The organism is Corynebacterium sp. HMSC064E10, assembly GCF_001812505.1.
GTDB classification, from domain to species: domain Bacteria; phylum Actinomycetota; class Actinomycetes; order Mycobacteriales; family Mycobacteriaceae; genus Corynebacterium; species Corynebacterium amycolatum.
In genome coordinates, this window is the sequence record NZ_KV809173.1 from 1,387,415 (window position 1) to 1,470,763 (window position 83,349).

General features: G+C 58.1%; 73 protein-coding genes and 3 tRNA genes (2 of these 76 only partly in view). 41 read left to right on the plus strand and 35 right to left on the minus strand.

The annotated features are described in order from the left end of the window. Positions 1-15, minus strand: the beginning of a protein-coding gene (locus tag HMPREF2860_RS11415; RefSeq protein WP_311199636.1) for a GNAT family N-acetyltransferase. 150 nt of this gene lie to the left of the window's left edge; the window shows 15 of its 165 coding nt (coding positions 1-15); the start codon lies at positions 13-15; its stop codon lies beyond the left edge, outside the window. Further along, positions 1-371, minus strand: the 5' portion of a protein-coding gene (locus tag HMPREF2860_RS07930; protein WP_311199634.1) for a GNAT family N-acetyltransferase. It extends 64 nt beyond the left edge of the window; only the first 371 of its 435 coding nucleotides appear in the window; its start codon is at positions 369-371; the stop codon falls past the left edge of the window. The genes HMPREF2860_RS11415 and HMPREF2860_RS07930 overlap by 79 nt, the downstream gene beginning before the upstream one ends. A gap of 281 nt (positions 372-652) precedes the next feature. Here HMPREF2860_RS07930 and HMPREF2860_RS07935 point away from each other — a divergent pair, with 281 nt between their 5' ends. Next, positions 653-1,882: an HNH endonuclease signature motif containing protein gene (locus HMPREF2860_RS07935; RefSeq protein WP_070628751.1), complete on the plus strand. Its 1,230-nt coding sequence runs from the start codon at positions 653-655 to the stop codon at positions 1,880-1,882. On the opposite strand, the gene HMPREF2860_RS07940 is transcribed toward HMPREF2860_RS07935, so the two are convergent. Then, positions 1,879-2,205, minus strand: a complete 327-nt coding sequence (locus HMPREF2860_RS07940) for a transglycosylase family protein (protein WP_005511827.1) — start codon at positions 2,203-2,205, stop codon at positions 1,879-1,881. The genes HMPREF2860_RS07935 and HMPREF2860_RS07940 overlap by 4 nt on opposite strands. Before the next feature lie 93 nt (positions 2,206-2,298). On the opposite strand from HMPREF2860_RS07940, the gene HMPREF2860_RS07945 reads away from it, so the two are divergent. Together HMPREF2860_RS07945 and HMPREF2860_RS07950 are read left to right on the plus strand one after the other, a co-directional pair. Further along, a complete protein-coding gene (locus tag HMPREF2860_RS07945) occupies positions 2,299-3,312 on the plus strand; it encodes an App1 family protein (protein WP_070628752.1) in 1,014 nt (337 codons plus the stop codon). Continuing rightward, on the plus strand, positions 3,309-4,001 hold the full coding sequence (locus tag HMPREF2860_RS07950) for an AAA family ATPase (protein WP_049181219.1): 693 nt from the start codon (positions 3,309-3,311) through the stop codon (positions 3,999-4,001). The genes HMPREF2860_RS07945 and HMPREF2860_RS07950 overlap by 4 nt, the downstream gene beginning before the upstream one ends. Here the strand turns inward: HMPREF2860_RS07950 and HMPREF2860_RS07955 are convergent. Beyond that, complete coding sequence (locus HMPREF2860_RS07955) at positions 3,985-5,367, minus strand: DHA2 family efflux MFS transporter permease subunit (RefSeq protein WP_070559950.1); 1,383 nt, start codon at positions 5,365-5,367, stop codon at positions 3,985-3,987. The two genes, HMPREF2860_RS07950 and HMPREF2860_RS07955, sit on opposite strands and share 17 nt — an antisense overlap. Before the next feature lie 40 nt (positions 5,368-5,407). On the opposite strand from HMPREF2860_RS07955, the gene HMPREF2860_RS07960 reads away from it, so the two are divergent. Together HMPREF2860_RS07960 and HMPREF2860_RS07965 are read left to right on the plus strand one after the other, a co-directional pair. After that, the gene (locus HMPREF2860_RS07960) at positions 5,408-5,824 is read left to right on the plus strand and encodes an iron chaperone (protein WP_070628753.1); all 417 of its coding nucleotides are present in this window, start codon (positions 5,408-5,410) and stop codon (positions 5,822-5,824) included. Positions 5,825-5,884: 60 nt separating this feature from the next. Next, positions 5,885-6,082, plus strand: a complete 198-nt coding sequence (locus tag HMPREF2860_RS07965) for a hypothetical protein (RefSeq protein ID WP_038627137.1) — start codon at positions 5,885-5,887, stop codon at positions 6,080-6,082. A gap of 292 nt (positions 6,083-6,374) precedes the next feature. On the opposite strand, the gene HMPREF2860_RS07970 is transcribed toward HMPREF2860_RS07965, so the two are convergent. After that, positions 6,375-6,458: transfer RNA gene (locus HMPREF2860_RS07970), tRNA-Leu, on the minus strand. 285 nt (positions 6,459-6,743) lie between these two features. Between HMPREF2860_RS07970 and HMPREF2860_RS07975 the strand changes: the two genes are divergently transcribed. The 7 genes from HMPREF2860_RS07975 (at position 6,744) to pknB (ending at position 15,989) form a co-directional block, all read left to right on the plus strand. Continuing rightward, the gene (locus HMPREF2860_RS07975) at positions 6,744-7,643 is read left to right on the plus strand and encodes a DUF3662 and FHA domain-containing protein (RefSeq protein WP_038627135.1); all 900 of its coding nucleotides are present in this window, start codon (positions 6,744-6,746) and stop codon (positions 7,641-7,643) included. Between the two features lie 148 nt (positions 7,644-7,791). Next, on the plus strand, positions 7,792-8,253 hold the full coding sequence (locus tag HMPREF2860_RS07980) for an FHA domain-containing protein FhaB/FipA (protein WP_038627132.1): 462 nt from the start codon (positions 7,792-7,794) through the stop codon (positions 8,251-8,253). Then, on the plus strand, positions 8,250-9,605 hold the full coding sequence (locus HMPREF2860_RS07985) for a PP2C family protein-serine/threonine phosphatase (protein WP_038627130.1): 1,356 nt from the start codon (positions 8,250-8,252) through the stop codon (positions 9,603-9,605). Before HMPREF2860_RS07980 ends, HMPREF2860_RS07985 begins: the two co-directional genes overlap by 4 nt. Beyond that, positions 9,602-10,963 (plus strand): FtsW/RodA/SpoVE family cell cycle protein, encoded by a 1,362-nt coding sequence (locus HMPREF2860_RS07990; protein WP_065422994.1) that lies wholly within the window; start codon positions 9,602-9,604, stop codon positions 10,961-10,963. The genes HMPREF2860_RS07985 and HMPREF2860_RS07990 overlap by 4 nt, the downstream gene beginning before the upstream one ends. Then, complete coding sequence (locus HMPREF2860_RS07995) at positions 10,964-12,397, plus strand: penicillin-binding transpeptidase domain-containing protein (RefSeq protein WP_038627126.1); 1,434 nt, start codon at positions 10,964-10,966, stop codon at positions 12,395-12,397. 5 nt (positions 12,398-12,402) lie between these two features. Beyond that, entirely contained in the window at positions 12,403-13,881 is a 1,479-nt protein-coding gene (locus HMPREF2860_RS08000) for a serine/threonine-protein kinase (protein ID WP_038627124.1), read from the plus strand. Positions 13,882-13,934: 53 nt separating this feature from the next. Next, on the plus strand, positions 13,935-15,989 hold the full coding sequence (pknB, locus tag HMPREF2860_RS08005; RefSeq protein ID WP_049181928.1) for a Stk1 family PASTA domain-containing Ser/Thr kinase: 2,055 nt from the start codon (positions 13,935-13,937) through the stop codon (positions 15,987-15,989). A 3-nt stretch (positions 15,990-15,992) separates the two neighbouring features. Here the strand turns inward: pknB and HMPREF2860_RS08010 are convergent, their stop codons facing one another. Continuing rightward, a complete protein-coding gene (locus HMPREF2860_RS08010) occupies positions 15,993-16,664 on the minus strand; it encodes an aminodeoxychorismate/anthranilate synthase component II (RefSeq protein WP_038627121.1) in 672 nt (223 codons plus the stop codon). Between the two features lie 135 nt (positions 16,665-16,799). Between HMPREF2860_RS08010 and crgA the strand changes: the two genes are divergently transcribed. Next, the gene (crgA, locus tag HMPREF2860_RS08015; RefSeq protein WP_005511903.1) at positions 16,800-17,069 is read left to right on the plus strand and encodes a cell division protein CrgA; all 270 of its coding nucleotides are present in this window, start codon (positions 16,800-16,802) and stop codon (positions 17,067-17,069) included. A 695-nt stretch (positions 17,070-17,764) separates the two neighbouring features. Here the strand turns inward: crgA and HMPREF2860_RS08020 are convergent. Beyond that, a complete protein-coding gene (locus HMPREF2860_RS08020; protein WP_370643299.1) occupies positions 17,765-18,301 on the minus strand; it encodes a peptidylprolyl isomerase in 537 nt (178 codons plus the stop codon). A gap of 304 nt (positions 18,302-18,605) precedes the next feature. Here HMPREF2860_RS08020 and HMPREF2860_RS08025 point away from each other — a divergent pair, with 304 nt between their 5' ends. Continuing rightward, a complete protein-coding gene (locus tag HMPREF2860_RS08025) occupies positions 18,606-19,490 on the plus strand; it encodes a hypothetical protein (protein ID WP_070628754.1) in 885 nt (294 codons plus the stop codon). 399 nt (positions 19,491-19,889) lie between these two features. Here the strand turns inward: HMPREF2860_RS08025 and HMPREF2860_RS08030 are convergent. The 4 genes from HMPREF2860_RS08030 to gyrA form a co-directional block, all read right to left on the minus strand. Then, positions 19,890-19,962: transfer RNA gene (locus tag HMPREF2860_RS08030), tRNA-Ala, on the minus strand. Positions 19,963-19,993: 31 nt separating this feature from the next. Then, positions 19,994-20,067: transfer RNA gene (locus HMPREF2860_RS08035), tRNA-Ile, on the minus strand. A 203-nt stretch (positions 20,068-20,270) separates the two neighbouring features. After that, the gene (locus HMPREF2860_RS08040) at positions 20,271-20,603 is read right to left on the minus strand and encodes a DUF3566 domain-containing protein (RefSeq protein WP_038627114.1); all 333 of its coding nucleotides are present in this window, start codon (positions 20,601-20,603) and stop codon (positions 20,271-20,273) included. Between the two features lie 4 nt (positions 20,604-20,607). Beyond that, on the minus strand, positions 20,608-23,124 hold the full coding sequence (gene gyrA, locus HMPREF2860_RS08045; RefSeq protein ID WP_235191283.1) for a DNA gyrase subunit A: 2,517 nt from the start codon (positions 23,122-23,124) through the stop codon (positions 20,608-20,610). 271 nt (positions 23,125-23,395) lie between these two features. Between gyrA and HMPREF2860_RS08050 the strand changes: the two genes are divergently transcribed. Then, complete coding sequence (locus HMPREF2860_RS08050) at positions 23,396-23,623, plus strand: CopG family transcriptional regulator (RefSeq protein ID WP_038627110.1); 228 nt, start codon at positions 23,396-23,398, stop codon at positions 23,621-23,623. Next, positions 23,620-23,958 carry a hypothetical protein gene (locus tag HMPREF2860_RS08055; RefSeq protein WP_038627108.1) on the plus strand — a complete coding sequence of 113 codons (339 nt, stop codon included), beginning with the start codon at positions 23,620-23,622 and terminating at the stop codon, positions 23,956-23,958. Before HMPREF2860_RS08050 ends, HMPREF2860_RS08055 begins: the two co-directional genes overlap by 4 nt. Positions 23,959-23,971: 13 nt before the next feature. On the opposite strand, the gene HMPREF2860_RS08060 is transcribed toward HMPREF2860_RS08055, so the two are convergent. The 7 genes from HMPREF2860_RS08060 to dnaA all read right to left on the minus strand — a co-directional run bounded on the left by HMPREF2860_RS08060 (position 23,972) and on the right by dnaA (position 34,613). After that, complete coding sequence (locus HMPREF2860_RS08060; protein ID WP_038627106.1) at positions 23,972-25,924, minus strand: alkaline phosphatase family protein; 1,953 nt, start codon at positions 25,922-25,924, stop codon at positions 23,972-23,974. Between the two features lie 47 nt (positions 25,925-25,971). Continuing rightward, a complete protein-coding gene (locus HMPREF2860_RS08065) occupies positions 25,972-26,880 on the minus strand; it encodes an alpha/beta fold hydrolase (RefSeq protein WP_370643300.1) in 909 nt (302 codons plus the stop codon). A gap of 74 nt (positions 26,881-26,954) precedes the next feature. After that, the gene (gene gyrB, locus HMPREF2860_RS08070) at positions 26,955-28,994 is read right to left on the minus strand and encodes a DNA topoisomerase (ATP-hydrolyzing) subunit B (RefSeq protein WP_038627102.1); all 2,040 of its coding nucleotides are present in this window, start codon (positions 28,992-28,994) and stop codon (positions 26,955-26,957) included. Between the two features lie 289 nt (positions 28,995-29,283). Next, on the minus strand, positions 29,284-29,946 hold the full coding sequence (locus HMPREF2860_RS08075) for a DciA family protein (RefSeq protein WP_038627100.1): 663 nt from the start codon (positions 29,944-29,946) through the stop codon (positions 29,284-29,286). A gap of 5 nt (positions 29,947-29,951) precedes the next feature. After that, entirely contained in the window at positions 29,952-31,151 is a 1,200-nt protein-coding gene (recF, locus tag HMPREF2860_RS08080; RefSeq protein ID WP_038627098.1) for a DNA replication/repair protein RecF, read from the minus strand. Positions 31,152-31,160: 9 nt separating this feature from the next. Further along, positions 31,161-32,351, minus strand: coding sequence for a DNA polymerase III subunit beta (gene dnaN, locus HMPREF2860_RS08085; protein WP_005511615.1), 1,191 nt, complete (start codon positions 32,349-32,351; stop codon positions 31,161-31,163). Positions 32,352-32,864: 513 nt separating this feature from the next. After that, entirely contained in the window at positions 32,865-34,613 is a 1,749-nt protein-coding gene (gene dnaA, locus HMPREF2860_RS08090) for a chromosomal replication initiator protein DnaA (RefSeq protein WP_038627095.1), read from the minus strand. A gap of 694 nt (positions 34,614-35,307) precedes the next feature. Between dnaA and rpmH the strand changes: the two genes are divergently transcribed. The 8 genes from rpmH (at position 35,308) to HMPREF2860_RS08125 (ending at position 41,829) form a co-directional block, all read left to right on the plus strand. Beyond that, a complete protein-coding gene (gene rpmH / locus HMPREF2860_RS08095; protein WP_005511646.1) occupies positions 35,308-35,445 on the plus strand; it encodes a 50S ribosomal protein L34 in 138 nt (45 codons plus the stop codon). 20 nt (positions 35,446-35,465) lie between these two features. After that, entirely contained in the window at positions 35,466-35,846 is a 381-nt protein-coding gene (rnpA, locus tag HMPREF2860_RS08100; protein ID WP_038627093.1) for a ribonuclease P protein component, read from the plus strand. Beyond that, positions 35,806-36,138: a membrane protein insertion efficiency factor YidD gene (gene yidD / locus HMPREF2860_RS10930; protein ID WP_080972909.1), complete on the plus strand. Its 333-nt coding sequence runs from the start codon at positions 35,806-35,808 to the stop codon at positions 36,136-36,138. Before rnpA ends, yidD begins: the two co-directional genes overlap by 41 nt. A gap of 86 nt (positions 36,139-36,224) precedes the next feature. Then, a complete protein-coding gene (yidC, locus tag HMPREF2860_RS08105; RefSeq protein WP_049181947.1) occupies positions 36,225-37,373 on the plus strand; it encodes a membrane protein insertase YidC in 1,149 nt (382 codons plus the stop codon). Positions 37,374-37,717: 344 nt separating this feature from the next. Further along, positions 37,718-38,329, plus strand: coding sequence for a 16S rRNA (guanine(527)-N(7))-methyltransferase RsmG (rsmG, locus tag HMPREF2860_RS08110; protein WP_070628807.1), 612 nt, complete (start codon positions 37,718-37,720; stop codon positions 38,327-38,329). A gap of 279 nt (positions 38,330-38,608) precedes the next feature. Then, positions 38,609-39,565 (plus strand): ParA family protein, encoded by a 957-nt coding sequence (locus HMPREF2860_RS08115; protein WP_070628755.1) that lies wholly within the window; start codon positions 38,609-38,611, stop codon positions 39,563-39,565. 21 nt (positions 39,566-39,586) lie between these two features. Further along, complete coding sequence (locus HMPREF2860_RS08120) at positions 39,587-40,864, plus strand: ParB/RepB/Spo0J family partition protein (protein WP_070628756.1); 1,278 nt, start codon at positions 39,587-39,589, stop codon at positions 40,862-40,864. An 11-nt stretch (positions 40,865-40,875) separates the two neighbouring features. Beyond that, on the plus strand, positions 40,876-41,829 hold the full coding sequence (locus tag HMPREF2860_RS08125; RefSeq protein ID WP_070628757.1) for a hypothetical protein: 954 nt from the start codon (positions 40,876-40,878) through the stop codon (positions 41,827-41,829). 26 nt (positions 41,830-41,855) lie between these two features. On the opposite strand, the gene HMPREF2860_RS08130 is transcribed toward HMPREF2860_RS08125, so the two are convergent. The 7 genes from HMPREF2860_RS08130 to HMPREF2860_RS08160 form a co-directional block, all read right to left on the minus strand. Further along, on the minus strand, positions 41,856-43,040 hold the full coding sequence (locus HMPREF2860_RS08130) for an N-acetylmuramoyl-L-alanine amidase (RefSeq protein ID WP_070628758.1): 1,185 nt from the start codon (positions 43,038-43,040) through the stop codon (positions 41,856-41,858). A gap of 411 nt (positions 43,041-43,451) precedes the next feature. After that, positions 43,452-43,772 (minus strand): thioredoxin, encoded by a 321-nt coding sequence (trxA, locus tag HMPREF2860_RS08135; RefSeq protein ID WP_070628759.1) that lies wholly within the window; start codon positions 43,770-43,772, stop codon positions 43,452-43,454. A 393-nt stretch (positions 43,773-44,165) separates the two neighbouring features. Further along, a complete protein-coding gene (gene trxB / locus HMPREF2860_RS08140) occupies positions 44,166-45,104 on the minus strand; it encodes a thioredoxin-disulfide reductase (RefSeq protein WP_005511625.1) in 939 nt (312 codons plus the stop codon). A 157-nt stretch (positions 45,105-45,261) separates the two neighbouring features. Next, the gene (locus HMPREF2860_RS08145; RefSeq protein WP_224786658.1) at positions 45,262-45,825 is read right to left on the minus strand and encodes a sigma-70 family RNA polymerase sigma factor; all 564 of its coding nucleotides are present in this window, start codon (positions 45,823-45,825) and stop codon (positions 45,262-45,264) included. 235 nt (positions 45,826-46,060) lie between these two features. Then, positions 46,061-49,663 (minus strand): murein biosynthesis integral membrane protein MurJ, encoded by a 3,603-nt coding sequence (locus HMPREF2860_RS08150; RefSeq protein WP_038627076.1) that lies wholly within the window; start codon positions 49,661-49,663, stop codon positions 46,061-46,063. A 27-nt stretch (positions 49,664-49,690) separates the two neighbouring features. Next, positions 49,691-52,228 carry a hypothetical protein gene (locus tag HMPREF2860_RS08155; protein WP_070628760.1) on the minus strand — a complete coding sequence of 846 codons (2,538 nt, stop codon included), beginning with the start codon at positions 52,226-52,228 and terminating at the stop codon, positions 49,691-49,693. Between the two features lie 6 nt (positions 52,229-52,234). After that, positions 52,235-53,092 carry an NUDIX hydrolase gene (locus tag HMPREF2860_RS08160; RefSeq protein ID WP_187402523.1) on the minus strand — a complete coding sequence of 286 codons (858 nt, stop codon included), beginning with the start codon at positions 53,090-53,092 and terminating at the stop codon, positions 52,235-52,237. A 160-nt stretch (positions 53,093-53,252) separates the two neighbouring features. Between HMPREF2860_RS08160 and HMPREF2860_RS08165 the strand changes: the two genes are divergently transcribed. From HMPREF2860_RS08165 to HMPREF2860_RS08180, 4 genes are all read left to right on the plus strand, one after another. Next, positions 53,253-54,695, plus strand: coding sequence for a CCA tRNA nucleotidyltransferase (locus HMPREF2860_RS08165; RefSeq protein ID WP_016421726.1), 1,443 nt, complete (start codon positions 53,253-53,255; stop codon positions 54,693-54,695). Next, the gene (locus HMPREF2860_RS08170; protein WP_016421725.1) at positions 54,695-55,336 is read left to right on the plus strand and encodes a YqgE/AlgH family protein; all 642 of its coding nucleotides are present in this window, start codon (positions 54,695-54,697) and stop codon (positions 55,334-55,336) included. The genes HMPREF2860_RS08165 and HMPREF2860_RS08170 overlap by 1 nt, the downstream gene beginning before the upstream one ends. A gap of 111 nt (positions 55,337-55,447) precedes the next feature. Beyond that, positions 55,448-56,131 carry an AzlC family ABC transporter permease gene (locus tag HMPREF2860_RS08175; protein WP_049193116.1) on the plus strand — a complete coding sequence of 228 codons (684 nt, stop codon included), beginning with the start codon at positions 55,448-55,450 and terminating at the stop codon, positions 56,129-56,131. Then, the gene (locus tag HMPREF2860_RS08180) at positions 56,128-56,478 is read left to right on the plus strand and encodes a branched-chain amino acid transporter permease (RefSeq protein ID WP_016421723.1); all 351 of its coding nucleotides are present in this window, start codon (positions 56,128-56,130) and stop codon (positions 56,476-56,478) included. Before HMPREF2860_RS08175 ends, HMPREF2860_RS08180 begins: the two co-directional genes overlap by 4 nt. A gap of 60 nt (positions 56,479-56,538) precedes the next feature. On the opposite strand, the gene HMPREF2860_RS11270 is transcribed toward HMPREF2860_RS08180, so the two are convergent. The 4 genes from HMPREF2860_RS11270 to HMPREF2860_RS08200 form a co-directional block, all read right to left on the minus strand. Beyond that, a complete protein-coding gene (locus HMPREF2860_RS11270) occupies positions 56,539-57,453 on the minus strand; it encodes a hypothetical protein (RefSeq protein ID WP_370545943.1) in 915 nt (304 codons plus the stop codon). 14 nt (positions 57,454-57,467) lie between these two features. Continuing rightward, complete coding sequence (locus HMPREF2860_RS08190; protein ID WP_069358893.1) at positions 57,468-58,598, minus strand: DUF695 domain-containing protein; 1,131 nt, start codon at positions 58,596-58,598, stop codon at positions 57,468-57,470. 108 nt (positions 58,599-58,706) lie between these two features. Next, on the minus strand, positions 58,707-59,690 hold the full coding sequence (locus HMPREF2860_RS08195; RefSeq protein ID WP_016421713.1) for a bile acid:sodium symporter family protein: 984 nt from the start codon (positions 59,688-59,690) through the stop codon (positions 58,707-58,709). A gap of 71 nt (positions 59,691-59,761) precedes the next feature. Beyond that, positions 59,762-60,373, minus strand: coding sequence for an SdpI family protein (locus HMPREF2860_RS08200; RefSeq protein ID WP_070628761.1), 612 nt, complete (start codon positions 60,371-60,373; stop codon positions 59,762-59,764). Between the two features lie 60 nt (positions 60,374-60,433). Here HMPREF2860_RS08200 and leuS point away from each other — a divergent pair, with 60 nt between their 5' ends. Continuing rightward, positions 60,434-63,352, plus strand: a complete 2,919-nt coding sequence (gene leuS / locus HMPREF2860_RS08205) for a leucine--tRNA ligase (protein WP_070628762.1) — start codon at positions 60,434-60,436, stop codon at positions 63,350-63,352. Positions 63,353-63,506: 154 nt separating this feature from the next. Here the strand turns inward: leuS and HMPREF2860_RS08210 are convergent, their stop codons facing one another. The 4 genes from HMPREF2860_RS08210 to HMPREF2860_RS08225 form a co-directional block, all read right to left on the minus strand. Next, a complete protein-coding gene (locus HMPREF2860_RS08210) occupies positions 63,507-63,923 on the minus strand; it encodes a hypothetical protein (protein ID WP_048733161.1) in 417 nt (138 codons plus the stop codon). Between the two features lie 43 nt (positions 63,924-63,966). Next, on the minus strand, positions 63,967-64,899 hold the full coding sequence (locus HMPREF2860_RS08215) for a universal stress protein (protein WP_070628763.1): 933 nt from the start codon (positions 64,897-64,899) through the stop codon (positions 63,967-63,969). Positions 64,900-65,057: 158 nt separating this feature from the next. Continuing rightward, positions 65,058-65,549, minus strand: a complete 492-nt coding sequence (locus HMPREF2860_RS08220) for a MarR family winged helix-turn-helix transcriptional regulator (RefSeq protein ID WP_070429059.1) — start codon at positions 65,547-65,549, stop codon at positions 65,058-65,060. 521 nt (positions 65,550-66,070) lie between these two features. Continuing rightward, complete coding sequence (locus HMPREF2860_RS08225; RefSeq protein WP_016421706.1) at positions 66,071-67,156, minus strand: inositol-3-phosphate synthase; 1,086 nt, start codon at positions 67,154-67,156, stop codon at positions 66,071-66,073. Positions 67,157-67,428: 272 nt separating this feature from the next. Here HMPREF2860_RS08225 and HMPREF2860_RS11075 point away from each other — a divergent pair, with 272 nt between their 5' ends. The 10 genes from HMPREF2860_RS11075 to trxA (HMPREF2860_RS08270) all read left to right on the plus strand — a co-directional run bounded on the left by HMPREF2860_RS11075 (position 67,429) and on the right by trxA (HMPREF2860_RS08270) (position 77,449). Beyond that, positions 67,429-67,800, plus strand: coding sequence for a DUF5318 family protein (locus tag HMPREF2860_RS11075; protein ID WP_224433683.1), 372 nt, complete (start codon positions 67,429-67,431; stop codon positions 67,798-67,800). Between the two features lie 11 nt (positions 67,801-67,811). Further along, entirely contained in the window at positions 67,812-70,289 is a 2,478-nt protein-coding gene (locus HMPREF2860_RS08230; protein ID WP_016421705.1) for a transglycosylase domain-containing protein, read from the plus strand. After that, entirely contained in the window at positions 70,290-70,481 is a 192-nt protein-coding gene (locus HMPREF2860_RS08235; RefSeq protein WP_016421704.1) for a hypothetical protein, read from the plus strand. A 311-nt stretch (positions 70,482-70,792) separates the two neighbouring features. Beyond that, complete coding sequence (gene rpsF / locus HMPREF2860_RS08240; protein WP_005511978.1) at positions 70,793-71,080, plus strand: 30S ribosomal protein S6; 288 nt, start codon at positions 70,793-70,795, stop codon at positions 71,078-71,080. A 121-nt stretch (positions 71,081-71,201) separates the two neighbouring features. Continuing rightward, the gene (locus HMPREF2860_RS08245; protein WP_005511984.1) at positions 71,202-71,768 is read left to right on the plus strand and encodes a single-stranded DNA-binding protein; all 567 of its coding nucleotides are present in this window, start codon (positions 71,202-71,204) and stop codon (positions 71,766-71,768) included. A 100-nt stretch (positions 71,769-71,868) separates the two neighbouring features. Beyond that, positions 71,869-72,321, plus strand: coding sequence for a 50S ribosomal protein L9 (gene rplI, locus HMPREF2860_RS08250; RefSeq protein ID WP_005511982.1), 453 nt, complete (start codon positions 71,869-71,871; stop codon positions 72,319-72,321). Between the two features lie 735 nt (positions 72,322-73,056). After that, the gene (gene dnaB, locus HMPREF2860_RS08255) at positions 73,057-74,649 is read left to right on the plus strand and encodes a replicative DNA helicase (protein WP_049170075.1); all 1,593 of its coding nucleotides are present in this window, start codon (positions 73,057-73,059) and stop codon (positions 74,647-74,649) included. A gap of 142 nt (positions 74,650-74,791) precedes the next feature. Then, positions 74,792-75,988: an acyltransferase family protein gene (locus HMPREF2860_RS08260; RefSeq protein ID WP_070628764.1), complete on the plus strand. Its 1,197-nt coding sequence runs from the start codon at positions 74,792-74,794 to the stop codon at positions 75,986-75,988. Between the two features lie 89 nt (positions 75,989-76,077). Continuing rightward, positions 76,078-76,926 carry a fumarylacetoacetate hydrolase family protein gene (locus HMPREF2860_RS08265; protein WP_070602147.1) on the plus strand — a complete coding sequence of 283 codons (849 nt, stop codon included), beginning with the start codon at positions 76,078-76,080 and terminating at the stop codon, positions 76,924-76,926. A 142-nt stretch (positions 76,927-77,068) separates the two neighbouring features. Next, complete coding sequence (gene trxA, locus HMPREF2860_RS08270) at positions 77,069-77,449, plus strand: thioredoxin (protein WP_070429055.1); 381 nt, start codon at positions 77,069-77,071, stop codon at positions 77,447-77,449. Between the two features lie 93 nt (positions 77,450-77,542). Here trxA (HMPREF2860_RS08270) and HMPREF2860_RS08275 read toward each other — a convergent pair whose 3' ends face one another. Next, entirely contained in the window at positions 77,543-78,844 is a 1,302-nt protein-coding gene (locus HMPREF2860_RS08275) for a serine hydrolase (RefSeq protein ID WP_070628765.1), read from the minus strand. Between the two features lie 161 nt (positions 78,845-79,005). On the opposite strand from HMPREF2860_RS08275, the gene HMPREF2860_RS08280 reads away from it, so the two are divergent. Further along, positions 79,006-79,851 (plus strand): PspA/IM30 family protein, encoded by an 846-nt coding sequence (locus HMPREF2860_RS08280; RefSeq protein WP_070628766.1) that lies wholly within the window; start codon positions 79,006-79,008, stop codon positions 79,849-79,851. Between the two features lie 177 nt (positions 79,852-80,028). On the opposite strand, the gene HMPREF2860_RS08285 is transcribed toward HMPREF2860_RS08280, so the two are convergent. Beyond that, entirely contained in the window at positions 80,029-81,609 is a 1,581-nt protein-coding gene (locus HMPREF2860_RS08285) for an NYN domain-containing protein (RefSeq protein ID WP_070628767.1), read from the minus strand. A 261-nt stretch (positions 81,610-81,870) separates the two neighbouring features. Between HMPREF2860_RS08285 and HMPREF2860_RS08290 the strand changes: the two genes are divergently transcribed. Further along, complete coding sequence (locus HMPREF2860_RS08290; protein ID WP_070628768.1) at positions 81,871-83,148, plus strand: MFS transporter; 1,278 nt, start codon at positions 81,871-81,873, stop codon at positions 83,146-83,148. Positions 83,149-83,349: the final 201 nt, after the last annotated feature.

An 83,349-nucleotide genomic window follows, 5' to 3' on the forward strand; every position in this document is an offset into this window, starting at 1 on the left:
GTTGCTGCCGTCGATCGCTGCCACCAAAACGTGCTTCCCGCCTCACGAGCAGCATCAATGGTCACCTGTAGAAGCGTCCCGCCAATGCCCCGGCCCTGAAAGCTCGGATGTACATAGATGGAGTTTTCCACTGTGTACCGAAACCCGTCGAAGTCACGAAAGTCACTAAAGGTGGCATCTCCAGCGACTTCGTCGTCAAGCGTGGCGACGAAAACCGGGTAATCCTTGTCCCAGTGCACCTCCATCCATGCAATGCGATTCTCCACGCTGACCGTGTCATCGTTCCAGATGGCGACGGTGTTGATCACGGCCTCGTTGTAAATCTCCGCGATTGCCTCGGCGTCCTCCCGCGTTGCTTGCCGAATAATCATGGTTTTGCCCCGTTTTCTGCGCTGGTTTCTGCACTCCGCCTTTATAGATGCGAGATTACTAAGCTTCCGGTTTCGAACGGGTGTTTTATTTATACTTTTCTGCACTTCTCCATGCGCCACCCGCAAACAACCTGGTAACAAACGCTTTTGCGGTCAGCCGACATCTACAAAAACCATTCAAAATCTCTCATCATTTCTCTTTACAAAGCAGAACGGCACCTGTACGATAGCAAGTAAGTTCGAAAGAAAACCGACAACCATTGGAACACCAGGGGGATCCAATGAAGTCCGAACAAGTACCCGAACCATATTGGGCTCATGAGAATCCCGAAGATGAGCTCTCAGCACTCGCGCGGGCTACCAACCGCACCCACCTTGAGTTGATTGTAGCCTGCTGCCCTGCAGGCGATGATGACGTTGAAAACCATGCCGCTCGCATCAGCGTTCGCCTGGGAATCACCCGCAGTGAAGCACTGCGTATCTGTGACATTGGCCTATTGCTGGAGAAAATGCCTCAGCTAGCGGCCTACGCCCGGGAAAGCTGTGCATTGTCCATGCGGCAACTCGGCATCATTGCACATGGCGTGGTCGGCATCGAGCCGGATCAAATACCCGATGCGGAGAAGAAAATTCTGGCATTGGTCACGCCACGGAAACGTCGTCAAGCAATGATCGGACCTCGCACGCTCACTACCAAAATTGGTGATATTGCTGCGGACTTGGATGACCGTGCTCGCGCCGACGGCACAATTCCCACTATTACCGATACGGAATCGGTAACTCTGGTGGAACGTCCCGACAGCTACTCCCAAATCATTCTCACGCTGCGCCCGGACCGCGCCTATTTCGCCATGTGCGCAATTGAAACGGTCTTCCGCGCGAATGAAGAAATGACGCAGGCGGATGCATTTGTGGAACTAATCCACCAACGCACCGATGCGGAGGTTGTGCTCAATGTTTTCCGCGAGCCCCACAGTGATGACGCCTGGCTGGACGGCGCCGGCTGGCTCGGCGCGCTGGTCACGGAAGAGTGGATGCAAAAGGTGACGCATGTCCGCCTCTCAGCAGACAGCGCCACCAATGGTTACCGCCCAACCCCAGCGCAGGTTGCCCGCGTCCACGGTCGTGACGGCACGTGCCGCTTCCCCGGCTGCGAAGTCCCAGCGTACAAGTGCGATATTGACCATATCGCACCGTACAACCAGGAAGACTCCGAAGCCGGTGGCCCCACCGACACACAGAATCTGCACTGCCTATGCCGGAAGCACCACAACCTGAAAACCCACAAGCTCTGGGATATCACGGCTTATGAGGACGGCTCAGAGGTGTGGTCCTCTGCCGACGGCGTTACCGCGGCGACCGTCCCGGCCGGACCGTTAGCCGGGTTCGGGCGACAGACTTTTGACAAGCGCGCTACTCAGAAGACGAAAGCACGCCATGACCACTACATGAAGTGGTGGCTGTCATTCGCGGCGGTGCCAGATCTAGTCTTTGATGATGGGGAGGATTAACCCAGCGGGCCACCGCAGTTCGGCCATGCGCCAGCACCCTGGGAGGCAAGCACGCGCTCGCCAATCTCAATCTGCTGCTCCTTGGTGGCCTGGTCAGCCGTTGGTGCGTACTGGTCACCGCCGTGGCCGCTCCAGGTCTGCTGCGAAAACTGCAGTCCGCCGTAGTAGCCGTTACCGGTATTGGTCTGCCAGTTTCCGCCGGACTCACATGCCGCAACCTGATCCCAGGCGCTGACTGATGCAGCGTTAGCGGCGGCGGTCGGGGCAGCAATCATGCCTGCTGCCACGGCGGCGGATGCGATGAACTTACCGGAAAAACGCATAAACAGAGAACACTCCTAAAGGGTTGACTTTTCTCTTGGCCGACCAACCTACGCGCACCCTCCCCCACCCTGTCAACCCGTATCCTGGAAAGCATGTCCGTGGCAGATGTCGTCCGCAAAACCGAGAGAAGAATCAACGCGCTGGCCGCCAAGCGTTCCAAAAACGCTGGTTGGGAACCGGAAATCATCGGATTCACCGGGTACGGAAATGCAGAGCGCGTTCGCGTACTCGGCCGTGTCCTTATGAAGGATCCGGCCAAAAAACGAGACGAAGAACGAAACAAAAAACGCGGGTTTTGGCAGTTCTTTACCGTCGAACTCGCGGACTTTCCCGTCACCATCACTGCCGGCAATCGCACGGTGGAAACCACCGCGGATAGCAACGGCTACATCGAGGTGCTGATTCGGAATCACGGCCTCGAACCCGGCTGGCACGAGATCACCATCAACGACACTCCCGCAGAGGCCCTCATCCTCTCCCCGGAAACCAAATACGGCATCGTCTCCGATATTGATGACACTGTTTTGGTCACCATGCTGCCGCGCACCCTCATCGCCGCCTACAACTCCTGGGTCAAAGAGACAGACGAGCGCAAAGCCGTCGCTGGCTTCAGCGAGTTCTATGCGCAACTTCGCCGTCGTTACGCGAGCAAAACCGATGAGGACACGGACGTTCCCGTCATCTACCTTTCCACCGGCGCATGGAACACCTTCGGCACACTAAAAAAGTTCCTGCACCGCAACAACCTGCCGAAGGGCCCGCTACTGCTCACCGATTGGGGGCCAACGCCCACTGGCCTGTTCCGCTCGGGCAAGGAACATAAGAAGGTGCGACTGCGGGACCTGTTTATTGACTTCCCCGAAATCAACTGGATTCTCGTCGGTGATGACGGCCAATACGACCCGCTCATCTACGGCACAGCCGCGGCGGAGCATCCGGATAAGGTCGCGGCAATCGCAATCCGCAACCTCACTCCCAGCGAGCACGTGCTCTCCCACGGCACCACAGTGCCAATTGAAAAACTGGAGAACAAGGAGGTTCCATTCATCGAGGGTGCCGACGGCTTTAAGCTGCTCAAACAGATCGACCAACTGCCGCAACCATGATCTACCTCCGCCAGGCCCGTATTCACGATGATGCCGAGCTCCCGGCTTACGTCGTAAAGCTCGCGTTGCCCTTCCCCATGGCCTTCACCACGCCGATTACCATCTTGACCGGCGAAAACGGCAAGGGAAAGTCGACGGTGCTGGAGGCGTTGGCGTCGGCGATGGGGGTCGACACGGACGGCGGCTCGCGGTTTAAAACGCAGGAGCGCACCTCTCCGATTCCGCTCGCGCTGACCAAGCGCAATCCCCCGGATACGTTCTTCTTTCGCGGCGACGCGCACTTAAACCTCGCGCGTTTCTACGCATCGATCGGCAGCCTCCCCGGCGGTGACGGCATGGCGGACCTCACCCAGATGAGTCACGGCCAATCCATCATGGCGCTGGCCAAACGTCGCTTCGGTGCTGAATCACTGATCTTCCTCGACGAACCCGAGGCCGGACTGTCGGTACTGCGCCAGCTTGAACTCCTCGGCCGTCTCGGCGCGCTTGCAGAAGCCGGCGCACAGATTATCATGGCGACGCATTCCCCCATCCTGCTCGCCGCACCGGAAGCAACGATCATTTCGCTTGACGACGCCGACACCACCCACTTCGAAGACACCCTCGCGGTACGGGCGACCAGGGATTTCCTAGCCGATCCCGTCGGCATCGCTGACTACATGGTGGAGCGTTTTACTTCGGATTCTTAAGCCCCAACGATGCCACGACGCCCACGGCCGACAGCGCCACCGGCAGCCACATGGCATCACTCATGGCGGTGGTGAAGTCGCCACGGTTGCTGCTGAGCGCCGCCGCCATGACGGTGGCAATCAGCGCACTACCCAGCACACTGCCGATCTGGCGGATGGTGTTGTACACACCGGAGGCAGCACCGGCGAGGATCGGGTCAATGTTGCGGGTCGCGGCCGTCGACAGCGTGCCCCAAATAAATGCGTTGGCCACACCGAATGCAGCGCCCGGCAGTAGCAGCCACAGCACGGAGAGGTCCTCGTGGATGAGGTAGTGAAACCCGAGCATGCCCACCAGCGAGGAACCAAAACCGATCAGCGCGAACTCGCGGAACTTCAGCCGATCCAGCATTCGCCCAGTCCACGGTGCCATGACACCGGAAATCAGCGCCTGCGGCACGAGCAGTAGTGAGGCTTGGATGGTCGATAGGTCGCGAGCATTCTGGGCGAAGAGGATGATTGGGAAACCAACCGCGACCACCAGCGCGCCCATCACGGCAATGGCCAACGAGGAGACGGTGAAGTTGCGATCCTTAAAAAGGGACAGCGGCATCAGCGGTTCGGCCGTGGTCTTGGCCTCCCAGACCGTAAACAGGCCAAGAATCACCACACCGGCGGCAATCAGTGCCCAGATCCAACCGGACCAGCCGGCACTCTCCCCCTCCTGAATGCCGAAGACCAGCAGGAACATACCAATCGCGCTGAGCACAACGCCCAGATAGTCAATCTTGTTGCGGTGCGTCTCGAAGGCTGGCAGATAGCGAAACGCAAAGACGAGTCCAATCAGGCCAATCGGCACATTAATAAGGAAAATCCAGCGCCAACTCAGCAGCTCAATCAACACGCCACCAGCCAGCGGCCCCGTCAGCGAGGCAATTCCGGCCGCCGCGCCCCACAGCCCCATCGCCGCACCGCGATGCACCGGTGGAAACATCTGCGTAATCAGCGCCATCGTCTGCGGTGTCAGCAGCGCGGCCCCCAGTCCCTGCACCACGCGGGCAATGATCAGCATGCTTAACGACGGCGCCAACCCACACGCCAGCGACGCCAACACGAAGATAACCAAGCCCGCTACATAGGTGTGCTTGACTCCCCAGAGGTCACCGAGCCTGCCGGTAATAAGCAACGGCACCGCATAGGCCAGCAAATAACCGCTGGTCACCCACATGACCTGGTTGAGCTCACCGCCCAGTTCATGCTGGATGGTGTTAATACCAACGGTGACAATGGTGGCGTCGACCAGAATCATGAAGAAGCCGAGCAATACGGTCCACAGCGCTGGCCACGCCTTTTTGGGATCAAACTGAGTATTCAAATCTGTAGCCACTCGGAGTCATGTTAGTTGATGGCACAGTAAAATCCAGACCATGGCTGTTCAGCATATGACCGACGAAACCATCGCCGCGTTCTTCGCCGACCACCTCTCGCGCGTAGATGATGACATGCAGCGCGCGGTGGCTCTCGAGGTGCTCGAGTGGGTCCACGAAAAGTATCCTGAACTGGGCGTTCGAATCGCCTGGAGCCAGCCGATGTTCACCCTTGATGGCACGTTCATTATCGGCTTCTCCTACGCCAAGAAGCACATGGCGATTGCCCCGGAGCGCGCAGGTATTGAAAAGTTCGCCGACGAGTTCGATGCCCGCGGCCTCTCCTACGGCAAAATGATGGTCCGCTTCCCCTGGCCAAAGGACGGCAAGGCCGAGTCCATGCCGCTGGACCTGCTTGCCAAGATGATCGAGTTCAACATGGAGGACAAGCGTGGCATGACCACGTTTTGGCGGTAGGCCAGACTCCAAACCAAACCCACCTACATCGCTAAATCCGCCAGGGCATCCTCATCAACAATGGCCGTCCACCGTCGGCCCGATTCGATGATGCCCTCGCACTTCCGCTTACTCATCACTCGCGAGACCAACGTCCCAGCACTTGCGACTGCCAATACCGGTATTGCAATGGGTGCGGCCGGTACGAGCGTGGCAATTGAAACGGCCGACGCATCCGACGACTTGTGGCCACGCTATTCACCTATCGATGCGCTGTAGCGTGTCCACAAGTGAATAGCGCATCGACAAGTGAGAGAGCCGGGCCCACAGCGTGCGCATAAGTGCCGAAAAACCATCGATAAGTCAGGAGAATCCATCGATAAGTGAGAGAAATACATCGACAAGTCCCCGAAACCTGGCCATAAGTGCCGGACAGGGTTAAGGGAGGGTTAAAGGACAAGCCAACAACCTCAGCTCAGCATCCGCCTCTGCTTCAACCCAAGCCCCACTCCAACCGCCACCGCAAACAAAAAATCCTCGGAAGCTTTTACACTTCCGAGGATCTTCGCTGTGGGCGAAGGGGGACTTGAACCCCCACGTCCGTAAAGGACACTGGCACCTGAAGCCAGCGCGTCTGCCATTCCGCCACTCGCCCGTGGGAACGAATAGAACTATAACACCCCGCGCTAATACACCACCAAATCCCCAGGCCAGCGCGCGTTTTTCACCACTTTTCACCACTTTTAAAACGTCTTTTTCGCACTTAGCAACAGCCACTTATTTCACAAGCGTCGTCACTATTTGATAAACCTCAGCAGTTCCTAGCCCTTAACTGAAGGTGTAGGGCTCTATACTGTTGCTAAAGTATCGATAATTTTTATGCACATTTTTCACGTAACCCGCCGCGGTTTGGCGGGAGAAGGCGAATTTCTTTAGTCAGATGGATTTCCTAGGACGCATCCGCAAGCTCGATAGCTCGCTTCAGCGCGGGCTCGACAACAGCTTTGCGCGCGTGTTCGGCGGCAAGGTTGTCCCGAATGAGTTAGAAGAATGCCTGAAGCAGGAAATTGAAGATTTCCTGATGCAGGACGCCAACGGTCAGTACTTGGCACCCAATGATTTCCGCATTGGCATCAGCGCCGCCGATTACAAAAACCTCTCCGCATCAGAGCCCAACCTGCCGAATCAATTGGCTGACCGCATGACGCGCTACTGCCGTAACAACGGCTGGGGTTTCACCGGTACCATCAGCGTCCACCTGCAGGCAGTGGAGTCGCTCCACACCGGTCAGCTGAAGACGGCCAGCACTTTCACCGAGGACACTGTAAGCACTTCGGAGTTCGTTCCATTCGACGACAGCGCTGATGATGCCAACACTGACGCAGCCCCGTCGCAAAGCGATGATGAACCTCAAGCCGCCGAGACCTCTGCCGCCTACCACCCACAGCCGGAAGCTGAGCAGTTCCCCACCGCTTCCCGTCCCGCGCCTACCGCCGACCCGGAAGCGGCAACTGAGCTGAGCAACTCGGCCGTGGACGAAGACCAGTCCCAGGAAAAGACCATCACCCTGCTGTTGCAGGACGGCTCCTCGCGCGTATTCGAGGTGCGCCATGGTTCGAACATCATCGGCCGCGGCACCGCTTCCGACTTCCGCCTCCCGGACACTGGTGTTTCCCGCCAGCATGCCGAAATCACGTGGGATGGCCAGGATGCGGTGCTCGTCGATTTGCATTCGACCAACGGAACCATTGTCAATGGCGAACCCATTGATAACTGGCTGCTGGCCGACGGCGACGAGATCTCGCTTGGACATTCTGTTCTCGAAGTTCAGATCCGCTAGTTAAATCCGCTGATTTAGATCCGCTAAGTAGTGAGGTTCACTAGATTCAAATGCCACTACCCTAGGTTTGCCGACACATTCCTGGAATAATTACGTCCGTGTGTTCGGTTGCGGACCCACCAGCTCTATATAAGGAGGTTCCTCGGACGTGGAAGCTATCGTTTTTCTGCTTTCGCGCATCGGCGTGCTGGTCGTCCTGTGGTTTTTCATTTGGATGACGCTTCGCACCCTGCGTACAGAAACAATAGGTTCGGCTCCGCTGCGCCCGCTTCGGCAAACCAGCAGCGCTCCGGCCAAGCGTTTCCAGCGCTCGCAGACTCCACATCAGCTCCTTGTCACCTCCGGGCCGCTGGCGGGTTCGCGCATGAACCTAAACAACCAACGCGACATCACTATCGGCCGTTCAGAGTCGAATGCCTTCGTCCTCAACGATGATTTCGCCTCGGGCCAGCACGCTCGCGTCATCAACCGCGACGGCATCTGGTACCTGGAGGATCTGGACTCCCGCAATGGCACATTCCTCAATGGTCAGCGCGTGGAACAGCCGGAACGACTGGCTTCGGGTATGGAATTTCGTATTGGCCGTACAACTTTGAGGTTGCAACCATGAGTCTTGCTCTGAATTACACGGCCCGCTCTGACCGCGGCCTCATCCGACAGAACAACGAGGACTCCGCCTATGCGGGTTCGCGTCTGCTCGCGCTTGCCGACGGCATGGGTGGCCACGCCGCCGGGGAAATCGCATCCCAGCTGATGATTGCGGCTGTCTCTCGGCTGGACAATGATCAGCCCGGCCCCGATTTGCTCGAGTCCCTGCGCAGCGCCTGCATAGAGGGCAATAATTCCATTGCGGATGAAATTGAGCAGAACCCCTCTACGCAAGGCATGGGCACTACGCTGACTGCTCTGCTTTTCGACGGCACCCGCCTGGGCATGTGCCATGTCGGTGACTCGCGTGGCTATCTGCTGCGCGACGGGGAGCTCATCCGCATTACCCGGGATGACACTTATGTGCAGTCGCTGGTGGACGAGGGCAATCTCACCGAAGAAGAGGCGGCAATTCACCCTCAGCGCTCACTGATTTTGAAGGCTCTCACCGGTCGCCCGGTGGAGCCTACTTTGTCTTATCGCGATGTCCACGAGGGCGATCGCTACCTGCTGTGCTCGGATGGCCTGTCCGATCCGGTGTCCGCGGACACCATCAAGGATGTGCTCTCGGAGGGGACTCCGGACGAGGCCGCTACCAAGCTCATTGACTACGCGTTGAAGTCCGGTGGTCCGGACAACATCACCGTGGTGGTTGCCGATGTTGTCGATTCGTCGGCACGCACGCCTTACGAGCCCGCCCTGGCCGGTGCCCTGCAGAGTGCGGAGGAGGAACTCCCCCGCCCCAATACTGCAGCGGGTCGCGCGGCGGCACTCCGCCCGCGGAAGTCGCAGGAAATTGCAGTGACTTCGGCGCCGGAGAAGAAGGCTTCCAAGGGCAAGTGGCTAGTTGTTTCTGTGGTGCTGGTGCTGGTGGCCGGTTTGGTCGGCCTTGGTATTTGGGGCTGGCAGAAGAAGGAGTCGATGTACCATCTCGCGGTGGTTGACGGGCAGGTGCAGTTGATGCATGGCGTGCCCGGTAGTTTGCTGGGCTTCGATCTGCAAGAGCCGCATCAGTTCATCTGTTTGACCGATGACAACAAAGTTCAGCTGCCTCCGGCTGGGACGCCGAAGGAGAAGGTCGACTGCCACATCATGACGCCGGAAGATCTCTCGCCGGCGGCACGCAATTCGCTGGAAGGTCTGCCGGCTGATTCCTACGACGGTGTCAGCGACCAGATTGGCCGTTTGGCGGAGTCGGCACTGCCGGTATGTCTGTCCGTGTCCGACGACGACAAGGACGCAACTTCCGCCGACAAGAAGGATGAAAAGCTGGGTTCGAAGCCAGGAGTCAACTGTAGGCAGGTGCGAAAATGAGTGAAACTACCGCGAAGCGACAGCTTCGGATGAAGGAAATGCTCCTGCTGCTGCTGTCGGCAGGATTGTTGCTTTTGGCACTTATTTCGCTGGAACTGGCTCAGGGCAACTCTCTGACCGCCGATGTCTTTTACATCATTGGCGGATTCTTTGTAATCTTTGCAGTGGCGCATATCGCACTGACCTTTGTGGCGCCCAACGCCGATCAGGTGATGCTGCCGGTTGCAGCCACTCTCAATGCCTTGGGGTTGGTGATGATTCACCGCCTCGACCTGGCCAATGACACCTCGTTAGTGCGCAACCAGATCATGTGGACCGTGCTCAGTGTCGCACTGTTTATCGGCGTGATCGTCCTGCTGCGCAACCATCACTCACTGTCGCAGTACTCGTATCTGCTGGGTCTCGGCGGCTTGATTCTGTTGGCGCTGCCGCTGGTGTGGCCGTCGTCGATTAATGCTGATGCCCGCATCTGGATTTCCATCGGCCCGTTTTCCATGCAGCCTGGTGAGTTTGCCAAGGTCATGTTGCTGATCTTCTTCGCACAGCTGCTGGTGAATAAGCGCTCGCTGTTCAATGTGGCGGGTAAGCGTTTCCTGGGCATTGATTTCCCGCGTGTTCGCGATCTGGGCCCGATTCTGCTGATCTGGGGCATCGCTACTGTCATCATGGCTCTGCAGAATGACTTTGGTCCGGCGCTGGTGCTCTTCGGCACTGTGCTGGCAATGCTCTACGCTGCCACCGGTCGTGGTTCCTGGCTCATCATCGGCATGGGGCTGGTGACCATCGGTGTTGTCGGTGTCTACATGGTTTCGGACAAGATTCAGGCGCGAGTCACGCATTTCCTGGATCCGTTGGGTTCCTACGACGAGGGTGGCTACCAGCTCTCCCAGGGGCTGTTCGGCATGAGCTGGGGTGGCATCGGTGGCACCGGTCTGGGTCAGGGCTACCCACAGAACATTCCGGTGGCACACTCTGACTTCATCCTCTCCGCCTTTGGCGAGGAGCTCGGTTTTACCGGTCTGAGTGCCATCATCCTGCTGTTCGCGATTCTGATTTCGCGCGGTATTTCGGCGAGCTTGGCGGTACGTGATTCCTTCGGCAAGCTGCTGGCGGCCGGCATCGCATTCTCGATGGCCATTCAGCTGTTCGTGGTTGCAGCCGGTGTTTCCAAGCTGATGCCACTAACCGGTCTGACTACACCGTTCATGTCAGCCGGTGGTTCCTCACTGCTGGCCAGCTACATCATGTTGGCCATCGTGCTGCGCGTCTCTGACGAGGCCAACCGCCCCTGGGGCATTCCAAGCACCCCTTCTGGCCTCAACGACAATGCCAACGCAGCTCAGGGGGTGAACCAGTAGATGAATAAGACCATTCGCCAAATCTTTGTTGTCGTACTCGGGCTCTTCGTTCTTCTACTGGCGAACCTGACCTACATCCAGGGCTTCCAGCAGGATAAGTACGCCCACAATCCGCTGAATAGCCGCCAGTTCCTGGAGGAAAAGTCCAAACCTCGCGGCCAGATCACCACTGACGGCGACATTCTGGCCCACTCGGTCAAGGGCGAGAACGGCTTCTATGACCGCAGCTACGACACCGACCCGGAGGCATATGCCGCGGTGGTCGGATACCTGTCGGACATCTACGGCTCCGCCGGTATCGAACGCTCTCAAAACGGAATCTTGAACGGCAGCGACCCTTCGCTGTTTACTTCCCGCGCCCTCGACATGGTCACGGGCAAGGAACCTTCTGGGGCTTCCGCAGAGCTGACGCTGTTGCCGAACGCTCAGCGGACTGCGTACCAACAACTCGCTGAACGCGGCTACGTCGGCTCCGCCGTCGCCATTCGCCCATCGACGGGTGAAATTCTCGCGATGGCCTCCACACCGTCGTTCAACCCGAATGACATCGCGGCCGGCGACGAGAGTACCTGGCAGTCCCTCAATAACAATGAGGGCGCACCGCTGCTCAACCACGCCACTCAGCGTCCGCTGCCGCCGGGTTCCACTTTCAAGGTGTTGACCACGGTCACGGCACTGGAGCAAGGCGCCTCCCCGGACACCTCGGTCACTGGCGCACCGCAGATTACGCTGCCGGATACCACCACCACGTTGGAAAACTACGGTGGCTCGACCTGTGGCGGGGCTACTACGACTCTCCGCCAGGCTTTCGCACAGTCCTGTAATACGGCGTTCGCGGAGCTCGGTATGCAGTACGGGGCCGATGCGCTCAAGGACGTCGCCAAGCGATTCGGCATCGGTGAGACCCACGACGACGCGGGCCTGCCGATTCAGCCCTCCACCGTCGGTGAGATTCCGGATCAGTCCTCGCTGGGGCAAACCTCCATTGGTCAGCGCGACGTGTCCTTTACACCACTGGACAACGCCATCATCGCCGCCACGATTGCCAACGGCGGCGTGCGCATGGAACCCCAGATCATCAAATCGGTGCGCGGTGCCGACCTCTCCGAGATCAAGTCCTTCAAGCCGATTGAAGCCGACGAGGCGATTTCGCCGGAGATCGCAGAAACCGTAACTGAGCTGATGCGCGGTTCAGAGTCACATTCGGGCGGTAACGGTTCGCGTATCGCCTCCAAGACCGGTACCGCGGAACACGGTGCTGTCCGCGGCGAGTACGCGCCGCACGTTTGGTACATCGCCTTCGCTCCGGACTCCGATGTCGCCGTGGCCGTCGTCGTGGAAAACGGTGGCGGTCAAGGCCAGGGCGCTACCGGCGCCTCCGTTGCTGCCCCGATTGGCCGTGCGCTCATTGACGCGGTCGAACAGGCGGGTTGATAAGCATGGATGCCCACCAAGTTCAAGACATCGTCGGCGACCGCTATCACGTCCGCCGTCTGCTCGGCCGTGGCGGTATGTCCACCGTCTGGCTTGCCGACGACGCCACCAGCGGCGAACTAGTTGCGATCAAACTTCTGAATCAGGAGTACTCGGACAACTACGAGTTCCGGCAGCGCTTCCAGAACGAAGCCGCTGCTGCACGCAGCGTCAACAGCCCAAACGTGGTGAAGATTGTCACGTACGAGGAAGGCGATATCGGCAGCCACGGCGCGTGTTACATCGTCATGGAGTACATCCGTGGCGAATCTCTGTCGCAGGTGCTGCAGCGACGTCGCACCCTGCCAGAGCACCTGATGCTCGACGTGCTGGAGCAGACTGCGCACGGCCTGTCGGCAATTCACGCTGCGAACCTTGTCCACCGCGACATTAAGCCGGGCAACCTGCTGGTGACGCCGGAGGGCACCGTGAAGATTACCGACTTTGGCATTGCCAAGGCCGCCGAAGCGGTGCCTCTGACGCGTACCGGCATGGTCGTCGGTACCGCGCAGTATGTCTCACCGGAGCAGGCGCAGGGCAAACAGGTAAGTCCGGCGACTGACATTTACTCGCTTGGCTGTGTCGCCTACGAAATGGTGGCCGGCGCCCGCCCCTTCCAGGGCGACTCCACCGTCGCGGTTGCCGTGGCACACATCAACGAGGCACCGCCTGCGTTGGCGCCGACGGTCAATCCGCATATCCGCGAACTTATCGGCATTATGCTGCGCAAGGATCCGCAGCGTCGCTATGCCGATGGCCGCGAGCTGGCACAGGCTGTTTTGCGAGTGCGCGCGGGGCACCGCCCACCGCAGCCGCGTGGTGTGACCCCAACGGTGCACCGTCAATCCAACGCTGCCAACCCGGCGACCACCGAACTCGGTGCCATGACGCGACCGCCCATGCCGGTGTCGCAACCACAGCAGCAGCCACAGCGGCCACCGCAGCAACCCACTCGGCAGCGAAAGCCGGCAAAGAAGCGCAGCGGCTGCGGTTGTGGCTGCGGCAGCATTGTGCTGTTGGTACTGCTAGTGTTACTGGCCGGTGCTATCGCTGTTGTCTATTCGCTGTCGACAACCGGTTCACTGCCAACCATTCCAAACTTGGAGCAGTACATTCCGAACCAGTCACAGCAGCAAACCACGGAAGAAAACTCTGACTCCAGCAACGGTTCCGGTTGGTCGGACGACAATTCCGGTAACTGGGGAAATAACGACGGTGGCAGCTACGGCGACAACTCTGGTGAAAACTACGGTGGCAACAATGATGGTGCTTCTGACAGCTCCACTGAACAGGACACCAGCGAGACCGCCCCGGATACCTCCGAACCGACTCAGGATTCGGGCAACGACAATAGCGACGACTCCACTGGCGGTGGTCTGCCCGGCATTCAACTGCCCCCGGAAAATGGGTCCGGTAATACCTTGGGGACTCCAGATGCACAGTAATATTCAGGTACAAGATGTTTTGGTGGAAATCCTTCCGAAGGGACTGACGAACAATGTCTGGCAATGACGATCTCCTCTCCGGCCGTTATCGGCTCGGCGAGCTCATTGGCGTTGGCGGCATGTCCGATGTTTACCGAGCTGAAGATACTGTTCTCGGTCGCTCTGTCGCGGTCAAGATGATGAGGGCCGACCTTGCCAGGGATGAGAACTTCCTCGCAAGGTTCCGTCGTGAAGCGAAAAACTCAGCACTACTGAATCACCCGTCTATCGTGTCGGTGTACGACACCGGCGAGACGGATAGCCCGATGGGGCGTGTGCCTTTCATTGTCATGGAGCTGATTCAGGGTGAGACGCTGCGTGACCTTGTTCGTCGTGAGGGGCGGCTCGACCCGAAGAAAGCCACGTCGATAATGGCATCGGTGTGTGACGCACTGACGGCATCCCACCATGCCGGCATCATTCACCGTGACATCAAGCCGGCGAACATCATGCTGACCAACACCGGCAAGGTGAAGGTGATGGACTTCGGCATCGCTCGCGCGCTCGGTGATTCCACCACGATGACGCAGACTGCGGCCGTGCTGGGTACCGCGCAGTACCTTTCGCCGGAGCAGGCGCGCGGTAAGACCGCCGATGCACGTTCTGATATTTACGCTGTCGGTTGCGTACTTTTCGAGGCTGTCACGGGCGCCCCGCCATTCACCGGTGAAACCCCTCTTTCTGTCGCTTACCAGCATGTTCAGGATCAGCCGCCGCGCCCTTCGGGGAAGCTCAACACCGACCCGAACACGGCTCAGGGCCTCGACGCGGTGCTGTTGACCGCGATGGCCAAGGATCCGATGGAGCGCTACGACACCGCAGAGGACTTCGCCCAGGATTTGCGTCGTCTTGCACGCGGCGAGGATCCGTTGGCGCTGGCGCACCACGGCGCGCATGACGACGACGCGAAGACCACCGAATTCCTTCCGGCAGCTCCGTCGGATGCTGAGACTCGGGTGACCCCTGCACAGCAGGCAACTCCGGCCCCTGTCCCTGCTCCCGCTCCTGAACCGAAGGAAGCAGCGGACCAGTCGGAGGCCCCTGCTCAGATCGCTAACACTGACGAGCCCGAGAAAAAGAAAGGCGGCGCAGGAAAGACTGTCGCGCTGGTGGCTGCTGCAATGGTGGCTCTCGGCGGTGTCGGCTACGGCGCCTACCAGCTCTTCAACTCGTCCACCGAGGTCGAGACCGTTGCCATTCCGCAGGTCGAGGGTCTAAATGTCAATGAGGCAACGCAGGTTCTCGAGGAGGCTGGTTTTGTAGTCAACCGCGTCGATGAGCCGAACCCAGATGTCCCCCGAGACACGGTGATCGCCACGGAACCGGGTGTCGGATCGGGGTTGCCGCAGGGATCTCGCATCAAGCTGCGCGTATCTTCGGGCCCGGAGTTGACCAATGTGCCGGATGTGCGCGACAAACAGGCCGAGGAAGCTCGCCGCCTGCTCGAGGAGGCGGGGCTTGTCGTCAATCCAAAGCTGCAAGAGGAACCGAATGAGGACGTTCCGCGCGGCAACGTTATCGAGCAGTCTCCAGCTGCCGGTTCTCAGGTATCGAAGGGAACCCGCGTAACCTTGACTGTCTCCTCCGGTATCGAGACCAAGACTGTTCCGGATGTCACTGGTCAGACTTTGGATTCCGCCCGCACGACCCTCGAATCCGCTGGTTTCGTTGTCGAAGTGGTAGAGGTGGACTCCGCTGAGAAGCAGGGAACCGTCATTGAGGTTCCGCAGAAGGGCTCGGAGCTCACTGTCGGTACGACGGTTGAGCTGCACGTTTCGCGTGGTAACCAAATTAAGATGCCACGGGTTGAGGGACAGACCCTCAGTGATGCGGAGAAGGCACTCGCCGATGCCGGATTCGAGGGAACTATCCGCACCGAGGAAGTCACCACGCTGGATCTGTCCAAGGTCGACCACGTGGAGAAGGCCAATCCGTCGGCCGGGTCTAAGCTGAACAAGGACGGCGAGGTCACCCTGCGTGTCTACCGGCTTGGGGTTGCTCCGGAGGGTTCTGAGGACGAGCCTGCGCCGGAACCTCCCCTAAGGCTGCCGGATTTGCTGCCTAACTAACGGCTAGTGTGCCAGCACATCTGAGAAGGCGCGCTGGTACACGGCCTGCTGTTCCTCCAACTCCGCCAGGAGTTCCTCGGAGTACTCGCCACCGGCCAGGCGCAGCCAGTTGACGAGCATGCGGTGCCCGTACTGGGTGAGCACCGACTCCGGGTGGTACTGCACGCCGTGAATCGGCAGGTCGCGGTGGCGCATCGCCATCAGCATGCCCGAATCGGTGAATGCCGTGGCAATGAGTTCCTCCGGCAGTGTCTTCGGATCGACCGTCAACGAGTGGTAGCGCGTGGCAATAAAAGGACTGGGCACATCGGCCAGCACACCCGTGCCGTCGTGTGTGACCGGGGAAGTCTTGCCGTGCAACAGCTCGTCGGCACGCACGACCTGCGCACCAAAGACCTCACCAATCGCCTGATGACCCAAGCACACACCCAACACCGGTGTCGGATCGTCCTGCCTGCTCACCGCGCGAATAATGTCCTCTGTCCATCCAGCATTGGACGGCTCACCGGGACCGGGCGACAGTAGGATTGCATCAAATTGCTTTACGACGTCGTCAACATCGCGGAGACGCGCATCATCATTGCGCCAGACAGTCACCGTTTCGCCGAGCTGGCCTATGTACTGGACCAGATTGAATACGAAGCTGTCATAGTTATCGACGACGAGAATCTGCATAACTGGGAATTCTACTGCCTGCGAACTTCACTGGTAAGTTCGGATGCAAAGTTTACAATTATGCATATACCGCGGGAGTGTAGATACCGCGCTGATCGCAACCTGCTGACCACAACCTAAGGAGTTTAAAGCGCTATGCCTAAGGCAAAGATTGAAAGCACTAATTCACCACAATCCGGTGGCTCCTCCGTCAGCCGTACCCCGGTCAAGATCAACAGCACTCAGACACCGGTGTGGTACAAGGTGCTGATGTTCGGGTTCATGCTGATTGGTTTGGGCTGGCTGCTGGTCAACTACATCGCGGGTCCGCATATTCCGTTCATGGTGACTTTGAACGCATGGAACTACGTCATCGGCTTTGGTCTTTTCATTGTTGGTCTGCTGATGACTATGGGTTGGCGTTAGTCAGCTCTAATACACCGCACTCCTCAGGCGCATCCACTTTTGGATGCGCCTTTTTCATACCTAAAAACCCAGGTCAATTCACCCCCGTCAATACACCCGTTTCCCACACCTTTTTCGGAGAATGGGGATTTCCCTCCTATTGATCGCGCAAAAAAGTTATCCACAGAAACCTGTGTAACAATCATGTAATTTGTGGATAACTGTGGAGAGATTTCGTCCCAAAATTCTCACGGGTTACATGACAGAAACCGTAAAGCATGACAACTTTGGCTCTATCCCCTGTGTCCACAGTATCCACAGCCTGTGGATAATTCTGTGAACAAGTAACATAGTTGCAAGTCAACTTGTATGTAATTCCAATATTCTGCGGAGTTCGACCACTTTCGAACGCTGGTTCGTAAATTACAAGAATGGAATTATCCACACATGTGCACAAGTCTGTGGACAACTGTGGATTCTTGTAATTTGTGAAAATTGGGACCCGTAACGTGCTTCTTGGTCCATGTTCACCTAGGTGAACAGTGGAGTATTTTGTCCACAGGGCTGTGGACATGTGGAGAATCAACCCAATTTGCTACTACCCCCGCTACCCCTAAACACAACATTGAAGTTACGGGCCGTCGTAAAGCGAAAATGGGCATGAAAAAACCCGCCCGGAACAACCGGACGGGTTAAAGAGCGTAGAAGCTAGCGGATTACTTCTCGATGTCGATGGAGGTAATCACGACCGGCTCCAGCGGGCGATCCCAGTGATCGGTAGCCACACGAGCGATCTCGTCGACGACCTTCTTCGAGGCGTCATCAACGACCTCACCGAAGATGGTGTGAGCGCCATTGAGGTGCGGGGTCGGAACCACGGTGATGAAGAACTGGGAACCGTTGGTGCCGCGGCCGCCACACTTGCCGGCGTTTGCCATAGCGAGCAGGTACGGACGATCGAACTGGAGCTCCGGGTGGATCTCATCGTCGAACATGTAGCCCGGGCCGCCGGTACCGGTGCCCAGCGGGTCACCACCCTGAATCATGAATCCGGCGATGATGCGGTGGAAAATGGCCTCATCGTAGAACGGGCCGGACTCGGTGCCAGAGGCGTTCTGACCCTTGTACTCCTTCGTGCCCTCTGCCAGGCCGATGAAGTTGTCGACAGTGTTCGGCGCGTGGTTGCCGAACAGGTCAATCACGATATCGCCATGGTTGGTGTGCACAGTTGCAGTAGCAGTCTTAATAGTCACGTTCCTTAGGATACCGACCTTGGTGGCCAATTGCTCTTACTGGTGAGTTTCTCCGTGGCAGAAACCAGCGAAAATGTTTTTCAAGATAAGGAAAAGAGTTCTCCGTTGACCCCCATGAAGAGCAAATAGTGCCTAAGCTGGAATGTGAGCCTGTTGCAAATATTTCGACGCTAGGTCTAACTGGGCCCTAGCTCTTGGACTTAGAAGCATCTTGGTCTCAGAGGCACTGGCGCCGCAGCAGTATTAATCATTGATTGAAAATAAAAGGCGAAGCCTGTTGGCGATGCACTAATTAAGGAGAGTCATGAACCCCAACGCAATCTCGCTGGCTGTCAAGGGACTGAAGTCCGCTTACGACAGCTACTCCGATTACCGGGACAAGAAGGCTGCAGAGCTCTACGACACGATGCAGGAGGCTAAGAAGGTGGCAGCTGCACAGAACGAGGCTGCAAAGGACGCAGCATCCGATTGGGCAGAAGACGTTAAGGAAAAGGTTTCCGACGCTCGCGATCAGCTCGCTGAGCAGGCTGAAGAACTGACCGGCAAGGTTGAGAAGAAGTCCAAGGAGACCAAGAAGCAGGCGAAGAAGGCTGCGAAGCAGGCCGAGAAGGACGCTAAGCGCAAGGGCAAGAAGACCCGTTGCAAGGCTCGCTGCGAGGCTAAGAAGGCTGAAAAGAAGGCCAAGAAGGCTCGCAAGGATCTCGAAGTCCGTACCCAGAAGGCTATCGACAAGGTGACCGGCAAGGAAGAGCAGCGCGCCAAGAACGGCCGCATTGCAACCGCTTCCCTGGTCTTCGCTGTTGTTGCAGCAATCGTCGGTGTCATTGTCTGGAAGCTGCGCAAGGACGACAAGCTCCCGGTTGACCCAGCTCCGTACCAGCAGAAGGCCCAGGAAGTTAAGCACAAGGTCGAAGAGAAGGCCGCAGAGGTCAAGGAGACCGTTGAAGAAAAGGCTTCTGAGGCTAAGGAAAAGGCTGAAGAGGTAAAGGGCAAGGCAGCTGACAAGGCCGACGAGGCCAAGGGCAAGGCAGCTGAGGCCAAGGAGACCACTGAGGAGAAGGCCGCAGAGGCTTCCAAGCAGGCTCAAATCAAGGTCGACGAGGTCAAGACCGAGAAGAAGAACGCTGAGGACGCTAAGAAGATCTCTTCCAAGCCGGCTCCGAAGCCGGGTCAGGCTCGCAAGAAGTAAATAGGCGGCTGGGGCTAGATAGCCATAAACCTTTTCACGCCCGATCGTTCTGTGCAGTAGATGCGCCGACGGTCGGGCGTTTTTGGTTAAGCAGCAAACCTGACAACTTCAAAAGACGGGCTGCAAATGTGAAACTGTGCGAGTTTATGACACTTTCAGGCCATTTTTCGGGCCATTTTTGACATAAACGCAGTCAGTAACTCGCATTGGGGTAAGTCGCCAAAGGCTGGGTCAAATAACCACGACGCCACCGGACGAACACCCGGGAAAAATTCTCTCCCCCCTCCCCCGGGGGAAAGACGCACTTTTCTTTACTTGCCCCTTACTCACCCCTCCCCTTCTACATTCCCAAAACGCAAAAAATCCCCCGGTCTTACGACCGGGGGATTTTGTTCCTTGTGGAGCTTAGGGGAATCGAACCCCTGACCTCCTGCTTGCAAAGCAGGTGCTCTACCAATTGAGCTAAAGCCCCGTACACCGAGCAATTATACCTTGTTCGGCAGTGGGCCTAGGAGGACTTGAACCTCCGACCCCTTCGTTATCAGCGAAGTGCTCTAACCGCCTGAGCTATAGGCCCCGTGGAACGAGATATAACTTAACCCGTAACCATCACACTTCACAAATCGCCTGTTCAGAGGCCTAAATATTGAGTTAAAAAGCAGTCATTAAGTAGTCATTATGGCTACTTCATAACCAGGTCACTGAAAATACCTCTGAACCAACGCGGCCCCGGAGCCACCGAACGGGGGTGACACCGGGGCCAGCGGGAGACTAGGCAGCCTAGCTGTCGTCGGCAAGCGAAATCTTGAGACCTCCGACGAGACCGCCGCACGCGTTGTAGATAACCGCGCCGAGGGCCATGAACCCAATCGACAGCACCCACCACAGCGCTCCTACAGCGGCCGCCAGGCCAAGGACAAGACCCGCGCTGATGGAATCCTCCCCGCCAATCATTTCACTAATCGGAGCGAGCAATCCCATCCCGGAGAGCAAGAGGTAGAGCAGGCCAACCGCGGCAAGCCAGACGAGGAAGCCAATGAAGCCAGTGGCCGCCGTAATGCGCATGGCGGACCAGGGACTCACCTTGTCGACTACCAAGTTAGTTTCGGCCATGCGCTTACTCCTTCTCCGCCTCCGAGTCACCGGACTCGGCGGCGCCGGTGCTCTTGGTGGCGCCGGTGCGCTTCGGGACTACGTCCAGGGTTCCGGCCTCAGAGACCTTGGAAGCGGTCTCCTCACCCTCATCCTCAACATTGCGGTCGATAGCCAGCAGTTCCACGCCATCAGCGAGGTTGACCAGGCGCACGCCCTTGGTGGCACGCGAGGTGGCGCGAATCTCGTTGACGTTGGTGCGGATGATGTCGCCGGCGGAGGTGACAGCGAAGATTTCGTCGTCGTTGTCGACCACCAGGGCGCCCATCAACGGTCCACGCTTCGGGTCGTACTTGAGCGTCAGCACGCCCATACCACCGCGGTTCTGCGGGGTGTACTCGCTGAGCTTGGTCTTCTTGCCGAAGCCGCCAGTCGTGGCGACCAGCAGGTTGTGCTCTTCCTCGACCACGACCATGCTGAGCAGCTTGTCGTCGCCCTTGAAGCGCATACCCTGAACACCAGCAGTGGCGCGCCCCATCGGGCGCAGTGCGTCGTCGGAGGCAGTGAAGCGAATGGCCTGGCCGCGCTCGGAGACGAGCAGCAGGTCATCGTCCGAAGAGCACAGACGAGCACCGATGAGGGAGTCGCCTTCGCGCAGGTTGATGGCAATTAGGCCAGCGGAACGAGCGGACTCGTAGTCCTCCAGGCGAGACTTCTTGACCTTGCCCTCGCTGGTGGCCAGCACCAGGTACGGGCTGTCCTGGTAGCTCTGAATCTGCAGCACCTCGGCGATACGCTCCTCCGGCTGGAACTCCAGCAGATTGGCGACATGCTGGCCGCGGGCAGCGCGAGTGGCCTCCGGCAGTTCGTAGGCCTTGAGGCGGTAGACGCGCCCCTTGTTGGTGAAGAACAGAATCCAGTCGTGCGTGGAGCAGACGAAGAAGTGGCGGACAATGTCGTCCTGCTTCAGATCCGCGCCGCGAACGCCCTTGCCACCACGGCGCTGGGCCTTGTAGGCATCGACCTTGGTGCGCTTGGCGTAGCCCGTGGAGGTAATGGTCACAACCACGTTTTCGCGGGCGATGAGGTCCTCTTCGGTGACGTCGCCCTCGGCGGCCACGATCTGGGTACGACGGTCATCGCCGTACTTCTCCACTACCTCGGTCAGTTCTTCCTTGACAATGGCGCGCTGGCGCTCCGGGCTGGCCAGGATGTCCTTCAGGTCGGCGATCTCGAGCTCGATCTCAGCCAACTCGTCGATAATCTTCTGGCGCTCCAGGGCAGCCAGGCGACGCAGCTGCATCGCCAGGATGGCGTCAGCCTGAATCTCGTCGATGTCGAGCAGACCCATCAGGCCCGTACGCGCGGTATCGACCGTGGCAGACCGGCGAATCAGGGCGATGACCTCGTCCAACATATCCAGGGCCTTGACCAGGCCGCGCAGGATATGGGCACGCTTTTCCTTCTCGTCCAGGCGGAACTGGGTCCGTCGAACAATGACCTCAATCTGGTGGGCGACGTACAGCGTCACCATCTGGTCAATACGCAGCGTACGCGGCACACCGTCAACGATGGCGAGCATGTTCGCGCCGAAGCTGGTCTGCAGCTGGGAGTGCTTGTACAGGTTGTTCAGCACCACACGCGGTACGGCGTCGCGCTTGAGCTTGACGACGATGCGCATGCCCCACTTCAGATCGGATTCGTCATCAATCGAGGCAATGCCCTGCAGACGCCCGTCCTTGACCTGATCTGCAATGTTGGCAATCATGCGGTCCGGGTTGACCTGGTACGGCAGCTCAGTGATGACAATCGACTGACGAGTGCCCTCCTGCTCAATCGAGGTCACACCGCGCATGCGGATCGAGCCACGGCCGGTGGTGTAGGCCTCCTTGATGCCCTTATCGCCGACGATTTGGGCGGCAGTTGGGAAATCCGGGCCCTTGATGCGCTCCATGACCGCATCCAGCGTGGTCTTTTCATCCGCCTCCGGGTTGTCCAGGCACCAGTTAATGGCATCCGCGACCTCACGAAGGTTGTGCGGTGGGATGTTGGTGGCCATACCGACGGCAATACCGCCGGAACCGTTCATCAACAGCTGCGGGACACGCGACGGCAGAATCACAGGCTCTGTCGTACGACCGTCGTAATTCGGCTGGAAATCGACAGTGTTTTCGCGAATGTCGCGCACCATTTCCATGGCCAACGGCGTCAGACGGGCCTCGGTGTAACGCATAGCTGCGGGGCCGTCGTCACCGCGGGAGCCGAAGTTACCCTGACCGTCGACAAGCGGATAGCGCATGGACCACGGCTGCGCCATGCGCACCATGGTGTCGTAAATAGCGCTGTCGCCGTGCGGGTGGTAGTTACCCATCGTGTCCGAAACCGGCTTAGCGGACTTCACATAACCGCGCTCCGGGCGGTAGCCGTTGTCGAACATGGCGTAGAGAATGCGGCGGTGCACCGGCTTCAGACCGTCTCGGATCTCCGGCAGCGCACGGCCAACAATCACGCTCATGGCGTAGTCGATATAGCTCGACTGCATCTCTTCATTGATGTCGATCGGGCGAACCTGGTGGCCCAATACTCCACTTCCGAAGGATGAGCCGTCGTTGTTGTTATCGTCGCTCAATGACTGCTTCCTTTACTTAAAAGAGGTTCGCATCCATTCTACAGGGCTTTAGAACCCGTTTTACGACGCCGTGCGCAACTTTTCGATACCATTGTGGTATCAAATACTTGGTTTTCAAGCCTGATAGCGGAAACAAACCAGCGCAGTTAGGAAGCGCGGCTAGGTAGCAAGGAGCAAGTGCACGATGGCGATGACCTTAAGGCTCACGAAAGAACAGGACACCGCCCTGGCGCTGCTGGCGCAAATGGAGGGCGTATCCAAACACGAGGCCGTCATTCGCGCCATTGAATCTGCCGCCGCGAGAGCCCTTCAACAAGGCCAGGCCAGGGAAATCACCGCAAGTGTGATTGATACCGACATGGCGCTGCTGCGAAAGTTGAGCTCCCCGAGCCCCCGGGGAGCAGAGGAATGAGTGCGCCCCAAGTTCAGCCTCCCAGCGAGGCCGCAATCCTGGCGGCTACCGACGAACTGGTGGCCAAAGTGCCGGAATTGGCTGACGCTACGCTTGTGCGACCATGGGCAATCAGCGCCATTGCTGCCGCCAGCTCAGGTGTCATTGCTGGTCACCGCAGCTTTCCCACGGTTTCTGCGGCTGCACAAGCGGTCGCTTACGCAACGTTTCACGTGAAACCACTGAGTTTCGGAAACACCGCGCTGGGCGCACTACTTGCGCACATACTCCTCACCACTAATGGCGAAGAAGTGTCATTCACAGAGACATGGAAACTGGTCAAAAGCGGCATTTAGCCAAAGACGCGGCCTAGTCGATTTTCCGGGTGAACGGGCTCGTCGGAATGCGATTACCGGACTCCAGTCGACCCGTGTAATACGCCGTGGCCTCACCTTCAGTCAGCTCGACCTCGTACCAGCCATCACGGACATAATCAGCCGTTCGGTCCTGCCCGCCGACGAGAACACGTCCCGCCACGTGCTCCAAAGTGACCTCCGGCAACTCCTTCGCCGTCTTGCTGAACACACGCAGGAAGCGGTCCGGGCCGCACACGGTAAGTTCGCGGTCTAGAAGTCCAATTCGCAGCTCTAATGTGCCGAGCACGGTGTGGTGCTCTACCTTGTTACCACTGTAAACAGCGAAAACAGCCTCACGGGAACCGTCGTTGACCAGCACAAGGTTGCCGTCTTTAAGGTAGGCGTGAAGCCGGTACGGTGTTGGCAGCGCGGTCGCCTGCTCGGACTCCTGCACTGGATAGTCACCGGCCGGCTCCGCCTCCCAGCGCTTCACAAACTCCGGTGCTGGCCCCGGCTGCTCTGGAAGCTGCATTCCCGCCGATGCCGAGAAGTCCAGCGTGGATACCAAATCACCACAGACTCGACGACGCCAATCAGTGATGTTTCCACAGTTCACGCCAGTGACCTGCTCCAGAAAGCGAATCACCGAAGTGTGATCGAAGACCTCCGAAGAAACCAGACCACCCACCGACCATGGTGAAATGACAGTCATCGGGACGCGGAAACCGAGCCCCTTCGGCTTGCCCAGGTACCACTCCCCCGGCTCATTCTTTGGCGGCAGCGGCGGCACCACATGATCGAAGTAACCATCAAACTCGTCAAAGTTAATCAGGAAAACTGTCTTGGCCCACACTTCCGGATTGGAGGCCAACGCATCCAACAGACGATAGGTGATATTCGCCGACTGAATTGGCGAGGACGCTCCCGGATGCTCACTTTCCGCGGCCGAAGGCACAATCCAGGACACCTTTGGCAGCTTCCCGGATTCAACATCCCGTCGGAAAGCGTCGGCTAGCGTGCCCGGCTGGCGGCGGTGCAGCGCGCGATCATAGAGATCCCGTTCCGCGTCAGGCAGCTTCTCCACAGCGGCATTCAGGCGATTGACCATCTCCTGTTGCTCTGTAGTTGGCGACATCCCATCGCCGAGTGCAGTAAGCAGCTCATAAAAACCGGTTAAATCGAGTCCCGGCAGTCCGGCCTCACGAATGACCTTGCGGCCAATATTTCGAAACGCGGCGAAGAAATCCAAATTGTTGTCCGTGTAGTTATCCCACTCCTGGTAGACGCGCCACGGCACCCCTGCCTCCGTGAGCTCCTCGGCATAAGTGCGCCACTTATACCCCGGGTGCGTCGGCTCGTACGCCGCATTGCCAACCGCTCCAGTCCCCCACGGTTCCTTTCGGGTGTCACCCGAAAACAGGTAGTTGCGGTTCGGGCTTGTCGACGTAGGCATCGAGGAAAAGTAACCATCGCAGATGGTGAACGTCTCTGCGAGAGCGAATTGGAACGCAATGTCCTGGCGGTCATAGCAGGCCATCGTGCCCTTACCCTTGGCCTCGATCCAGCCGTTACAGCGGCCGCCGTTTAGTGCAACCTGCCCGTCTTCCCAACCGTGCGGCAGACTTGCGATGTACTCCACCGAGAGATCACCGCGATTAGCGGCGTTGCGGATTAGATATGGACTGACCCCACTCTGGTTGAAGACACCCGGTAAAGCGGAGTTGTCTTTGTACCCTCGCACACCTCGGAGCGTGCCGAAGTAGTGATCAAAAGAGCGGTTTTCCTGCATCAACACGACTACGTGCTCAATTTGATCAAGAGAGCCAGCCGGTCGGGGCTGCGCGAGCGCGTGGCGCAGTGATGGTGGCAGCAGCGTGCTCGCAGCGGTGACGGCACCGACTCCTGCGGCGGTCTGCAGGAAGTGCCGACGGGAAAATTCAGATATTTTTTTAGGTGATGTTGCCATAAGTATCTACGTTAAGAAGCGCAGATTACAGGTTGGAAAATTGCGGTTTAAATTTCCTCAATGAACCGCTCGAAGCGGTCAACCACAGCCTGCGGCTCACGCGCCCATCGGTTATGTCCCAGGCGCTGCTCAATGAACTCGTACTTCGCCGAATTCGGCAACATCCGCGCCAATGCCTGCGCCGACTCCGCCGGGCAGTCACGGTCACCGCCACAGTTCAGCAGCAGCGCCGGGGTGGTCACCTTAGGCATCTCAGCGGCATAGTCGATGTCCGCACCGCGCGGTCGCAGGAGACCCGTGCGCGAGAATCGCGCCCACTCCACCACATGGTTACGGGCCTGTCGGCCGTAGCCGGCCACATCAAACCTGCCCGCTGGCCAATAACCCAGAATCTGGGACACTACCTGCATAAACGGTGCGCCGTAGCGAAGCCGCTTGTACTCGTTGCCAGTAAAACACTTGTAGTGCGGGGTACCGGAGCCAACCATCACAACACCAGCCACGTCCGCTTCCGGTCGGGCCAGATACAGCGAGGCAATCTGACCGCCCATGGAATGACACAGCAAGTAAACGGGTAACTTCTCCCCTGTGCTCTCCCCTGCCGCGAGGTGGTCAAACTCCTTGCGGGCCCGCGCCACGGCCAACGGGTAATCCACCGAGGCAAGATCCTGGTAGCCCCAGTTGTGACGGCGGGTGGCTACCGCCGTCTGGTTACCCTGGCCGCGTAACTCCGAGGTCAGGACGCAAAACCCTCGGCGCTGCAACTCTTGGGCAATTGGCCGGTAATAGCGAGCCCCCATGCCAAAACCCGGCCAAATAACGACAATGCCCCGAGGCGTACCTTCGGGAGTCCGAAGCGCCATCGGGGTCACGGAGCCATCGGGCAATGTCTCCTGCACAATACGTGGCTCGACTGGCGGTTCCCCGTTGACCATGCTTCCTCGAGTATCTTCCATTTCATAAACATTAATGGCTGAACTGAGGTTTTGTCAGGGGAACCGACAAGCCGATAACTAGACTAGGTATCGGCTTAGACGTCGAGGAAGCGAACGTCCTTCGCATTACGGGTAATGAACGAACGTCGTGAAGCGACGTCATCGCCCATCAGAATGGTGAACAGTTCATCGGCCTTCTGTGCGTCCTCGAGGGCGACCTTACGCAGCACGCGGTGATCCGGATCCATGGTGGTATCCCACAGCTCGGCGGCGTTCATCTCACCGAGACCCTTGTAGCGCTGGACACCATCGTCCTTGTTGATCTTGCGGTTGGCGGCCAGCCCCTCTTCCAGCAGCTGATCGCGCTCAGCATCTGAGTAGGCGTAGCCCGGCTCGCCCTTGGCCCACTTGAGCTTGTACAGCGGTGGCTGAGCGAGGTAGACGTGCCCTTCATCAATCAGCGGACGCATCAGGCGGAACAGCAGCGTCAGTAGCAGCGTGGCAATGTGCTGACCATCGACGTCGGCATCGGCCATCAGCACAATCTTGTGGTAGCGCAGCTTTTCGATATCGAACTCGTCGTGAATACCGGTGCCCAGCGCCGTAATAATGGCCTGGACCTCGTTATTCTTCAGCGTCTTATCCAGGCGCGCCTTCTCGACGTTCAAAATCTTACCGCGCAGCGGCAAAATGGCCTGGAACAGCGAGTTTCGGCCTGCCTTTGCAGAACCACCTGCGGAGTCACCCTCCACGATGAACAGCTCGGACTGCTTCGGGTCCTTCGAACGGCAGTCCGCCAACTTACCCGGAAGACCGCCAAGATCGGTCGCGGACTTACGACGCACCAGGTCGCGGGCCTTACGAGCCGCCTGACGGGCATGCGCCGAAGCAATGGCCTTGTTAACAATGGCCTTAGCCTCAGCCGGATTGGCCTCCAGCCAGTGACCGATGTGCTCATTGGTCATGCGCTGGACGAAAGAACGCACCTCGGTGTTACCCAGCTTCGTCTTTGTCTGGCCCTCGAACTGTGGATCGGCGACCTTCACCGAAATCACGGCAGCGAGGCCTTCACGACAGTCCTCACCAGAGAGGTTGTTTTCCTTCTCCTTCAACAGTCGGTGCTCACGCGCATAGCGGTTCATCAGCGATGTCAACGCAGAACGGAAGCCCTCTTCGTGCGTGCCACCCTCAATGGTGTTAATGGTGTTGGCGAAGGTGTGCACCGACTCGGAGTAACCCGAGTTCCACTGCATGGCAATCTCGACCTCGTGGCCATCACCTGCAGCATCGAAGGAAATGATGGTCGGGTGGATGATGTTCTTCGACTTGTTCAAAGTCTCGACATAATCCCGCAGACCATTCGGGTAGTGGAAGACCTTGCGGCGCTCCTTCGGCTTGGTGGTCTTCTCTGCCTGCTCCTTCTGCTCTTCAGCCGCATCCTTGGCGATCTCAGCGGATTCGGTCTCCGCCTGCTCCGCCAGAGCCTCAGCCTCGAGCTCCTCCTCGGAGACACGCTTGTCCACCAACGTGATGGTCAGACCCTTGTTCAAAAACGCCATCTCGCGCAGGCGGCGAGAAATGGTGTCGAACTTGAAATCGGTGGTCTCAAAAATCTCCGGGTCCGGCCAGAAACGCTGCGTGGTACCCGAACCACGAGTCTTTTTACCGCGGACAATTTCTTCCGGAACTGCCTGGTCGAAGTTCTGGTACCAGGTGTAGCCATCGCGGATGACCTCGGTTTCCATACGCGTCGACAGCGCGTTAACCACCGAAATACCCACACCGTGCAGACCACCGGAAACAGCGTAGGACTCGGAGTCAAACTTGCCGCCGGCGTGCAGCTGAGTCATAACCACCTGCACCGTCGGCATGCCCGACGGGTGCATTTCGACAGGAATACCACGGCCGTTATCGCGGACCTGAACGCCGCCGTCTTCCAGCAGAGTGACCTCAACATCGGTGGCATAACCCGCCATCGCCTCGTCGACGGAGTTGTCTACAACCTCCCACACCAGGTGGTGCAAGCCACGCTCACCAGTCGAGCCAATGTACATACCCGGCCGCTTACGCACGGCCTCGAGGCCCTCGAGGATGGTAATCGATGAGGCGTCATATTGATGTTCGGTAGCAGCCACGATTCGGCGCGTCTCCTATTCTTGGTTCTCTCCCCGCGCAACATTCGTCAGCGCGCGAAAAATAGGCCAGCGGTCAAGCGCTATCGGCGCCAGCCAGAACTACATAGGACTACTAGATAGGTCTGGCTAGTTTGGATGCCGATAACGTCTCAAGAACCGCCTGCCGGTATTCTCCTGCCCATCTTACCCCAACGTAGTCCCCTACTGTGGATATAGCCGATGCGCTCAAAGGACCAAATTTCGCAGTTTTACGCATACCGATGCCTATTCGTAGACCGTTTACCGACCTTTACCCGTAAGTATCACGCGGTCCTCGGCCCTCGATGTGCAATTTGCCCTTGCGCCAATTCGGCGCTTTCGGCCCCAGCACCTTAATTTCTTCAACCACCCCATCCCCGACGCGTTCCGCGATGGACTTCAAAACCTGTCGCTGTGCTAGCCGCAGCTGTGTTGCCCATGCTGTCGATTGGCACTCGACCACCAAAGTGCCGTCCTTGAACTCCTTGACCTCGGAGTGTTCCGCGACAACTTTGCCGACCATCGAATCCCACTCCGTCATGATCACACCGTGGGCAATATGGATCTGCCAACCGCGATCAACTACTGCCTTATTCAGCACCGCACCAATCGGCGCAGGTCGACGGTCATATTTCCGGTACAGCCGAATCCCCGCCTCCTTCAACAGGCTCGGCGAAATTACCGTACCGGCACGATCTCGCACCACTGCTTGCGCTGCCCGCTGCTTATCGACGTCCGCAACAATCCCCTTCGCGGCCTTCACAGGCACACGGCTATCGAGGCCAGACCACGAGCCCTTCTTCTTCGGTGGCCGCTGGAGATTCGGTAACTTGTGACCGCCCTCTTTAGCGGCATCGCGCATGCGGAAGAAAGCGTCGCTGATCAGGTCGTTTTCCTCTTCCGGTGAGTTATCCGACTCCATGTTCTCGACCATACCCGTCACTCTTCCGCGACTGGTTTTTCATCCAGAAGCGAGATTCGCCCCTGCTCAGTCTGTGCCACCGTCACCGTGTGATGAGTCACCGAAGAATCCTCGACCAATGCCTGAGGTAACTCCTCTCCCACCGCCGAGGTGATTAACACCTGCTCAGCCTGCTGCGCGATTTCCATGAGAGCTTCCCGACGATGCCGGTCAAGCTCCGCAAACACGTCGTCAAGCACCAAAACCGGGTCGGGACCATCGGCACGGAGCAAAAAGTACGCGCCGAGACGTAGCGCGAGTGCAAAAGACCAGGTCTCGCCGTGGCTAGCAAAGCCCTTGGCGGGGTCATTGCCGAGAATGAGGTCGAGATCATCGCGATGCGGACCAACGAGACAGGAACCGCGCTCAATCTCCGCGGTGCGGCGCTCCGCCATCTTCGTCAGCAGCAATGCCTCCAGCAGCTCCGGTTCGCTGGGCAATGGCCCGCCATCCAGGCTGTCGACCTTCGGCGCATAGGCAATCGTGGCTGGGCGCGAGTGCGGGGCAAGCGTGGCATAGGCCTCGCTGACATGTTCGGAAAGCTCGGCAATCAAATCTATGCGCGCAGCCATTAACGCCGCTCCCACCTGCGCCAATTGCGCATCCCAGGTATCCAGCGTGCTCAGTGCGGCCTGCCCCTCCGAAGAAGAATAGCCACGGCGCAGCGTCGAGCCCGCCGACTTCAGCAGCGCATTCTTCTGACGCAAAATCTTGTCATATTGAATGCGGATACCGGCGGACAGTGGCCGTCGTAAAGCGAGCAAATCGTCGATGTAGCGGCGGCGGGAAGCGGGCTCGCCCTTAACCAGCGTGAGATCCTCGGGCGAGAAAAAGACCGACTTGACGATCCCCAGCAGCTCCCGCGGGGACTTCAGCCTCGTGCGATTAATCTGCGCCTGATTCGCGCGATGCGGATTAATGAGCAGATGCGCAGTCAGCTCGCGGCCATCATTGACCGCCGTCGCCGAAATGCGTGCCAACGGGGTCCCCGAACGAACCAGCGGAGCATCCATAGAAACTCGATGCGAACCGAGCGTGGAGAGATACCCAACGGCCTCGACGATATTGGTCTTGCCGTAGCCATTTTGACCGGTAAATACGGTAATTCCAGGCGTGAACTCGACTTCCAACCCCGGCCAGGAGCGGAAGTCCCGCAAGGACAAATACCGAATGTGCATAGCCGCAGACTAGCCCGGCAGGCGCACAGGCATCAGCAGGTAAGTGAAGTCGGTCTCCGGCGTTGGGTAGAAGCCGTCCTCACCGAGCTCCGGAATGGCTTCCGGCTCCGGAATGAGAATCGCAGGACGCGACGGCTGCGTAAAGCCCAGCAAAACACGATGGGAGCGAACAGCGCTGAGCCCCTCGAGCAGGTACTGCGGGTTGAAGGCAATCAGAAGTGGTTCACCATAGAAGTTGCAGGCCACAGTCTCTTCTGCGTGACCAACCTCGTCTCCATGAGCGGAAAGGACAACCTGACCGTCGGAGAAGTCCATGCGAATCTGCGCACCGTGATCCGCCATCAGAGACACACGACGGATAGCATCCTGCAGCTGGTCAACACGGGCAACAGCCATGGAGGAATGCTGCTTCGGCAGTAGCGGGCGGAACTTCGGGAACTCGGCGTCCAGCAGTCGCGTGGTAGTGCGACGAGGATCGGCGAGGATAGCCAGCAGGCCTTCGGAGCCGACCTCACGATCATCGGATCCGTCGCCGAATGCCAAGGTCACTGGCTCGCTAGAAGTGGTATCGAGAGTGCGGGCGGTCTCCGCGAAGGTCTTGGCCGGGATGAGCAGCTTGGTCTCACCCTCCGGAACCTGCTCCCACTCGAAACTGCGAACCGCCAGGCGGAAACGGTCGGTGGCAGCGAGAGTGACCTCGTTACCTTCGGTTTCCATCCGGATGCCGGTCAGCATCGGCAGCGACTCATCCTTGCCGGCAGCGACAGCGACCTGACCAATAGCCTCGGCCAGCAGAGCGGCATCGACAGTGCCGGTAGCAGCCGGAGCTTCCGGTAGCTGCGGGTAATCCTCCAAGGTCAGACTTGGCAGCTCGAAGCGGGAAGAACCACAGCGAACGATGACCTTCGTGCCATCAAAGTGCATCTCTACCTGCTTATTCGGCAGCTTAGAAACAATGTCAGAAACCAACTTGCCATTGACGGCGAAGCGACCGGGCTCATCGACCTCTGCGCTAATACGAATCTGAGTGGAGACCTCGTAGTCATAGCCAGCGAGCTGCAGACCATTGTCATCCGCGAGAAAAATCATGCCACGCAGAATCGGCTGAGTCGGGCGTGCAGGCAGGTTACGAGCAACCCAGCTCACCGCACCCGCGAGATCGTCCTTAGCCGCGCGAATACGGACTTCGGTCTGCTCCATCGTTCCTCCACCGGTATTGGATGTCTGTTTTTAGCCGTTTATTAGCCGTCTTTTGTGTTGTCAGCGTGCTATGTCAGCACACATGACTGGAGTTACAAAGATTCCATCGTACAACTCTACTGCAGACTGCCAAAGACCTCACTGGGATTCTTGTAGTCCGTCTAGTGCTTAATCGTAGTTCTTACTCGTTCTTGGCATTTTTAAAGTTGTGCGCCAGAAGTTGCTTGCCCGGGGTTGTGCGCAGGCCCCCTTTTATCTAGAAGTTTCTAGAGATTTTTAAAGTCGGGAGTAGTAATAGGGGGTGTGCACATTGTGAAATTACATGATTCCCGCTGGTCTTCACTGGTTTCGCGCTGTGGATAACCAGTGCGCCTAACTGTGGATAACTTGGGGTGTCTGTGGATAGTGTTCGGACTTCATCTTTCATCCACAAAATTTACGAGTTGTCCACAGCTCTGTGCACGGAAAAACCGCAGTTAATAACAAGAATTCCGCACGCCGAACCCAAGGTTTTTAAGCCGTTCCACGAGCTCGATCTCGAATGCGTGTGGTCAGGTCGTTGACCTGGTCCTTTGAGGGCTTCTTCTCCTGAATTTCCTTAACAATCTTGCGTTCAGCGTGCAAAACCGTCGAATGGTCACGATTTCCGAACTCCCGGCCAATCGACGGCAACGAAAGCTCGGTGAAGGACCTCGTCAGGTACATCGCAATCTGGCGTGCATGAGCGACCGGGCGAGTCTTACCCGGGCCCACTAAATCTGCAACCGTTAGGTCGAAGTACTCAGCCGTGGTGGAGATGATGATCTCCGGAGTAATCTGCACCTCGATTTCGTCGGCACCGAGGATCTCCTGTGCAAACTTCAAGGTCACAGGCTCATGAATCATGGATGCATGAGCGCTAATCTGCAGTAGACGCCCCTCGAGCTCACGAATAGAAGACGAGGTGTTCTCCGCGATGTACTGGAGTACATCATGCGGAACGACCAGATCAGATAGCTGTGCCTTCTTCGACAGAATTGCGATTCGCGTCTCCAAGTCCGGGTATTGCAGATCCGGATTGAGCCCCCACTGGAAGCGGGTACGAAGGCGATCCTCCAGAGTCTTAAGCTCCCGCGGTGGGCGGTCCGACGACAGCACAATCTGGTGATTGGACTGGTGCAGGGCATTGAACGTATGGAAGAACTCTTCCTGTGTACCTTCCTTGCCCTCCAAGAATTGGATGTCATCGATGATGAGCATGTCCAAATCGCGGTAGCGACGCTTGAAGGATTCTTGGGCGTCGTCACGCACGGAATTAATGAAGTCGTTGGTGAACTCTTCCGAGGAAACGTAACGAACCCGCAGGTTAGGGTACAAATGCTTGGCGTAGTGACCAATGCCGTGGAGCAGGTGCGTCTTGCCAAGACCCGAACCGCCGGAGATAAACAGCGGGTTGTAGGTGCGCCCCGGAGACTCCGCAACAGCGACGGCGGCTGCAGCGGCGAACTTATTCTGCGGACCAATAACGAAGGTCTCGAAGGTGTAGTTCGGGTTGAGGGTTGGCTCCTCGAAAGGCATGCTCATCTCGGTTGGAGTGCCGTGGCTCTCGGAGCGGAAAGGACTTGTGACCTGGCGCTGATCAGCAATAGTCATCGGATTCTCGGCAGATGAGTGCGAAAGCCCCTGCGCCATTGAATCCACGGCGTCCATCGATCGGTGCTGTGACTGGGCACTTTGCTGATTATGGACATTTGGCTGATGCGTCTGCGGCACTTGTGGCATCTGTGTCGATCCCTGGTGCTGCTCGTGGAGATTGAAGTCGTTCGTATCTGCACTGGGGAACGGGTAGTTACGGCCAGACTGCTGCTGGTGTTGCTGGTTTGGCTGTTGACGCTGAGCCTGCTGCGGACGCGAAGCTGCAGATGGGGTCTGTCTCGAGTGCTGTGCAGATGGTTGAGTGGCCTCTGCTGCCTGGCTATCTTCAGCGTCGTCAGCAGGATCAGCAACGGTGATGACCGTTTCCAACTCCTCGCCGGTCAGCGAAGCTAAGACGGCCTCGATAATGCCCTTGAGCTCTTCTTTTACCAGCGCCTGCACCACTGGCGATTGAGTGCTGAGCAGGAAAAAACCTGGAAAGTCACCAGTGTGCGTCACTGACCGCAGCAGTGCCTTGTGTGGCGAGCGTAGTGGTGCAATACCCAACTCCGGCGCACCTTCTGGTGAAGTCAGGATAGAAACGACCTGCTCCCAGAGTCCACCTGGCAATTCTGGTTGTTCGCTCACTGTGTGAATGTCCTTTTACATGTTTACGTTCATCAAATTTATCGAGGCGACCTGTTTTTGTGGAGTGTTTTCGGCATGGCGAGAGTGCCATATCTGCCCATTTGGGGGCTATTTCTTGTAATTCGCCCTGTGGGGTGTTTCTACACAAGGTGCTATACGCCCCGAGCAGGACTTCCACATGTTTGTCCACACCTGTGGATAAACATCGTCGCTAATTGACTAACAGTTTATCCACAGTTTGCCCACAATGAAAAATAGCCCCCTAGTCTGCGTTTACCTAGGTAAACACGTTATTTTCCCTGCTCGCTGTGATTCATGGTGTGGAAGTTATCCACAGCTGATTGGATAAACACCCTGTGGATTGCGGTGCATAGGTCAGTATTTCCACAGGTCAACATCGGTACCGTTGGAAAACTTGGAAAATGATTCTCCAGGTAAATCCGGCGTGTTGATTTGAATTTCTCGCTCGATTCGACGTAACCTATCTGGGTGTTTCATATCCATTGAGATATGAGTCCGAGCTCGTGCTTGGACCCGACAGAACGCTTGTAGCTTTCATTCTGTCGGTAAGTAATTTTTCCGTGCATCACGGGAATGCGTCAGACGCATCGCTGCCTCGCACTCAAAGCGAGAGGTTTACTGCGGTGTGTTCAGCGTGGACTCGTGGTCGTTTGAGTTTCAAGGAGTGTCAACCGTGTCGAAGCGGACGTTCCAGCCGAATAACCGCCGTCGTGCACGCGTGCACGGCTTCCGTACCCGTATGCGTACCCGTTCCGGTCGCGCTGTTGTGGCAGCACGCCGCAGCAAGGGCCGTGCCCGCCTGTCCGCTTAAGTAAGAGGACGCCGATTTCGGTGCTCCCTCAGAGCAATAAGCTGCGTTCTTCGCGTGACTTCACGGTCACCGTACGACGTGGACGCCGAATCGGACGCAAGACGTTGGTCTTGCATATTCGTGACACCGCCGCTTCTGGCGGTGGAGATAAGACCGATACGCAGATTGCCAGGTTTGGTGGTCCACGTGTCGGTCTTGTCGTATCTAAAGCTGTGGGCAACGCCGTGACTCGTCACGCTGTATCCCGCAAGCTCCGCCATGTTATGGCCGCGGCCGCGCAGGATCTCCCGTCCACTATGGACATTGTCGTTCGCGCGCTGCCCGCTTCTGCCACAGCCACCAGCCAGGAGCTGTCCCACGATGTGCAATCGGCACTCGCTACATACGAACGTCGGCGCTAATTCGCTTGACGACGGCCCCCTCGCCCAGGCCCCCGGTGCACGTGTGGCTGAGAGGGCGATTCTCTTCTACCGCCGTCGTATCTCTAATCTGAAGCCAACGAGCACATGTCGTTTTGAACCGACGTGCTCCGCATATGGTCTTGAGGCCGTGCGCCGCTTCGGAGCGATTCGTGGCCTGTGGCTGACTCTCCTGCGTATCTTCCGTTGCGCACCCTGGCATCCGGGCGGCTGGGATCCAGTTCCAGCTACATTCCCCGGCCTGGGTTCGTGGTTAAAGCGAATGCACAGGTAACCTCTAGTAATGCTTAGCCTTTGACCGGGCTTTGTAGACGAAGGCGCGAGTGCGCTGCCCCCTAAAGAACGGAGTGATCTTAGACCGTGCTCAATTTCGTGTATTGGCCGATTTCGGCCATCCTGTGGTTCTGGCATAAGGCCTCAGGTTTCCTATTCGATCCCTCCTCGGGTATCTCGTGGGTGCTGGCCATTATTTTGCTTGTGGTCACCATCCGTATCCTCCTGTTTAAGCCGATGCTGAACCAGCAGCGTTCTGCCATCAAGATGCAGCAGCTCGCTCCTGAGATGCAGGCGATCAAGGAGAAGTACAAGAATGATCAGCAGGCTCAGGCTCTTGCTATGCGCCAGCTACAGAAGGAAATGGGTGTCAACCCGCTCGGCGGCTGTCTGCCGATTCTGGTTCAGATGCCTGTGTTCATCGGTCTTTTCCACGTGCTGCGTTCGTTTAACCGAACGGGTACGTCGGGCAATGCGCTCGGCATGTCGGTGGAGCAGAACTGGAATACGCCTAACTACATCTTCGGTGTAGATGAGGTGCGGTCCTTCCTGCTGGCTCGTGTGCTCAATGCTCCACTGTCCAGTTCGGTTGGAATGGGTGAGGATCAATACGCAGCCTTTACCGTGCCTGGTACGCCTGCAGACTTCACCCGCATGGACATCATGATTGTTGCTATCCCGCTGATTGTTGTCGCGGCACTGGCAACGCACTTCAACGCTCGCATGTCTGTTGAGCGCACCCGTGCCCGCCAGGAAGCCGGCTTGGTGAAGCGCCAGGAAGGCCCTATGGGTCAGCAGATGGACATGATGAACAAGATGATGCTTTGGTTCTTCCCAATCATGATTCTTGTTACCGGTGCTTTCTGGCACATCGGTCTTCTTGTCTACATGGTGACTAACAACGTGTGGACCTACTTCCAGCAGCGCTACATCTTTGGCAAGCTGGATGAGGAAGAGAAGGAAGCTGTCGCAGCCAAGAAGGCTGCTAAGCGCGAGGCACAGGAGAAGCTCGCTCCGAAGGTTGGCCAGAAGCCAATCAACCCCAAGAAGGGTGGCAAGCGCCAGGCAGCGCAGAATGCGCAGCAGTCGCAGTCTGGTGAGGCTTCTACTGCGAACAAGGCTTCTAGCCACCTTCCAGATGGTAATTCGGCGAAGGGACAGCAGGGTCCGGCTTCCAAGCCGGCGCCGGGACAGAAGCCCGCGAATCGGAAGAAACGGAAGCGCAAAAAGAAATAGCTGAAGTAGCACCACGCTTCGTCTACATAAGTTAATTAATCAGAACGCCCCGCATCAAATGCGGGGCGTTTTTGTTTGCCTTAGTCCCCTCCCACGCAAACAACGTCGCTGTTATTACAGATCTGTAATTTTCTCTGGAGCCTCAAGTTTGGCATCCATCCCCAGTCAATGTTTCACGTGAAACATCGCTGTTGCACTGTCGTACACTAGGGGTGTTGAAAAGCTCGACGAGTGACGGCACAGCTGCCCCATTGGAAAGGTTAGAGGAACTGTTGAGTAACTCCGTGAAAGATGTCGATAAGCAAGAAGCCTCCGCAGTTTTGGTCGATGCAGATCTGCGTTCGATGATAGATACCGTGTTTGGAGAGAATGTCGATCGGGCATACCGCTACCACTCATGGTTGGCCGAGGAGGCGACAGTCCGAGGTTTGATTGGACCACGTGAAGCTCCAAAGCTGTGGGATCGGCACATTATCAATTCTGCGGTAGTTGGAGAAGCGATAGGCAAAGGGCTTGTAGTTGCGGATATTGGTTCGGGGGCGGGCTTGCCCGGCATTCCACTTGCTCTAGCACGACCGGATTTGAAGGTCATGCTTGTGGAACCATTGCTGCGCCGCACAACCTTTTTGAACGAAGTTGTGGAAGATCTTGAGCTGGACAATGTAACGGTAGTTCGCGGGCGTGCTGAGGAGAAAGTGGTTCGCGCTGAGATTGGCCAAGTGGATGTCGTTACCTCCCGCGCTGTTGCCCCTCTGGGGAAGTTGGCGGGATGGTCGCTTCCTTTAGTTAAATCCGGGGGCGCGATGGTTGCACTGAAGGGTGGAACTGCCCAAGAGGAAATCGATCGGGATGCAAAACTTATTGCAAAGGCGAAGGGAATTAATCCTCGCGTCGTAGAGGTCGGCGGATCCGTGTTGGGAACCTCGACGTACGCCGTGATTATTCAGAAGAAGTAGGCTGTAAGCCCCACTTCCCCTACTCCACTGCGGATTCGTTTGTGTTTTGGTTTCGGCATTGAGGCGCGTAGTACCGTCGGGCTAGAGTGGGATAAGTATCGCGGTATGGCAAAGTCCTAGCGACCAAGGTGGATGTTTCACGTGAAACATTTCCACAATCGTCGGCGTCTAACGGTTGTTGGGGCTTGATGATTACGCTTTTGCAGATAGTTACTAAGTTTAAATTCGCACTCCAGTGGCCATGATTGGTGATTGCTGTGCTTGTAAGGGGAATAGTTAATGAGCCGGAAGTCCTGGCAAGACACACCCATCGCTGCGGCAGCTCAACGAGCGGCGCAAGTTAAGGCTCCGAACCGTTTATCGCTTCCACGCCCCGAGCGACCGCGTCGTATCACGATCGCCAACCAGAAGGGTGGCGTGGGCAAGACCACCTCGGCAGTCAACATCGCTTCGGCGCTCGCGCGGCATGGTCTCAAGGTTCTGGTCATCGATAATGACCCGCAGGGAAATGCTTCTACGGCCCTGGGCATTGAGCATGTTTCCGGGACTCCTTCGACGTATGAGCTTCTCATCGGCGAGCTACAGATTGACGATGTCATCCAGCGTTCCCCTGAATCTGAGAACCTCTATTGTGTGCCGGCGACATTGGACTTGGCGGGCTCCGAGATTGAGCTGGTCTCGCTCCTGAACCGTGAGCGCCGACTTCTCGATGCAGTTCCAGATCAGTACTTGATCGACAATGGCTTCGACTTTCTCATTATTGACTGCCCGCCTTCGCTTGGTCTGTTGACGCTGAATTCGATGACCGCCGCCAACGAGGTGTTGATACCGATTCAGTGTGAGTTTTACGCCTTGGAGGGTGTGACACAGCTGATGAATAACGTGCAGATGATTCGTCAGCATCTCAATCCGGAGCTGCATATTTCTGCTGTGCTGCTCACTATGTTCGATGGCCGCACCAAACTGTCAGAAGAAGTTGCCAATGAGGTACGTAACTACTTCGGCGAGGTTGTTCTACGTAATCTCATCCCTCGATCCGTGAAGGTATCGGAGGCGCCGGGATATTCGCAGACCGTAATTTCCTACGATCCAGGGTCTCGGGGCGCAGTTGCTTATCTTGATGCTGCAAAGGAATTGGCAACGCGTGGCGACTATTCAGCAGTTCCGGGGGGAAGTGCGATTGGGCAAAAGCCAGCTTCCTCCCCTACCCCGTCCAATTCCACTGAGCCAAATTAAAGCAACTAGGAGTAGTAACCCATGTCGAATCAAAAGAAGGAGAACCGCAAGGGAGGGCTCGGTCGCGGTATCGCCGCACTGATCCCAACTGCTCCGGCGGCTAACCCGTCGGTAGGTGAAAATGCCGCGGATATTATTTTCGGTCCCCGCCGTACCCAGGGGGCGAAGCAGTATGGCAGTAGCGGAGTTGCCGACGTATTGGGCGCGGCCGCGACGGAATCCGGCACCTCGTTGCCTGAGAGGAAAAACGCCGGAAAATCCACAAAATCCGGGCAAAGCGAGCCGCATACTAATGAGGCGAATAAACGTCACAGTGACGATAACGCTATTGGTAAGTCTAGCAATGTTTCACGTGAAACAATGCCCTCGACGACGTCGGGAGTAGCGGACTACAGTGGCGCCGAGGCTGCTGATGTTGACACTACGGCCGCAAACGAGTTTGGCGCGACCTATCGCGAGGTCGATTTGAAGCTCATCACGCCGAACCCGAAGCAGCCACGAGAGGTCTTCGATGAAGAGCCCTTGAATGAGCTTGCTCACTCTATTCGTGAGTTCGGTCTATTACAGCCGATTATCGTACGACCAATCTCAACGGATAATCGTGCGGCAGCGCTCGAGGCAGCGCGCAAGGAAGATCCGAATGCGCTGCAACCCGAGTTTGAAATCATCATGGGTGAACGTCGCTGGCGTGCTTCTCAGCGAGCTGGAATTGACACGATTCCCGCCATCGTTCGCGATACTCCAAACCAGGACATGCTCCGCGATGCCCTACTAGAGAACATCCATCGCGTGCAGCTGAACCCACTCGAAGAGGCCGCTGCGTACCAACAGCTGCTCGATGAGTTTGGTGTTACTCAGGCAGAGCTGGCGGATCGTATCGGTCGCTCGCGGCCCGTTATTACCAACATGATTCGACTCTTGCAGTTGCCGGTGGAGGTACAGCGACGAGTAGCGGTCGGTGTTCTGTCGGCTGGCCACGCACGTGCCTTGCTTGGGGTCAAGGCAGGTAAGGAGGAACAGCAGCGCCTCGCCGAGCGAATTGTTGCTGAAGGACTATCTGTCCGTGCGACCGAAGAAGCAGTGACATTACTCAATGCAGGCGAGCGACCAAAGAAGCAGCACCGCGAGCCCACTCCGCAGCCGGAGGTACTCCACAATTGGGCTGATCGCCTGTCCAATTCTTTTGATACGAAGGTGACTGCCCAGATGGGCAAGCGTAAGGGCAAAATTGTCATCGAATTCGGCAACCTCGAGGACTTTGATCGCATCATGTCACTGATGCATCTCGACGAAGAGTAAACCCGGTTACTGTGACTGAAGTATTCATCGAGAAAATCTCGCTGGCCGACATCGATGGAATCTATCCGGAGACGATGTTAAGCCTGTTTTGGGAACAGGGCATGGAGCATATCCGTACTGCAACTGCCCTACCCCACTTCTCGTCTGAGCCGCGCGAACCTAATTTGGACCCTCGCAAGCCAGAAGAGGATGAAGCCCTCAACGGCGATTTAAAGCATTCGGACAGCCAACCCCCTATTCGGCCAACCGGAGCTAGTGAGAGCCCCTTAAATAGCGTCCTAAGCTCTGATTTAGCCGCCCAGGTGCGCTTGGAGAAGGAAGCATGGCTCAATACCGTCTACCTTTCCTGGGGGCCGTGCGGATATTCGCTACGGCGAAAGCCACCGGCATCACGTATCGATGGGAAGCCTGAGACCGTCGGCACGCTCCTCTTTGCGCCCCCGCGCTTCTGCCCGACGACATTTTCCATGCCTTCCGGGCCAATATCGCCGGATGCGATAGCGCTGACGAGTCTGCATTACAACGCTTTAGAGGTCGATGATGACATGCTCCGCGTTCTCATTGTGACCGCTCTGCACAAGCTCGCGCTGCGCGGGATCTCAGCGGTAGAGGCGTTTGGTTGCAGTGGCACAGCGGATTCTATGTCGGGACCCACGACGTCATCGCCAACGCCTGACGACGGCACGGAGAATCTAATCGCTGATTTCGAGGCGCAACTCGAAGAAAAGCTAAATCCAAAGCCGTGTATCTCAGATTCGTTGGCGGCGATTAACCATAACGCCGGTGATTTAATTCGTACGCGAACCCTTCTTGACTCCGGGTTTCGGGTGGTGACTCCACATCCGATTCATCCGAAACTCCGTATCGAGTTGGATGCGGAATTGGACTGGGATGAAGAAATCGGTCATGCGTTGGATCTAAGTGCGAAAGAACCCTTTATGCGCTCAAAGCTGTTCAGTCTCTAGCACCGGGTTACATAGGCCGGCCGTGTTTAGGCTTTTTCCTCTTCAATCAGCTGAGCAAAGCTGTAAGCGCCGGTCATTGGTTGCTCCTCTTCATCGCCCAGGTACAGACGCTTTACAGCGACAACGATAGATTCGGCAATTACGTCCCGCTGATCTGGGGAAGAAAGAATTGCCACGTCATCCTCATTGGTCAGGTAACCAACGGCGACTTCCACCGTGGGCATCCTGGTCAGACGGAGGAGATCCCAAGTACGGGCGTGCGAGCGGCAGTCCACCAGGCTCGTACGGGCAACAATTTCCCGCTGAATAAGGCCAGAGAGCTGTTCGCCCAGAATGGAGTTGGAGCCCTTCATCGAGCCGAAGTAAAAGGTCGCAATACCGCTGGCGCGGTTGTTGTGATAGTGATCAGCCTGCAGGGAGATGAAGATGTCAGCGCCAAATGCGTTGGCCATCTCAGCTCGATTTTCGATAGATGGGTTGTCGGTACGAGGACGAGACAGAATAGTCTCTGCACCCGCCGCGACAAGACGACCTTCGATGCGAGAGGCCAAATCCCAAAGAATTTCCTCTTCAGAAATCTGACCGTAGGGGCCGTCGACCACGACGCCGGGCTCCCCTGCCCCAAGGCCTGGATCAATGACAATGCGCTTGCCTGAGAGCTTAGGCCCCATCGTGCGCAGGATTTCCTTCTCGTGGAAAGCGTTTACCGAGCCACCAGTAACCCTTCTACCCAAGTAGCTGAGCGCTCGGAGAGTAACGGGGCCACAGATACCGTCGGGCTCCAACCCGTAATTGAGCTGGTATTCACGCACAGATGCATCGGTCTTCGGGCCGAAGTGGCCGTCTACCCGGGCATCGTGGAAACCGAGCTCCTGCAAGGTAGCTTGGAGGACGCCCACGTCCTCACCGGTCATTTGTGACAGTGGATCGTAGGACAGTACGCGGGTGCCCAGAGTGTACGAAGCTTCTCGCAGTAGGCGCAGGGTGCTGTCGCGGATGATGCCGTCGGCATAGACACCGCGGGACTGTTGGAACGCCAGGAGAGCGTTGCGCATATCCTCATCAAACAGGTCGTCGTCACCAGACCACTGAGGCGAGTTCTCCTCTGCAGCTGAGCCCTCCCAGTTGGGCAGAAGCCCAAGACGAGCCAGGGTAGAACGTACCTCGGCAACACGAGGTGACCTATCGCCCACCTTCAGAAACTCTGGCACGAAAACTCCCTTCCGAACTCCACAATTATGTTCAGGCCGTTGTGGGGTCCTCACAACACTTAATCAGTATTACTGGCCAGTGAGCTAAACGAAACTTCAGTTAGGAAACTCCGCGCACTCTCAGAGGATATGGTCAGCAATACCTCTTAAGTTGGCGGCAACCTGGTTCCTTCACGGTATTAAGGAAGACGTAAACCGCCATTTCCAGCAAGATTACCAGGTCGCAGGCGCGAATTGATTGTTACGAGGGCGCGTCGGCAAGCCCGACGACAAAACCCCAGAACTAACTCTAAATCACAACCATAACTTCAGTCACATCTTAATGGGGCGTGTCCAAGGAAGGTGGGAGAAGTGAAGTGACGGGTGAGCAGTTGCGACCTCGTATCGGATAAGGAGCAACCCCTGGTTTTTTTAAAGGTGCTTCTCGATGAGCGCCGTGATTTCGCCCTTCGGGCGGACTCCGCGAATCTCTTCGACCTTCTTGCCGTCCTTGAATAGGAGCAGGCTTGGGATGGACATAATCTGGAACATGCCAGCCAGTGCACGCTCCTCATCGACGTTGACCTTGGCGATGACGGCCTTGCCATCGAGCTCGGTCGCAACCTCGTCGAGAACGGGAGCAATCTTCTTACACGGGCCACACCACTCTGCCCAGAAATCTACAAGTACCGGCTTATCGGATTCGAGGACATCGGACTTAAAGGTATTGGCGGTGACAGTTACCGGAGCCATGAAATTCTTCTCCTTAGAATGAGCTCGTTTGAGTTCTTAGTGGTTTTGATTCGTGCTCTTGATTCTAATTTTTCAACCTAGTTTCTTCAGTCTCGCGTACGGATTTGGCGCTAAAGGCGTCAAAAATTAGGGCTTCCGGTGGCGCGAGTGAAGTACTAAATTGTTAATTAATGGTGTTCTTGGGAACGCTGCGAGCGCTCGAGGGGTGCGGAGCGGATCGGGCTATAACACGTCCCGCTGCGCCCTCATTGAGCGACAGCTAACAACAATTGGGCTGACTGACTATCGGGTACTCCCAATAGTTGGATGTCTGCAATCGTTGGCGTTATCCAACAATTGCACCGCCCCAACTAATAGCTGTTTATCCAGCTAGCGAGGCTACCCTGCTTTCAGCTACCGAGCAACAGTTTCCAAGTAGTGCTCAGCATCCAGCGCGGCCTTGCAGCCAGAGCCGGCGGCGGTAATTGCCTGCTGGTAATGCGAGTCAACAACGTCGCCCGCTGCAAAGACACCCTTGAGGGAGGTCTGGGTGCTCGGAGCGGCTACCTGAATGTAGCCATTCTCGTCGCAGTCCAGCTGATTGCGAACCATCTGCGAACGTGGCTCGTGGCCAATTGCTACGAACATGGCAGTCACATCGAGGACGGATTTCTCGCCAGTGACGGTGTCTTCCAGCTCGAGACCGGTAACTGAACCCTTGTCCTCACCAAGAACCTGGGACACAACCTTGTTCGTCGCAAAGCGAATCTTGTCATTGTTCTGGGCGCGCTCAACCATAATCTTTGACGCGCGGAACTCGTCGCGGCGATGGACAATCGTCACCGAGCGGGCGAACTTGGTAAGGAAGGTTGCCTCTTCCATCGCGGAGTCACCGCCACCGATGACGGCGATATCGTGGTCGCGGAAGAAGAAACCATCACAGGTGGCACAGGCGCTGACACCGTGGCCCAGCAGTGCCTGCTCGCCCGGAGCGCCGACATAACGCGGAGCGGCACCGGTTGCCAAGATGACAGCGTGAGCCTTGTGCTCTTCTTCGCCAACCCAAACAGACTTGATGTCGCCGGTGAGATCCATGCGATCAACAATCTCCATGCGCAGGTCAGCGCCGAAGCGCTCAGCCTGTGCGCGCATCTGATCCATTAGCTCTGGCCCCATGATGCCCTCGGAGAAACCTGGGTAGTTCTCCACGTCGGTAGTCGTCATAAGCAGACCGCCAAACTCGATGCCCTCGAACACCACAGGCTTCAGGTCGGCGCGGGCTGCGTAGGTGGCAGCCGTGTAGCCGGCGGGACCGGAACCGACAATGATCAGGTCGTGAACGATATCGCTCATGAAGACTCCTATAATTTTCATCTCTCACATCACATGGCGCACAGTGATGCTCAGTAGTAAGCAAATTTTTCAGCTCCGGGAAAGAAATTACCGGAAACAGCTACCTCAACCAACGTGAGGTTAGCCATCTCTATTCCCCTCCCCTGCTTCGCAGTTGTTAGGCCACCTGCACTTCTTCCAACTGTCGCCGAAGCGCACGACGCGCCCGCGCTCGTCGAGACTTCAACGTTCCGCTCGGTTGCCCAATACTGCGAGAGGTCTCTTGCAGCGAATACCCAAAGATGTCCAAGTACAACAGGGCATCCCGCTGATCCGTTGGTAACTGCTCCAATGCGGCGACCATAGTCACTCGTAGCGGAACATCCGGGCAGGGAATCGGCTGTGAACTCAGAAGCGTCTCAAAATCTTCGTCCTTATCGCACAGAGAGATCTCCCCGAAACGACCGCGGATGTGGTCAATACACGCATTCTTCACGATGCACGTCAGCCACGTCGCCACCGTAGAACGCCCGCGAAAACTCGCCGCCCCCGCAATTGCCCGCGCCAACCCCTCCTGTACCCCATCCAAGGGATCGAAATCATCCCGACGATATCGCCGCGCCATAGCTACCAACTGTGGGTAATAACGCTGTGCCAACACCGCGAACGCGCGACGATCCCCCGCCAGGTGCGCCTTTAATAACTCACGATCAACCTCGTCCGCAGATGCATGCTTTCGCATACCGACGACGCCATAGTCCCCCAGTCGCCGACCCGCATGGGCTTTACGGTGACTGTCCCCAATTCGATTTCTTCCCCCAAAGTTCATGGCTCCTATGCAAACACGAAACCTGCGCTCTCCGCTTGGCAAAACTGCCGTGGAGACCGCGGGCTGTGGATGAATTTCAAAATGTCCCAGTAGCTGTGGATAACTTGGGACAACTTAAACTGTTGCCGCCTAAGGCAAGCTCAGAGCGTTATTCCGTACCACGCACCTGGATATCGCCAATTGCAACTGGCAGCAACGAATCCGGGGATTGCTCAGCCAGATTGCGGTCGCCGACAAGTGGGTTGTCCGAATCGGAATTCTGCGACTCAGCATCAGCATTCGTATCAGCATCGGTGTCTGAGTTGCTGTCGGCTACCGCTTCCGCAGCCGTCGGCAAGCTGGAGATCCAGACAACAAGGTTCTTCCACTCGGTGTCGCGGCTATCAATTTCGATAGTTGTCGTACCTGAGGTGGCGGTTGCGCTACCGAGAACCGTTGTGTCATCCAAGTTCGTCGAGTCAGCATCGCGTAGGCCGCGAACTTCAATGTGTGCGCCCGGGGTCGCAGAGACCTTAAGCTCTCGAATGGTTGCCGGTTCATCCAGAGTGACCCGAATACCAACACCAGGTTTAAAGTCCTCTGGACGATTGCCGAACTGGCTGAGGTAAGTAGAAGTTACCCAGAAGCTTTCCTCGTCATTATCGATGGTCAGCTCAGCCATGTCCGGATTGTCTGGACCTGCTGCCGGGTTGTCGGTGTCGGCCTGCCACTCGCTAGCGTCGGCAAGCGAGAGCGTCGTGACCGGAGCCGGGCCGCGTCGTACGGACTCGGAGTTAATCGGTGCGTCCGAGGAACGGTTAACCAGACCAAAGATGCCCGCGGCGACAAGTGCACCGACAATGACTACGCCGACAACGACTGCGCCGGTGCTGAATGCGCGGGTGCGATTCTTGGTGTGATGAGCGTTTGATTGGGCTGCACCGCCGGCATCGACGGATTCGCGCGCACCGGTGTCGGGGTCGATTGCGAGAAACTCCGAAGAATCGGGGCCCAGCGCTGCGGCGCGCAAATCCTCGGCGAGCGTGCGAGCTGGCGACTCCTGCCCATTGAAGTTCTCCGGGCGTGTTTGCTTCGCGCGGTCGATGGCAGCAGAAATATCAGAGGGGATGTTCGTCACGCTGTAGAACAGCTCGTCGATGACTGAAAGCAACGCGCTGTAGTCCGAACGTTGCGAGCTATTGGGCAAAACGACGGGGAAAGCGTCGTAGATGTGGCCGTCGCTGCTGATTCGCAATTGTCCAGGCTTGTTTGTCAGGCCAAGGCAGCGCCCAGATTCGTGGGCGTCGGCGATCGTCTCGGCAAGTGATGCAACTGCGAGTGCCAGGGCATCCGGATGGGCGGCCTGATCGAACCGCTCAATACCGATACTGCTGGTCCAGTCGGCGACGATGAGCACCTCGGTGCGTGTCTTCGCCACGCTATGAATCCGCGACATTCCGGCGCCAGCCAAGTCACGCAGCTCATTGGTCGTCGTGGCAATCTTCTGGGCGGCAGCCGATGGCGAAGTGTCGTAGTACGGCAGTGCAATCGTGTCGACGAAGACAAGTGCGACATCTGCGTTATCGGGATCTCCCATATCCATGGCGCGCCACAGGCGCAGACCTGGGTAGGTCGCGACTTCAGAACGCAGACGGAAACGACCACCTGAGACCATCTCGCCGGGTACATAGCGGGTTGGGCGAGAACCCTGCGTCGGCATCGGCGGCAGCAGCGGCGAAGCGGTGAAGCCCTCGTTTGCCAGACCCGTGGCCTCGCCGATCAGGTTCGACGGGGCAATCGAGAAAGCATCAGCGGCGAAGCCACGTTCGCGCTCCATATCCTCACGGTCGGCGACGGCATTGTCGGCTGCATGAGGCTGCGGAGCAAAGCGGCGTAGACCCGGGATGCGGCCGAGGAAGCCGCCCAGAACGCGGACCTCTTCCAATGGAGCCTGAGCGAGCACCAGGCCGGTACCGATGAGGAAGACCACGCCGGTGACGATGGTCTGCAGCAGCACGCCGAAGGAACCGAAGAAATCGAACAGCACAAGGTCGGTCAATGCGAATGCGCCCCAAGCAACGGCGACACCGACAAGCGACGCCCCCAGTGCCCACAGCACGGTGTGGACGGTCGCCTTACTGTCCAAGTGTCCGAGAGTGCGGCGCAAGAGCAAGAAGCCAATTACTGCGCCGGCGACGAAACCGAAACCGTTGGCAGCACCGAGCAACACGACGACGGTCTCATCGTCAGAAGCCAGACGAGGAGCGAAGAACGACAGAATCACCTTGACGGTGGTAATGCCGAGGATGATGAAAGTCGGGGTCCAGGCCTCTTCACGGGCGTAGAAAACACGCAAGTGCAAAAGCACGATGGCATATGGAATAAGCGAGAACGCCGAGAAGGACAGCGTCCAGCCAAGAATCTCCGCGGTTTCGCGGGGGAACTCCAGATACGCGAAAAGACCGACGGCGATGGGGCGGCCGAATGCGGTGAAGAAGGCGACGATCGGCACCAGCGCAATCATGGTCAGACGCGTACCGATGGATAGATCGCGGACCACTGCCCCATCATTACCGTCGGCTGCATTGCGGGACAGTCGCGGCATGATGGCGGTCAGCAAGGTAACGCCGATGATGCCGTAGGGCACCTGCAACAGCAGCCAAGCCTGCTGGTAAATCGTCGGCGCTGCCTTGGAGGCAGTCGAGGCAATATTGGTGGTGATGAAGTAACCAGCCTGGGAAATTGCCACGTAGGTGATAATCGCAACACCCATGCCGGTGAACTGTTTGATGCGGTCGTCGATACCCCACAGCGGACGCAAGTCAATGCCCGCGCGCTTGAGGTAGGGAATCATGATGGCTGCCTGAATGACGACACCCAGAGTGGTACCAAGACCCAAAAGCAGGATGTGCGGATCGGAGAGTGAACCGTCCGAATCCGGACTCAATTGGCCGGGCAGGAACAGATATAGCAAGAGCGTGGCAATGGCCACGACGTTGTTGGCGACAGGTGCCCACGCACCGGGTTTAAAGATTCCCTTGGTGTTTAGCACCGCCATGAGCAGCGCAAATATGCCGTAGAAGATGATTTGCGGCAATAATAAGAACGCAAATGACGTCGCCAGCGGAACGTTGACCTTACCGGCCTCGTTAAGGCTCAATCTGGTCAATAGTGGCGCACCTATCACTGCTAGCACCGTCACCACTGCCAACAGCGTCATAGAGACAGTCAAGAGACGTCTAATGAAGGCGGCACCGTGATCTGGATCCTCCTTCTCCGCGCGCACCAACACCGGCACCACCAGAGAAGTCAGCACCGCGCCGAGGACGATTTCCGTAATCAGGTTCGGCAGTGTGTTGGCGACGTTGAAGGCTGAAGCCACAGCCGGACCCAGCGTCGCGCCGATAAGCAGGTTTCGCAAAAAACCCGTAATGCGTGAAATCAGGGTAGCGATTGCCATCGAGCCCGTGGAGGCGACGATGTCCGAGTTCGACTGTTCCTGATTTGCGTCCGTCGTCGAGTCCGCGGAGGAATCGCCGGAAGCGGTTGCTGTCGCAGTTGCCGCCTTTGCCGGCGATGGTGATGCCGATTCCGTCATCGCGTCAGCGGCGGTATCGGCATTTGCCTTATGGCCGGATACGCGAGTTAGGTCCGGGGCCGCTTCGGCCGGCTGAGATTCAGCCGTTGGCCGCGCCGCCGGAACCGGAGCCGGTGGCGCGGGGCGACGAATGCGGCCTCGAAGTCCAGATTTATGCGCGTCTGAGTCAGTCACATGTCCTATTGTTGCTTAAAAGGGGGTCTATTTCCGAAAGTACTGTGACCGTTTTGCGGCAAAAAACCCACCAACAGTGACGATGACGAGGGTCACGATAGCCAAAACCCCGACGGAAGCGCCGGATTGCACGGAAATACTCACTGATTGAGAAATAGGCGTGCCGCCAGGTGATTCGAGCCACAACAACAGGTTGTGGGAATTGTCTCCACTATCCCGTGGCCGGTCTCCCTCTGGAGCATTGGTTGCCGGAGTGGATTCTGCATCATCACCCGACTTCGGAGTGAACTGAACAGTCACCGACCCCTTGGCAGGGATGGCGGCCTCATACTTCTCCTCCAACACCGAATCTCCAGCGCCGACGCGCACGAACGCGGGAACCGGCAGCGGCAGACCATTGCGAGCCAGCACCGCAATCGGCGACAGCTGCGTTGCGCGGGTGTAGACACCGCCAGGAGCTACCAATGTCACTGAATTGCGCAGACGTCGAGTCATAACCAGTGCCTGGTCGCTGAGTTCTTCGCTCCGCCGCTGCACGTCAGTTGACTGCAGCTGATTTCGCCGGCCGAGAGTGGTAAACGAGCGCAGTAAGTCGTGCCGCAGGGGGCGGGTGAATTCATACCGCGTCAGCGCGACGTTGGGGTCGTTGGACATGATTGTGGTCAGGTCCGTGATTTCGCGGGAGGCTATCCGAGCCTTCTCCACGAGCGCTTCACTCACCGGCGCGGGATCGGCGAACTCGTCAACTGGGGTAACCGAGCCCGCATCCAGGTCGCGAGCTGCGGCGGTGATGGAATCCATCAGCGGAGTCAGCTCAGCCAGGTTAGCGTCCACGGCTTTCCGAACCGCGGCCATGAAATCTTCAGCATCGCTAGCGCGTGGATCCCAACCGGACGGTGGTGCTGCCACCACAGCCGCGCGAGGGGCATCCGAATCAGTCAGTGATTGGAACAGAGTGCCAATCGCTGTCTGCATCCGTGCAGCCTCGGAGTCGATTCGGAAATCGAAGCGTCCGAGCAGATTCGAATACGCCACAGTCTGGGGCGACCGTCCTGTTACAGCCAGAGAGGCTGTCAGTGCCCCAGAGAGGGCGAAGGCGCGGCTACCGTCGGCAAGCACACCACTGTGGCCAGGCCGTAGTGTCTGACCATCGGCGGTGATAGCGGTGTTGTCCGCGACCAATACGGTGGTGTCGTGCGCGGCTTCGGGCGGAGTGGGCGAGGGAGGCATCGTCTCGCCGGTATCTACGCGGTCTTCGAATGCGTGCTCCGGGGTGGTTCCGCTCAGAGCTGTCGCCGCCGAGTACAGCGGGGCGCTTTCCGACGTTACGTATCCCTCGGCCGGCAAATAGATACCCGGCAGTGTCTGAACGTCCAAATGCTTGGCGATGGTCTGCCGACCAGCGGCGAGTGCCTCCATGGAAAGCTCTTGATCCGCCACGCGAGCTACGGCGCTGGCATCGGTGCCGCCCCACGGCAGTGACAGTGTGCATGTGTCCTGTGTGAGATCGTGCAGCCGGTTAAGCCAGTCGGCGGCATTGTCGCTGGCGGGCATATGCGTGAGATTGGTGTCATCCGCGTTTCCCCAGGAATCCCGCAGTCGTGGCGAGGACTCCACAGGACTTGGGCGGCTGGTGCCAATCCAGTAGTCACGGGTCATCCGGGAGATTGCATCGAGGGTCTCCGGGTCGATGGCGATGCATGTCGATTCCCGCAACCTCTCCCCATCGGGGCCGGCAAAGCCTTTTTCCAACGAGGTGAGCAAACCGTCGAGGCGGCCACCGCGTTCAAGAGATTCGGCCAAAGAATTGTCGGTGAGGATGAGATTCGGCGACGAGGGTGCGTCACCGGTCTCACCGCCGACCACTGGCACTGGCTGGCTGATGGGCCAAATCAGCGAAAACGGCACTGGGTCACGGCGGGTGGGCGCATCGGAATTGTCGGTCTCATCGTTGTCGTTCTCATCGCCGGCAGGCGGTTCCGGCTCATCACCCGCGGCTTGCGAATCCGTCACCGGTAGCAGTGCGCGTGTTTCCGCCAGCAGGCGGTCGATGTCATCTGCCGGTTGCCCGTTAGCGTTGATGAGCAGCGGAAACGTGCCGGCTTCCGTGATGTCGAGTCCTTCTGGGGCCGGTGCGGAGATAGGAACACTTAGCGTAACCTCACGCGTCTCGCCCGCTTTCAGCTCGATGGGGGCACTGAAGGTCCCAGCCACATCAAACACCGATTCAGGCTCAGCGAGAATCGTCCGCGCATCTGCAGAGGAAGCTAGTGCGCCGGCCCGCTGTGGGCGCAGCGCAACATTGCTGATATCCGCGTCGGAGGTGTTGTGCACCTGCACCTTGATGGTCAGTGTCGAATGTAGAGCCGCGACATGCGGAGTGAAGCTGGTTATCGAAAGCCGAAGGGGTCCCTGTTCACCGACTCGATTGGCACCACTGCCCCACAACTGCTCATCTTGCGCAAAAGCTGGGGGCGCAACGGTCGTCGGCAAGCACAGTATGAGCGCTGCGGTGGCGGCCGTGACTTTACGAACAACATTCCTTGGCAACTGCAACCTGAACATGCGCAATCACCTCGGCGTCTGCCGGCCTGCTCGCTTTTCCGCGCGGGCGAGATCGGGCAGCAGATTGTGCGCGCGCCGGGCCAGTTTGCGTTCGTCAGCGTAGGCCAACCGCTCCACCAGGGTGTCTACCGGGACCCACATGACCTGAGTGACCTCGGGGTCTTCGTCGTTCAAATCGCCATCGACATAGCGCAGAAGGTGATGGTGCACGGTCTTGTGAATCCGCGTGCCATCGGAGACAAACCAGTAGTCAATCACACCGAGCTCCTCGATGACCTCGCCGCGAATGCCCGTTTCTTCCCACACCTCACGTTCGGCGGTGGAATCGAAAGCTTCGCCGGGCTCGACATGGCCCTTGGGCATCGACCACAGCAGGCGCCCGCGACGATCGTGCCGACCAATCAGCGCGACATAAATCCGTGACAGGTTGACTTTGCCGCCATCGCCGACCGCCTCAGCAAGCCCCGAGACGACCAGTCCGCCCGCCGAAGTCTCAATCGAGGTCTGCATCGGCGCTGCATTTTGCGCGCGCGACGAGTGCGCACGGCGATTGTTCGTGCGCTTCGTCTGTGCGTGACGACGGCGATTGTTCCTATCCTGACCGTTCTTACGGCCACCGCGGTAGTTCGACTGCTTCGAGGGTCGTGCCGACTTCGGTGATTTGGAAGATTTCTTGGCGCCACCGGAGTTTGGCTTGGCCGATTTGGGGCCATTGGCACCGGAGCCACTACGTTTTGCGGAATTTCCGCTGGTAGTAGCGCTATTGGTGTTGGTGGACGCGGAAGCGTCACCCCTTCTGCGCGGTCGCCGACGACGTCGACGGCTCTTCGCCGCCGAGTTGTCATTGCGTACCACGTTGTTCATTCCACTTAGACTACCGGGTTTATAGGTATAAGCGGGTATTGTGTCGGTCGTGACACAATCGACTCCTTCAACGACAAATGGTGACCAGCCCGGGGCGACTACACCTCACGGCGCTACTCCGGCGGCTGCTGATGCGGACCCACAGGTGCGCAGGACGGCAATGCTGGCAGTGGCGGATCAGGCGATTGCCAAGGAGTCGGAGATTCTCGATTCGCTGGCAGCTGCGTTTAGTGCAGCTGGCCATCGTCTGTACCTTGTGGGCGGTTCTGTGCGCGATGCTCTCTTAGGGCGACTGGGCGTGGATCTCGATTTCACCACCGACGCGCGCCCGGAGGTGACACGCGCAATCCTCGATGACTGGGCGGACATTGTCTGGGATACCGGCATTGAATTCGGCACACTCTCCGCGGAACGGCATGGCCGTCAGGTGGAGATCACCACCTTCCGCGCGGATACGTATGACCAGGTCAGCCGGAATCCGGAGGTCACTTTCGGTGACACGTTGGAGGGCGATCTAATCCGCCGTGACTTCCGCTGTAACGCCATCGCCGTGGAGCTCCACGGTGACGGCACCCGCACCTTCCTTGACCCGCTCGGAGGTTTCGAGGATCTTGTCGCGGGTGTGTTGGATACCCCGGGTGCGCCGGAGGTCAGTTTTGGCGACGACCCCCTGCGGATGCTGCGTGCCTGCCGCTTCGCATCCCAGTTGGGGTTCGATGTGGCACCGCGTGTGCTCAAGGCGTTGAAGGAAATGTCCAGCGAAATTGACCGCATCACGGTCGAGCGCATCTCCACCGAGCTGAACAAGCTCATCCTGGGTGCGGACCCAAGCCGAGGTATCGACCTGATGGTGGAATCGGGGTTGGCCGACCGCGTGCTGCCGGAGATTTCCGACATGCGCATGACGCAGGATGAACACCGCCAGCACAAGGATGTCTACCAACACTCTCTGCAGGTCATGCGGCAAGCTATTGACCAGGAAGAACCCGGTGAACCGGACCTCGTACTGCGCTGGGCGGCACTGCTGCACGACTGCGGCAAACCCGCTACCCGTGCCTACAACGAGCAGGGAAACGTCACCTTTTACCAGCACGAAGTGGTTGGTGCGAAGCTGGTGCGGCGCCGCCTTCGGAAACTGAAGTTCCCGAAGAAGACCAACCACGAAATCTCGCAGTTGGTCTACCTGCACATGCGCTTCCACGGCTACGGCGAAGGCAAGTGGACGGACTCGGCGGTGCGACGTTATGTCAACGACGCCGGAGATCTGTTGGAACGACTCAACAAAATCGTGCGGGCCGACTGTACGACGAGAAACCGTCGTAAAGCAGCACGCCTCGCACGAGCCTGCGACAGCCTGGAAGCGCGAATCAAGGAGCTCGCCGAGCAGGAGGACCTCGCACGCGTCCGCCCCGACCTGGATGGCAACGAAATCATGGAAATTCTGGACCTGAAGCCCGGCAAAGAAGTCGGACAGGCCTGGAATTACCTGAAAGAGCTGCGATTGGAGTCCGGTCCGCTGGAGCGTGAAGATGCTATCTTGGCGCTGAAGAAATGGTGGTACGAGCAGTCCGGTGAGCAGGCTGAAAGCGAAAGTGAGAGCTAATGGCATCGATTAATCCGGAAAATCTCTACGGCGACCGGCTTTTTACCAGCCTTGAGCGCAACGACCCGGCTGCCGGGATGCTGCTGCTCGCAGCACCCGGCATGCTCTCGCCGGAGTTTTCCCGCTCGGTGATTTTCCTTATTGAGCACGATGAACACGGCACCCTTGGTGTCGATCTCACGCAGCGTTCGCAGACGCCGGTGCACAATGTGCTCGAGCCTTGGGCGCCGCTGATGGCCAAGCCGCCGGTGCTCTACGTCGGGGGTCCGGTCAACCAGACACAGCCAATCTGCATTGGTGTGGTGCGAAATGGTGCCACCCTCCCAGAGGAGACCGACAGTATTACCGGTGCCCCGCTGATGGAACGCATCGCTCACAGGTTTGCGCTGGTCAACCTCGGTGCGGAGCCGGAGGGCGTACGCGACCGCATAGATGGCGCACGCATCTTCGCCGGTTACGCAGGCTGGGATCCGGGGCAGCTGGAAGACGAGCTCGAGCGCGGTGACTGGTACGTCGCCCCTGCCCTGCCCTCAGATGTACTCGCGCCTGCTGCCGCGGACATCTGGGGTGATTGCATGCGCCGTCAGCCCTGGCCGCTGCCACTGTATGGCACCTATCCCGTAGATGTACGTGACAACTAGATGAGTGAGCACATCAATACCGAAGGAAACAGGGCTGAAGGAAGTAGCGCCACAGGAAACAGCGACCGCAGCGACATAGCTGCCGGCATCCGGCAGACACTGCCTGTGGGCATGGGCCTCATTCCGCTGGGGCTCGCATTCGGCCTGCTTATTGCACAAACTGGCTTTAGCTGGTGGTGGGCACCCATCTTCTCCTTCGTGGTCTACGCGGGGTCGATGGAATTCCTCGCTGTTGGCCTGGTTATGGCGCATACGGGTCTGCTCGGCTGTGCTGTGACGTCCTTTATGGTCAACTTCCGCCACGTCTTCTATGGGCTGACGTTCCCACGCGACCGGATACAGTCTCGTCTCGGTCGCGCATACTCCACATACGCGCTTACCGACGAGTCGTATGCCATCGTCTCTGCGGCAAATGCGGACGAAAAGATGTCGGGCCACCGACTGCTGACGATTCAGATTCTCTGCCAGTTATTGTGGGTGGGCTCCGGTATTGTCGGGGCTCTAACCGGCGCAGCACTGCCCGAGGGTATCCGCGGTGCCGAGTTCGCACTGGTGGCGCTCTTTACGGTGCTGGCCATGGACGCGTTTGAGACTTCCAAGGATTGGTCACTGCCCCTGTCCGCGATTGTTTGCACGTTGGTCGGGTGGCTGATTAACCCGAACCAGATGCTGGTTATCGGACTGCTGATGTACTTCGGCCTGCTGCTGTTGCGCGTGTGGTCACCGCGGGTGGATCGGGTGATGCGCATGACGTCGGCAAGCAAGCCGCGTACGACGGAGGGAGAGCGAGCATGACTGCGTTGCCCGATTCCGGCTATGTGCTTGCCGCGCTCTTTGCGATGGGAGCGGTGACAGTTGCGCTGCGTGCGCTGCCGTTTGCGTTCGTGCGCACTCTGAAGGGGTCTCCCCTGTTCGAGTTCCTCGGCACGACCATGCCGGTTGGAGTCATGGTGGCGTTGGTTGCCTACACCGTCTTCGGGCGGCTAGGACTCAGCGGTGAGAGTGGCGACCCCGGCGCTGCCTGGGCCGTGCCCGTAGCACTGGTGGTCACCATTGGCCTGCACTGGTGGCGGCGTAACACCGTGATTTCGATTTTTGTAGGCACGGCGCTGTATATGGTCCTCGTGAACCTTGTCGCGTGAGGTGCGCTGTGTGGGCGCTGGGTGGGACGGTGCCAGCAGACCAGCGACTAGCGGCAGTGGCTAGAACTGCGACGGTACCTGACCAGTGAAGTCCGGTAGTCCCGGAATCTGGGGCAGCTGCGGAGTTTCCGGCAGATTCAGTAGTTCGCCGAGATTCGGGCTCTCGGGCAGGTTCGGGACGCTTGGGATGCCCGGCAGGCTCGGGCTGTCGGGCAGGCCAGGCAGCGATGGAGTGCCCAGCGTGCCGTCGAAGGCATTCTGAACATCGCTGGTGTGAGTTTCCTTCGTGCCGTAGGTGTTAGCAGCGACGCTGAAGTCAGGTCCAATGGATGCCGAGGCGTGAACGCTCTGGCGGTCATCGGACCAACCCCACTTTGTGCCAATCACACCCGGCAGCGTGGCGGTGCCGTAATCCTGACGGTAGCCATCCGCTGCCACAGGTGACGCGGTGCTCATAGCAACCAGCACCGGGTCAGAGGGGTTCTCGCGCTTCTTGGCCTCCAGGAACTTCACAGTGTCCGCGCTGGACGTAGTTGAATTTCCCCAGTGACCTGCATCGTGGGTGTTGCTGAGGCCGTATTCACGCGCAGTGGCGTTGATGGAATCCGGGTAACGGCCATAGAGCTCACTGGCGATATTGTCATCGGAGTAGCGAATCATCTCTGTGGCCTTCGCCTTGTCCGCTTCTGTGCCATGTTTGAAGACGTAGTCCGCAATGTAGAGCTTGACAATCGAAAGCCCCGGACGAGCTTCATTCTCGTTCGCCGTACCGTAGTGCGTGCCACTTGGGGTGTGGGTAAAGCTGATCTGGGTTCGCCCCGGAGCATCAATAGTGCCCTGCGGAGTCAGTTTTGGCTGCGGAGCCGCAGCGACGTTTCCAGCTGCCAGCGGAAGGCTGGTGACAGCGATGACACCGGTAAGACCCATGCGAATCGCGCGGGAAGGCCGTGGAGTAAGACGATGACGAGCGTTCATAACAAAAAACCAATCTACACGCGCAGGTGACCGACGCGCTGCCAAGCTGGATCGTAACCGGTATCGACGACATGCTCTCCCTCGGCCCACGTCTCCGCAACAGCTCGCAGACCCGCCTCCGCATCAGATGCCGGGTCAATAAAGAAGTGCATCAGAGCCATGCCATCGGATTGCTCAGTTGCGACAAAAATACCCTTGTCCTCAGCGATGGCTTCAGCGGCAGCGGTATTGAACTCGGAGAGGGATTCCTTCGATTCGTCCGTCGGCAAGCCCTTGTCGTCAATATTGCCGAGCATGAGCTGAATCAGCACATGCTGCGTCATAGTCGGGCTCACCAGCTGCGTAATCGGAGCGCGGGTGGCGACGACGAGTGGCTGGCCGTTGGCTTCGGCATCAATGGTGAGCCACTCCGGGCACTCTTCCGCGAGCTTCTCGACGACACCGCCCAGCTCCGGTAGCGGGATCGCACCTTCCGGCTCCTCGCCGGCGAAGGCAAAACCGCGTAGCCATAGGCCGAAGTCCTCCTCCCCCAGAGCCAGCTGCAGCAGCGTGAAACCGAGCTGAGCTACCAAGCGCTCACCGTCCTCCAACTGAGCAATTGCCGGGAACAGCGGGTGGAATAGGCGAACGTCCACTGCCCCATGACCACTGCTAACAGCCACGCGGGCGTCTGCCGGATCGACCTCGGCCGGAGCATCGGCCTCGAGCGCACCCTGTGCAACCAACGTGGCCGCGACATCCCCCAGCGACAGCTTCATCGCCGGATCCGCCTGACGGAGGTCGGTGAAAGACCACACCGCGCCGTCGTCAGGCGCGGCCTCCAGCCAACGGCGAGCGACCGGACGCAGCTCCGGATCGCCGGCAGCGCTAACAGTCAGAAGGTGGCGAGAATACGGAGCGCCAGCCTCAAACCCCCAGATGAGCCGGTCATTAATAGCGGCGATGCGGCCGCCGACCTCCTTCTGGACATCAATAATGTCCACATCGGCGGCGTTCGGGGCACCATCGATACCGAGCTGGACACTAAACATCGAGTCGAGCGCATCGGCGCCAAAAGAGTTCCACCACGACCAGAACTCGTTGATTGCGGTCTCTTCTGCGGCGCGCTGTTCCGGGGAGAACGGAGCCGGATTCTCGTTAGCCATGCTGAATCTCACACTTTCGTTTGCTCGTTTAAAGCCGAACCATATGTTGTGCGCCCCAGTATATGTGCCAAGCCGGATTCGCCCCTCGGGTCCATGCGCTAGACCGCGTTAAGCGGGTTGTGGCTCCGGCTCAGCTTCTGCTTCCTTGCCCCAGCGAGCGGCGTAGACCGCACAGATCATCAGCTGAATCTGGTGGAAAATCATCAGCGGCAAAATGTAGAGGCTGGCATCGGCACCGAAGATAACGGCAGCCATGGGCAGACCGGTGGCCAGGGACTTCTTCGAACCGCAGAACTGAATCGCAATGCGGTCCTTGCGGTCGAAGCCCATCTTATTTGCGATGAATCCGGACAACCGCAAAACGAATTCCACCAGCACGACCGAAAGCACACACAGGATGACAATGTCCCCTGCCGGCACCTTCGACCAGATGCCCTGCACCATGCCCTCGGAGAAGGCTGCGTAAACGACCATTGCGATGGATAGGCGGTCAACGTTCTTAGTCGTCTTCGCGGCGGCAAACTTCAGGGTCCAACGGCGAGTGAGCTGGCCGATTGCGAATGGCAGCAGCAACTGCAGCGAAATATCCAAGAACACCGACGAATCCACATGAATGCCGCCACCGGTGGCCATCAACAGCATCACCAGCACCGGTGTGACCACAATGCCCAGCAGGTTAGATGCCGAGGCACTGACGATGGCGCCGGCGACATTGCCCTTGGCGATGGACGTGAAGTTCACACTCGACTGCACCGTCGACGGTGCCAGCGTCATGTACAAAATGCCCAGGTAGAGGCCAGGAGAAAGAATCCAATCCAGGGGTTTCATCAGCAGGCCGAGGATTGGGAACAGCACGAATGTGAAAGCCAGAATGGTTATGTGCAGCCGCCAATGCTTAACACCGGCCAACGCATCCTGCGGGCTCAGGCGCGCGCCATAGAGGAAGAACAAGAAGCCAATGGCGATCTTTGTGGCCCAGCTGAAAACCTCAGCGGTAGTGCCGCTTGCAGGAAAAATAATCGCCAGTATCGCTGCAGCAACGATACCGACGATGAGGGGATCTGGACGCCAATTCACAATTCGTTGCCACATGGACAAATAGCTTAGTGGGCAACCAGATGTTGTCTTACTATTTTGCAGAAGCTTTTCTCTGCAATAATTTTTTACTTCTTCTGCTCAGCTGCCTTGCGCAGCGCATCCTTGTCCACAGGCTTGAAAGTGGCATTCGCGGATGAGCCCTTGTCCGTGCACAGTCCTTCCAGGCCACAGGAGCTGCAGCCACCGGAGACACCGCAGTCAGCTGCCGGGTTGTCGGAGCAGCAGGCATCATCAGGTGCAGCGTCGGTGGCATCAGTGGCGGCGGAGCCACAGCCGCAGCCGCTGTCACCGTCACCGCACCCACAACCGGAGCCGGACTCGGCGGAGACCTTGGCGTCGTAAAGCGCGATGGTGTGCGAGCCGATAGCCGCACCAATGCCGAGCATGGCGATACCGGCGAGCAGAGCGACGGCGTACCACAGCCACATCCAACCAGAGGCCTCCGGGCGGATGGCGAGGAAGCCGAGCATGGCGGCGCCGAGGAAAGCGATAGCGGACACAGCCCACGGCGGGCCGGCAACGCGGTGCGTAATATCCCAGTTTTCCTGGGACTTTCGAGCCTCAGGCGCTCGAATTCCGATCCAGTCATTACCCGGCAGTTTCGCCGACCATGCCAAACCAGCGACAACGGCTATGCAAACAGCCAGAACCAGGGTAATTACAGGGATGACAATCATGCTTCCAATTTATATAGGTGGTTGAGCACGTGCCAAACGCACCTATTAGACTGTGAGACCATGACCAACAGCGAAAAGTCCTCGTCCTCGGCAGAAGCCACCGACTACCGCTACTCCCCCGAGCTGGCGACTCAGCTAGAGGGAAAGTGGCAGGCGTATTGGAAAGATAACGGCACCTTCTACGCCCCCAACCCGGTGGGCGATTTGGCAGCTGCCGACGGCTCGACTCCGCCGAAGGACAAGCTTTTCGTCCAGGACATGTTCCCGTACCCGTCCGGTGTCGGTCTGCACGTAGGCCACCCGCTGGGATACATCGCCACCGATGTCTTCGCGCGCTTCCACCGCATGCAGGGCGCAAACGTGTTGCACACCCTGGGCTACGACGCCTTCGGTCTGCCGGCGGAGCAGTTCGCAATCCAGACCGGTACGCACCCGCGCGTGACGACGGAAGCGAATATCGCCAACATGGAGCGCCAGCTGGGCCGCCTGGGACTTGGCCATGACCGCCGCCGTGTTTTCGCGACCACTGACCAGGACTACTACAAGTGGACGCAGTGGATTTTCCTGCAGATTTACAACGCCTGGTTCGATGAGGATCAGAAGAAGGCCCGTCGCATCGATGAGCTGATTCCGCTGCTGGAGTCGGGCGAGATGACTACCAAGGATGGTCGCGTCTACGCTGAGCTCAGCGAGACCGAGCAGCGCGAAGCAGTCGACGAATTCCGTCTGGTTTACCAGTCGAATTCGATGGTCAACTGGTGCCCGGGTCTCGGCACTGTGCTGTCCAACGAGGAAGTGACCGCCGAAGGTCGTTCGGAGCGCGGTAACTTCCCGGTGTTCCGCAAGCGGCTGGGCCAGTGGATGATGCGCATCACCGCATACGCTGATCGCCTGGTCGACGATCTGGAGCTGCTGGACTGGCCGGACAAGGTCAAGTCCATGCAGCGCAACTGGATCGGCCGCTCCCGCGGTGCCGAGGTCGACTTCACAGCCGAGGTCGGCCCGAAGGTCTCCACCAAGATCAGGGTCTTCACCACTCGCCCGGACACTCTCTTCGGAGCCTCCTACATGGTGCTTGCTCCTGAGCACGAGCTGGTGGATCAGCTGGTCGAAGCCGGCAGCGGTTCCTACGAGGGCGTGGATGAGCGCTGGACCTTTGGCAAGGAAACCCCAGCTGAGGCCGTCGCCGCTTACCGCGCCGCAATTGCCTCCAAGTCCGACCTGGAACGCCAGGAGAACAAGGAGAAGACCGGTGTCTTCCTGGGCGCTTACGCCACCAACCCGGTCAGCGGTGAGCAGGTGCCGGTATTCATTTCCGACTACGTCCTGATTGGCTACGGCACCGGTGCCATCATGGCTGTCCCGGCCCACGATGAGCGCGACTTCGAGTTCGCCACTGCCTTCGGTCTGCCAATCCGCGAGGTCGTCGCAGGTGGTGACATTGCAAAGGAGGCGTACGTCGGTAACGGTACGTGCGTGAACTCCGCCAATGATTCCGGCCTGGACATCAATGGCCTGGACAAGGACACCGCCATCGCCACCGTCATTGAGTGGTTGGAGAAGGAAGGTGCTGGTCACGAGAAGGTCCAGTACAAGCTGCGCGACTGGCTGTTCGCCCGCCAGCGCTACTGGGGCGAGCCCTTCCCCATCGTCTACGACGAGGACGGTCACGCCCACGCGCTGCCCGAGTCCATGCTTCCGGTCGAGCTGCCAGAGGTCGAGGACTACAAGCCGGTCACCTTCGACCCGGACGATGCTGACACCGAGCCAAAGGCTCCACTGGACAAGGCCACTGACTGGGTCAATGTCGAGCTCGATCTCGGCGATGGCAAGAAGAAGTACCGCCGTGACACCAATGTCATGCCGAACTGGGCAGGTTCCTCCTGGTACCAGCTGCGTTACATCGACCCGAATAACGCTGAGGAGTTCGTTGACCTGGAAAACGAGCGCTACTGGACCGGCCCTCGCCCGGAGACTCACGGTAAGGACGACCCAGGCGGCGTCGACCTCTACGTCGGTGGCGTCGAGCACGCAGTGCTGCACCTGCTCTACTCCCGCTTCTGGCACAAGGTCCTCTTCGACCTCGGCTACGTGACCTCCAAGGAGCCGTATCGCCGTCTGTTCAACCAGGGCTACATCCAGGCTTACGCATACACCGATGCCCGTGGTGTCTACCAGCCGGCGGATCAGGTTGTTGAGCGCGATGGTAAGTTCCTCATCCCAGGCGGTGCCGAAGACGGCTCTGACCTGGAGGTCTTCCAGGAGTACGGCAAGATGGGCAAGTCCCTGAAGAACGCCGTCTCCCCCGACGAGGTCTGCGACAACTACGGCGCTGACACCCTGCGCGTCTACGAGATGGCCATGGGTCCGCTGGACATCTCCCGCCCGTGGGCGACGAAGGATCTGGTCGGCTCGCAGCGCTTCCTCCAGCGCGCTTGGCGCCTGGTGGTCAATGAGGACTCCGGTGAGCTCGCCGTCACGGACGCAGCGCTTTCCGACGACGACCTCAAGGCGCTCAACCGCACCGTGGAAGGGGTTACCTCTGACTACGCAGAGCTGCGTGACAACACGGCCGTCGCAAAGCTCATTGAGTACGTCAACTACCTGACTAAGACCTACGGTTCGACCGGTGCCCCGCGCGCCGCCGTGGAACCGCTGGCCCTCATGCTTGGCCCTGTGGCACCGCACATCGCGGAGGAACTGTGGAGCCGTCTCGGCCACACCGAGTCCCTGGCACACGGTCCGTGGCCGGCAGTTGACGAAAAGTGGCTGGTCGACGACACCGTTGAGCTGCCAGTTCAGATCAACGGCAAGGTTCGCGCTCGCATTGACGTGGCTACCGATGCTTCCCGCGAGGACATCGAGGCCGCCGCGCGTGCCGACGAAAAGGTTGTCGCAGCTGTGGAGAACGCCGGTGGCAATATCGTGAAGGTCATTGTCGTTCCGGGCAAGATGGTCAATCTAGTTGTGAAGAAGTAGCCGGGAGGCTAATGCCTACAAGAAAGTGTCTGGGTTTATGTCAGTTTGAAGCCTAAAATCGGCTCAAATTTGACATAAACCCAGACACTTTCTCGCTTGAGACTTTCTCGCAAAAGCCTCAAGGGGTGGCTCCGAGGCTGGCCGCCTCTTACCCCTACTTAACGCCCAGAATCAGGACGCCGAATGTGGAGAGCATCCACATCAAAGTGAAGGGCATGAGCACCCAGCACATAGCGAGCCACGCGCGCCAGTTGCGGAAGTTCTTCCACTCCACGTAGGTCTGCCAGAAGCCCAAAAGGCAGCCGACCAGGGAGATTACGCCCGGGACAACGGGGAAAAGGATCTCCCAAGTGCGGGAGCAGAGGAAGCTGGACTTACCCGCATCACAGGTGGGGCCACCGACAATGGCGCCGGCGATGCCAATAATGAGGCCCGCGAGCAGCGTCGTAAGAATCACACCCGCGGTGTAGATGTAGGCGCGCTTGCCGGAATACATCTTGCGCTCAAGCTCGTCGAAGATTTCATCCTCATTGCGCTCTGGTGTACTGCGCTTCGGTGAATTATCCACCATCTGCTCCCCTCGCCTCTAAATGCCGTCTGATGTGCCTGCCATACTAGGCCGGAGTAATCAGCATTGGCACCGGGCTGTGACGAACGATGTGGTTAGTCGACGAGCCGATGAAAATTCGCCCGAATGGGCCAAGAGTAGACGAACCCAAAACGAGCAAGTCTCCCTTTTTCCACTTGATGGACTGAATGGCCTCTTCCCAACCGTTGCCGGAGGCTACTTCCGCATCAATGGAAAGGTCTGGGTAACGGGTATGCGCGCGGTCCATACCGCGGTCGAGCAGCCCCATAGCCTGCTCGCGCCACTCAATCATCAGGTCAGAGGAGGGGCCGTAGCCGTTCTCCGTCGGGTACATGGTCGCACCACGCGGCGTAAACGAGACCAAACGCAGGGGAACTTCCCAGCGATATGCCAGGTCAGCAGCTTTATTCAATGCGTGGTGCGACTGTGGGGTGTCAATGTAGCAAATGCTGACACGGGTCACACCGTGCTTAGAAAGCTTCGCGCCGGGAATCGCCAATCCCAGCGGGATTGGCGAGTAATGCAGCAGCGCATCCGAGGTTGATCCCGCAGTAAAGCGACTGCGGTTCTTGGCGGCCCAGTCCTTGGTATTGCTTCGGCGGGTGCCAAGCAAAACCACATCGGCTTCGAATTCTTCGGCTTCGTTGCAGATAGTTGTGGATTCGCTGGAGGATTCGATGATCCGCACGGCATCGTCGTCAAGCATGCCCTTGCGCAGGCCAGCGAGCTTTAGCTCATCCTTGATGATTTTTTCAAGAGACTCGGTTTCGTGGGAAACCCAGGAGTCATTGGTGCTCAACCGAGCCAGTGAGGTCAGCGGCCAGCCGCGCGACAGTGCGCTGACAACGCGAATCTGCACCTTCGTGGTGCGAGCTAACCAAGCGGCGTAAGCAAGCGTTTCGGTGCCGTACTCGCCTGGACGCCACGCAATCATGATACGAAGCGGGCGGGAAGCCATCGCTAATCCTCCTGTGATTACTCAGAAATATCCAAGTGGTGCTTCTGGGTAATAGCCTACGTGGATAGGCGGGCATATTTAAAACGGCACCGAGGAAGTGTAAAAGCTATGTATCCTGCCTGTGGGCTTAAAGCGGGCAGGGCTAGCTGGAAAAGAGACTAGACGTTTGGGTTTGTCTTTGGGTGCTCCGGGTAGTTTTCGAGGATCTTGGACAGAATCGTCTCAAGACCAGCGCCAAATTCCAGCTCTTCCTGGCTCAGCGTGCTGAACATCTCAGCCATCTGCTGATCGCGCTCTTCAGAAACACGGTGCAGCTCTTCACGGCCACGGTCGGTCAGTTCAACGCGGACGCCACGACGGTCTTTGCTGTCGCGGACGCGCTCCACCATGCCGGCGACCTCCAAGTGGTGCACGGCGTTGGAGGCGGTGGGCATGCGGATGGCCTCGGCCTCAGCCAACTGGCTGATACGGCAGGCGCCCAGTGCCTCCAGGGTCATCATGATGGACAGCTGCGCGCGGCTGAGCTGGGACTCCGAGGAGCGGCGGCTGTAGAGCAGCTCAGCGCGAGTCAGGAGAGGGCGAATGCGCTTAGCGAGCGACAGAGGAGTAACGGCATCAGGATTGCCAATCGAGCCCGAAGATAATGTCATAGCGACGATGTTATATGCGAACAGTGCTAGTTGCCAATACGAAATTTATTTGGGGTGCTATTTATTTTTCTACAACTGGTGATTTCGGCGATGAAATCACCAGGAATTTTCCACCAAACATCTAAAACCCCAGTACAAAACATTAAACCTATCTGCGTATAAGGTTTTTCGGTGCTGGCAGAAACCCCCTAAAGTGTCACTTCTTCTGTACTTAGAACGTTGGACCGGAGGTAGCCATGCGGCTACTCTCGCGAACCCTTTCGGCTTGTGATATATCTCGCGGATCAACCCTCTCGGATGTATTGCTGTCAGCTTTACGACGACTGCAGCGCACGCATCCATGGCGGGGACGAGATGGGCGCAGCAGCGAGTAGGGCGAGAAGGCGTGGAAGGGACGCGGGGAGGATAGGGGAGAGAGAAGCACAAAAGCGCCAGCGGCTACCGCATGGGTAACCTGCTGGCGCTTTTCAAGGAACATGCTCTCGGAGCTGCTGGCTTGTACCTTTGAGTGCTTGTGCCTTTTAGTCTTCGCCCTTGATGAACGCTTCGAGCTGTGCTCGCGCAACATCGTCGGCAAGCTGCTTCGGCGGGGACTTCATCAGGTAGGAAGAAGCGGCGTAAACCGGGCCGCCGATACCGCGATCCTTGGCGATCTTGGCAGCGCGAACAGCATCGATGATGATGCCAGCGGAGTTCGGGGAGTCCCAGACCTCGAGCTTGTACTCAAGGTTCAGCGGCACCTCGCCGAAAGCCTTGCCCTCGAGTCGGACGTAGGCCCACTTGCGGTCATCCAGCCAGTCCACCCAGTCGGACGGGCCGATGTGGACGTTGCGGTCGTCGATCTTGCCGGCCAGCGGACCGGTGAGATTGGAGGTGACGGCCTGGGTCTTGGAGATCTTCTTGGACTCGAGGCGGTCGCGCTCGAGCATGTTCTTGAAGTCCATGTTGCCGCCGACGTTGAGCTGCAGGGTGCGCTCGAGGCGAACACCGCGGTCCTCAAATAGCTTGGCCATGACGCGGTGGGTGATGGTTGCGCCGACCTGGCTCTTGATGTCGTCGCCGACAATCGGAACCCCTGCGTCTTCGAACTTCTTGGCCCACTCCGGGTCGGAAGCGATGAAGACCGGCAGGGCATTGACGAAAGCTACACCAGCGTCAATGGCGCACTGTGCGTAGAACTTGTCAGCCTGTTCTGAACCGACCGGCAGGTAGGAGACCAGGACATCGACCTTGGCATCCTTCAGCGCCTGAACAACGTCGACCGGTTCAGCCGGGGATTCGTCGATGGTGTCCGCGTAGTACTTGCCAACGCCATCCAGGGTCGGGCCGCGCTGAACCTCAACGCCGAGAGTCGGGACATCGGCAATCTTGATGGTGCAGTTCTCGGAGGAAACAATGGCCTCGGAGAGGTCCTTGCCGACCTTCTTGTCGTCAACATCGAAAGCTGCGACGAACTCGACATCGGAGACGTGGTAGTCGCCGAAGACGACGTGCATGAGGCCAGGAATGGTCTCATCGGGCTTTGCATCGCGGTAGAACTCGACACCCTGCACCAGGGAGGAAGCGCAGTTGCCGACGCCGACGATAGCGACGCGAATTGAACTCATTTGGTAATTCTCCTTGAAACTATGTGCTCGGAGGCTTTGACCTCGCGCCGGGAACTCACACCGGGAACTCGCATCAGGACCTAGCATCAGGACCCCGCGCCAGGGCCTTACGCCAGCGGTGCGGCCGTGAGTGGGTGCACGCATTGAGGTAACGAGCGTGACGTTATACCTTTATGCGTTTTTTGCCGATGCCCGAACCGTGAGGGGGCATGTGTTTACCGATAAAGCGGGGGTGAAATCAGCCCGCACGCGCCTGCTAATCTGTCTTCGTGATGACATGGCAGGGCGAGATCGATCACTCCTTGCTCAAGAAGCAGTTATTGGAGCAGTGGCGTGCAGGGGAGATTTCACGGAAATCACTCTGTGATGCCGATGCTCGGCTGGTCGCTGCCGCGCGTTTTCACGGCAGAAAGCCCCAGGAAGAGTGCCCAGTATGTCGCAAATTCGACCTCCGACTCGTATTCTGGGTGTTCGGAGAAAACTTGGGCCGTCGTTCCGGCTCTGCTTGTACTGAAAACGAATTATCCGCAATAGTTAATGAATATGGTTCGTGCACCGTCAAAGAAGTTGAGGTGTGCCCCGACTGCAAGTGGAGTTTCCTGACCCGGACACTTCAGGCAGCTCGAGAAGAGTCAGAAAACTAGGGAGAGCACCCGTGAGCAATGATCGACCCGATAGCCCAGGCGGTCCTAACAGCCCTCACGAGGGCCAGGGTTCTAATTCATCAGGCGAGTGGTGGGATCAGCCGGATGCTGATTCCTTCAATACGCACGCACGCTCCGATGACGCATCGCTTGACGACGATTCCAGCGACAGCATTGATGCTGTTTCGGTCGGTGGCAGTGACGAGGGTCTGGCTACCGATTCAGAGATGACGTCGGCAAGCGAGCCGGACCCGGAGAAGGGGCAGTACGCCCCAGATGACCATGAACCAGATGACCATGAAGAGGAAAGCTCGATGGCGCAAGAAGAACAGCCGACTGATAATAAGCGGCGAATTTTAGCGTGGCTCGGTCTAGCCGTGGCGCTGGTCGTGCTGTTGCCGGTAGTTGTGTTCGGTGTTGCTTATGCGACAACGGACGTGCCGGAGCCAGAGGAGTTGGCCAATAGCCAGATTGCGGTGATTTATGACCGCAGTGGTGAAAAGGAAATCACGCGCATCGTCCCCGAGGGCGGTAACCGAAGCAACATCACTATCGACAAGGTGCCGGATGCTGTACGCAATGCAGTGCTGGCAGCTGAGGATCGTGATTTCTATACCAACCCGGGTTTTTCCTTGACTGGTTATGCCCGTGCGGCTCTGGGAGTCGTGACTGGTAATTCCAGTGCCGGTGGCGGCTCGACCATTACGCAGCAGTACGTCAAGAATGCTGTGGTGGGCAATGAGCGCACGCTGACCCGTAAGGCCAAGGAACTGGTCATGTCGGCGAAGATGGCGCGGGAGTGGACTAAGGACGAAATCCTTGAGGCCTACCTCAACACGATTTACTTTGGTCGTAACGCATACGGTATCGCGGCAGCGTCGAAGGCCTACTTCGGTAAGGAAGTCGGTGAGCTGAATGCCGAAGAGGGTGCTGTGCTGGCAGCCTCGATTCAGCGTCCATCTGCACTGGATCCGTGGACTAACCGCCCGGAGGCTGAGCAGCGTTGGAACTACGTCCTCGATGGCCTGGTGGAGATGAACATCGTCTCGCCGCAGGACCGCGCGGGAATGCAGTACCCGGAGACCATCGATCCGGCGTTGGCGCCGAAGCAGGCTCCGGAGCCCGGCCCGGCTGCCATGATTAAGAATCAGGTTCTGGCTGAGTTGGAGCGCGAAGGTATCTCCGAGCAGGAGGTCAACACTGGCGGTCTACGCATTACGACGACCATTGACCCGACGGTGCAGCAGGCTGCCCTGGATGCGATGGAAAACTACGTCGATCAGTCAACGGGTTTGCGTGCCGCCATCGTTTCGGTGGAGCCGAAGACCGGTGCTGTCCGCGCCTACTACGGTGGCGACGATCCGACTGGTTGGGACTACGCAAACAGCGGTCTGCAGACCGGCTCTACTTTCAAGATTTTTGCGCTGGCAGCAGCTCTCGATCAAGGTATTCCACTGACCGCGCAGTACTCTTCGGCACCTGTGCAGTCCGGTAACGTCACTCTGCACAACGACGGCGGTGCCGGCGGTGGCGTGCTTCCGCTTTATGAGTCCCTGAAGCAGTCGCTGAACACCCCGTTTATTCGCCTGCAGCGCGACCTGAAGAATGGTCCGGATGACACCGCCAAAATGGCTCATCGTCTGGGCGTGGCTGAGTCCATCCCGGGTATTGAAAAGACTCTGATGGACGACAACGGTCACTCGCAGGACGGTATCGCCCTGGGTCAGTACCTCTCACGTCCGCTGGATATGGCCGTTGGTCTGGCTACCCTGACTAACGATGGCGTCTATCAGCAGACTCACTTCGTAGAGAAGGTCGAAAACTCCAAGGGCGAGATTGTTTACGAGTCCAACGCTGACAAGGGCGACCGTCGAGTTTCCAAGGCAGTGGCCACCAATATGATATCGGCCATGGAGCCTATTGCCGGTTACAGCAACAAGCCCTTGAGTGGTGGTCGCCCGTCGGCCGCCAAGACCGGTACTACGCAGTTGGGTGACACCGGCCAGAACAAGGATGCGTGGATGATCGGTTCGACACCGCAGCTGTCGACTGCAGTGTGGGTTGGCAACGTCGATGGTTCGGCGCTCTACAACTCCTATGGTGGCATCATGTACGGCTCGCAAACCCCGGGCGATCTGTGGAAGTACACCATGGATAACGCACTGTCTAACGAGGACTTTGAGTACTTCACCAAGCCGGAGCCAATCGGTGGTGTCGCAGGTGCGCCGCAGTACCAGGCGCCGTCGACCTCTGACTCTGGCTATGACCAGGGCTATGCCCCGGAGACCACAGAAGAGGAGTCGGCCGAGGAGTCGACCTCTGAGTCCTCCGAGGAGCAGCCTGCACCGCTTCCGGTTCCGGGTGGCGATGGCGGAGGCGGTGGCGGCGGAATCGCTGACCTACTGCCCATCCCGATTCCGGGAGGCGGTGGTTTCGGCGGTGGCAATGAAGGCGGCGGAGACCCCGGTAACCCTGGAGGTGGACAGTAAGTGGACACGTGGGTGATTTTCACCATCGTCTGCGTCGCGATTGGCTTCCTGATGTTCGGCACGGCCTTTTGGGGCTTCATGCAGAAGTGGAAACCGGCAATCATTTGGGCTCTGTGCCTGGCAGCTTTCCTATTCGCGACAGTCATTCCGGTGATTATTGCGTTGGCACATGCTTCCTCGACATCAATGTAGGACGCAGGCCAGGTAGTCAGTTGCTAGAGCGTTAACTGCCCACCAAGCACGCGACAACTTCACAATTCAAAGAGGCGCACGCAGTAGCTCTGTGTGCGTCTCTTTCTATTCGGCGCCCTGACACCGCTTGCCAGTACTGCTTGCCGATGGCGCCTGCGATTAGGACATATACCTCTGCCTGCGGTACCCTGGCAGGGTTGCTTGACGCAACGATCCTCCTGCTGCATAGCGGTTGGCATGAAAGACAGTGCCAGCGCACCACGCTGTGTAGCCGAAATACAAGAACTAGACCATAGGAGGTGATGAGGTCCGTGCGTCACTACGAAGTAATGATTATTATCGATCCGTCTCAGGATGAGCGCACCGTAGGCCCGTCCCTGGAGAAGTACCTCGACGTTGTCCGCAAGGAGAACGGCAAGGTGGAGAAGGTGGACATCTGGGGTAAGCGCCACCTCGCCTACCCGATCGAGAAGAAGGAAGACGGCATCTACGTTGTCGTCGACCTCACCTGCGAGTCCGCAACCGTGCTGGAACTCGACCGTCGTCTGAATCTGAACGACAGCATCCTGCGCACCAAGGTGCTGCGGGTTGATCGTTAATCTGCGTCATATTTGCGTAACCAGAGTGCTCGAATGGGACACACCGGTAATGCGAAAGTCGTAGGATAGCGGGCGAAAGCCCCATCATCAGCTCGACAGAATACAACCGAGGAGAAGAAGCATGGCTCAGGGAGACGTACAAATCACGGTGGTTGGCAACTTGGTTGCTGACCCGGAGCTTAAGTACACCCAGAATGGCACCGCCGTGGCGAATTTCCGCGTTGCGTCGACTCCGCGGGTGTACCGAGATGGCCAGTGGGTTGACGGCGAGGGCATGTTCCTCACCTGCAGCCTGTGGCGTGAGGCAGCGGAGAACGCTGTCGAAAGTCTCTCCAAGGGCATGCGCGTCATCGTCCAGGGTCGTCTGCGCCAGCGCAGTTACGAGACCCGCGAGGGCGAGCGTCGTACCGTCTTTGAGGTTGAGGTCGATGAGGTGGGCCCGTCCCTGAAGTTCGCTCGAGCTCAGGTCACGCGCACTCCACGCAACGGCGGTGGAAACTTTGGCGGCGGCAACCGCGGCCAGGGTGGAAATGCCGGTGGTGGTTTCGGCGGTGGCTTTGGTGGAAACCAGGGCAACCAGGGTGGACAGAGCGATCGCGGTTTTGGTGGCGGAGCTCCTGCGGAAGATCCGTGGAACTCAGCTCCTCCGGCCGGTGGCGGCTTCGGCGGCGATGAGCCTCCGTTCTAAACTCCTTCCAGCCACGGCACTACGTGACTAGTTTGCAGCAGATTTAGCATCCACAATTCTCAAAATCTTTTAAAGACATATCCAGCGAAAGGCAGGGATCATGAAGCTGATCCTCACCGCCGACGTTGACAAGCTCGGTGTCGCAGGCGACATCGTTGAGGTCAAGGCCGGCTACGGACGTAACTACCTGCTTCCTCGCGGACTGGCAATTGTTGCCACCCGCGGCGCAGAAAAGCAGATCGAGGGCATTCGTCGTGCCCAGGAGGCTCGCGCTATCCGCGACCTCGACCATGCACGTGAAGTCAAGCAGAAGATTGATTCGCTCGACAACGTCTCCGTTGCTGTGAAGGCTTCGGAAAATGGCAAGCTGTTCGGTTCTGTCACCAAGGGTGACATCGCCGATGCAGTTCGTAAGGCTTCCGGTCAGGCTATCGACAAGCGCGCAGTCGTGCTTGCTCCGAGCCAGATCAAGTCCCTTGGTAAGCACACCGTTGACATCGCGCTGCACCCGCAGATTACCGCGCATGTTTCCGTACAGGTCGTCGCCGCGTAAGTTCGCGGTTTAGAGTTTTTACTTTGACGGCGGCTGACGAGCACCGCGTTTAAAGACTGCGCGGGCTCTGAGGCCCAATGACAACAGCACACGTGAAGCTCTGATCTTTCGTAGTGAAAGGTCGGGGCTTTTCGTGGTTTAAGGCTGGTTTAAAGCCTTTTACGCAGGTGCTGGAAAGAGCGTCTACGACTTGTCCACAGGCTAACGACGATTGCTGTGGATAGACCTGTGGGTAACTTGCCTGGCTGCCGTGGATAACTTTTCTGGAGAGCGCGAGATTTTTATTAATTCATCGTTAATAATCTCCGCATGAGCAGCATCGATGCTAAAGGGGTAGCAGAGGATTACATTTGTGCAGGATTAAGGCAAATACGCACTGACCTGCGTAGATAGAATATTTTCGGATTGAAACTCCGCTACCCCCGTTAACATTCAAGCGGCGGTTTAGGGTTACGGACCGTTCACCTGGACTTTTCTTGATTGTGCACATGTTCTCCCCAGGCTTATCCACAGGTGCTGTGGATAACTTCGGGGATAAACACCGTAGAAGATTGTTTTCTGGGGACTCCAAGGGTACTTTTACAGGTCCATCAATCCGCTCGAACAGGTATAACTGCGGTAGGTAGTCAGGTGTCCACTGCTGGCGGTCGGAACAGACATATTGAGTGTGACGGTCAGTCAGCAACAGGGTTGAAAAGGCACCTAAGTGGTCCAGAAGGGGAGGAGCTGCTCACGATGAGTCAGCCTGTAGGTGATGGTGGTCATTCCGGAGCAGGGGACGAGGCGTCCTCCTACTCGGTAAATTCCCACGATGATTCCTTCGATGACGTTCCGCTGCCCCCGGAACCGCCGGTAGAGGATGCGCCACCGGAGGAGTATTCCTTCTCGCAGAGCTCGGGCAACGGATCGTCGGCAAGCGGATCTGGGGCGCGGGACTGGGAGCGAGACCGTGGTCGTGGCGCTCGTGCGAGTGCCGTCGCGGGCGCGACTTTTGAGCGCACCCCGCCGCACAATATCGAGGCGGAGCAGAGTGTGCTCGGCGCGATGCTGCTGAACTCAGAGGTCGTCGCGGATGTGTACGAGCAGCTGACGCCGGAGGATTTCTACCGGCCAGCGCACCAGACGATTTACTCGGCGATTTTGCACCTCTACGGTGAGTCCTCGGAAATTGACCCCATTTTGCTGGCAGGTCGTCTGGATCGAACTGGAGACCTGGAGCGTATCGGTGGTCCGCTGTACCTGCACACCTTGGCCTCCCTGGTGCCAACGGCGGCGAATGCGCAGTTCTATGCCCGCATTGTTGCGGAGAAGGCGACAATCCGTCGCCTGGTCGAGGCCGGCACGAAAATCGCCCAGATTGGCTATGCGGGCGCGGAGGACACGGAGCCGGAGCAGCTGGTGGATGAGGCGCAGCAGCTCATCTTCAGCGTTGGACGTGAGAACACGAAGAATGACTACGTTCCCATCGCCGATGTCCTGGATGACACGCTGGAGGAACTGGATCTTATTACCCAAAACGGCGGTCTGGCGCAGGGTGTGCCGACGGGGATTACCAACCTGGACAAGCTGACAAATGGCCTTCACCCAGGTCAGATGGTGATTATTGCGGCCCGTCCGGGTGTGGGTAAGTCCACGCTTGCAATGGACTTCATGCGTTCGGCCTCGATTCGCAACGGCATGACCAGCGCAATTTTCTCGTTGGAAATGTCGCGCAATGAAATCATGATGCGCATCATGTCCGCAGAGGCGAAGATCAACATGGCATCTTTGCGCTCCGGTGACCTGGATGAGCGGGACTGGACAAAGCTGGTCGAGGTCGGCGACAAGATTCGTGATGCTCCGCTGTTTATTGATGACTCGCCGAACCTGACCATGATGGAAATTCGCGCGAAGGCACGTCAGCTGAAGCAGAAGCACGATCTGAAGATGATCGTGGTCGACTACCTGCAGCTGATGAGCTCGGGTAAAAAAGTCGAGTCCAGGCAGCAAGAGGTCTCGGAGTTCTCCCGTCAGCTCAAGTTGTTGGCGAAGGAGCTCGAGGTACCGCTGATTGCAATTTCGCAGCTGAATCGTGGTCCGGAAGCTCGCACAGATAAGAAGCCACAGGTCTCGGACCTGCGTGAGTCGGGTTCGCTGGAGCAGGATGCCGATATCGTCATGCTGATTTACCGGCCGGACTCGCAGGAGGCTGACCATGAACGTGCTGGTGAGGCGGATATTATCGTCGCAAAGCACCGTGGTGGACCGACCGGAAGCATTGCTGTGGCCCACCAGCTGCATTACTCCAGGTTCGCCAACCTGGCGGAGGAGCCCAGCGGTTCTCTCTAGGTGCCTGGCCTAGCCACCCAGAATTAGTGCAATCCGGGTGGCTAGGTAAGGTGAGTGACAGTCAATGGGGCGAGTTTTCGTGCGTTGATGGTTTTGAAGGTTTTGAGGGTTACGCGGAGTCGTCGGGAAGCGGGGAAGCACTATGTCACCAACTGCCGCTCCCGTGGCAGCGGAGGCCAAAGCGAAAAGGCAGAAGAGTGCGCCGAAACAGCGCGTCGGTTGGGTAGATGCGGCTAAGGGGCTGTGCATTCTTTTAGTTGTGCTTGGCCATGCCATCACAGAGCTGCAAGCGCACGGTTACTACACGGCGCAGTGGGCGGGGATTAACTTCTTCCTCGGACCAATCCGTATGCCGCTGTTTTTCCTGTTATCTGGTCTGTTCGCCGGTAAGGCACTCAAGGAGTCGTGGCATAAGTTAGCCAATCGCCGAATCTGGGTGATGGTCTATCTCTACGTGATTTGGGTGCCACTGCGTGACTTCGTGCTTTTCCTCATGCCATATACGCACGTGGATGCCGATGGCATAGTGTCTCCACCGCCGATCACGGACCACAGCGCGTGGGGGCCGCGAATTTACAACACGCTTCACGCGATCATCGAACCAACTTCCTACCTGTGGTTCCTGTGGGCGCTGGCGCTGTTTGCAATTCTCACACGAGCATTTCGCTGGGTACATCCGGTGATTCAGCTCATCGTTACAGGCCTCATTAGTGCATGGGCACCTTTTGCCTCGTCCAGCTGGTCGTGGGACTTCGTCAGCAAAATGCTGTTCTTCTACGTGCTGGGCATGTACGGTGCGCCGTGGATTTTCCGGATGGCACAGCGTCGCAGCGGTCTCTCACTGCTAGTGACGCTGACGGCGTTTCTGTCGGTGGCGATCTGGGTGCAGGCGACCTACTCGAGCTTTAACGAAGGCAACGTCGGCTTCACCCGCGTGTACCTGTCCACCACTGGCGCACTGGCTGCAATCAATATTATGGCGATGCTGCAGAACACTCGCCTAGTTGTGCCTTTTGAAAAGGTTGGCGGCCGAACGCTGCCTATCTTCCTCATGCACATTCCAATGTTGGTTGTGGTCATGATTATTTGTGACCTCATCCTGCCGAAGGACCCACATTTGGTCATCATGACGCCGCTGGTGACTATTATTGCGGCGATGCTGTGTCTTGGTCTGCACAGGTTGCTGCTTGCCATCGGTGCCGGGTGGCTCTTTGTCCGTCCTGCGTGGGTAGCGCGCATGACTACGCCGGGGCAGCGTGCCCTTCAGCGCAGTCAGAATCCTTCTTCCCTGCCTGAAGGCGAGGCTCCGCGGCAGCCTAAGAGCGAACCTGCTTCCTAATTCAGCTCAACAAGGCGGTAGCGTGGAACCGGGAGCCGATCAGGCGGCAGAAGTGACACAGAGAATAGCCATGAAGAAATGAGAAAGCCATGCGTCTAGCAACGTTGCGATACCAGGGTGCAACCCGCGCCGCTGTTCTCGGCGACGGCGTAGCGGTCCTTTTTGATGACCACTGTCTCGGAGATGTGTTAGCGCGGCCAACGTGGCGTCGTGAAGCGGAAGAACTCTTGGCGGAGGCGGGGAACAACCCTGACAACGTCATGGCGGAGAGCGCGTGGGCGTTCGCACCGCTGATTACGCGGCCGGGCAAGATCGTCTGCGTCGGCCTGAACTATGCCGCGCACATCGATGAGATGGGGCACCAGCGCCCCGAGGTGCCGACGTTATTCGCGAAGTTTGCCGATGCCGTCGCTGGCGCGAAGGATGACATCCGAGTGCCGGAGGCCTGCGCGGAGAAGCTCGATTACGAAGGCGAGCTCGCGGTTATCGTCGGCGAGACCTGCCTGCGGGTGTCGGAGGAGCAGGCACAGGACGCTATCGCTGGGTACGCGATTATGAATGATTTCACCCAGCGCGATTTCCAGTACGCTACCGCGCAGTGGCTACAGGGGAAGACGTTGCAGCGCGCCAGTGCTTTCGGGCCGTGGATGCTCACGGCTGATGCTTTCGATGCGGACTCCGCGCGGGTGCGCACATACGTCGACGGGGAGCTGCGCCAGGATGCACCGATTGCGGACCTTGTTTTCTCCCCGGCAAAGTTGATCGCCTACATCTCACAGTTCGTGCAGCTGAACCCGGGCGATGTCATCTCCACGGGAACGGCGGCGGGTGTTGGCCACGGCATGAGCCCGCAGACCTACCTTCAGGATGGTCAGGAAATGGTCATCACCATCGATGGCCTGGGTAAACAGGCCAACACTGTCCGCATCAACCACTAGCACGCGCCGCTTTACGACGTTCCCGCGAACCCGGCGGGAATGAAACGACCCCCGCGTGCGTTGTGGGAGACTAACGGGTAAAAACCTACGTAAAGAACGTGAAGTTAGAACACGACGTTAAAGAGTAAAAGGAGTTAGACCCATGGCAACTGTTGATATTACGAACGAGACTTTCGCTGAAACTATTCAGAACAACGACATTGTGCTCGTTGATGCCTGGGCATCCTGGTGCGGTCCGTGCCGCCAGTTCGCCCCGATTTATGAGAAGGCTTCGGAGAAGCACCCAGAGGTAGTGTTCGCAAAGCTCGACACCGATGCCAACCAGGAGGTTTCGGCCGCCCTGGGCATTCAGTCGATTCCGACGCTGTTTGTTTTCCGCGAGGGAATCCTGCTGTTCCAGCACTCTGGTGTGCTGCCTGAGACCGCTCTGAGCGACCTGGTTGGCCAGGCTTCGGAGCTGAACATGGATGATGTCCGTGCGCAGATTGCCGAGCAGGCCGCACAGGATAGCGCTACCGAGTAAATTCTGCGGTTTAGTCCGCATACTGTGCGTTTTCCAACTTAGAGCACTGCCGCATGAGCCCCCGCGCCTCAAGCCCGCGGGGACTTTTTGTATCTAGTCCGCGCGCTGGCCACGAATGAGCCAGCCAATACCAAAGCCAGCGAGTGCCGCTACCATTGCCCACAGGGCTGGAGCGACTTTGTTTGAGTTTTCCTCAATCGACAGTGGTGCGCTGGTGCGGGCATGCTTTGTCTCCTTCTCACCTGTTGGCAGAACCTGCCCGCTCGGGAACACGTGCTTGACAGCTTCGGTGAGGTCGTTGGCGGTCAGGTTTTTGCCCAGAACCGCGATAGCGTAACGGTCATCGTCGCCAAGGAACCCGGCAGTGGTGTGCTGCTCTTCGTACCAACCGGATTTGTTGGCAATCGTTTCCTTCGGTAGCGCTGCACGCAGACCGAAGTTCTGGTCTGCATCGCCGTAGGAGTAACGCGGCAGTGAGTACATCAGCTGACGCATGTATTTGGTCTCCGTGTCGCTCAGTCCGCCTTCTTCGCTCAGCATGCGGTCAAAGTAGGCGACCATGTCGGCTGGCGTACTAGTGGTGGCTCCCCACATAGGCGAGCCGACGGTCTTATCCGACAGGCCGTAGCGCTGCCGGACATTGTCAACGATGCGTACACCGCCGTAGGAATCCCACAGCTCGTCAGTTGCTTCATTGTTGGAGTATCGAATCATGTCGTCGCGCAGCATGGCATCAGGGTTGCCCTCAACCGGCATATCGCCCTGGCCAGCGACGATCTCGCCCTTCTTCGGCTGTGTGTAGTTGGAGTAGGCCACGACATCGGCGATGAATACCTTCATCAGGCTGGCGAGGCGAAAAACATCATCACAGTGTGCGTTGCAGATGAACTCACCGGTCTGGCGATCCAGGATGCCCATGCCGAGCATGCCGCCCTTAGCATCAAACTTCTCGGTCACCTGGTCGAGACGAGTTTGGACGCCAAGGCCCCACTGGGTATTCGCCCCTGGCACAAGTGGGGGAAACGCCTTCGGCTCACTTTTCGCAGTGCTTTCCGACGGCTCCGTTGAGGACGTTTCCGATGTCGTTGAAGAGGTTTTCTCAGTCGACTTCTCAGGCGACTGTTCCGCCGACTTCTCTGTGGTTTTTCCTGTGCTCTTCTCGGGAGTCTTTTCAGCTGGCTTTTCGGTGGTCTTCTTGGTTTTTGCGTCGGAGGGCTTAGTCGGCTCCGTTGAGGATGGAGCTGCGACGACTACCTGCGAAAATGCGCCGGTATCGGTGGAGTCAGCAGTTGCGGTGACTGTCGCGTTAGCCAGCGGCGCAGTTGCTGACAGAGTAATTACCGCGGCGAGACTCGCGGCAAGTCCGCGGTACGCGCGTTGAGGGCAATGAACCATGTTTAGAGAGTTTACAACTCTGGGGGAGTCTTGCTTGTCGGTAACCAGCTCTTTCCGTTTGCCGAGAGAGAGCGAGCTAGCTCACGTACAATTTTTTAAGAGATGGAATCTTCTCGGTTCCGATTAGTTATTCCGCATATGTTGAGGAAGGTTGGATTTGCATGGCTAATCCATTTGCCAAGGGCTGGAAGTACATGATGTCTTCGTTCGATAAGAAAATCGAGGACAATGCGGATCCGAAGGTTCAGATTGCACAGGCAGCTGAGGCCGAGCGTCAGCGCCATCAGGAGATTCAGCGTCAGGCTGCGGCTATCATCGGCAACCGCAATCAGCTGGAAATGCAGCTGGGGCGGTTGACCTCCGAGCGTGACAAGATTACCGAGAACACCCGCCAGGCACTCGCCAATGCGGATCAGGCTCGTGCCAAGGGCGATGAGGCCACTGCACAGAAGATGGAAAGCACTGCTGAGGCGTTTGCCACCCAGCTGGTGAATGTTGAAAAGGAGCTGGAAAATACTACGCAGCTCCACCAGCAGGCCGTATCTGCTGCTGAGGAGGCACAGCGTCAGGCGCAGCAGTCGCAGGCTCGCTACGAGCAGATTAAGCAGGATATCCGCAAGCTGGAGTCGCAGGCGGATCAGGCCAAGATGCAAGAGACCGCGTCGAAGACTCTCCAGAGCATGCAGGGTATTTCCGAGGATCCGAATGTGCCGACTTTAGATTCGGTCCGTGAGAAGATTGAAGGTCGTTACGCCAATGCGTTGGGCGCTCAGGAGCTCGCGGAATCCTCACAAGCAGGTCGCATGGCTGAGATCGAGACTTCGACTCGCGATGCCGCTGCCGACATGCGCCTGGCCGAAATTCGTGCCCAGATGAATAATGAAAGCGCTGCTCTCGAATCCGGTTCTGCCGCGAAGGATAATGCCGGCGAGCTGGAGTCCGCCGAGTCCGCCGAGGCCGCCGAGGCCGTTGAGGACACCACAACGGACGCAGACGAAGCGAAGTAGCCTTCACCAGTTGCCAACAATCGCCAACAAGAAAGTGTCGGGGTTTATGGCAGTCTGAGCGGGAAAACCACCCTAAACTGCCATAAACCCCGACACTTTCTCGCGTCAGCCGCACCAGCAGCGACAGTAGCGCCAGTAGTGCTGAAGCCATCGAAACTGCCGAAGCCTTGAGGCGCGCTACTTCTCCAATTCGCCGTTCTTCCGCGCGAGCAGCACCCCGCGGATACCGGCGTGGAAACCATCGCGCAGATTGACGCGCTGCGTCTCCGTCAGCGTGTATTCGTGCAGGGTTTCGCACGCAAACTGCAGCAGCGGACGATCAATGTCCGGCGGCAGCCCACCACCAGAGAGCAAGTGGGCACTATCGCGCGCCTGCTCGTTCGCAATATTCTCGTACCACCAGTTCGCGTACTGCTGTCCCACATCGAACGGCGTCTGGAAACCCGCAGATGCCCACACTTCGTTGGGCAGGGGCACGTACCGACTACGCAGCTTCCTCCTTGGCGCCATCATCGAAGGGTTCGGCCGCGGGCTTGGTTTCGGTGTACTCGCGTTGGCACCGTCTTCGCTTGCCGACGGCTCCGTCGCCGACTCCCCACTGCCGGTTGCAGTCGACGACGCGGAATCGGAGGCAGACGCGCCTGCATTCTCGGCTCCGGTGTTGTTCGCAGTGTCGTTACCAGCCCCACTGCCAGTGTTGACTGTTGCGCCGGGCATGGCCGCTGGAGAAGGCTGTGCTGGCTGAGTTGGTTGCGTTTGCTGTGTTGGCGAGTCAGCCGAAACGCCCGAAGCAGCGGAATCCACCTGTGTAGCTTCCAAACCGCCGGTGCGCTCTACCTCAGCGCGGTGCTCAGCCTGCGCCGGGATTTCCCGGGCACCCATCTTGGCCGCGTGCTCGACCTCGTTGAACTTCGGCGAGTCGGCCTTGGCCGTCGGCGTGGCTGCGGCATTGTCTTCGCTGCGACAGTCGGAGTCGCGGTCAGCTGTGGGGGATGGCACAACGCGCTGGTCCTGCGGAACCTCCGGAGAGCCGGCCTCCGGCGAAGCAACATCACCGTCGGCAGCGGAGGGAGTGTTCTCCGTGCCGTCGTCAAGCGAGTCCTCGCCCGGAGGAGTGATGCGCGTATCCGGTACACAGGTGGCACCGAGATCTTCGATTGGTTCGGCATCGCCCAGCGGCTTATTCGTGCGGACGACCGGTGGGATTGGGCCCTCGAGGACATTGAGCTGCATGGCGTCGGCGAAGTCCTCGCGGGGATCGAGGATTGTCGTCGAATCGCAGGCATGGCGAAGTGCACCGGACATGGAGTCCCAGCCGAAGCCGTAGAGATGCACGCGCACACCGGCGGCCGAAGCCTCAGCGACGCCGGGCAGCATGTCCGCATCGCCCGAGACCAGCACGATATCGGAAACTTGGTTGCGCAGGCCGGCGACAACCATGTCTGCGACGAGTCGCGTATCGACGGCCTTCTGCGTCCGTCGGTCACCCCATTCAATGAGCTGACCTGCGCGCAGCTGCACACCATCAATCGTGCGCAGTGAGCGCTGGTAACGATGCGGCCCCGACTCCGGGATGCCGTCGTACCAAAGTTGCCGCTGAACTGGCTGGTTCAGCTGCTGGTTAATCATTCGGTCAAGGACACTAACTACTTCTCTAAGGTCGATTTCTAATTGCCCGCGGGCTCCGGTTTCCCACGAGTTGTAAAAGCTCGCCAGTAAATATGACGTATCGACGAACACCAATGTGCGTTCAAGCATGGCTCCTAATTCCTGATTCTTTATTAACTAAATAAGAAAACCGGTTACATCGACAAGGATGCCCGAATAATTCATTCTATGCGCTAAACATGTTTAACTTCAGGGACTATTCTTAATAAGCCGCATTGCTTTGACCGTTCTTCGCGGGTTGGCAGAAGTGCGAGCCGACGAGAAAGCACCGATCAATTTAGGTATTGACGTGCAAAGAAATCGCCCCGCGAAGAGTGCGACCACACAGGAGAAGGGGAGTTACAAACAGGTATGAGACGCTGGTTCGGCCTATTGGTTCTCATTACTGTGTTGGGGCAAGCGGTTTTCAACGGCGGTCGCGTGCTGCTTTCTTGGCGAGTCCTCGATTTTGGCGGTTCCGCCGCCACCGTCGGTTGGTTCACTGCCGCATTTTCACTTGTACCTCTTATTATTGCGCTTCCCGCCGGCAAGCTTGTCGACAGCCATCGTGCCACCGAAGTCATGTACTCCGGTCTCGTCGCCACCGTCATCGCTGCAGCAGTAATGTCGCTCTCGCCGAACCTACCTATTCTTCTGATCGGCTACGTGGCCCTGGGTTTTGCCCACATGACCACGCTCATCGCCGCTCAAGGCATGGTTTCGCACCTGCGTGGCGGCGTCGCCGGGCTTGATAGCCTCTTTGCATACTTCACGCTTGGAATCTCCGTCGGGCAGTTCCTCGGCATCGTCGGTGCGGGTCTGCTCACTCCCAACCACGACGGCAGCGCCATGACCGCCACCACTTCCGCGCTCTGGACGATGACGGGAATCGGTGCAGTCGCCCTGGTCATCGGCTGGCCGGTCGCAACTGCTTATCGACGGCACGAAGCAAATGCAGCCGCCGAAGTGCAAGCTGCTAGCTCAACTGAGTATTCTCCGGCGTCGACTCTTAGCGACCGCAGCCGGATGGAGGAGAGGCGGCTGGCGCAGGCCGAAGCCAGTGGCGCATCGGTCTTAAGCATCCTGCGTATCGATGGCATGTCCAGCGCTATGTCTGTCTCAATTGCGGTCATCGTAGCCATTGACCTGTTGACGGCATATGTGCCGGTGCTGGGACGTGAACTGGGCTTTAGTGTTGCCGAGGTGACGGCGATCCTTGGTGCGCGTAGTGGTCTTGCGATTATTTCCCGAGCCCTCATGCCGACTGTTTTGCGCAAAGCTAATCGCAATCGGGTCCTTATCATTGCAGTTTGTGCCGGTGTCATGCCGCTTTTGGCAATGCCGTGGCTACAGAGTGCGTGGCTGATGGTTATCGCAGTTGGTATCTGTGGCTTGGCGTGGGGCTTTGTCATGCCTATGTCTATGACGTGGGTGAGCTCCCTGGTGGATGCCGAGGTGCGTGCTCAGGCGTTGTCCATCCGGCTGATGGGTAACCGCTTGGCGCAGGTCATCCTGCCGCCGGTTGCTGGTGTGGGTGCTACCGCGATGGGTGCAGGCAGCGTGTTTCTGGGGGCGGGTGCGCTGATGGGTGTCGCGTCTGCCACTGCTTGGCGACGACTCGCAGGTGACAAGGCGGCTCTGACTAAGTAATTGGTCGGTTGCTGAGTTGCTGACAAGTAGCGACCGAGCCGTAGGAAGTCTCTGATTTGGCGTACGGGGTTAACTAAAGTGAATTTTTTCATGGTTCTACCAGCGGATTCGCTTAAATAAGGGCGTGTGTGTAATGTATTCGGAGGTCAGCGTGGCCAGGCGGTTGTTGTCTGGTTGGCTGATGTGGGGGAAATGTTTTCG

Excerpts from the sequence above, each read along its gene's own strand:
- HMPREF2860_RS07935 (WP_070628751.1), top strand. The coding sequence starts at position 653 with ATGAAGTCCGAACAAGTACCCGAACCATATTGGGCTCATGAGAATCCC.
- HMPREF2860_RS07940 (WP_005511827.1), bottom strand. The coding sequence starts at position 2,205 with ATGCGTTTTTCCGGTAAGTTCATCGCATCCGCCGCCGTGGCAGCAGGC.
- HMPREF2860_RS07945 (WP_070628752.1), top strand. The coding sequence starts at position 2,299 with ATGTCCGTGGCAGATGTCGTCCGCAAAACCGAGAGAAGAATCAACGCG.
- HMPREF2860_RS07950 (WP_049181219.1), top strand. The coding sequence starts at position 3,309 with ATGATCTACCTCCGCCAGGCCCGTATTCACGATGATGCCGAGCTCCCG.
- HMPREF2860_RS07960 (WP_070628753.1), top strand. The coding sequence starts at position 5,408 with ATGGCTGTTCAGCATATGACCGACGAAACCATCGCCGCGTTCTTCGCC.
- HMPREF2860_RS07965 (WP_038627137.1), top strand. The coding sequence starts at position 5,885 with ATGGCCGTCCACCGTCGGCCCGATTCGATGATGCCCTCGCACTTCCGC.
- HMPREF2860_RS07975 (WP_038627135.1), top strand. The coding sequence starts at position 6,744 with ATGGATTTCCTAGGACGCATCCGCAAGCTCGATAGCTCGCTTCAGCGC.
- HMPREF2860_RS07985 (WP_038627130.1), top strand. The coding sequence starts at position 8,250 with ATGAGTCTTGCTCTGAATTACACGGCCCGCTCTGACCGCGGCCTCATC.
- HMPREF2860_RS07990 (WP_065422994.1), top strand. The coding sequence starts at position 9,602 with ATGAGTGAAACTACCGCGAAGCGACAGCTTCGGATGAAGGAAATGCTC.
- HMPREF2860_RS07995 (WP_038627126.1), top strand. The coding sequence starts at position 10,964 with ATGAATAAGACCATTCGCCAAATCTTTGTTGTCGTACTCGGGCTCTTC.
- HMPREF2860_RS08000 (WP_038627124.1), top strand. The coding sequence starts at position 12,403 with ATGGATGCCCACCAAGTTCAAGACATCGTCGGCGACCGCTATCACGTC.
- pknB (WP_049181928.1), top strand. The coding sequence starts at position 13,935 with ATGTCTGGCAATGACGATCTCCTCTCCGGCCGTTATCGGCTCGGCGAG.
- HMPREF2860_RS08010 (WP_038627121.1), bottom strand. The coding sequence starts at position 16,664 with ATGCAGATTCTCGTCGTCGATAACTATGACAGCTTCGTATTCAATCTG.
- crgA (WP_005511903.1), top strand. The coding sequence starts at position 16,800 with ATGCCTAAGGCAAAGATTGAAAGCACTAATTCACCACAATCCGGTGGC.
- HMPREF2860_RS08025 (WP_070628754.1), top strand. The coding sequence starts at position 18,606 with ATGAACCCCAACGCAATCTCGCTGGCTGTCAAGGGACTGAAGTCCGCT.
- HMPREF2860_RS08040 (WP_038627114.1), bottom strand. The coding sequence starts at position 20,603 with ATGGCCGAAACTAACTTGGTAGTCGACAAGGTGAGTCCCTGGTCCGCC.
- gyrA (WP_235191283.1), bottom strand. The coding sequence starts at position 23,124 with ATGCAGTCGAGCTATATCGACTACGCCATGAGCGTGATTGTTGGCCGT.
- HMPREF2860_RS08050 (WP_038627110.1), top strand. The coding sequence starts at position 23,396 with ATGGCGATGACCTTAAGGCTCACGAAAGAACAGGACACCGCCCTGGCG.
- HMPREF2860_RS08055 (WP_038627108.1), top strand. The coding sequence starts at position 23,620 with ATGAGTGCGCCCCAAGTTCAGCCTCCCAGCGAGGCCGCAATCCTGGCG.
- HMPREF2860_RS08060 (WP_038627106.1), bottom strand. The coding sequence starts at position 25,924 with ATGGCAACATCACCTAAAAAAATATCTGAATTTTCCCGTCGGCACTTC.
- HMPREF2860_RS08065 (WP_370643300.1), bottom strand. The coding sequence starts at position 26,880 with ATGGAAGATACTCGAGGAAGCATGGTCAACGGGGAACCGCCAGTCGAG.
- HMPREF2860_RS08075 (WP_038627100.1), bottom strand. The coding sequence starts at position 29,946 with ATGGTCGAGAACATGGAGTCGGATAACTCACCGGAAGAGGAAAACGAC.
- recF (WP_038627098.1), bottom strand. The coding sequence starts at position 31,151 with ATGCACATTCGGTATTTGTCCTTGCGGGACTTCCGCTCCTGGCCGGGG.
- dnaN (WP_005511615.1), bottom strand. The coding sequence starts at position 32,351 with ATGGAGCAGACCGAAGTCCGTATTCGCGCGGCTAAGGACGATCTCGCG.
- yidD (WP_080972909.1), top strand. The coding sequence starts at position 35,806 with ATGTGCAATCGGCACTCGCTACATACGAACGTCGGCGCTAATTCGCTT.
- rsmG (WP_070628807.1), top strand. The coding sequence starts at position 37,718 with ATGATAGATACCGTGTTTGGAGAGAATGTCGATCGGGCATACCGCTAC.
- HMPREF2860_RS08115 (WP_070628755.1), top strand. The coding sequence starts at position 38,609 with ATGAGCCGGAAGTCCTGGCAAGACACACCCATCGCTGCGGCAGCTCAA.
- HMPREF2860_RS08120 (WP_070628756.1), top strand. The coding sequence starts at position 39,587 with ATGTCGAATCAAAAGAAGGAGAACCGCAAGGGAGGGCTCGGTCGCGGT.
- trxA (WP_070628759.1), bottom strand. The coding sequence starts at position 43,772 with ATGGCTCCGGTAACTGTCACCGCCAATACCTTTAAGTCCGATGTCCTC.
- trxB (WP_005511625.1), bottom strand. The coding sequence starts at position 45,104 with ATGAGCGATATCGTTCACGACCTGATCATTGTCGGTTCCGGTCCCGCC.
- HMPREF2860_RS08145 (WP_224786658.1), bottom strand. The coding sequence starts at position 45,825 with ATGCGAAAGCATGCATCTGCGGACGAGGTTGATCGTGAGTTATTAAAG.
- HMPREF2860_RS08155 (WP_070628760.1), bottom strand. The coding sequence starts at position 52,228 with ATGTTCAGGTTGCAGTTGCCAAGGAATGTTGTTCGTAAAGTCACGGCC.
- HMPREF2860_RS08160 (WP_187402523.1), bottom strand. The coding sequence starts at position 53,092 with ATGAACAACGTGGTACGCAATGACAACTCGGCGGCGAAGAGCCGTCGA.
- HMPREF2860_RS08165 (WP_016421726.1), top strand. The coding sequence starts at position 53,253 with ATGCTGGCAGTGGCGGATCAGGCGATTGCCAAGGAGTCGGAGATTCTC.
- HMPREF2860_RS08170 (WP_016421725.1), top strand. The coding sequence starts at position 54,695 with ATGGCATCGATTAATCCGGAAAATCTCTACGGCGACCGGCTTTTTACC.
- HMPREF2860_RS08175 (WP_049193116.1), top strand. The coding sequence starts at position 55,448 with ATGGGCCTCATTCCGCTGGGGCTCGCATTCGGCCTGCTTATTGCACAA.
- HMPREF2860_RS08180 (WP_016421723.1), top strand. The coding sequence starts at position 56,128 with ATGACTGCGTTGCCCGATTCCGGCTATGTGCTTGCCGCGCTCTTTGCG.
- HMPREF2860_RS11270 (WP_370545943.1), bottom strand. The coding sequence starts at position 57,453 with ATGAACGCTCGTCATCGTCTTACTCCACGGCCTTCCCGCGCGATTCGC.
- HMPREF2860_RS08190 (WP_069358893.1), bottom strand. The coding sequence starts at position 58,598 with ATGGCTAACGAGAATCCGGCTCCGTTCTCCCCGGAACAGCGCGCCGCA.
- HMPREF2860_RS08195 (WP_016421713.1), bottom strand. The coding sequence starts at position 59,690 with ATGTGGCAACGAATTGTGAATTGGCGTCCAGATCCCCTCATCGTCGGT.
- HMPREF2860_RS08200 (WP_070628761.1), bottom strand. The coding sequence starts at position 60,373 with ATGATTGTCATCCCTGTAATTACCCTGGTTCTGGCTGTTTGCATAGCC.
- leuS (WP_070628762.1), top strand. The coding sequence starts at position 60,434 with ATGACCAACAGCGAAAAGTCCTCGTCCTCGGCAGAAGCCACCGACTAC.
- HMPREF2860_RS08210 (WP_048733161.1), bottom strand. The coding sequence starts at position 63,923 with ATGGTGGATAATTCACCGAAGCGCAGTACACCAGAGCGCAATGAGGAT.
- HMPREF2860_RS08215 (WP_070628763.1), bottom strand. The coding sequence starts at position 64,899 with ATGGCTTCCCGCCCGCTTCGTATCATGATTGCGTGGCGTCCAGGCGAG.
- HMPREF2860_RS08220 (WP_070429059.1), bottom strand. The coding sequence starts at position 65,549 with ATGACATTATCTTCGGGCTCGATTGGCAATCCTGATGCCGTTACTCCT.
- HMPREF2860_RS08225 (WP_016421706.1), bottom strand. The coding sequence starts at position 67,156 with ATGAGTTCAATTCGCGTCGCTATCGTCGGCGTCGGCAACTGCGCTTCC.
- HMPREF2860_RS11075 (WP_224433683.1), top strand. The coding sequence starts at position 67,429 with ATGACATGGCAGGGCGAGATCGATCACTCCTTGCTCAAGAAGCAGTTA.
- HMPREF2860_RS08245 (WP_005511984.1), top strand. The coding sequence starts at position 71,202 with ATGGCTCAGGGAGACGTACAAATCACGGTGGTTGGCAACTTGGTTGCT.
- rplI (WP_005511982.1), top strand. The coding sequence starts at position 71,869 with ATGAAGCTGATCCTCACCGCCGACGTTGACAAGCTCGGTGTCGCAGGC.
- dnaB (WP_049170075.1), top strand. The coding sequence starts at position 73,057 with ATGAGTCAGCCTGTAGGTGATGGTGGTCATTCCGGAGCAGGGGACGAG.
- HMPREF2860_RS08260 (WP_070628764.1), top strand. The coding sequence starts at position 74,792 with ATGTCACCAACTGCCGCTCCCGTGGCAGCGGAGGCCAAAGCGAAAAGG.
- HMPREF2860_RS08265 (WP_070602147.1), top strand. The coding sequence starts at position 76,078 with ATGCGTCTAGCAACGTTGCGATACCAGGGTGCAACCCGCGCCGCTGTT.
- trxA (WP_070429055.1), top strand. The coding sequence starts at position 77,069 with ATGGCAACTGTTGATATTACGAACGAGACTTTCGCTGAAACTATTCAG.
- HMPREF2860_RS08275 (WP_070628765.1), bottom strand. The coding sequence starts at position 78,844 with ATGGTTCATTGCCCTCAACGCGCGTACCGCGGACTTGCCGCGAGTCTC.
- HMPREF2860_RS08280 (WP_070628766.1), top strand. The coding sequence starts at position 79,006 with ATGGCTAATCCATTTGCCAAGGGCTGGAAGTACATGATGTCTTCGTTC.
- HMPREF2860_RS08285 (WP_070628767.1), bottom strand. The coding sequence starts at position 81,609 with ATGCTTGAACGCACATTGGTGTTCGTCGATACGTCATATTTACTGGCG.
- HMPREF2860_RS08290 (WP_070628768.1), top strand. The coding sequence starts at position 81,871 with ATGAGACGCTGGTTCGGCCTATTGGTTCTCATTACTGTGTTGGGGCAA.